The following is a 115,343-nucleotide window of genomic DNA, read 5'->3' as shown; positions in this document are numbered from 1 at the left end:
ACGCTGCGCTCGCTGGCGTGGGCGTTGCGCTGGGAGCAGGCGCGGTTGCTACAGCAACTGGAGCAGATTCTGGAATTGAGCGACGCCATACAGGAAGAACGCCAGGCCAGTTGCGTCTTCCGGGGCCAGAAAAATCCGCTGCATCTGGATTTCACCCTGGCGGGGATGAACGCCATTCGGGCCTTCACTGCGTTGTTGGTGGCCGGATTGATCTGGATCGAGACGGGTTGGGATGGCGCGCGGGGCGGGATGGTTCTGGTCGGGATTCTGTGTTCGCTAATGGCCACGTTCCCCAGACCGCTACTGGCGGCGCAAAGCTATGCAAGGGGGTTATTCCTGGCATTGATTGTGTCAGCGCTTTATCAATTCATGCTGGTGCCCATGATCAGCGATTTCGAGCTGATGGCCTTGCTGTTGGCGCCGTTGCTGTATGCGGTCGCGGTAGGGCTCGCTACGCCGGCGACCACCGGGACAGGCATCGGCCTTGGTCTGTCGACCTTTCTGTTGCTGGGTCCACAAAACGTGGGGATCGGCCAGAACACTGCGATTCAGTGGTTTGAGTTTGCCGGTGCCTATATCAGCGCAACGGTCCTGGCATTGAGCGTCTTCGCTTTGATCTTCCCGTTCCGGCCCGCTCTGCGGATTCGCCGGCTATTCAAGGAAAATGCTGAGCAGGTCTACGCCTTGATGAAGACGCCGGCCACCGATGAACAGCAATTTGCTTTTGAAAGCCGCATGGTCGATCGGCTGACCATGATGCTGGGATTATTGCCGGCGACCAGCGATAAGCAGTCTGGCGAGTTATTTCAGGTCAGCCTCGGGTGCATGGCCCTGGGTGTTGCGTTGAACCAGCTCCGGCAACAGGGGCAGGGCAACACCTTGTTGAGTTCGGAGCAACAGCAACGGTTGTCAGCCGCGGTCCGCGAATGTGGAAGATGGGTGGCCGGGCGCCCCGGGACAGACTTCGACCGGTTGCTGGGGGATTTGCGCGTTCTGGGCGACGAACTGGACGATCTGCATCTGGTGGTTCACGAGCACCTTTGGTCAGTGTTCCGAATGCGCGTGGCGCTGCTGATCGTGGAGTCGTTCGTGCAACGATATCGCGAGTACTTTCAACCCGTAGACGCAGTAGGAGTGCCGGTCCTTGCCCATTGATTTTGAACTGGGTGGCGTGTATCTACCGCCAATTGCTCAGGCGCTGTTATTGGCGCTGCCGATTTTTCTGGCGCTGGACTGGGGTTTGCGCCGCCTCGGCGTACTGCGTTTCGTCTGGCATGAAGCTTTATTCGAGGGCGCGTTGTATGCCTGCGTGTGCGCGGCGCTGATTCTGGTAATGGGAGCCTGATGCCATGAAGAAGATCCTTCCCCGACTCGCCACTCTCATCATTGTCCTGCTGGCGTTCATTCTGGGCTGGTTTGCCTGGGAGCATTACACCCGTGCTCCCTGGACCCGGGACGCACGGGTTCGCGCAGACGTGGTGACGTTGTCTGCCGATGTCTCGGGGCGCATCGTCAAGCTGGGTGTCCAAGACAACCAGCATGTCGAGAAAGGCCAGTTGCTGCTGGAAATCGACCCGGCTCGGTACACCCTGGCAGTGGAGCATTCCAAACGGTCAGTGGAAGTGGCGAAAGCTTCGTTAGGACAATCACAGGCAGCGATCGTCGCGAGCGAAGCGCTGCTCAAACAGCGGCAAAGTGAGGAACATCGGCGGCGTACGCTGAAGGAGCGCTCGGCCGTCTCTGGCGAAGAATGGGAAAAAGCCAGCACGGAAGTGTCCGTGGCAGAGGCCGATCTGCTCCGTAACCAGGCCATCCTCGTTTTGGCCCAAGCCAACGTGCAACTGGCCATCGCGGCACTGACCCAGTCCGAACTGGACTTGCAGCGCACTCGCGTCGAATCGCCCGTCACCGGTTTTGTCACCAACTTGCTGACCCGTCAGGGCGACTATGCCTCCGCTGGCAGCCCGTTGTTGGCACTGGTGGACAGCGATTCGTTTTATGTCAGCGGTTACTTCGAAGAGACCAAGTTGCCGCGAATCGCAGAGGGTGACCGGGTCGACATCGAATTGATGAGCGGCGAATCCTTTGGTGGCACCGTGCAAAGCATCGCTTTCGCCATCGCCGACCGGGAAAACCTCCCCGGTGGCCGCTTATTGGCCAACATCAACCCCAGCTACACCTGGGTCAAACTGGCGCAACGGGTGCCGGTACGAATAAAGATTGATGATGACTATGCCGGCAAAAACCTCCTGCGCGCCGGTACAACCGCCACCGTAACCGTCCTCGAAAACCGCAATACCCGAGATAACCGCTAACCCCTCTGTAGGAGCCGGAGCAAGCTCGGCTCCTACAGGGGATTGTGGTGGGTTGGAGGATCAGCAGGCGAAAAAAAACCCCGCGACCGAATGAGGCGCGGGGCTAAAAAATGGGTTGGTTGCGACCAACCAAAGGAGCTCTTTAACAATTTACTTGCTGGCGACTGTCTCCGGTTGCCAGCCACCGCCAAGGGCTTTGTAAATCGCGACAATGCCGCTATACAGATCAGTTTCGGCCTGTGCCTGAGTGTCTTCGGCCGCCAGTCGCTCGCGCTGAGCGTCCAGCAGGACGAGGAAGTCCGCCGTGCCTTCGCGGTAGCGAATTTCGGCCAGGTCGGCGGCGGCACGGCTCGACTCGCTCTGACGAATCAGTGAGATCAAGCGTTGCTGACGTTTACCGTAATCGCTAAACGCGTTTTCCGACTCTTCCAGTGCCAACAGCACTTGCTGCTCGTAGCTGGCCAGTGCGCCTTCGGCGTCCGCATCCGCACCGCGTATACGGGCCTTCACACTGCCCAGGTCAAACGCGGCCCAAGTAATGCTTGGGGCCAATGCCCAGGCGTTTGCTGCGGAGGAACCGATTTGCGAACCCCGTCCTGCCGTAAAGCCAAGGAAACCGCTGAGGTTGACCTGTGGGAACAAATCAGCCGTGGCCACGCCGATACGGGCGGTGGCAGACGCCAGTTTGCGCTCGGCGCTGCGGATGTCCGGACGCCGTTGCAGCAGTTGACCGGGATCGCCAATCGGCAGCGCTTTAGCGATGGCCGGCAGGTTTTTTGGACCCAGGTCCACAGTCAGCTTGTCCGGGCGCTCACCCAGCAGGGTGGCGATACGGTTTTTCTGCCGAACCTGTTCGGCCTGCAATTGCGGCACGCTGGCTTCGACGGACGCCAGACGCGCATCGGCGCGCTCTACGTCCAACTGATCGCCGACGCCGGCATCACGCAAGCTGATGGTGATCTTGCGCGACTCCTGTTGGTTCTCCAGGTTAGCCAAGGCGATTTTTTCGCGCAGTTGCGCACCACGCAGCTGGCCGTAGGAATCCACCAGTTCGGCAATCATGGTGACTTGCAGTTGGTACAGATCAGCCTCGATGGCTTGCTGCTCGGCGTTGGCCGATTCCAGGTTGCGCTGGATACGGCCAAACAGGTCGATCTCCCACGCCATGTCGAGGCCCAGGTCGTAGCGTTCGATGTTGACCCGTTTCGTGGTCTCACCCGGGATTTGCGCCTTGCCCAGAGCGCTACTGGCCCGGCTGGTGATGGTCGGCATGGCGTCATTGCTGATGTCATCGCGAATCGCCCGGGCCGCTTTCCAGCGGGCGAAGGCCACACGCAAATCACGGTTTCCTTGCAGCGATTGAGTCACCAACTGATTAAGGGTCGGGTCCTCGAACTGCTGCCACCAGATGCCTTCGAAGTGCGAGCGATCGAAATTTTTCTGGCCGGCAGCGCCATCGGTAGCAGTGGTGATATGGGCCGGTTCAGTGACTGGAGTCTTGTAGTCCGGGCCTACGGCACAGGCACTCAGGGCCAGGACCAGCAGGCTCGGCAGGAAGGCTTTCAGGCTCATTATTGCGACTCCAGTTGCTTTTGAAGATTCAGCGCCTTGGCCGCTTTGCGCTTTTCACCGCGCTCCACAAAGTTACGAATCAATACGTAGAACACTGGCGTCAGCAACAGACCGAAGAAGGTCACCCCGAGCATCCCGGAGAACACCGCCACACCCATGGCGTGACGCATTTCGGCACCGGCACCGCTGGAGAACACCAGAGGCACAACACCCATGATGAACGCGAACGAGGTCATCAGGATCGGACGCAGACGCAAGCGGCAAGCTTCCAGCACCGCGGCGAGCGGGCTCATGCCTTCGTCCTGCTGTTTGTCCTTGGCAAATTCGACGATCAGGATCGCGTTCTTACACGCAAGCCCCACCAGTACGATCAAGCCGATCTGGGTGAAGATGTTGTTGTCGCCGCCCGAAGCAATCACCCCGGTAATGGCCGACAGCAACGTCATCGGTACGATCAGGATCACCGCCAATGGCAGGCTCCAGCTTTCGTACTGTGCCGCAAGTACCAGGAACGCCAGCAGTACGCAGAGCGGGAACACGAACAGCGCGGTGTTGCCGGACAGAATCTGCTGGTAGGTCAGGTCGGTCCATTCGTAGGTCATGCCGTTAGGAAGTTCATCCTTGAGCAGTTTCTCGATGGCTTTTTCGGCCTGGCCAGAGCTGTAGCCCGGGGCTGCTGCACCGTTGATTTCAGCAGTGATGAAGCCGTTGTAGTGCATCACGCGGTCCGGCCCCGAGGTGTCGCTGACCTTGATGAAGGTCGCCAGCGGGATCATTTCGCCTTTGTTGTTGCGCACTTTCAGCTGACCGATCTGGTCCGGTTCAAGGCGGAATTGTTGTTCAGCCTGAACGTTGACCTGATAGGTACGACCGAAGCGGTTGAAGTCGTTGGCATACAGCGAACCCAGGTAGATCTGCAGGGTGTCGAAGATGTCACTGACGGCCACGCCGTGAGTCTTGGCTTTTTCCCGGTCGATGGCGGCATCAACCTGCGGCACGTTCACGGTGTAACTGGTGAACAGGCCGGCCAGTTCCGGCACGTTGTGGCTTTTGTTGATGATGTTCATGGTTTCTTTGTACAGCTCGTCGTAGCCCAGGTTGCCCCGGTCTTCGATTTGCAGGCGGAAACCACCAATGGTGCCCAAGCCTTGTACCGGCGGGGGCGGGAAGATCGCCATGTAGGCCTCTTGAATCCCGGCGAACTGGCCGTTCAAGGCACCGGCAATGGCACCAGCGGACATGCTCGGGTCCTTGCGCTCGTCGAACGGTTTCAGGGTCACGAACACGATGCCGGCGTTAGGACTGTTGGTAAAACCATTGATCGACAGGCCGGGGAAGGCCACCGCACTTTCCACACCAGGCTGTTTCAGGGCCAGGTCGGACATGCGTTTGATCACGTTTTCGGTACGGTCCAGGCTCGCCGCATCCGGCAATTGAGCGAAGGCCACCAGGTATTGCTTGTCCTGGCCGGGTACGAAACCGGTCGGGGTGTGGGCGAAACCGAAGAAGGTCAACACCATCAAGCCTGCGTACAGGAGCAAGGCAATGCCGCTGCTGCGGATAACCCGGCCCACGGTGCCGACGTAACCATGGCTGGCCTTGTCAAAGAAACGGTTGAACGGACGGAACAACCAGCCACCGAAGATCTTGTCGAGGACCTTGGAGAAACGATCCTTCGGCGCGTCATGACTTTTCAGCAAGACGGCAGCCAGTGCCGGCGACAGGGTCAGCGAGTTGAACGCCGAGATCACGGTTGAGATCGCAATGGTCAAGGCGAACTGTTTGTAAAACTGGCCAGTAAGGCCTGAAATGAACGCCGCCGGGATAAACACCGCACACAGTACCAGCGCTGTCGCGATGATCGGGCCGGTCACTTCACGCATGGCACGCTTGGTGGCTTCGACCGGTGTCAGTCCCAGTCCAATGTTTCGTTCGACGTTCTCCACCACCACGATCGCGTCATCGACCACGATACCGATGGCGAGTACCAGACCAAACAGCGACAGGGCGTTCAGCGAGAAGCCGAACAGGTGCATCACGGCAAACGTACCGATCAGCGAAACCGGCACCGCCACCAATGGAATGATCGAGGCACGCCAGGTTTGCAGGAACAGGATCACTACCAGGACAACGAGGATCAGTGCTTCAAAGAGGGTGTGAACCACCGCCTCGATGGAACCGCGCACGAAGATCGTCGGGTCATAGACGATGCTGAAGTCCATGCCTTCCGGGAAGTTCTTCTTCAGTTCGGCCATCTTCGCCCGAACTTCGTTGGAGATCTCGATGGCGTTGGAGCCCGGGCGCTGGAAGATCGGGATCGCCACCGCCGGTTGGTTGTTCAGCAACGAACGCAGTGCATATTGGCTGGAGCCCAGCTCAACGCGGGCAATGTCTTTCAGGCGGGTGATTTCACCGTTATCGCCGGAGCGAATGATGATGTTCTCGAACTCTTCTTCAGAAACCAGACGACCCTGAGTGTTGACCGACAGCTGGAACGCGGTGGCATTAGGCGCAGGTGGAGCGCCCAGTGCACCGGCGGCCACTTGACGGTTCTGCTCACGAATCGCGCTCACCACATCGGTTGCGGTCAGGTTACGTGACGCGGTCTTGTTCGGATCGAGCCAGACGCGCAACGAGTAATCACCCATACCGAACAATTGCACGTCACCGACACCGCCCAGACGCGCCAGCTCATCCTTGATGTTCAGCAGGGCGTAGTTGGACAGGTAAAGCATGTCGTAGCGTTTGTCCGGCGAGGTCAAGTGCACAACCATGGTCAGGTCGGGCGAAGCCTTGTCGACAGTGATACCGATGCGCGTCACTTCTTCTGGAAGTTTCGGCTCGGTACGGGTCACCCGGTTCTGCACCTGCACCTGGGCGTTGTCCAGGTCAGTGCCCAGCGCGAAGGTGATGGTCAGGGTGATCTTGCCGTCAGCGGTGGACTGCGAGGACATGTACAGCATGTTCTCGACGCCGGTGATGGCTTGCTCCAGCGGAGCGGCCACGGTTTCACCGATGACTTTAGGGTTGGCACCCGGGAAGTTGGCGCGGACCACAACGGTGGGTGGTACGACTTCCGGGTATTCGCTGATCGGCAATTGGAACAGCGAGATGGCGCCGGCGATCAGGATCAGCAGCGACAGCACCGCTGCGAAGATCGGCCGTGAAATGAAGAATTGGGAAAAATTCATCGCAGTTGTTGCTCCCTTAACCGCGTGGAGTCGCAGCAGCCAGTTTCACAACCTCACCCGGCGCGACCTTGGCAGGTGCGACTTGGGGCAGGTTGCTGGCTTCCAGCGCTTGTCGTTGTTGAGCCAGGGCCGCGAGGGTTTGTTCGCTGGCCATCGGGATCACTTCAGGGGTGACCGGCGAGCCAGGGCGAACCCGTTGCAGACCCTTGACGATGACGGTGTCATCCTTGTTCAGGCCGTTGCGCACGATGCGCAAACCTTCGATCTTCGGTCCCAGTTCGACGGCGCGGTAGGCCGTTTTGTTGTCGGCATCCATCACCAGCACGAATTTTTTCCCCAGATCGGTACCAACGGCTTCGTCGTTTATCAGCACGGCGGAGTAAGTGCCGCTACCGACCAGTTTCAGACGCGCATAAAGGCCCGGGGTGTAGCTACCATCGGCGTTGTCGAAGACTGCGCGACCACGGATGGTACCGGTTTTCGGATTGACCTGGTTGTCGACGAAGTTCATCACGCCTTGGTGCGGGTTGCCGTCTTCGTTGGACAGGCCCATGTAAACCGGGGTGGTGGCGCCGCGTTTGCCCTGGCGAGCGAGTTGGGTGTACTTGAGGAATACACGCTCGTCAGCGTCGAAGTAAGCGTAGACCTTATCGGTGGAAACGACGCTGGTCAGCGGCGTGGTGTCGGCGGTCACCAGGTTGCCCGCGGTGATTTCCGCGCGGCTGACGCGCCCACTGATTGGCGCCGTGACGCGGGTGAAGCTCAAGTTCAGTTTGGCCAGATCCAGTTGCGCTTGCAGGGCACCGACAGCGGCGCGGGCTTCTTGAGCGGCGCTGGTACGCGAATCGGCCAGTTCGGCGGAGATCGCGTTGCTGGTACGGAGACGCTCGCCGCGCTGGGCTTCGTTTTCACTGCGGGTGGCGTTGGCGCGGGACTGGGCAACCAGGGCTTCGAGGCGGCGGACCTCAGCCTGGAACGGACGGGGGTCGATCTGGAACAGCAAGTCACCTTTCTTGACCAGTGCGCCTTCAGTGAACGCCACGTCATCAATCTGACCGGAGACCCGTGGTCGAATTTCTACGGTTTCCGGAGCTTCAAGGCGCCCGGTGAATTCGTCCCACTCGTTGATCGGTTGTTCCAGCACCTTGGCGACGCTGACCTTCGCCGCGGGCATGGTCGCGGCAGACTCCGGCGCCTTGCCGCAGGCGCTCATCACCAGTACGGCCAACATGGCCAATGGGAAGCGCAAATGTTTGAGTGACTGTTCCATGGATGCATCCGCCAATGTATTGAGAATGGACGGATGATGAGCGGCGAGGGTGTATCTCACGAATCGAATGAAGCGAAGGTAACTATCATTCGGAATGATATGAGGCTCGGGCGAGCTCTCTAGCATGCACCTTTGGCTAAACAGTGATCAATTGAATTGATGACAATTCAGTGTTGCAGGGAATGCAAAGGACAGACTTGGGACCGAGTCGTGGCCATCGCGGGCAAGCCACGCTCCCACAGGGAAATGCATTCCAATGTGGGAGCGGGCTTGCTCGCGAAGAGGCCGCGAGCCTCAACACAAACTCAGGATCAGGCCAGGCTATCCGGATCCCCAAAGAACATCTGAATCCGCGACCTTAACCAACGCTCGCCCGGATCATTATCCTGCGACCCACGCCAGGCCATGTGCAACTCAAAGCTGCGCACCGGCAGCGGCGGGTCTTCAGCCCGGACACCGCCAGCCGCTGTCAACGCTTCAGCGGTGTAATCCGGCACGGTCGCCACAATGTCGGTGCCACTGATGAGTGTGCTCAGCCCGTTGAACTGCGGCACCGCCAGCACGACATGCCGCTTGCGCCCGAGCTTTTCCAATTCGTCATCTATAAAGCCGCTCAGGTCACCGGCGAACGACACCAATGCATGCGGTCGGGCGCAGAAGTCATCCAGGCTCAACGGCCCCGGCACGGTGTCGGCGCGCAATAGCTTGGGCATGCTGCGGCGCAGCACTTTGCGCTTGGCGTTGGCCGGCAGGTCGGCGGTGTAGCTGACGCCGATGGAAATCTCACCCGAAGCCAACAGACTTGGCATCAGGATGTAGTTGGCGCGACGCACCACCAGCACGATCCCGGGGGATTCCGCACGCAGGCGCTTAAGCAGCATCGGCAGCAGGGCGAACTCGACATCGTCCGACAGACCAATGCGGAACACCGCCGTGCTGGTGGCCGGATCGAACTCCGCTGCACGGCTGACGGCTGTAGAAATCGAGTCCAGCGCGGGGGAGAGCAGGGCGAAGATTTCTATCGCCCGTGCAGACGGCTCCATGCTGCGACCGGTGCGCACGAACAGCGGATCATCGAACAGCCCGCGCAGGCGTGAAAGCGCCGCACTGATGGCCGGCTGGCCGAGAAACAGTTTTTCTGCAGCGCGGGTTACGCTGCGTTCGTGCATCAATGTTTCGAAAACGATTAACAGGTTCAGGTCGACACGACGCAGGTCATTACGATTCATCTGGAGTCCTGGCAGAGTCATCAAGCTTGACGAGAGCGGCCATATGAGAACAATGGCCGGCATGAATCTTACGGGGAAAGGCTGCTACTCTGCACCGTGTAATTCAGTTTTTCCTGAAGGGCCGCTTCGATTTTCACGACATTTGATGGTGTCGCCGGTGCTGCGGAATCAATGACAGGCATGTCGACTATTAATAGCCACTGATAGTCTTGGGTAGAAAGCCCAGATAGAGTTCAGGGCATTAGAGGTTACTTTGACGAGGTTTGCGATGTCCCGCACGATCCGTTTTCACAAGTTTGGTCCAGCCGAGGTGCTCAAATGCGAAGAGCATGCGGCCGCACTTCCTGCTCCGGGCGAAGTGCAGGTGCGTGTCGAGGCGATTGGCATCAGCTGGTATGACACGCTTTGGCGCCAGAACCTGGCGTCGTCTCACGCTCGCCTGCCTTCCGGCCTCGGCCAGGAAATGTCCGGCGTCGTGACGGCGCTCGGCGAGGGAGTCGATGACCTGGCAGTCGGTGACAAGGTCGCCAGCTTCCCGTCCCAAAGCCCAAATGACTATCCCGTGTACGGCGAGCAGATTGTTCTGCCGCGCTCGGCACTGACCCGGTATCCGGATGTGCTGAATCCGATCGAAGCGGCCGTGCATTACACGCCGTTGCTGATCGCTTACTTCGCTTACGTCGATCTGGCACGCATCAAACCCGGGCAGTTCGTGCTGGTGACTGACGCCAGCCATTGTGCCGGACCTTCATTCGTACAACTGGGCAAAGCCTTGGGTGTACGTGTGATTGCCGCCACCAAATCGGCGGAAGAGCGTGAGAACCTGTTGGCTCTGGGTGCCGAGAAAGTCATCGTCACCGAAGAAGAAGATCTGCTCATGCGGATCAACAAAATCACCGATAATCGCGGCGTGGATGTGGTGTTCGATGGGTTGGGCGGGCCGCAGATGTCGTTGCTGGGCGATGTGCTCGCGCCGCGTGGCAGCCTGGTGTTGTACGGCTTGCAAGGCGGCAACCAGACACCGTTTCCGGCCTGTGCAGCGTTCCAGAAGAACATTCAGTTCTTTGTGCACTGTATCGGCAATTTCACCGGTAAGCCGGAACTGGGCATCATTCAGGACGAGGTCGCACTGCAACGCGCCTTGCGTGACATCAACCAGATGACCGCTGACCGTGTGCTGCTGCCGCTCAAGACTCGGGTCTTCCCGTTTTCCGAGTTTGTCGAGGCGCACCGCTATATGGACGAATGCCCATGCCGCGAGCGGGTGGCCCTACAGGTTGAACCTGCGTAACACGCCCCAATAAAAGTCCGTGCTTGCACGGACTTGTTCATTCCCCCTCTGAAAACATGAGGCGCCCGTCAATCCTGATGGGGCCGTTCAGCAACTGAACTGGTTTTTGCCCTCAATCTGTATCTTCTAATCATCATATAAGCCCCGATAATTGAATGATTACTTTCATCTCAAGGAATGAGCTATGGCCAGGTATCGGGCAGATAATTCTCAATGCGCTCCGGCAATACAAACTCAACTATTAATGCGTTATCGATCACTTGCCAAAAAATCAAAGGTGGTTTCTTTCTTTATTTATCGTGCTACTTGTCTGTGGGACGTTGTCGGATATTTCCTAGGACGTCTCAGGTCGTTGCCTGATGCCCGGCCTGTGGGGCTTAGGGCCGCGCGACTACCAAGAGGATTAACGGTCGGCTCCAATCATTTCAAATAATGACTAAAAACTAAGTGTTAGCATTTGATATCAGGCACAACACTCTAATCATGACAGGCAACCGATTGCGCAATGCATAGCGTTGTTTGCGTGACATCGAACCTATGAGTAACAGGTAAACAATAATGACCAATACCCATGATCAGGCAATGAACTATGTTTATCAGCAAGTACTGCAGCGATTACTGAGTTTCTTCTCACGGGCCGAGCGCACTGCATTGCAGCTGATGATTCAGCGCGTGGTGGTCGCCGCCGGTGGCATGGAGCGTATTGGCGAGTTCAAGGTGCTGACGATCCAGTCCGGGAGCCGTGACAGTTGTTACACCCTGGCGTTGCTGCGTGCCGCGCAATTGAGCATCGCCGGGCGCGCACCAGCGACCTTCCAGCTACGTGTGGCGACCTTGCGCTCGAATGGCACCGCCTCGACGGCGCTTGAAAACATCCACCGCAGCTGCAGCGCCTTGTTTCTCTACGACGATCCACGGGTTGAAGTGCTGATGGTCGATAACCGCGAGGTCCTGCCGTTCAATCACGCCGTGCCGATCTCCCAAGGCGGTCGCGAATCAAATCGCCTCAATCTGTTGATGGTCGGTCACCGTCGAACCTGGCACGGTTCCCTTGACCTGTGGGATGACGGGTACTTGGCAACCGGTGAGTTCTATGGGCAAATTGCCCGTTGGGACCGCGGTGTTGATGCCTTGGTCAGCAGCGATTCACCTCGCCAGCAAAAGCAGTTCATGGATGGATTGAACCGTGCTGCGGCGAAGGCGGGCTTCGCGATGTCGGATCAGCCAGAGATCAGCTACGAGCAGCTCTTCGCACGGCTCGATGCGCTGGGCAGCGACTGCTATCGCGAGTTTTACCCTGGCCACGATCAGCCGGCGTGGCGTCCCGCAGAGCGTTTTGAGGCGTGTCGCCGCGCAACATTCATCGACATCCACGACATGCTGGTCAGCAATCTGGAGGAGCGCTGGCCGCTGCTCACAGAGTTCCTCAAGTTCCAACCTGACGAGCTGACGACTCAGCCGGGTGATAACGAATACGTGAGCTTTTCGATTTCTGCGCATCTGCGTGGGCTACAAGCCTGTTTCGTTCACGGTCGGACCTATGAAGCCGGCGTTGTTGACTATGTCCAGCGGCTATTGGTCATGATGCGTCGCAAGCAACTCCCGGAGTACGCGTACGAGCAGGCATTGCAGGCTTATGGCAATCCTGATCAGCGTGAACTGGCGGCGGCCGAGGCCCAAAGATGCCTCAGCATGAACGAAGCTCAACTGGTGTGTTTACTGTTCGCGCCGTTTGTCGAGAGCGGCGCATCGCTTGAGCACTTTCTGCGTCAATGCCATCCCGGCATGCTCGTGGCGCTGCCTGAACTGCACCGCGCGATGCAGGGCAAGCCTGCACCCGAACAGGTGTTGCAATGGATGGTCGACGTCAGCGGGCTGCCCGTCAGTCTGATCGGTACGCTGTATCGCATGGGGCCGGTGGCCAGTGGCGGGACTGCGGGCACGGGTCTGCAAGCCGATACGAGGGTGATTGACGTCGTGACGGGCGAACGGTCAACGGGACGTTGAAAGTGCCTCGCTTGATGACGCCCACCCGGATGCATCGGGCTGCGCCCATCGTGTGCGGTCATCGCTCATGAAAGGCCCCCGAGAAACCGACTTCGCTTATCAGGCGGTGTATCGCTACCTGACCCATCTGATCAGCGAACCGGTCAGCGACACACGCGTGCGGCTTCCTTCATTACGACAGCTGGCGGAGCGTCTGAACGTGTCGATATCGACCATTCAGTACGCTTATTCGCTGCTGGAAAAGGAAGGACGCGTCTATTCGGTGGCCAAATCCGGTTATTACGCACTTCCGGTGTCATTCATCCGGCCACCGTGCAGCGGCAATGACCTGCTGGAGACGGTTTATGTGAATGCCAGGCGCCCGGGAATGCTGGTGTTGAGCGCTGATGAACCCGCATTGCTGCAGCCATTGGACAGCCCGCTGTTGCTGCTGGAGAGAGAACTGTTGCGCCAATATCCGCGCCAGCCGCAACCGACGTCTCAACCCTGTGGCGAACGGGAGCTGCGCGCAGCCCTGGCGGCACGATATACCTCATCTCCGACACGCTGCTGGCACGCCGACGATGTCTACATCGGTGCTGATCTGCGGGGTGTGCTGGAAATATTGATCGCGGTGCTTTGCCTCAAGGACGCCACGGTCGTGGTGGAGTCACCGTGCGACTGGACGATTTTGCGCTTGTTTCAGGACTTCGACGTCAAGGTCATTGAGGTGTCATTGCAAGCCGATGGCTGCCTGGACCTTGATCATCTGCAAACGCTGCTGGAGACCGAACCCGTTCGACTGGTGATGTTGTCATCCGGCCTGAACATGCCGCGCGGCAGTGTGGTCGATGAAAGCAACAGGCTATCAATTGCGCAGTTGCTGGCGCGGCACGGCAGTTGGGTGTTGGAGAACGACTGTTACGGCGATCTCGAATTTGAACCCGCTGGCCCACGGTTCCGAGATTTGCTGGACCCGGACCGACTGATCGTGTTCTCCACATTCGAGAAGGTTATCGGGCCTGAAGCGCCTTACGGCTATGTACTTTCGCGGCAACTGCGAGGTGAACTGCAGCGGCATTTTCTGCTTCGCTCGTTCCGGTTGTCGCCGATTCGTCAGAAGGCCATCGCACGCCTGTACAACAATGGACGCATCGATCAGCACTTGTTGGTGCTGCGCCGGCTACTCAAGGAACGCAAAGTACAGATGACTCAATTGCTGGAGGAACGACTGGCAGACGCGTTGCACTTCGTCGACCCCCAAGGCGGCGCGACGATCTGGGTGCGCTCGTTGCGTCAGGTCGATGTTCGCGGCGTGTTCCACCGCCTGCTCAAACAGCAGGTAGTGGTGGCACCGGGGGAATTATTCAGCTTGCGCGGGCTGCATAAGCAGCATTTGCGGCTGAGCCATACCTTCGGTGGCGAGCATGACCTTGGCGTAGCGTTGGGTTTGCTGGGGGATGCCTTGCGTCTGGAGGCGATCGATTGAGCGAGGCGGGCAAACATCCTCAACCGTCATGGATCTATAACATCGCGTTGCGGTCGAACTGTCAGTAAACTGCCTTCCAATTCCTGAACCACTCAACTTCAGAGGTTTTGCATGACACTCAGTCCTTTTGCGGGCAAACCGGCACCGGCAGAATTGTTGGTCGATATCCCGCGACTGGTAACGGCCTATTACACTGGCCAGCCTGACGCAGCCATCTCAACCCAGCGTGTGGCCTTCGGCACCTCCGGACACCGGGGCAGCTCGTTCGACCTGAGTTTCAACGAATGGCACGTTTTGGCGATCAGCCAGGCGATCTGCCTGTACCGCGAAGCCCAAGGCATTAACGGACCGCTTTTCGTCGGGATCGACACCCACGCACTGTCCACCCCAGCCGGTGCCAGCGCCCTGGAAGTGTTGGCCGCCAACGGTGTCACCGTGATGATTGCCGAAGGGGATGAATACACACCGACCCCGGCCATCTCCCACGCGATTCTTTGCTACAACCGTGGCCGGACTTCCGGTCTGGCGGACGGTATCGTCATCACGCCGTCGCACAACCCGCCGCAAAGCGGTGGCTACAAATACAACCCTACCAACGGTGGTCCGGCCGATACCCACATCACCAAGTGGATCGAAGCCAAGGCCAACGAACTGCTGGCCGCCAAACTCGCTGGCGTCAAACGCATCAGCTACGAGCAGGCGCTGAAAGCCAGCACGACCCATCGTCACGATTACCTGAACACCTACGTGGCCGATTTGATCAACGTGATCGACTTCGACGCCATCCGTGATGCCAAGCTGCGTCTGGGCGTTGATCCATTGGGCGGAGCAGGGGTGCGCTACTGGTCGGCGATTGCCGAGCACTACCGTCTGGACCTCGACGTGGTCAACACGCAGGTCGATCCGACCTTCCGCTTCATGACCGTCGACTGGGATGGTCAGATCCGCATGGACCCATCGTCCACTCACGCGATGCAAGGCTTGATCGGTCTGAAAGATCGCTATGACGTTGCGTTTGGCTGCGACCCGGATCACGACCGTCACGGCATCGTTACGCCGTCCGGTGGTTTGTTGGCTCCGAACAACTACCTCGCGGTATCGATTGACTACCTGTTCCAGAACCGTCCGCAATGGCGCGCCGATGCGGCGGTGGGCAAAACCGTGGTCAGCAGCGGCTTGATAGATCGCGTGGCCAAGCGTCTGGGCCGTCGTTTGTATGAAGTGCCGGTGGGCTTCAAATGGTTTGCCGACGGTTTGTTCGACGGTTCTCTGGGTTTTGGCGGTGAAGAAAGCGCCGGTGCCTCGTTCCTGCGCAAGGACGGCGGCGTCTGGTGCACCGACAAGGACGGTTTGATCCCGGCATTGCTGGCAGCAGAAATGACCGCCCGCACCGGTCGCGATCCAAGCCAGGCTTATCGCGCGTTGACCGATGAACTCGGCGAACCGTTCTCGGTGCGTGTGGATGCCAAGGCCAACCCTGAACAGAAAGCCCTACTGAGCAAGCTGTCGCCGGATCAGGTCACTTCGACTCAACTGGCGGGCGAAGCGATCCAGAGCATCCTCAGCCATGCGCCGGGGAATGACCAGGCGATTGGCGGCCTGAAGGTCATGACTGAAAATGGCTGGTTCGCGGCACGTCCGTCGGGCACTGAAGACATCTACAAGATCTACGCTGAAAGCTTTGTGAGCGATGACCACCTCAAGCAACTGGTGGCAGAGGCTCAAACGCTGGTGGATGGCGCAATCGCAGCCAAGTAATCCAGACAGCAAAAAGGGGCGACCATCACGGTCGCCCCTTTTTTTTCGGCGTTTACTGCATCACGCCAAGTCAACCAAGACAATTTCGCTGTCCTCGATCGCGGTCACTCGCAGCACCTGTTCATCGGCCACTGCAATCCCGTCTCGAGCTTGCGCACGTAAACCATTGACTTCTATGACGCCAGTGGCCGGAACCAGATAAGCGCGACGTCCACTGTCCAGACGATACTCGGCAGATTCGCCGGCCTTCAGGTTCGCCGCTACCAACCGAGCATCAGCACGGATGCGCAGGCTCTGATCATCGCCGGACTTGCCACTGGCCAACGTCACGAAACCTTCACGATCACCTTTAGGAAACGGCTTGGCCCCCCAGGACGGAGCAAGCCCGGATTCGTTGGGGATGATCCAGATCTGGAAGATCTTGGTGGGCGTCGCTTCCAGGTTGTACTCGCTGTGAGCGATACCGGTGCCAGCGCTCATGACCTGAACGTCGCCGGCTTCGGTGCGGCCCTTGTTGCCCAGATTGTCTTCGTGAGTAATCGCACCTTCACGGACGTAAGTAATGATTTCCATGTCCCGGTGCGGGTGTTTTGGAAACCCGGTGCCGGAGGCAATCACATCATCGTTCCACACCCGCAGGTTGCCCCAGTTCATGCGCTTTGGGTCATGGTACTCGGCGAACGAAAAGTGGTGATGAGCATCCAACCAGCCATGATGGGCGCCGCCCAGGGAGTTGAAGGGTCTGAGTTCGAGCATGATCGTCTCCTGAAAGGGGTTAATGGCGAGCATGATCTATCAGGCACTGATCGATAAAAAGCGTAAAAAATGCCGCATTGCCATCGAAATTATCGATGTTATATAGGCTCGTAACGTTCTCATCCAGCCTTCACTTCATTGCATAAGCCAATGACCTGTAAGCATTTCACTAGAACTCAAGGGCAAATGCAGACACCATACCCCGCATCAGCCTCACACCCTGGAGTCAGCCCGCGTGCCGCAACACACCCCCGATCTTCCTCCCGAACTTCGTCCCTTGGCCGAGATGCCGTTGCTCAAGCGCTTGGCCGCCCGGTTCTTTGGTCATGGCTTGACCCGACTGCGTGCGCAACACCGCGCTTCCTGGTTACACGGGCAAGCAGACGGTTTTCGCAGCGGTCACAGCGCGGGGTTTGATTACGGCTTCAAGGAAGGCAAGGACGAAGGGCTGGAGCAAGGCCGGCAAGTGTTGTTGATCCGCGATTCGCGCTCAACCGAGCATCGGCCGCCCAACGTCGATGACAACCTGTTTGATGACTGGCGCCTGCCATTAAGTGCGGAGCTGAAGAAGCGCATGAAGGCCGATGTTGTCCGGCTGCTGCCATCTCATGCTCAGCCCAGCGTTGCGCAGTGGAAGATGATCTTCAGCGACACGCCATCGACGTCGGTGATTGCCGGGGCGGGCGCCGGCAAGTCGACCACGCTGGTGCTGCGTATCCTGTTGCTGACCCACTATCTGGGCTTCGAACTGGATTCGATGACCGTCGTGACCTTTACCCGCGAGTCGCGCAAAGACTTCATTAACAAGCTGATCGAACTGTTTGCGGTGTGGGGCCGGCCACTGAGCCTTAAAGAGGCGCGTGATCTGGTGCGCACCTTCCATTCACGAATCCTGCCGATGGTTCGCAGCCTCCCGGGGTTCGAGCGCCTGCAAGCCTTCGAAAACCTCAGCAGCCGCGTGCATAACGCCGATGAAGACGTCGACAGCAATCCGTTCGACCTGCGAATTAATGACGCTCAACGCCAGCAGCTCAATGCCTGTTATCACCAGTTGCATACCCGTGATGAACGCTTTCGCGAGCTGATCAAGCCTTTGTCCCGCCATGCCTTGCAGCTCAAGGAGCTGGAGCGCGACCACCCCGACGTGCAAAAACGCGTGGCCGTGACCGAGCTGGCGGCCAAGCGCGATGAAGAACTGTGCGACGCCATTGAAGACCTGTGGTTTCGCGCGGGTGCCTGGCCAATCAAGGGCATCGAGCCCAATCGGCAATCCTTCGATATCAATGGCGCGACGTTCCATTGCCACGGCTACATCCCAAGCCTCGATGCGTGGGTCGTGCTGGGGTTTGATCCTCGGGAAAATCCGCAGGTCTGCCGCCCGAATGCCAAGTTGAGCGTCCGGGCGGAATGGGCAGTAAAGCGCACCCTGTTTCAAGCTTTCTGCCGTAAACCATTGATATGGCTAGATAGTTACGAATCGTCGAAGCGCGTATTGGCCTCGCTGGCAGGCGATGCCAGCGCCGGGCCTGGCTTTGATTACAAGGTTAAAGGTGAGCTCGCTTCCGCTCCGTTACTCGACTGTTTTGTCGCAGCAGCCGGATTTATCGAAAACCTCGGCCTGGATGTCCCGAGCGCTGTTGGCCAGATGAGTTTCGCCAAGGACGACCCCGACCGGTTCTTCTTCGAGGCCTTGAGCCTGTTCTGGCGAGCGCTGGAAGATCATCTGCTCGATCAGAAACCACCGGTGATGACCTACAACCGGATGTTCGCCTTGTTCAGCGAGCACTCACCGGAAAACCTGAAGCTGCTCAGCGATGAACTGCTGCGGCCACTCTCACACCTGATGATCGACGAGTTTCAGGACGTTTCGCCCCAAATCGTCTCGTGGATTCGCGCCAGCCTGACTGAGATCCGCAGTCGAGGCCCGGCGATGCACGTTGGGCGGGGTGCGCAGCGCTCATCTCTGCTGTGTGTGGGGGATGACTGGCAGTCCATTTACGGCTGGCGAGGCAGTTCGCCGACCTACTTCATGGAATTCAACAAAGAATTCCGGTCGCCCAGCACCACCAAAGTCATGCTCAGCGATAACTATCGCAGCCATCAACACATCATCGACGCTGCCGAGCATATCGTTCGCGCGGCGCCGGCCATCGCGGGTAAGAAAGCCAAAGCCAGCGGCGAGCCTAAAGCGCTGTTGCCGGTAAACGTTTTGGATCGGGATGATCAGGGCATGGCCCAACGCTTGATGGAGCATTATCGACAGGGTGATTCAATCTTAATGCTGTATCGAAAAAGTAGCGATAAGTTATTGATAGAACAACATATTCAGCCTGTAGTTAATGTTGATTCGAGCTTACCTTATGAAACAAGACGACTGAAACAGCTGACCTATCACAGCGCCAAAGGCTTGCAGGCTGACGCGGTGTTCTTGCTCGGCGATTGCCAACATCTGACCAGTTCACCATACAAAAACCAGGTGTACCGGATGGCCGGACTCGGCAAAACCGGTGACAGCGAGCCCTATGACAGCGCGCAAAAGGACGAGATCCTGCGCTTGGCTTACGTCGGCATCACCCGGGCTGTCAGTCATTGCTACTGGTATGTCGAGGGGCAGGACACGGCTGTGAATATGCCCAAGGCATCAGACCGGATCGGCAGCGGCAAAGCGTTTTTCGCCGATCATCGGGTCGGTCAGAAAACGGTGTAACCCTGTTCGGCACCCACTAAAAAGCCCACATCAAGTGGGCTTTTTAGTGGGTAACCAGCCTTCAGGCATAGCTTTTGAGGGCCTCAGATGGAACGAATGCCTCAAGTTCATCCTCGACGGCTTCAATGATTCGCTCGACATCCGCCGCATTCATGACGGTTGCACAAGGGATACCGGCAATGGCAATCATGGTCTCGCCACTGGCGCGATCAAACAGCCGGGCGATCATGCTGCCCGGTGCGTCCATACTCGCCTCAAATCCCATGGGATGAAAATGCCAGCGCATCAGCTGGCAGGCGTTTGGAAACGTGACTTTGCTGAAAGACCCTTTATTCATATGTTGCCCGCCTTCTTCATCGAGCGCTTCCTTTAGCTCATGTTAGGAGGGAAGAGCCTTCAATGGCTCAACCGGTGACTGCCTTTAAAAGTAGCATCGGTATGTGAAAACCATGTGTTTTTTTTCAGCCGTTGGGCGGTTAGTCGAGTTTTCATGACCGAGGTCATGTCCTTGCTCGCATGGAGGCTTGCCGCGCCAGCATTTCAGCCATTGAACCCAGTGCAGAACTTCGGCAAGCTCGGCGTTTTCCCGTCGAGACCTTTATGCACCCCGATGATGATGGGCCGCAGCAAACCCGCGCCACGGGCGAGACGGTCATGCGCTACCACTTGTGCTGGAAGCACCGCGACCTGGACGGCGTCATAGCGCTTTATCACCCAGACATCCAGTACCACGATTTCTTCCAGAATCGCGTGATGGGGCTCGACGAACTGCGTGAGTACGTGCGCGTCAGCATGCCGCGCAACCCGGACGAAGCGCTGGAACACTCGGACCGAATTCGCCTGGACGGCAATACCGCGTTTATCCAGTACCGAATGACGTTGCGGGGCGGTGAGGGGCTGGTGTCCTTCCACACCAGCGAGGCGATCACAGTCCGCGACGGGTTGATCTGGCGAGTCAACGAATACGCGACGCTGGTCCACGAGCAGGCGTCCAGCACGGCGACTAAAACCCTGCGTCCGGCGGTCAGTCGACTTGGGCTGTCCCCGCGCCAGTTGAGTTTCATGGCCGATGATTTGCAGCAGTATTTTCAGCGTCAGCAGCCGTATCTGGCCCCAGAACTCGACCTGCAACGCGTGGCAAAGGAGTGCGGTTACAGTCGCAACCAGATTTCCTACCTGTTGAATCAAGTGCTGGGCCAGAGTTTCTATCGCTATGTGAACCAGGCGCGCCTGCAGCATCTGCTTGGCACGCTGGACACGGCGACGCCACCGCTGCGTATCGACGAACTGGCGTTTGCCGCGGGGTTCAATTCGCTGTCGGCGTTTTACACCTGTTTTCGCCAGCACACGGGGCTCTCGCCCAAGGCCTACGCCAAACAAATTTCCTTGCGTGCCCGCGCGCAAGACAGCCCCTGAGCCCAAGCACTAGGATCGACGCCATCGAAGTTTGAGTGGCGGAGTCTGGCATGTCGGCGTGGCGCACTATCAGTTTATGGATGGATCAACTCGACGAGCCGCTAGCGGCGCGTGCGACGCTGGAACGCGACCTGGACGTCGACGTGGCCATCATCGGCGCCGGGTATACCGGGCTCTGGACCGCGTATTACCTCAAGCGTCAGGCGCCGGGCCTGAACATTGCGATTGTCGAAGCGCAAACCGCCGGTTTTGGCGCCTCAGGCCGTAACGGCGGCTGGCTGATGGGCAATATCCTTGGTGAAGACCGGTTACTCGCCGATCTGTCCCCCGAACAACGCCGCGCCTCATTCGACCTGCTGCACAGCATCCCTGATGAAGTAGAACTTGTCATCGAACGTGACGGCATCGCCTGCGATTATCGCAAGGGCGGGGTGCTTTACTGCGCCGCCCGCTACCCCGAGCAGGAAACCAGTCTGCGACGCTATCTGGACGATCTGTACCGCCAGGGCCTCACCGAAAGTGACTACCGCTGGCTCAGCCCCGAACAACTGGCGCAACAGATCAGAGTGGCGAAGCCTTATGGCGGTATCTATGCACCGCACGTCGCGACCATTCACCCGGCAAAGTTGGTTAGAGGTTTGGCACGCACGGTGGAAAAAATGGGGGTCAAGATCTATGAAAACAGCCCGGTCACGCAGTGGCAGTCGGGGAGTTTGCGCACGGCCAAGGCGTCGGTTCGCAGTCGCTGGATTGTCCCGGCGGTAGAAGGTTACGCCACGACGCTGCCGCCGTTGGGTCGCTATCAAATGCCGGTGCAAAGCCTGATCGTTGCCACCGAGCCTCTGTCCGCCGCGACCTGGGACGAAATCGGCCTGAATCGCGGCCAGGCCTTCAGCGAAAGCAGCCGCCAGGTGACCTACGGCCAACGCACCGCCGACAACCGTTTGGTTTTCGGCGCGCGGGGCGGCTACCAGTTTGCCGGCAAGCTGCGGCATGACTTCGACCTGACCACCCATGAAGTGGAACTGCGGCGCTATCTGTTCAGCGAGCTCTTCCCGCAGCTCAAGAATGTGCGGATTACCCATGCCTGGGGCGGCAACCTGGGCATGTCGCGGCGCTTCAAGCCGCACATGCTCTGTGATCACGCCAGCGGTATCGCCTTGTCTGGCGGTTATGGCGGGGAGGGTGTCGGGGCCAGCAACCTGGGCGGTCGGACCCTTGCCGACCTGATTCTCGAACGCGACACCGAATTGGTCCACCAGCCCTGGGTCATGCCACAGGGCGGGCTCGACACGCTCAAGGCCTGGGAGCCGGAGCCCTGCCGCTGGCTCGGTTACAACGCGATCATCCGCAGCTTCGTCCACGAAGACCAGACCCTGGCCAACCCGGCTACCGCCCCCTGGCGCCGAAAACTGGCCAGCGGGGTCGCGGGGTTCATGGAAGGTTTCATGCACTAAAACAGCGCTTTCTCCATCGACAGGTACGCCCATGAGCATCACGCAACTCAAGAACACCGCCACCCTGAAGCTTGAAGAGTCCAATCCGGTTGCCGTGCCACTGGGAACACCGGTGGCCGTGGCCTCGACCACCAGCGTCGAGCGCGATGATGGCGTCGAAACCGGTGTCTGGGAATGCACGCCCGGACGCTGGCGTCGGCAGATCGTCGCCCAGGAATTTTGTCACTTCATCCAGGGTCGCTGCACCTTCACCCCGGACGACGGTGAAACCCTCACCATCGAAGCCGGCGACGCACTGATGTTGCCGGCCAATAGCCTCGGCATCTGGGATATCCAGGAAACCGTGCGCAAGACCTACGTATTGATTTTTTGATCTTCTGATTGCCTGCCAATAACAAAAGCCCCTACAGGAATCGACTCATGATCCGAAAGACACTGACCCTGACACTGGCGCCACTTGCACTTGTCGCAACCCTCAGCCACGCGGCCGAGACGGTCAAAATCTACAACTGGTCGGACTACATCGCCCCGGACACCACGAAAAATTTCCAGAAAGAAACCGGCATCGCCTTTACCTACGATGTCTACGACAGCAACGAAACCCTCGACGGCAAGTTGATGACCGGTAAATCCGGGTACGACGTGGTCTTCCCGTCCAACCACTTCATGGCGCGGCAGATTGAAGGGGGCGCGCTGAAGAAACTCGACAAGTCTCAATTGCCAAACTGGAAGAACCTCAACCCGGTGTTGCTCACGGCGTTGCAGACCAACGATCCGGGCAACGAGCATGGCTTTCCGTACCTGTGGGGCAGCACCGGCATTGGCTACAACATCGCCAAGGTCAAGGCCGTGCTCGGCGATAACGCGCCCGTGGATTCCTGGGACCTGATCTTCAAACCCGAGAACATGCAAAAGCTGCAAAAGTGCGGCGTTGCCATACTCGACAATGGCCCGGAACTGTTGCCCGCCGCACTGAATTACCTGGGCCTGCCGCACCACAGTAAAAACCCGGAAGACTATAAAAAGGCCGAAGCGCTGCTGCTGAAAGTCCGGCCGTATGTCAGCTACTTCCATTCGTCCAAGTACACCAGCGACCTGGCTAACGGTGACATCTGCGTGGCGGTCGGCTTCTCCGGGGATATCCTGCAAGCTGAGAACCGCGCCAAGGAAGCCAACAACGGCATCGACATCGGCTATTCGATTCCCAAGGAAGGCGCCGCCATCTGGTTCGACATGGTTACCATGCCCGTCGACGCACCGGACGAGAAGGCCGGCTACGCCTTCATGAACTACCTGCTGCGCCCGGACGTCATGGCCGGTGTCAGCAACTACGTGCACTACGCCAACGGCAACCAACAGGCCGACAGCCTGATCGACCCGACGATCAAGAACGACACCAAGGTTTATCCGAGCCCGGAAATGATGGGCAAGCTGTTCGCGCTGGAGGCAATGCCCCTGAACATTGACCGGGTGCGTACGCGGGTTTGGAACAAGATTCGCACCGGTAGCTGATTCATATTCTTTCGTCATAACGCCCAGTGGCTCGGCTGACAAAACGGTAAATACCACCTCCTTTCGATAGATCAGCAGGCAATGGAATGCCAGTCGATATAAAAACGGGTCACCTGCGCATTGGACGTTTTTCGGAATCTGCGCGCATTTACTTATTAACGGTTGTCGTTCACCAGCGGCAGCCGTTTTTGGCGGTCAATCGGGCTTTTGGGGCGGCGAGGGCGGCTTTGGCAGAAGGCGTATCACGATCGGGAGGTTCGGCGGGAGGAGGACGTAAAGTCGCTTGCTCGATATGTTGTGGCTAACCCGAAGCCTAACTGATATCAATGCAGTGGCACTCATATTTATAAGCCCAACAAACTTATCCCTATTTAATATTTAAATATCAAATCGTCAGACAATTTGCGCAAACGCACATAGACCCGAACAAACTTTCGACACCGCAGGCATTATTTCCGGGCACTTGCTGGAACAGCACAATTTGACGTCAAAAAAAATGTAGACCTTTGATTTCGAATTGTGTCAGTTTTCTTTCGCCTTCATTGGGCGAGTGATAGGACGATCTCGCCAGAGATTGTCGCTATCTGACAAAAAACTGTTCCATAGCCAAACAAGGAAGTGTGTTTATGTCGAAAGTAAAAAACAACGCTATTGATCTTGCTGAACAGGCATTTGCCCCCTCGCATGCATTGGCTGCACCGAGTTCTGCTTACAGCCAGATCGACAGCTTCAGCCATCAGTCTGACCGCGGCGGCAATCTCACGGTCAATGGCAAACCCTCCTATTCCGTCGACCAGGCAGCGACCCAATTGCTGCGCGACGGTGCTGCCTACCAGGACAAGGACGGCAACGGCAAAATCGAACTGACCTACACGTTCCTGACTTCGGCGTCGTCGAGCACCATGAACAAGCACGGGATTACCGGCTTCAGTCAGTTCAGCGCCCAGCAAAAAGCCCAGGCAGTGCTCGCCATGCAATCCTGGGCCGATGTCGCGAACGTCACCTTCGCCGAGAAGGCCACGGGAGGCGACGGTCACATGACCTTCGGCAACTACAGCGGTGGCCAGGACGGCGCTGCGGCATTCGCTTATCTGCCGGGCACGGGCGCGGGTTACGACGGGGCTTCCTGGTACCTGACCAACAGCAGCTATACGCCGAACAAGACGCCGGACCTGAACAACTACGGTCGTCAAACCCTCACTCACGAAATCGGTCACACCTTGGGCCTGGCCCATCCTGGTGACTACAACGCCGGTGAAGGCGCGCCGACTTACAACGACGCCACCTACGGGCAAGACACCCGCGGTTACAGCGTCATGAGTTACTGGAGTGAAAGCAATACCAGCCAGAATTTCAGCAAGGGCGGTGTCGAAGCGTATTCGTCCGGCCCGCTGATGGACGACATTGCCGCCATCCAGAAACTCTACGGCGCCAACACCACCACCCGAACCGGTGACACCACTTACGGCTTCAACTCCAACGCAGGTCGCGACTTCCTGAGCGCGTCTACGTCGTCGGACAAGGTGGTGTTTTCGGTGTGGGACGCGGGCGGCAAGGACACCCTGGACTTCTCCGGCTTCACCCAAAACCAGAAGATCAACCTCAATGAGGCCTCGTTCTCCGACGTTGGTGGCCTGGTAGGCAATGTGTCCATTGCCAAGGGCGCGATCATCGAGAACGCGATCGGCGGTTCGGGCAACGACCTGCTGATCGGCAACGGCGTCTCCAATGAGCTGAAGGGCGGTGCCGGCAACGACATTCTCTACGGCGCAGGCGGCGCGGACAAACTGTGGGGTGGCGCCGGTTCAGACACCTTTGTGTTCGCCGCCAGCAGTGACTCCAAGCCAGGTGTTGCCGATCAGATCCTCGACTTTGTCAGCGGCCTGGACAAGATCGACCTGACGGGTATCACCAAGGGCGCAGGTCTGCACTTCGTGAGTTCGTTCACGGGAGCGGTCGGCGATGCCGTCTTGACCACGTCGGGCGGTAACAGCCTGTTGTCGGTGGACTTCTCCGGGCACGGTGTGGCGGATTTCCTCGTCAGCACCGTAGGCCAGGCGGCGTTCTCGGACATCGCAGCCTGATGTAAGGCGTCAAGGAGGGCGGCGCCGATGTGCCGCCCTCTGAGGCTGGAGTAAACAACCATGGCCCATAAAGCCTTTAGCAACAGAACGACTGCGTGGCTCCTGGCGACGTGGATGATTTTTTTTGGAGAAGCAGCCATGGCGAGCAGCCTGAAATTAGCAGACCCCGCGGAACTGGCCGGCAAATGGCTGGCCACTCTGAGCAGCCGGGACGACTCGCCAGCGTCCCAGGTATTGCAGGACAAGCCGTCCAACGTCTGTGTCATCGAATTACAGCTCAAGCTGACACTGGGCAAAGGCGCCGACTGTTTAAGCGCATGGCTGGCGGGAGAAAAAGCCATCGGCTGGTTTAACGAGCCGGACGGTATTGCGATCACCGGTAACGATGGTTCGAAGATTTTGTTTCTCAGTCGCCAACGTGATGGCTCCTATAAAGCCGCCTTGAACCCCACCCTGGTCATAACACTCGTGCGTCAGGCACATTAATTAAAATGCCGCGATGCTTTATCAGGACCTGACACACTTAAAGTTGTTGTTAGTTTGTAAGCGTTCGTGCGTAAAGCGCACATCCGTGCATGCGCGGACAGTTAATGGAAACTTCGTCAGGTATGACGGGGAATAACACCTCAGGATGACCCCATGAAGATGGCAAAGAGCCCGGCCACCGCCCCCTTATTCAAGGCATTGGGTGACTATAAAAGTATCTTGATCAGCGTCGGTTGTTTTACCGCATTGATCAACGTACTGATGCTGGTGCCGTCGATTTATATGCTGCAAGTCTATGACCGTGTGTTGTCTTCGCAGAACGAAACGACCTTGGCCATGTTGTCGCTGATGGTGGTCGGCTTTTTTGCCTTCATCGGTTTGCTTGAGATCGTGCGCAGTTTCATCGTGATCCGCATCGGCAGCCAACTGGAACGACGCTTCAACCTGCGGGTGTATCAAGCCGCGTTCGAGCGCAACCTGCTCAAAGGCGAGGGCAATGCCGGGCAGTCCCTGGGCGACCTGACGCACATTCGCCAGTTCGTCACCGGCCCCGCGCTGTTTGCCTTCTTCGACGCGCCGTGGTTTCCGGTCTATCTGTTCGTGATCTACCTGTTCAACGTCTGGCTGGGTGTTTTTGCGACGGGGGGCGCTGTGGTCCTGATCGGCCTCGCTTTCCTCAACGAAACAATGACCAAAAAACCCTTGGGCGAAGCCGCCGGTTTTTCCCAGAAGTCCAGCCAATTAGCCACCAGCCACTTGCACAACGCCGAGACCATCCAGGCGATGGGCATGCTCGGTGTGTTGCGCAAACGCTGGTTTCAAGTGCACTCGCGCTTTCTCAGTTTGCAGAATCAGGCCAGTGACACCGGCGCGATCATCAGTTCCCTAAGTAAGACCTTGCGTCTGTGCCTGCAATCGTTGGTGCTGGGATTGGGTGCGTTGCTGGTGATCAAGGGCGAGATGACTGCCGGGATGATGATTGCCGGTTCGATCCTGATGGGTCGCGTCCTGAGCCCCATCGATCAGTTGATTGCCGTGTGGAAACAGTGGAGTGGCGCGAAGCTGGCCTACCGTCGCCTGGATGCGTTGCTGCAAGCCTTTCCACCGACTGACGAAGCCATGGCACTGCCGGCACCGAAAGGACAGATCACTTTCGAACAAGTCAGCGCCGGCCCGCCTGGCCAACGCACTGCGACACTGCACATGGTCAACTTCAACCTCGGTGCAGGCGAGGTGATGGGCGTGCTCGGCGCCTCTGGCTCGGGCAAATCGACACTGGCCCGGGTACTGGTCGGCGTCTGGCCCACCCTCGGCGGCACGGTTCGGCTCGACGGCGCGGACATTCATCGCTGGAACCGCGACGACCTCGGACCCTACATCGGCTACTTGCCACAAGACATCGAGTTGTTCAGTGGCAGCATTGCCGAAAACATTGCCCGGTTTCGCGAAACGGATCCGCAGAAAGTCGTCGAGGCCGCGCAACAGGCTGGCGTGCATGAACTGATCCTGCGCATGCCGCAGGGCTACGACACGGTGCTCGGCGAAGATGGCAGCGGCTTGTCCGGTGGCCAGAAACAACGTGTGGCACTGGCCCGTGCGTTGTACGCCAACCCGAGCCTAGTGGTGCTGGACGAGCCCAACTCCAACCTCGACACCGTGGGCGAAGCCGCCTTGGCCAGCGCCATCGCGCACATGAAAGCCCAGGGCACCAGCGTGATCCTGGTCACCCATCGTTCCTCAGCCTTGGCCCAGGCCGACAAATTGCTGGTGCTCAACGAAGGGCGCTTGCAGGCCTTTGGCCCCAGCCAGGACGTGCTCAAGGCACTGTCCGGTGCTCAGGAACAACAACGTGAAAAAGCCGCGCAGGCACCGGGCGGGCTCAGCATGAGCCGGCAGTATCAGCCCACGACAAGGAATTCGGGTGTATGAGCAGCGCACGCATGAATACTGAAAGCGAAGCCATGATGGAACACGACTACATCGCCGAACGCCCCGAGCGCGATGCACGCTTCTTCGTCCGCATGGGCTGGATTCTGGCCATCGTCGGCGCCGGCAGTTTCTTCACCTGGGCCAGTCTCGCGCCGCTCGATCAAGGCATTCCGGTGCAAGGCACGGTCGTGGTGTCGGGCAAACGCAAAGCCGTGCAATCGATGAGCCCCGGTGTGGTCAGCCGCATTTTGGTGCGTGAGGGTCAAGTGGTGAAGCTCGGCCAGCCGCTGTTCCAGCTCGACCAGACTCAGGTCGCGGCCGACGTCGATTCGCTGCAAGCGCAATACCGCATGGCGTGGGCCAGCGTCGCGCGCTGGGAAAGTGAACGGGACAACCTCAAACAAGTGAATTTCCCGGCCGAACTGAGCAAGAATGCCGACCCGCGACTGGCGCTGGTGCTTGAAGGCCAGCGGCAACTGTTCAGCAGTCGCCGCGAAGCCTATTTCCGTGAGCAAGGCGGGTTGCGCGCTAACATGGAAGGCGCCAGCGCGCAATTGGCCGGCATGCGTCGCGCGCGTACCGACCTGACGGCCCAGGCCCACTCGCTGCAACAACAACTGAGCAACCTTCAGCCCTTGGCGGACAACGGCTACATTGCGCGCAACCGCTTGATGGAATACCAGCGTCAGCTGTCGCAAGTGCAGCAGCAATTGGCCGAGAACACCGGCGAAAGCGGGCGGGTGGAGCAGGGCGTCCTCGAAGCGAAGCTCAAGCTGCAACAGCACATCGAGGAATATCAGAAAGACGTCCGCACCCAACTGGCCGACGCGCAACTCAAGAGCGTGACCCTCAAGGAGCAACTGACCTCCGCCGGGTTCAACCTGCAACACAGCGAGATCGTCGCCACGGCTGATGGCATCGCGGTCAACCTAGGGGTGCACACCGAAGGCGCGGTGGTGCGTCAGGGCGATACCTTGCTGGAAATCGTCCCGCAGGGCACTCGGCTGGAAGTCGAAGGGCACTTGCCGATCAACCTGATCGACAAGGTCGGCACCCATTTGCCCGTGGATATCCTGTTCACCGCGTTCAACCAGAGCCGCACGCCGCGAGTGCCCGGCGAAGTCAGCCTGATTTCCGCCGACCAGATGGTCGACGAGAAAACCGGTGCGCCGTACTACGTTCTACGCAGCAGCGTCAGCGATCAGGCGATGGAAAAGCTCAATGGTCTGGTGATCAAGCCGGGCATGCCCGCGGAAATGTTCGTGCGTACCGGTGAGCGTTCACTCCTCAATTATCTGTTCAAACCGCTGCTCGACCGGGCAGGTTCCGCGTTGACCGAGGAATAAGGATGTTCGGCTGTATGAATAAGCTTTCCCTGCTCGCAGCGACCCTGGCGTTGCTGACGTGCAACAGTGTGATGGCCATGGGGCCGTTCGACATTTACGAGCAAGCGTTGCGTAATGATCCGGTGTTCCTCGGCGCGCTCAAGGAACGCGATGCCGGCATGGAAAACCGCACCATTGGCCGTGCCGGCTTGCTGCCGAAGGTGGGTTACAACTACAACAAGGGGCGTAACTCGTCCAAGGCCACTTACCTTAATGATCGCGGGCAAAACCAGACCGATGACCGCAACTACAGCAGTTACGGCTCGACCCTGACCCTGCAACAGCCTCTGATCGATTACGAAGCCTACGCCGCGTATCGCAAAGGTGTGGCGCAGTCATTGTTTGCCGTTGAAGCCTTTCGCGGCAAGAGCCAGGAATTGCTGGTGCGGGTGCTGGAGAACTACACCAAGGCGCTGTTCGCTCAGGATCAGATCGACATTGCGCTGGCCAAGAAGAAAGCCTTCGAACAGCAGTTCCAGCAGAACGAGCAGATGTTTCGCCAAGGCGAGGGCACGCGCACCGATACGCTGGAGTCCGAGTCCCGTTCCGAACTGGCGACCGCCGAGGAAATCGAGGCCCGCAACGAGCAGGACGCGTCCTTGCGTGAACTGGGCGCGTTGATTGGCGTGCCGACGATCGACATCGCCGACCTGGCGCCGCTGGACCAGAACTTCCAGACCTTCAGCCTGCAACCGGCCAATTATGACACCTGGCACGAAATGGCCGTGGCCAATAACCCGAACCTGGCCTCCCAGCGCCATGCGGTGGACGTCGCGCGTTACGAAGTTGAACGCAACCGCGCCGGGCATCTGCCGAAAGTCAGTGCCTACGCCTCGGTGCGCCAGAACGAATCGGAAAGCGGCAACACCTATAACCAGCGTTACGACACCAACACCATCGGCATTGAAGTCAACGTGCCGCTGTATGCCGGTGGCGGGGTGTCGGCCTCCACCCGTCAGGCCAGTCGCACCATGGAACAGGCCGAGTACGAACTGGACGGCAAGACCCGGGAAACCATGATCGAGCTGCGCCGACAGTTCAGTGCCTGCCTGTCGGGCGTGAATAAATTGCGTGCCTATCAAAAAGCCCTTGTGTCAGCCGAAGCGCTGGTGGTGTCGACCAAGCAAAGCATTTTGGGCGGTGAGCGCGTCAACCTGGACGCACTGAATGCAGAACAACAACTATTTACCACCCGCCGCGATCTGGCACAGGCACGCTACGACTACTTGATGGCCTGGACCAAGTTGCACTACTACGCCGGAACCTTGAGCGAGCAGGACCTTGCCAAGGTCGACGAAGCGTTCGGCCAGGGCCCAAAGACCCAATGATGGACCTGTAGCAGCCTTCGGCAACTGCTACAGCAAGCGTGTGAGTTTGCAGGTGCCTTTCAAGGCAAAAAAGGATTTTGGCAACACAACTAAGGACGGTAGCTGGATGAATAACAAGCACAACACACTGGCCGTGCTCTGCGCGCTGGCCGCAATCGGTCAGGCTCACGCCGCCCCCTACGTGGAAAGCGGCCGCACAGGCGACCCCAACAGCTGGCGCAGCGCCGAATTCAATGCCGATTGGGGCGTGGGCGCGATCAACGCACAGGACGCCTACGCCGCCGGTTATAGCGGTAAAGGCGTGAAGCTGGGGATCTTCGACCAACCGGTCTACGCCCAACACCCGGAGTTTTCCGGCGCCAATAAAGTCGTCACCCTGGTCACCAGCGGAATCCGCGAATACACCGACCCGTACATCCCGGTCAAAGCCGGGGATGCGTTTCGCTATGACGGCGCCCCCACGGTCGGCTACGACGGTAAGCTCGGTTCCCACGGCACCCACGTCGGCGGAATCGCTGCTGGCAGCCGCGATGGCGGGCCGATGCACGGCGTGGCATATAACGCGCAGATCATCAGCGCCGATAACGGCGACCCTGGTCCGGAGGACGGCATTATTCGTGGCAACGACGGCGCGGTGTACAAGGCCGGATGGGATGCCCTGATCGCCAGCGGCGCGCGAATCATCAACAACAGCTGGGGTATCGGCATTACCGATCGCTTCGACCTCGGCGGACGCAACCCGGCGTACCCGCACTTCACCGTGCAGGATGCGCAGTTGCAGTTCAACGAGATCCAGCCTCTGCTCGGGACCAAACCGGGCGGTGCCTATGACGGCGCCATTGCTGCTGCCCGCAGCGGCATCGTCACGATCTTCGCCGCCGGCAACGACTACAACCTCAACAATCCGGACGCCATCGCCGGCCTCGGCTATTTCATTCCGCAGATTGCGCCGAACTGGGTGACCGTTGCGGCGTTGCAGAAGAACCCGGACCTCACCAGCCCGGACCTCTACAACATCAGTACGTTTTCGTCGCGCTGCGGCTACACCGCCAGTTTTTGCGTGTCGGCGCCCGGCAGCAAAATCTACAGCTCGATCATCGGCGGCACCAATGCCGATAACCTCACCACCGGTTACGCCAATTACAACGGCACCTCGATGGCCGCGCCGCATGTCGCAGGCTCCATGGCGGTGCTGATGGAACGCTTCCCGTACATGACCGGCGCACAGGTCGCCAGCGTGCTGCGCACCACGGCCACCGACCTTGGGGCACCGGGTGTCGACGCGTTGTACGGCTGGGGCATGATCAATCTGCGCAAAGGCATCGATGGTCCGGGGATGTTCGTCACCGAGCAAGACATTCCTGAAGAGTTCCGCATTCAGGGCGCTTACGGCTCCAGCCAGTTTGTAGCTGACTTGCCAGGTATCGGCGCGATCATCGACGCCGGCAAACCGACCGAACGGGTGTGCACGGATGTGCATTGCGGACTCGACGTGTGGCGCAACGACATTTCCGGCCATGGTGGCCTGACCAAGCAGGGCATCGGCACGCTGGTCCTGACCGGCGCCAATACTTACGCCGGCCCGACGCTGGTCAACCAGGGTCGACTGGCCATTAATGGTTCGCTCGCCTCGACGGTCACCGTCAACGACAGTGGCATTCTCGGGGGTAACGGTCGCATCGGCGGGTTGACCGCCAAAAGCGGCGGCACCGTGGCGCCGGGCAATTCCATCGGGACCTTGCACGTGGCGGGTGACGTGACCTTCGAGCGCGGCTCGACCTATGCCGTGGAGTTGTCACCGACGAGCAGTGACGAGATCGTCGCCAGCGGCAAAGCCGTCATCGACAACGCCACAGTCAGCCTGTCCCTGGAAAACAGCCCGACACTGCTGACCACCAGCGAAGTGAAATCCCTGCTCGGCCATCAATACACCATTCTGCAAGCGGCCGGCGGGATAGAAGGGCGCTTCGGCGCAGTGGTGCCGAACTACCTGTTCCTGGGGGGCACGCTTGATTACTCGGCCAATGGCATTCTACTGGCGGTAGAACGCAACGCCACCTCGTTCAGCAGCGTTGGCCAGACACCGAACCAACGGGCGGTCGCCGCGGCTGCCGAGCAACTCGGCGCCGGCAATGCGCTGTACGAAACCTTGCTGCTGTCGCCCACCGCTGCCGTGGCTCAGCAAGCCTTCCAGCAACTGTCCGGCGAGATTCATCCGGCCATCGGCACGCTGCTGATCAACGACAGCCGTTACCTGCGCGATGCCGTCGGCGAACGCCTGCGAGAGCGTGACCTGTTCAACGCCGCCGCACCCACCGATGACCGCAGCAACGCCTGGCTCAAAGTCCTCGGCGCCTGGGGCAAGAGCGATGGGGGGCATGACAATGCCAGTTCCAACAGCTCCATCGGCGGTTTGCTGGCCGGGGTTGACGGTCTGATCACTGAAAATACGCGACTGGGTTTCGTCACCGGTTACAGCGACAGCTCGTTGAGCATGGGCGATGGCACGCATTCGTCGGCCTCGGTCGACAGCTATCACTTGGGCGCGTACCTGGGGCATGAAATCGACGCCCTGCGCTTGAGCATCGGCGGCGCCTACAGCTGGCATCGAATCGATGTGAAACGTGACCTGCAATTCGGCGACGTCAGCGGCAAACAGAAATCCAAACGCGATGCGACCACCGCGCAATTGTTCACCGAAGCGGCGTATCGCTTGGGCGTGCAACCACTGGCGCTGGAACCGTTCGCCAACCTGGCCTACGTGCACTTGAACAGCGACAGCTTCACCGAAAAAGGCGATGCCGCCGCGCTCAAGGGCGGTGAAGACAACCGTGATGCCGTGCTTTCAACCCTGGGCCTGCGGGCGAGTAAAGCGATCGCCCTGTCGGACAAACAGCAGGTGGAACTGTCCGGCACCGTGGGCTGGCAGCACAACCTGAGCAGCACCCAGTCCGAAGATCACCTGGCATTTGCCAACGGCAATACCGCGTTCAGCGTGCAAAGCGTTTCGCTGGATCGCAACGCCGCCGTAATCGGTGCCCGCGCCGGTTTGGCGGTGACGCAGGATGTTCGTGTGAGCCTGGATTACAACGGGCTGATCGGTTCCAACGAGAAAGACCAAGGCGTGGGCCTGACGCTGGACTGGCAGTTCTGATCAAGCACTAAAGGCTCCGGGTGCTTCGTGATCGAGGCGTCCCGGTTGTGAGCCATCTCTGACAATTCCAACAAAAGAGAGGCAATACCAATGGGTGTGTACGACTACAAAAACTTCAGCACAGCGGATTCCAAAGTGTTGTTTACCGACGCCATGGCAATCACGCTGTATGCCTATCACAACCTCGACAACGGCTTTGCCACCGGCTATCAGCACAACGGTTTTGGCCTGGGCTTGCCCGCGACATTGGTCACCGCGTTGCTCGGTGGCACCGATTCCCAGGGTGTCATTCCCGGCATTCCCTGGAACCCCGATTCGGAAAAAGCCGCACTGGATGCCGTGCACAAAGCTGGCTGGACACCCATCACCGCCTCGCAACTGGGCTATGACGGCAAGGTCGATGTGCACGGAACCTTCTTCGGTGAAAAGGCCGGCTACACCACGGCGCAAGTCGAGATCCTCGGCAAATACGATGCCCAGGGACACCTGACTGAAATCGGCATCGCCTTTCGCGGCACCAGCGGCCCGCGGGAAACTCTGATCGGCGACTCGATTGGCGACGTGATCAACGATCTGCTGGCGGCGTTGGGTCCCAAGGATTACGCAAAAAACTACGTCGGCGAAGCCTTCGGCAACCTGCTTGGCAACGTTGTGGCATTTGCCCAGGCCAATGGCCTGTCGGGTCAAAACGTCCTGGTCAGTGGCCACAGCCTCGGTGGGTTGGCGGTCAACAGCCTGGCGGACTTGAGCACGGACAAGTGGGGCGGGTTCTTCAAGGATTCCAACTACATCGCCTACGCGTCGCCCACCCAAAGCGCCACCGACAAAGTGCTCAATGTCGGCTATGAAAACGATCCGGTGTTTCGTGCGCTCGACGGTTCATCGTTCAACCTGTCATCGGTGGGCGTGCACGATGCGCCCAAAGAATCGGCCACCGATAACATCGTCAGCTTCAACGATCACTTCGCGTCGACGGCGTGGAACGTGCTGCCGTATTCCATCCTCAACATTCCGACCTGGATCTCGCATTTGCCTACGGCGTATGGCGACGGCATGAACCGGGTGATCGACTCGAAATTCTACGACCTCACCAGCAAGGACTCGACGATCATCGTCGCCAATCTGTCCGACCCGGCACGGACCAACACCTGGGTGCAGGACCTTAATCGCTACGCCGAAACCCACAAGGGCAGCACGTTCATCATCGGCAGCGACGCCAACGACCTGATTCAGGGCGGCAAAGGCAACGACTACCTGGAGGGGCGCGACGGTAACGACACGTTCCGTGATGGCGGCGGATACAACATCCTGTTGGGCGGCACGGGCAACAACGTGCTGGAGTTGCAGCAGTCGGTGAAAGCCGTCGAGTTTGCCAATGACAGCGCTGGCACGCTGTACCTTCGCGACGCCAATGGCGGCATCAGCATTACCCGTGACATCGGCAGCATTGTCAGCAAGGAACCGGGATTTCTCTGGGGGCTGTTCAGGGATGACGTGACGCACAGCGTGACGGCGAATGGCCTTGCGGTCGGTAGCAACTTGACCGCGTACGCCTCATCGGTGAAGGGCGGTGGCGGGGCGGATACGCTCAAGGCGCAGGCGACCGGCGACTGGCTGTTTGGCCTGGACGGCAATGACCATTTGATCGGCGGCAAGGGCAACGATGTGTTTGTTGGCGGGGCAGGGAATGACGTGATGGAATCGGGCGGCGGGGTCGATACGTTCCTGTTCAGCGGTTCGTTTGGCCAGGACCGGGTCGTGGGTTATCAGGCGCACGACAAACTGGTGTTTCTCGGGGTCGAGGGGAATGATGACTTTCGCGCGCATGCCACTTCGGTGGGGCATGACACGATGCTGACGTTTGGTGCGGATTCTGTGACGTTGGTGGGGGTTGGGCTGGACAGTCTGGCTGGCTCAGAGATTGTGATTGCCTGATGGTTTTGGGGCGCCGGTAAGGGCCCCTTCGCGAGCAAGCCCGCTCCCACATTCGATCGCCTGTGGCCATAAGATTTGGACACGACAAATATCAAATGTGGGAGCGGGCTTGCTCGCGAAGAACGATAACGCGGAATCCGATCAAACCGCGTCCTCAGTCTTCCGCGCGAACCGTGGCCACGTCCTTGGCGTTGACCTTGATCTTCGCGCCGGAAATATCCTCGAACTCGTAGAACCCATCCTTGGTCTTGGTTTTCGGCATGTCCTTGGTCAAATACTGGGTGCCGTTCTGCAGGGTTACCACCGTTGGCGTCGAGCAACCGGCCAAGGCTAACAAGGCCGCTGCGACCAGCGGCAAACCCAGGGTTTTGATGTTCATGTCCACCTCTCACAATGCTGAAAAAAACCTCTATGCCGGTTGGTGCCATCGATTGGCAGAAAGTTCGATGCCCGCCCGAAAATGACCGAATAACGCCGCCGCTTATCTTTTTCCGTTTGCGCCGCACGGTGGGTAGCTGTTATCTGTACGCATAACCAGTACTCGCTTGCCATGGCGCTTTTCCTTGTGACTGCAAATCCTCTCGACGATCCGTTCTATTACCTCAATAACTTCATGCAAGTGCTTGACTGGCTTGAACATCGTTATGCCGATGTATTAAGCGTAGAAGAACAAGCGTTCATCCGTGATTTCACCCGGCTGCCCAAGCAGTCGCGTGCGCTGCTGGTCCGGATGGTGATGCGCAAGGGCGTGCATTTCAGGGCCGGCAAACTGAGTTACGCCGAAATCGGTGACATCGTCAGGGCGGCCGAACCGTTGCTGGCGGCAGGCTGGATCTCGCAAGTATCGCCCTTGCACATCGAGGAACTGTTCGATGTGCTGCTCAAGGCCGAGATCGTTCACTGCTTTGGCGCTGCGATTGATCAGCCCAAGGGCAGGAAAAGCGATTGGCTGCCGCTGCTGAGCGAACATTTTCTCGAGCCCCAAAGCTTTGCTCAATGGTGCCCGGCATTGAATGACCGGTTGTACAGCTTGACCATCATGGACCTGTGTGACCGGTTTCAACTGATGTTTTTCGGCAACCTTTATCAGGACTGGTCCGAGTTCGTGCTGGCCGATCTCGGCATCTTCACCTATGAAAAAGTCGAATTCAGTGCCGAATCCCGAGGCTTGCGCAGCCGTGAGGACGTGGACGCCTGCCTGTTCCTCCATCAGTGCCAGCAGCATTTCGAAGCAGGCGAGCCGCTGGCGTCCATCGTCGAGCAGGTCAACGGGCTGACACTTGGCAATCCGTGGTTGCAGCGTCGTCGTGGCAAGTTGCTGTTCCAGATCGGTCAGCACTGCGAGCGTATCGCCGATTTCGCCGGCGCGCTGACGATTTACCGCGACTGCGCCTATCCCGGCGCACGGGTGCGGCTGATTCGTGTGCTGGAACGTTGCGGTGAGTATCAGCTCGCCCTGGACCTGGCTAACCATGCGCAGCAGTTGCCGGAAAGTGCCACCGAGCATCAGCATTTACTGCGTGTGCTGCCCAGGCTGCGGCGCAAACTCGGCGGTCCGGCGCTCAAGCGAGCCGCCCCGCGGCCCATGCAACGCCTGGATCTGCATTTGCCCAGAACCGATCTGGCGCTGTCGGTGGAATATTACGTACAGGCACATCTGGAGGAAGAACAGGCGCCGGTGCATTACGTCGAGAACAGCCTGATCAATTCGCTGTTCGGGTTGTTGTGCTGGCCGGCCATTTTTGCGCCGCTGCCGGGGGCGTTCTTCCACCCGTTCCAGCGTGGGCCGGTGGACCTGTTGAATGAAGACTTTTGCGCGCGCCGTGCCGAGTTGTTCGAGGCGTGCCTGGCCGAACTCGATGACGGTCGTTACCGGCAGACGATTCGTCAGCGTTATGCCGCCAAGTGGGGCGTGCAGTCACCGTTCGTGTTTTGGGGCGTCCTGAGCGAAACGTTGCTGGAGCAGGCGCTCGATTGCCTGCCAGCGGAACACCTCAAACACTCGTTCAAACGCCTGCTGCTGGACATCAAGGCCAACCGCGCCGGCATGCCCGACCTGATCCAGTTCTGGCCGCAGCAAAAAGCCTACCGCATGATCGAAGTCAAAGGCCCGGGCGACCGCCTGCAAGACAACCAATTGCGCTGGCTGGAATTCTGTCATGAGCATCAGATGCCCATCGCCGTCTGTTACGTGCAATGGGCGGAGCAGAGCGCTTGAGCTATAGCATTGCAGTACGGGCGCTGTGTGAGTTCACCGCCAAGGTCGGCGACCTGGACCTGCGTTTCACCCCGTCACCGACGGCGCTGGAAGGCATCGTCGGGCACCGCACGGTCGCGTCCAGGCGCAGCGACGGTTATCAAAGTGAAGTGGCCCTGGAAGGCGAGTACAAAACCTTGCGGGTGAAGGGCAGGGCGGATGGTTATGACCCAGAGCAAAACTGCCTGGAAGAGGTCAAGACCTATCGCGGCGACTTGAGCAAACAACCGCCCAACCACCGGCAGCTGCACTGGGCGCAGGCGAAGATCTATGGCTGGTTGATGTGTCGCAAGCTGGAGCTGGCGCAGATCAACCTGGCGCTGGTGTATTTCGACATCGTCAGCGAAAAGGAAACCTGTCTGGTCGAAGCGTTCAGCACTGCGCAACTGCAGCCGTTCTTCGAACACCATTGCGCGCTGTTTCTGCACTGGGCCGAACAGGAAATGGCCCATCGCGACGCGCGCAATCAGGCGGCGCAGCACTTGGCGTTTCCCCATGCGGACTTTCGTCCGGGTCAGCGTCACCTGGCCGAATCAGTGTTCAAAGCCGTCAGCACCGGGCGCTGCCTGATGGCGCAGGCACCGACCGGCATTGGTAAAACCGTGGGCACGCTGTTCCCGATGCTCAAGGCTCTGGCGCCGCAGAAACTCGACAAGGTGTTCTTTCTCACCGCCAAGACGCCGGGGCGAAAACTTGCGCTGGATGCGGCGCAGGTGATCCTGCAAAGCGCCGATGCGCCGCCACTTCGAGTGTTGGAGATGATCGCCCGGGACAAGGCCTGCGAGCACCCGGACAAAGCCTGTCACGGCGAATCCTGCCCGTTGGCGCGAGGGTTTTATGATCGTTTGCCCGCCGCGCGCCAGGCGGCCAGCACACTGAGCCTGTTGAATCAGGCGGCCTTGCGCGAGGTGGCGCTGGCGCATGAGATTTGCCCCTATTACCTGAGCCAGGAAATGGCCCGTTGGGCCGATGTGGTGGTCGCGGACTACAACTATTACTTCGATTTCAGTGCGCTGCTGTTCGGGCTCGCCCAAGCCAACAATTGGACCGTCGCGGTGCTGGTCGACGAAGCCCACAACCTGGTGGAACGCGGCCGGCAGATGTACAGCGCCAGTCTCGATCAGTCGACGCTCAATGGCGTGCGCAAAACCGCGCCGCAAGCGCTGAAAAAGTCCCTGCAGCGGGTCAATCGGGAATGGAAAGCCCTGCATAACCAGCAACCCGGTGCGTATCAGGCGTACGACAAGGCGCCGGAAAAACTGCTCCAGGCTGTGTTCTCGTGCAGCGCGAGCATCGGTGACTACCTGAACGATCACCCACAGGGGCTGGACAGCACTCTGCAAAATTTTTACTTCGAGATGCTGCAATTCTGTCGGGTCGCTGAACTCTTCGATGAACAGTTCCTGTTCGACATCAGCAAACGCGACCTCGACCGCCAGCGCCCGCTGTCGCAGCTGTGCTTGCGCAACGTGGTGCCGGCCGGTTTCATCCGCCCACGCCTGACCGCTGCGCGCAGCACCGTGCTGTTTTCGGCGACGCTGAGCCCGCGGCAATATTACGCGGACCTGCTGGGCACGCCTGCGAACACGGTATGGATCGACGTGGAATCACCGTTTCATGCCGACCAGTTGCAGGTGCACATTGTCAGCCAGATTTCGACACGATTCGTCCACCGGCAGGCGTCGCTCGAACCCATCGTCGAGCTGATCGCGCGGCAGTTTGCAGAGCGACCCGGTAACTACCTGGCGTTTTTCAGCAGCTTCGATTATTTGCAGCAAGTGGCGCAGTTGCTGGCCGAGCGTCACCCGCACATTACGTTGTGGTCACAGTCCCGTGGAATGGGCGAAGCGCAGCGCCAGGACTTTCTCGACCAGTTCACCGCGCACAGCCAAGGCGTCGGCTTCGCGGTGTTGGGCGGCGCATTTGGTGAGGGCATCGATTTGCCGGGCGCACGGTTGATCGGCGCGTTCATCGCCACACTGGGCCTGGCGCAACTCAACCCGATCAACGAACAGATTAAACGCCGCATGGCCGCCATTTTCGGTGCCGGTTATGACTACACCTACCTGTTTCCAGGCGTTCAGAAAGTGGTGCAGGCGGCTGGACGGGTGATCCGCACCCAGCAGGATCAGGGGGTGGTAATGCTCATCGATGACCGATTTGGCGAGAGCAAGGTTAAACAACTATTCCCACGTTGGTGGTCGCTTGAACCGACGCATTTTCGCGCTATCGAGTAGGAATATTCCTTTTAAAAAACAGCGACATATCTTGAAAGACACGCCGATTTGAACAAACGCCGAATCAGCGCTTTATTCAAAGGGCAGGCAATCACTTCCAAGCAACTCTTTGATAAGGAAATCAAGGTATGTCAGTAACGCCGCAATATGTTTACACCCCGGAGCAGGTCACTGCCGCGTTCAATGAAATAAAAGCGACGTTGTTTCGTGGGATCACCGCCCAGGCAACGCCCAAAGTCCTGATCGTTGCCGGTTTGCAAGGCTCGGGCAAAACCTATCTGCTGGAAGAAACCCTTCTGCCTTCAAAGTGCTATGAGCAATTTGTTCGCCTTTATTTGCCCGAGTATCGAGAAAAACACCCTCAATACGCCGAGATGATCAAGCGTGGCGTCCTGCATGCGTATAAGCATACGGAAGCCTTTGTCCGGGAGGTCAGTACCAAGATTTTCACCGAAGCCTTCACCCTCAAATACAACATCATCATGGAATGTGCGTTCGACAGCCTCGACTTCGCCGCCTTTCCACCCTTGGCCACCAACGCCGGTTATCAGTTCGAGACGCATATCGTGGGCTGCAATCAAGCGTTCGCTCACCTGTCGAGCATCAAAAGAGCCCTGAGCAGCCTGGAAAAAAAGGAACTGGAAAGGTTCGTCGCGCGCGCGTCGCTCGACGCCAGCATGAGTCATTCACAGGCGATCATCCTGGCCTTTGAAACCGCCTCCAAAGCGGTCAGCGGCTCACAGATCACGGTGTATGAACGGGGGCTCGGCGGGTTGAAAGAGCGGGTATCGCGCTTCCAGAAAACGTATGCAAAAGATGCGACCGAAGTAACCCCTCCAACGGCACCGACCGCCTGCAGCACCTATGCCGATATCATCAATAACCTCATTTTTACCAAGAGGGAACGCGACGAGATGCTTAAGGAGTGTCATCTGGCATTACTCAAAACCCAGGCACACGCCAAACTGGTGCCTGACTTCGTCTACAACGACCTACACGCCTACATCGTCAAATACGTGAACCGATAAGGCGTACCCATTCGGCGGCAAAGCGATGACAGTCTCCCGGCCAGCGAGCGGTCAATAACTGGCCATCGCTTACGACAAAACCTCGTTGTGGCTGGTCCGCCGAATCACGTACGGCGAGAAAGGGGCCCCGCAGGAAATCTGCGGGGCTGGAAAGGGCGGCAGTGACTTCTGCCTCGACCGTCTGCGGGTAGGTTCGGTAATAACGTCCAAGCCAGGGCGCGGTCATTGCCCAGGCCGGCAGTTCCATGGTGCTGGCCACCAGCGCGGTGACCTTGCGACCCCGTAGTACAGAAAATCCGGTTTCGGGGGAGAGGGTGCGGGCCAGCAGCAGAACACCGTGACACACTGCGGCCACCGGTTTGTCTGCGTTAAAGAAGTGCAAGGCAATCCGCTGTGCCTCAGTAGATTCCAGCAAGCTGCGCATGCCCTTGGCGTGGCCACCTGGAATCAACAATCCATCGAACTCGCTCGGGTCGACAGCGTCATAGGACAGTGGTTGGCGAAATGAGGCGTCTTCGGTCATCTGCCTGTAACGGGCAAGGTTCGGCTTGCGTGTCATCAGCAACGGGTTGAGCGGACCAAAGCCAACCTCCACCAAGCGCGAATCGGCGTAGGCCGGCAACCCCTGCGGTGTGGCAAAACGCACTTCGATCCCGGCACTGCGCATCGCTTGCCAGGGCACGCTGCTCTCGGTCGGGTCGTAGTCGCAGGTCGGCAATAGCATCAGGATCATGGAAGCGCCTTTTATCTGCCAGGAATGGGAGTTGGCGTCGAGCATAGGTGGTCTGCTGTCTGGACTCCACAGAACAAGCGAGTTGCGGCTTTCCAAACCCACGGTTTGCCTCATACTCCATAAAAATGAAAGTCGCAGGTGTGATTGATGAGTGATGTGCCGTCCAAAACCAATTCCATCGAGGAGATGCGCTTTCGCCTGCTGATTGATGCTGTGGTGGACTACGCGATCTACATGATCGATCCCGACGGCATCATCACCAGCTGGAACTCTGGCGCGCGGCGTTTCAAAGGCTACGAGGAAGCGGAGATTCTCGGCCAGCACTTCTCGCGGTTCTATACCGAAGAAGATCGACATGCCGGTTTGCCCCGGCGGGCGCTGGACACGGCCATTAATGAAGGCCGTTTCGAAGGCGAGGGCTGGCGGGTGCGCAAGGACGGCACGCGGTTCTGGTGTCACGTAGTGATCGACCCGATTCTCGACCCTACCGGCAAGCTGTTGGGGTTTGCCAAGATCACCCGGGATCTCACCGACCGTAAAATGGCCGAGGAAACCCTCAAGCAAAGCGAACAGCAATTCCGGTTGCTGGTGCAAAGCGTCACGGACTACGCCATCTACATGCTGGCCCCGGATGGTTGCCTGACCAACTGGAATCAGGGCGCCCAGCGGATCAAGGGCTACCGGCCAGACGAAGTCATCGGCAAACACTTTTCGATGTTCTACACCCCTGAAGACCAGGAAGCCGGTGAACCGCAACGGGCATTGGAAACCGCGACACGAGAAGGGCGATTCGAAAACAAGGCCTGGCGCGTGCGCAAGGACGGTACGCGGTTTTTTGCCCACGTCGTGGTAGACCCGATCTGGGGCGAGACCGGCACACTGCTGGGTTTTGCCAAGATTACCCGTGACATCACCGAAGCGACGCTTGCCCAGCAAGACCTTGAACGAACCCGCGAGGCGTTATTCCAGTCGCAGAAAATGCAAGCGATCGGCCAACTCAGCGGCGGGATCGCCCATGACTTCAATAACCTGTTGACGGTGATCCTTGGTAATCTCGAAATTGTGCGCAAACGCGTCGCGGATGATCCGAAGGTCATGCGGCTGATCGACAACGCCACCCAGGGCGCCTTGCGCGGTGTTTCGCTGACCCAGCGGATGCTGGCGTTTGCCAGACGCCAGGAGCTCAAATCCGAATCCGTGGAAATCCCCGGATTGATTGAAGGCATCAGCGGTTTATTGCGCAGTTCCCTCGGTCCGTCGGTACAACTCGAAACCCGTTATTCGCCTGGACTGGTGCCGGTCCTGGCCGACATCAACCAGCTCGAACTGGCGGTGCTCAACCTCGCAACAAACGCCCGCGATGCCATGCCCCATGGCGGCAAAATTACGATCAGCGCCCAGACAGAAGATATTCACGAACACTCAGCGTTGTCGCTGACGCCCGGCCAGTATGTTTGCATGAACATTACCGATACCGGCGAGGGCATGGATGCAAGCACCCTGGCGTCCGCGATGGATCCTTTCTTTACTACCAAAGGTGTCGGTAAAGGTACTGGCCTGGGGTTGTCGATGGTTCATGGCTTTATCGAACAACTGGGCGGGCGATTCATTCTCAAGAGCCAAGCGGGCAGTGGCACTCGGGCCGAACTTTGGATTCCCGCCGCCACGTCGACTTCAGCCATTCCCAAGGTTGCCGACGACGAGGCAGTGACCCCCGAATACAGGCTGTGCGTATTGGTCGTGGACGATGACAGCCTGGTGCTGACCAGCACCGGCCTGTTGCTCGAAGACCTCGGCCATCGGGTGATCAGTTCGACTTCCGGCGCACAGGCGCTGGAACTGTTCGGGCGTACCCCAGGCATTGATCTGGTCATCACCGACATGGCGATGCCGCAGATGAATGGTGCACAACTGGCACACGCCATCCGGACCATGAGACCAGAGGTGCCGATCGTACTTGCCACCGGTTATGCCGAGCGCCTGGAAGGCTTCGCGCTCGAACTGCCGCGGTTGTCCAAACCCTTCACTCAGCTAAACCTGGTGGAAATCATTGCCCAAGCCATGAAGTGACAAAGGGTAACTTGTGGCGAGGGGGCCGCTTCGCGACCCAGCGGGAGCGAGCTCCCTCGCCACAGTTACAGCGTTGAGTTAAGTGAATATTCAAGCAGCGAGATTGCGGTCGCTCAGTTCTTTTTTGTATTGCGCCTTCAGCGTTTCCATCTGCGCACCTAATTCTTCCAGTATCTCCTTGCCCAGCAGTTTTTTCGCTTGCGGGAACATCTCGGTTTCTTCCTCTTCGATGTGGTGTTCCAGCAGTTCCTTGACCACTTTGACTCGGCCCGCAAACTCCGGGGTGGACGGGTCGGTAACCTTCAAGTCGGGCAGCACCAGTGAGTCCACGGTGCGGTGCTCTTCCTTGGCTTCGTAATACATCACGTCCTGCTCCTTGCCGCCGGCCTTTTTGAAAGCCGGGTACAGGACTTCTTCCTCAAGTCGCGTATGAATGCTGATTTCCATTTCCAGCTTGGCCAGCAGCTCGGTGCGTTTCTTAACGCCGCGTTCAGTGGATTCGCTCAGTTGGCTCAGGATGCCTTTTACACGTTCATGGTCAGCTTTCAACAGATCGATGGCGTTCATGGTCAAGTCTCTCAAGTTGTCACGGGGATGAGCGCGAACGGTCTCAGTGGCCGAAAGTCGCTTGAACGGATAGAGCAGGAGTCGTGCCGACTTTTTACTGGGCTACATCGCTATAAATATCAAATAGTTAAATAGCTTGATGGCTATCTGCACTCATGCAGGCTGCATGAGTGCGCCATTGGTCTCATGCAGTTCGCGGTGCTACATGAGCGACCCTGCTAACGGAACATCACAGCGTTTTACCGTCGATCAGATTCGCCACTCATGCAACTGAACTCGCCTCTAAAGCCGGCTCCCTTAATACAGACAGCCGAGACTTTTCAATCACCCGCGAGGATGTAGCCATGCGAGCAATGACTTACCACGGTGCCCACGACGTCAGGGTAGACACCGTCGCAGATCCCATCATCGAAGCCGCTGACGACATGATCTTACGGGTGACCGCTACGGCCATTTGCGGATCGGATCTGCACCTGTATCGCGGCAAGATTCCCACCGTGGAGCATGGCGATATTTTCGGCCATGAGTTCATGGGCATTGTCGAAGAAACCGGATCAGCCGTCACGGCCGTGCAGCGCGGCGACAGGGTAGTGATTCCCTTCGTGATCGCCTGCGGTGACTGTTTCTTCTGCCAGATGGAGTTGTATGCCAGCTGCGAAACCACCAACACGGGCAGAGGCGCGATCATCAATAAAAAGGCGATTCCTCCAGCGGCTGCTTTGTTCGGCTTCAGTCGTTTATATGGCGGAATTCCTGGTGGTCAGGCTGAATTGGTGAGGGTGCCGAAAGCTAACGTCGGGCCATTCAAAGTGCCGGGAACGTTGGCGGACGAGAAGGTGCTGTTCCTCTCGGACATTCTGCCCACGGCATGGCAAGCCGTGCTCAATGCCGGTATCGGGCCAGGTTCGAGCATCGCGATTTATGGCGCAGGCCCCGTGGGGTTGTTGAGCGCGGCGTGCGCCAGAATGCTCGGCGCCGAGCAGATTTTCATGGTCGATCACCATGACTACCGGTTGGCGTATGCGCAGCGTACCTATGGCGTGATTCCGATCAATTTTGATGACGATGATGACCCGGCGGATACGATCATTCGCCAAACGGCAGGCAGTCGTGGGGTGGATGCGGTGATTGATGCGGTGGGTTTCGAAGCCAAGGGCAGCACCACAGAAACGGTGCTCGCCACCCTGAAGCTCGAGGGCAGCAGCGGCAAGGCGCTACGCCAGTGCATTGCGGCGGTTCGGCGCGGTGGCGTGGTCAGCGTTCCGGGGGTGTATTCGGGTTTTATCCATGGCTTTCTGTTCGGGGACGCCTTCGACAAGGGGCTGACGTTCAAGATGGGCCAGACCCACGTGCAGCGCTACTTGCCGGAATTGCTCGGACACATTGAAACTGGACGTTTGCAACCAGACGCAATCATCACCCATCGGATGTCACTGGAACAGGCGGCCGAGGGCTACAAGCTCTTCGACAAGAAACAGGAGCAATGTCGCAAGGTGATTCTGACCCCGGGCTCCAGTGATGTACCGCTGACCGAAAACCTTGAAACAGAGGCAGTGCCTGTGATGTAGGCCGCAGTCAAAAGAAGCCCGGCAATTGCCGGGCTTCTTTTCACGCTCAGGCTCGATGTTCAAGCTGCTGGCGTAATTGATGAGAGTTGCTGACGGATAGAGGAATCGGCGGGAAATCTTCGTTGAGCAAGCGCAGATGCTCAATCGCTTCCTGAAATTTCGAATCAGCTTTGCGGCGCAATGCGCGATAACGATCAAACAGCTCCACGTCCAGATCGCCGCCATCAAGCATTTCAAACGCACATCGACTCAGGTCCTGAGCCTCTTCGAACATCTGACGGTTACGTTCCAGGGCGAAAGCCCGGCAGGCTTTGATTTCATCAGGGGAGGAACATTCGATCATGACCGGCACCTTTTTCTTTTCCAGGGTTCCTTTGAATAGGCGTCGTTGCCACAGTGGAACCGAACCTGTCGGGTCTCGCGCGACACAAACACCGCGGGACTAAAGATGTGACTGTCGGGAGAAAAAGGGATTTCAATTTTTTGCAGGCGAAAATTCGATAAGTGCGCGGATCAAATGCAGAGAACAAATCAGATAACCTGATTTTTCAGACGTTCGTAACGAGCGAGGGTGGGCTGGGTCGTGATCCCGTGAATCAGGATACTCAACGCCACCACCGACAAGGTCAGGTCGGTACACAGCGATGCGACCGACTGTCCGAGCCCGTGATTCAACGCATAAAACAAGTAATAAAGACTGCCGATGCCGCGAATGCCGAACCAGCCGATCAATGCTCGCTGATGCCAATCAAGCAAACGGCCCCAAGGCATGGCCGCGACGCTCAGCGGCCGGATCAGGCAAAACAGCACACCGCCGATGGGCAGGGCACGCCAATCCCAATGGGCAATCAGCACCACGCCCAACAGCGTCACCAGAAACACTTCCATGGCCCGCTCTACGAGACCGCCAAAGGCGAGCATGTCACTCATCATGATGCCTGCCGCCACCTGACCATCCTCCAGATGGTCGGTGTTGCCACGCATGGCGTGTTGCGGCTCGACATTCTGATGACCCACAACGGGCTGGACCAGATGCTCGGCGGGCTCCTGCGACTCGCCCGTGGTACTGACCTCGGCCTGACGCAAGCCGAGGCCCGCGGCGAACACCGAGAGAAAACCATAGGCATGAATAGCTTCGGCCCCGACATAGGCCAGGGCGATCAAGGCAAGGGCGAGGTAATCATTCGGGGACAGCGTGCTGTCATCATTCTGGATGCGCAGCGCCAACGTCACGCGCCCGATGCCGCGCCCCATCCAGTAACCCGTGAGCAAAGCGGCGGGGACGGCCCATAGCAGACTTTTAAGCGCCCAGTGGCCCAGCCAACCGGGATCGCCGTCGTGTTGCAACAACAATAATCCAAGGATCACGAACGGAAACGCGATGCCATCGTTGAGCCCGGCCTCGCCCGACAGGCCAAAGCGAACACGGTCATCATCCCGCGCGTCGTTGACCTGTACGAGGGCAGCCAACACCGGGTCGGTCGGCGCCAGAATCGAGCCGATCAGGACGGAGGCGCCCCACGAGACGCCGAAGCCGTAGTGCAAAAGCAAACACACGCCGCCAATGGTCAAGACCATGACCGGCCCGGCCAGCCCGACAGCGATTCGCCAGGTCTTGTCCTTGAGCGGCAGGCGCAATTTCAGACCGCAGACAAATAACGAGAAAAGCACCGCGACTTCCGTCAGGTGCTCCATCCAGTCAGCGGCGTCATTGGTGTTGAGCTTCAACAAACCCAGTGCGCCCGGCCCGATGGCCACACCCAACACCAGGCACACCGCCGATGTGGTCACCGGCATCCAGCGCAGGTACGACGAAGTCAGCGCCAATGTCAGCAGCACGGCACCCAGCACCGCCACCCATAGAATGAAGCTCATGTCTTAACTCGCAGGGCAGGAGGTGAGATGCCGGGGCTGATGCAATCAACCAACCGTTGCGCGCAGGTATTCAGGCGACAGCAGGTTGAACCACACCAGAATCATTTCCACCAGAATAGTCACCAAAACCAGTAAGCCCACGGCCCACAGTTCTTTTGACCCTGTAGCAGCTGCTACAGGTCAGGGTTCACAGGATCGGCTTGCCGCCCGTGATGCCATAGCGTTGTCCAGTGATGTAACTGGCCTCGTCCGATGCCAGCAACACATAAATCGGCGCCACTTCCACCGGTTGCCCTGGCCGCCCCAGTGGTGTCTCTGAACCAAAGTTCTGCACTTCGTCATCGGGCATGGTCGAGACGATCAACGGTGTCCAGATCGGCCCCGGTGCCACGCTGTTCACCCGGATGTTCCTGGGCCCGAGCATCTGCGCCAGTCCGCCAGTGAAGTTGGCAATCGCGCCCTTGGTGGTGGCGTAAGCGAGGAGGGTCGGCTTGGGCAGGTCCGAGTTCACCGAACTGGTGTTGATGATCGAACTGCCGGCCTTCATGTGCTTCAGCGCTGCCTTGCAGATCCTGAACATGGCGGTGATGTTTACGTCGAAGGTCATCACCCATTCTTCGTCGGTGATGTCCTCGATGGTGTCGTGGCTCATCTGAAACGCGGCGTTGTTGACCAGAATATCGATGCGCCCGAAGCGCTCGACGGTCTTGTCGACCAAGGTCTGACACTGGGCTTTGTGCGCGATATCGCCGGGTAGCAGCAGGGTTTGACGTCCGGCGTCTTCGACCCAACGGGCGGTTTCCAGCGCGTCTTCGTGTTCATTCAGATAGGCAATGGCGACATCCGCGCCTTCACGGGCGAAGGCAATGGCCACCGCACGGCCGATGCCGCTGTCGGCGCCAGTGATCAGGGCGATCTTGCCCTGCAGCCGGCCCGAGCCTTTATAGGACTGCTCTCCACAGTCGGGGACCGGGTGCATGTTGCGCTGTGAACCGGGGACGGCTTGGGGTTGTTTGGGGAAGGGTGGCTTTGGATAGTCAGTCATCTTCAATCTCCGGGTTCAAGGCAATCGGGTCAAAGGGTTGACCCTGGGGTTTTGGCTTGAGTTCGGTTGGATTTCAGGTGCCGATAATCCAAATTTCCCACAAATCCCAATGTGGGAGCGGGCTTGCTAGCGAATGCGGTATATCAGTCAACATCAATGGTGACAGGAAAACCGCATTCGCGAGCAAGCCCGCTCCCACAGGGGATTTGTGTTGTTACTGAGAGAGAATCAGGCCTTGCGATTACGCAAGCTGCGCTCCATTCGCGCAATACCTTCTTCCAGCAACGCCCGTGGGCAGCCGAAGTTCAGGCGCACGAATTGCCCGGCGTCATCGCCGAAATCCAGGCCTGGGCTCAAACCGACCTTGGCTTCCTCGAGGAAGAACTGCTGCGGGTTGTCCAATCCCAGCGCCGAGCAATCGAGCCAAGCCAGGTAAGTGCTTTGCGGCACGTTCATGGTGACGCCCGGCAGGCGGGTGCGAACGGCGTCGACCAGGTAATCGCGGTTGCTTTGCAGGTACGCGCTCAGCTCCGCCAGCCATGGACCGGCTTCGCTGTAGGCGACGCGAGTCGCTTCCAGGCCCAGCGGGTTGACGCTGTCGACCATGCCGCAACGGGCGTGGTTGACCTTCTCGCGCAGGGCGCGGTCCTGAATGATCATGAACGAGGTTTTCAGGCCGGCGATGTTGTAGGCCTTGCTCGCCGACATCAGGGTGATCGTGCGCCGGGCTATGTCCGGGCTCAGGGTCGCCATCGGCACATGCTTGCGCCCGTCGAAACACAGCTCGGCGTGAATTTCGTCCGAGATGATCCAGGCACCCTGTTCCAGGCAGATGTCGGCAATCGCTTGCAGTTCTTCGCGCGGGAAGGCTTTGCCCAGCGGGTTGTGCGGATTGCTCAGCAGCAACGCGCCGCCACCTTGCAGCGACTGGCTGAGGGTGGCGAGCGGCGTGGTGTAGGTGCCGTCGGCCTGCTCATCGAAATTCAGTTCGACCTTGTTCAGGCCCCAATGCCCCGGTGCATGACGCAGCGGCGGATAGTTGGGCACTTGCACCACGACGTTCTGTGGCCGCTGCACCAGCGCTTTCAGGGCCATGTTGAAACCCGATTCAACCCCCGGCAGGAAGATCAGCTCTTGTGGCTGGACGCGCCAGGCGTATTTGTTCCAGAGGTCGGCGACGATGGCATCGCGCAGGTCATCCGGGGCCACGCTGTAGCCGACCATCGGGTGTTCGAGGCGTTTTCGCAGGGCCCGGATGATCATCGGCGGCGCGGCAAAATCCATGTCGGCCACCCACATCGGCAGCACGTCGGCCGGGTAGCGGCTCCATTTGGTGCTACCGGTGTTATGGCGGTCGAACACCTGATCAAAATCGAAAGTCATGCGCGGTCTCGTGAAAGCAGGATTGGAATGGCGACCATGATATCGCCCAGACCCTGTGGGAGCGAGCTATGTGGTGAGGGGGCTTGCCCCCGTTCGGCTGCGAAGCAGTCGTAGAGATTCTGGGGCCGCTTCGCGACCCAACGGGGGCAAGCCCCCTCGCCACATGGCTCGCTCCCACAGGTTGAGTGTATGGGCGTGCCCGACGGTCGGTTTTCACACCGGGCATGCCTGCATTGACTAGAGTTTGAAGTGTCGGCAGCCCGGCTGCCGTCACCGTGATTGATTGAAAAGTCCGGCAAAGCCCCGGATTTCCACCTGATCAGGAGTGCACGATGGACCTCAGCCGTCGTCAGTTCTTCAAGGTTGCTGGTATCGGCCTTGCAGGCTCGAGCCTGGGCGCGTTGGGCATGGCCCCCACGCTGGCCCTCGCCGAGCAGGTGCGCCACTTCAAGCTTGCCGCCACTCATGAGACTCGCAACACCTGTCCGTATTGCTCGGTCGGTTGCGGCTTGATCATGTACAGCCAGGGCGATACAGCCAAGAATGTCGCGCAAAACATCATCCACATCGAAGGTGACGCTGACCACCCGGTCAACCGTGGCACCCTGTGCCCCAAAGGCGCGGGCCTGCTGGATTTCATTCACAGCCCCGGTCGCCTGCACTACCCGCAGGTGCGCAAGCCCGGCAGCAGCGAATGGACGCGCATCTCCTGGGATGAAGCGCTGGACCGCGTCGCCGACCTGATGAAGGCCGACCGCGACGCCAACTTCATTGAGAAGAACGCGCAAGGCCAAACGGTGAACCGCTGGCTGACCACCGGTTTTCTCGCTGCGTCGGCCTCGTCCAACGAAGCGGGTTACATCACCCACAAGGTCATTCGCAGTCTCGGCATGCTGGGGTTTGATAACCAGGCGCGTGTCTGACACGGCCCGACGGTGGCAAGTCTTGCCCCGACGTACGGCCGTGGCGCCATGACCAATCACTGGACCGATATTGCCAATGCGAATCTGGTTCTGGTGATGGGCGGCAACGCAGCAGAAGCGCACCCGTGCGGTTTCAAATGGGTGACGGAAGCCAAGTCGCACAACAAGGCGCGGCTGATCGTGGTCGACCCGCGATTTACCCGCACGGCCTCGGTGGCCGACTATTACGCGCCGATTCGCACCGGCACCGACATCGCCTTCATGGGCGGGCTGATCAATTACCTGCTGACCGAGGACAAGATCCAGCACGAATACGTGCGCAACTACACCGACGTGTCGTTCATCGTCAAAGCCGGCTATGGCTTCGAAGACGGTATTTTCAGCGGCTATGACGCTGCCAAGCGCAGCTACACCGATAAATCCGGCTGGGGCTATGAACTCGGTGAGGACGGTTTTGCCAAGGTCGACCCGACCCTGCAAGACCCGCGCTGCGTCTATCAATTGATGAAGCAGCATTACAGCCGCTACAACATCGACCTGGCGAGCCAGATTTGCGGAATGCCGGTCGACGCCATGCAAAAAATATGGGATGAGATCGCCACGTGCTCGGTGCCGGGCAAGACCATGACCATCCTGTATGCGTTGGGCTGGACCCAGCACTCGATCGGCTCGCAGATCATCCGCAGCGCGGCGATGGTGCAATTGCTGCTGGGCAATGTCGGCATGCCGGGCGGGGGCGTGAACGCCTTGCGCGGGCACTCCAACATTCAGGGCCTGACCGACCTCGGTTTACTGTCCAACTCGCTGCCGGGTTACCTCACCTTGCCGAGCGATGCCGAGCAGGAGTACGCCGGCTACATCACCAAACGCACGCAAAAACCTTTGCGTCCGGGGCAATTGTCCTACTGGCAGAACTACAGCAAATTCCACGTCAGCCTGATGAAAGCCTGGTACGGCGGCAACGCCACGGCCGAGAACAATTGGGCGTACGACTATCTGCCGAAACTGGACATTCCCAACTACGACATTCTTAAGATGTTCGACCTGATGGGTCAGGGCAAGGTCAATGGCTATATGTGCCAGGGCTTCAACCCTATCGCGGCGTTGCCCGACAAAAACCGGGTGATGGCGGCGCTGGCCAAGTTGAAATGGCTGGTGGTGATGGATCCGCTGTCCACTGAGACCTCGGAGTTCTGGCGCAATGTCGGGCCGTACAACGATGTGAAAAGTACCGACATCCAGACCGAAGTGATTCGCTTGCCCACCACCTGTTTTGCCGAGGAAGACGGCTCGCTGGTCAACAGCAGCCGCTGGCTGCAATGGCACTGGAAAGGCGCGGACGGGCCGGGTGAAGCGCAAACCGACATCCGGATCATGGCCGAACTGTTCCTGCGCCTGCGTCAGCGCTATGAAGCGAAGGGCGGCGCCTATCCCGATCCGATCCTGAAACTGTCGTGGCAGTACAAAATCTCCGACGAACCTTCGCCGGAAGAACTGGCCAAGGAAATCAACGGCTACGCCACCACCGATTTCATCGACGCCACGGGCGCAGCGATCAAAGGCAATGCGCAACTGGCCGCGTTCAGTCAGCTCAAGGACGACGGCAGCACCGCGTCCGGTTGCTGGATTTTCTGTGGCAGCTGGACCGAAACCGGTAACCAGATGGCCCGTCGCGATAACAGCGATCCGTATGGCATGCATCAACACCTGGGTTGGGCCTGGGCCTGGCCGGCGAACCGGCGGATTCTCTACAACCGCGCCTCGGCCGATCCGCAAGGCAAGCCATGGGACCCGAAAAAACGCCTGGTGTGGTGGAACGGCAAAGTCTGGGGCGGCACCGATGTGCCCGACTACAAGGCCGACGTGCCGCCGGAAGCGGGGATGAATCCGTTCATCATGAACCCCGAAGGCGTGGCGCGGTTCTTCGCCGTCGACAAGATGAACGAAGGCCCGTTCCCCGAGCACTACGAGCCGTTCGAGACACCGATTGGCATCAATCCGCTGCACCCGACCAACAAAAAAGCCACGAGCAACCCGGCGGCGCGGATCTTCGATTCGGTGTGGGATTCCCTCGGTGTGGCCAAGGATTACCCATACGCGGCGACCAGCTATCGCTTGACCGAGCATTTCCACTTCTGGAGCAAGCACTGCAAGCTCAACGCGATTACCCAGCCGGAGCAGTTCGTCGAGATCGGCGAGGTGCTGGCCAAGGAAAAAGGCATCGTCGCCGGCGACCGTGTGCGCGTCAGCTGCAAGCGTGGGCACATTGAAGCGGTGGCGGTGGTGACCAAGCGGATTCGTCCGTTGCAGGTCAACGGCCAAGTGGTGCACCAGATCGGTATCCCGCTGCACTGGGGTTTTACCGGGCTCACCCGTCACGGCTACCTGACCAACACCTTGGTGCCGTTCCTCGGCGATGGCAATACACAGACCCCGGAATCCAAGTCATTCCTGGTCAACGTGGAGAAAGTCTAAATGGCCAGCCAAGACATCATTGCCCGTTCGGCCACCACGACAGTTCCACCTTCGGTGCGCAATCAGGAGGAGGTGGCCAAGCTGATCGACACCACCAAATGCATCGGCTGCAAGGCGTGCCAAGTCGCCTGCTCGGAATGGAACGAGCTGCGCGCCGATGTAGGCCATTGCCTAGGCACCTACGAGAACCCGCAGGACCTGAGCGCAGAAACCTGGACCCTGATGCGCTTCACCGAGCATGAAACCGACGCCGGCAACCTCGAGTGGCTGATCCGCAAGGATGGCTGCATGCACTGCGCCGAACCGGGTTGCCTGGCCGCGTGCCCCAGCCCCGGTGCGATCATCAAGCACGTCAACGGCATTGTCGATTTCAACCAGGACCATTGCATCGGCTGCGGTTACTGCATCACCGGTTGTCCGTTCAACATTCCACGGATCTCGCAAAAGGATCACAAGGCGTACAAATGCACGTTGTGTTCGGACCGGGTCGAAGTCGGGCTGGAACCGGCCTGCGTGAAAACCTGTCCGACCGGCGCCATCGTCTTCGGTACCAAGGAAGACATGAAGGAACACGCCGCTGAACGGATCGTTGATCTGAAGAGCCGTGGCTTCGAGAACGCCGGTCTGTACGACCCGGCCGGTGTCGGCGGCACTCACGTGATGTACGTGCTGCACCACGCCGACACGCCGCAGTTATACGCCGGGCTGGCGAAGGATCCGGCGATCAGTCCGTTGGTGGGGTTATGGAAAGGCGTGAGCAAACCTTTAGGGTTGCTGGCAATGGGACTGGCAGTGCTGGCCGGGTTCTTCCACTACGTACGCATCGGGCCGCAGGTCGTTGAGGAAGATGAAATGCCGCCGCCGCTTAAAGATCCTGCCGTGCACGAAGTCGATCCGTCGGTGCACACCTTTGATCCGCGCGGGGAGAACAGACCATGATCCGCAAAGAAATCCTGCGCTACACCGCCGGCCAGCGCACCAATCACTGGCTGGTGGCGATCCTGTTTTTCATGGCCGCACTGTCCGGGCTGGCGCTGTTTCATCCGGCGCTGTTCTGGCTCAGTAACCTGTTTGGCGGTGGCCCGTGGACGCGGATCCTGCACCCGTTCATGGGCGTGGTGATGTTTGTGCTGTTCCTCGGCCTGGTGATCCGCTTTTGGCGGGCCAACTTCTTCATCCGCAATGACGGCTTGTGGCTCAAGCGGATCGACAGGGTGATTCAAAACGAGGAGGAGGGCGTGCCGCCCATCGGCAAATACAACCCCGGACAGAAACTGCTGTTCTGGACGTTGTTGGCCTGCATGCTCGCGCTGCTGTTGACCGGGCTGGTGATCTGGCGCGCGTATTTCAGCGTTTATTTCGGCATCACCGCGATTCGCTGGGCGATGTTGCTGCATGCATTGGCCGGATTTGTACTGGTGCTGAGCATCATCATCCACATCTACGCCGGGATCTGGATCAAAGGCTCGATCAGCGCCATGGTGCATGGCTGGGTCAGCCGCGCCTGGGCGAAGAAACACCATGAACTCTGGTACCGCGAAGTGACTCGCGACGAACATCCCGACCCGCCGATCAGCAAAAAAGGATAAGCACTTTGGCGACGATTCTTGAGCCTGGAGAAATTGAAGCGGCGGCGAGTTCACCGCCGTTTTTGTACATGCCGCCGCACAACCTGTTTACCTTGCGTGCATTGCGCCTGGAGCGCCTGGCCGAGGGGCATCCGCTGGCCGACTATCTGCGTCTGGTGGCCGGTTTGTGTCATGTGCAGCAGCATCTGATGGACGATCCACCCGTCACAACCCCGCCCGATCCCGAACGAATAAAGGTCTGCCAAGCGCACGGCCTGCCGCCGCTGGCCGCCGACACGCTGGTGCGCGAGGGTCATTGGTTGCCGTACCTCGATTCCTTGTTGCAGCACTACCCGCCAGCGCCGCAACCGACGGTAGCAAAAGCCCTGATGACGTTACGCAATACCGACGCCGGGCAACGCAAAGCCTGGGCGGTGGCGTTGGTCAGTGGCCAGTTCACGCTGCTGCCCGCCGCACTGGTGCCGTTTCTCGGTGCCGCGTTGCAAGCGGTCTGGAGTCACTGGCTGCTGAGCACGCCTGATCTGACGCTGAAACCCGGCGACAGCCTCAATCAATGTCCGGCCTGTGGTTCGCCGGCGATGGCCGGGGTGATTCGCCATCGCGGCAAACACAACGGTTTGCGTTATCTGGTGTGCTCGCTGTGTGCCTGCGAATGGCATGTGGTGCGGGTCAAGTGCGTGTACTGCGAACAGAGCAAAGGACTTGAATACGTCAGCCTTGATGACGACCGCCATGCGGCCAATCAAGCGCCATTGCGCGCCGAAACCTGCCCCGGTTGTCGCAGTTACCTCAAACAGCTGTACCTGGAAAACGACGCCGAAGCCGAAGCGCTGTCGGCGGACCTGGCGAGTCTGATGCTCGACATGCGCCTGGAGCAGGAAGGCTACCTGCGTCCTGCGCCGAATCTGCTGCTGGCACCCGGGGGCGACTAAACACTCAACGACTACACTCAGGCGCGACGGTCAATCGTTTCCAGGAGCGCCTGATGCCTTCAACTTCCGCCATTCAAACCTTGCGGCTGCCTTCCATCGACAGTCTGCTGCGCCATCCCGCCTGCCAACCGTTGGCCGAGCGCTATGGACGGGACGCGCTGCTGGCGAGCCTGCGGCAATTACTCGATGACTTGCGCGAGCCGGTCCAGACCGGGCAACTCGATGCGGTGGAAATCAGCCCGCAGGTTTTGGCGGGGCGGGCGGGTGAGCGTCTGGCCCGGCATCACCAAAGCCAAGTGCGCCGGGTGTTCAACCTGACCGGCACCGTGCTGCACACCAACCTCGGACGGGCGTTGCTCCCCGAAGTCGCTATCGAAGCCGTACAAATGGCCGCGCGTTATCCACTCAATCTTGAATTTGACCTGCAAAGCGGCAAGCGTGGCGACCGTGATGACCTGATTGAAGGCCTGATCCGCGAACTGACCGGCGCCGAAGCGGTGACCGTGGTCAACAACAACGCGGCGGCGGTGCTGCTGACGCTCAACAGTTTGGGCGCACGCAAGGAAGGGATCATTTCCCGGGGCGAGCTGATTGAAATCGGCGGCGCGTTTCGCATTCCCGACATCATGGCGCGGGCCGGGGTTCGGCTGCATGAAGTTGGCACCACCAACCGCACCCATGCCCGTGATTACGAGGCGGCCATCGGCCCGCGCAGCGGTCTGGTGATGCGGGTGCATGCGAGCAATTACAGCATCGAAGGTTTCACCGCGCGGGTGCCAACCGCCGAACTCGCGCAGTTGGCACACAGTCATGGCTTGCCGCTGCTCGAAGACCTCGGCAGCGGCAGTCTGCTGGACCTGACTCGCTGGGGCCTGCCCGCCGAACCGACGGTGCGTCAGGCGCTGCTCGATGGCGCGGACATCGTCACCTTCAGTGGCGACAAATTGTTGGGTGGCCCGCAGGCGGGGTTGATTGTCGGGCGCAAGGACCTGATCGCGAAGATCAAGAAGAACCCGCTGAAACGCGCACTGCGGGTCGACAAACTGACCTTGGCCGCCCTCGAGGCGGTGCTGGGTTTGTACCGCGACCCGGATCGGCTGGCGGAACGTTTGCCGAGCCTGCGCCTGCTGACTCGTCCGCAAGCCGACATCCAAGCCCAGTCCGAACGGCTGCAACCGTCGCTGGCACACGTATTGGGTGACGGCTGGAGCGTCAGTGCGCTGCCGGCGCTGGGCATGATCGGCAGCGGCAGCCAACCGGTGGCGCGCTTGCCGAGCGCCGCGTTATGCCTGCGGCCTAATGTGTCCAAACGTCTACGCGGCCGGCAACTGCTGGGGCTGGAAGCCGCGTTCCGTCAATTGGCCATTCCAGTGCTGGGCCGTATCGATGACGACGCGCTGTGGCTGGACTTGCGGCAACTCGACGACGAAACCGCATGGCTGCAACAACTCGATCAGTTGTCCGTCGAGGGGCGGGCAGAGTGATCGTCGGCACTGCAGGGCACATCGATCACGGCAAGACTGCGCTGCTGCAGGCGTTGACCGGGCAGGCCGGCGACAAACGCCGGGAAGAGCGCGAACGCGGCATGACCATCGACCTCGGCTACCTGTATGCCGCGCTGGAACCGGGCGCCGAATTGACCGGGTTCATCGACGTTCCCGGTCACGAGCGGTTCACCCACAACATGCTGGCCGGGGCGCAGGGCATTGATCTGGTGTTGCTGGTGGTCGCCGCGGATGACGGCGTCATGCCGCAAACCCGCGAACACCTGGCGATTGTTGAATTGCTGGGGATTCCCCGGGCACTGGTGGCGATCACCAAATGCGACCGGGTCGAACCGGCCAGGGTGCAAGCCGTCCATGAACAAATGACCACGCTATTGGCGCCCGGACCCTATGCCGATGCGCCACAGATCGCGCTGTCGAGTGTGACCGGGGAGGGCGTCGAGGCACTGCGCAAGGCCTTGCTCGACGCACAGCGTGACGTGCATCAACGCAGTACCGACGGTGGCTTTCGTCTGGCGATTGATCGGGCTTTCAGTGTGGCTGGCGCCGGTATTGTGGTGACGGGTACGGCATTGTCCGGGCAAGTCACGGTGGGCGACACACTGGTGTTGAGCCCGTTGGGCAAACCTGTGCGGGTGCGAGGTTTGCACGCGCAAAATCGGGCGGCGGACACAGCGTTTGCCGGTCAACGCGTGGCATTGAACCTGAGTGCCGAACGCCTGGCGCTGGAGCACATCCACCGTGGTCAATGGCTGCTGGCCGAGTGGCTGTATGCCCCGACTCAGCGACTGGACATCGACCTGCGATTGCTGCGCAGCGAAGCCAAATCCTTCGAACATTTTCAGCCGGTGCATGTTCACCTCGGCACTCAGGACGTGACGGGGCGGGTGGCGTTGCTGGAAGATGCGAGCCTGGCACCGGGCGGGCGGATGTTCGCGCAGATCCTGCTGAATGCCCCGGTGCAGGCGGTGAAGGACGATCCGTTGATCCTGCGGGATCAAAGCGCCCAGCGCACCCTCGGCGGTGGTCGGGTGCTTGATCCGTTTGCCCCGACCCGACACCGCCGCAGCCCCGAACGACTGGCGCAGCTTCAGGCGCTCGCCACCCGCCATTCGCTGGAAGAACTATTGCCGGCCTTGCTGGCCAACAGCGACACCGGCCTCGATCCACGGCAACTGGAGCGTCAGTTCAACCGTCCGCGCGCGACCTGGGTGTTACCCGATGACGTGCGTTTGATCGAGACCCGTCAAGGTGTGCTGTTGTTCAGTTCGGCTCGTTGGGAAGCCCTGAAAACGCCTTTGCTGGAACACCTCGCACGTTTCCACGCACTTGAACCGGACCAAATGGGCCCGGACCGCGATCGCCTGCGCCGCTTCACTGCTACCACGCTGGAGCGCTCGACGTTCCTTCGTCTGATCGACGACTTATTGGCCAGCGGCGCCATCGCCACCAACGGACCATGGCTGCATTTACCCAGTCATCAAGTGCGCTTGAACGAAGAGGACGAAGCCCTGTGGCAGCGCTTGCAACCGCTGTTCGAACAGGCCGGTCTCGATCCGCCGTGGGTACGCCAACTGGGGCATGACGAGACGACCGTGCGCCTGCTGCTGCGCAAAATGGCGCGGCTGGGGCTGCTGCATCAGGTGGTGCGGGACCTGTTCTACACCGAGGCGATGATCCGCCGATTGGCGGCTATGCTGTTGCAATTGGCCGAGCACGACCCGGTGATTCAGGTCGCGGCGTTTCGCGATGCGGTCGGCCTGGGGCGCAAACGCAGCATTCAGATTCTCGAGTACTTTGACCGCATCGGCCTGACTCGCCGGATGGGCGACAAACGCCAGATCCGTCTCGACAGTGCCTTGGCGCAAAAAGACGATCACTGAGTTCAAGGAAGGCAATCGCGCCCGGTGGCGCGGCCGGGCTTCAAACCCGGTTGGGGACGGCATCCGTTCCCGGGCAGGTTCGACTCCGGCTGCCTTCCGCCATTTTCCCGATCAGAAAGGCCCGAAGTTCAACGGGTACTGGATCACCACATACACCCGGTCGATATCATCGCCTGCCTGCGCCGGGTTGGCGCGGTGCGACACATGGGACAGTTGCAGCGACAAGTCCTTGGCCGCCCCCGATTGCACGATGTAGCGCAAATCGATGTCGCGCTCCCAATGCCGACCGCCGTCGCCTTGTTGCGGCACGAAGGTGCCGGTCGCGGCGTCGAACGGGTTATAGGCGCCGCCCTGGGGGGCATGGGTCCCGTCGATCTGCGTGCCTTTGACGTAACGCGTCATGAAGGCCAGGCCGGGGACGCCGAAGGTGCTCAGGTCGAGATCGTAGCGGGCTTGCCAGGATTGTTCGTGGGCGCCGTTGAAGTCGGCGTACTTGATCGAGTTGGCGAGGTAGATGGAGTCGCCACCGACGAAGTCGAACGGGGTGTCACCGTTGACTTTCTGGTAAGCCAGAGTGAAGCCGTGGGCGTCGACGGTGTATTTGCCGGACAGGCTGAAAGCGGTGTTGTCGATGGCGCCGGACAATGCCTCGCCCGTGTCCCGTGTGTGGTAGACATTGGCGTCGACGAATACTCTGGATTGCTTGAAGTGCACGTTGCCGTAGTACTGATGCCAGGTGTCGGTCAGCGTCGAGGCATACAGCGCACCGCCGACGGGGCTTTGGGTGAACAGGTCGGCGCCGGCAAACGAAATGCCACCGGCGTCGGTGTTGGCCCCGTAACCGGAAAAATTGCCCTTGCTCGTTGAATTGTCCTGATTCTTGAACGCCGTAAAGTGGCCGGCCTGCAGATTCATGCCATCAAATTCACGGCTGTTCAGCAGAAAACCGGTGGCGTATTCCGGTTGCAGACGTTTGTCGGCGGTGTCGAACACCGGGGCTTCGACCATCATCTCGCCGTACGCCAAGGTGGTTTTCGAGGCCTTGATTTTCAGCGCGCCGCCGGCGCTGGAATAGTTGTCGTCGCTTCGCCCGTCACTGCCCACCGGCAGCAATCCGGTGCCTGAACTGCCCTTGCCACTGTCGAGTTTCAAGCCCAAAAAGGCGTGGCTATCGAGGCCGAATCCCAAGAGGCCGGGGGTAAATCCAGACTCGAATGCGCCAATGAAACCTTGCGCCCATTCCGCCTTGTAGCTTTTGCCGGACGGCGAAGGAGAGCGGTAATCACTGTTGAGGTAGAAGTTGCGGCTGAGGACATTCAGCGTCGCACCGTCCAGGAACCCTTGCCCGGCTTGCGCCATTTCGTCCGCCTGCGCCGTTGCGGCCGTGCCGGCGACTATCACCGACAACCAGAACGGCAGACCGGGTTTGCGCTTGAAAAACGTCATCGATCAATCACCACCGGGCAGCGACTCCGCGTGTACGGAGCCGCTGGTTGTTGCTTAGTGGGCTTCCGAGGCACCGAACATGCTCTTGGCATAGATCAGGCCCAGACCGTAGGCACCGCCATTGGCGATCGAGGTTTTCACGGTTTCGTCGTAGGTTTCACCGCGCGCCCAGTCACGCTGCAGCTCAAGCAGGTATTGCAGCGAAGTCATCGGACGCGCACCGATCTGAATCATGCGTTGCATGGCCATTTCATGGGCTTCGGTGGTGACGTCGCCGCAGGCATCGGCGATCACGTACACCTCGAAACCCTGGTCGATGGCCGACAGTGCCGGGCCGACGATGCACACGGAGGTCCAGAGGCCGGCCAGGACGATTTTCTGCTTGCCGAACTTGTTCACTTCAACGGCAATGCGCTCGTCTTCCCAGGTGTTCATGCTGGTACGGTCGATCACGTTGTGTTCCGGGAACACGGACTTGATTTCGTCGAAGATCGGACCGGAAAAGCTCTTCTCGGCCACGGTGGTGAGAATGGTCGAGACCTTGAAGCCGCGGGCCGCCTTGGCCACCAGCGCTGCGTTGTTGCGCAGGGTCACCGCGTCGATGGACTTGGTCGCAAAGGACATTTGCGATTGATGGTCGATCATGATCAGGGTGTGGTCGGTCGGGGTCAGCAGGGTTTTGCCGGGTACAGCTTTGGCGATGGCCATGGCGAGGTCCTTACGGGTGGGTGAGGAGGCCATGGTTGCGCAGATTCAGGCGGGAATATTGAAGCGATGTGCTGTGTTTGGTTTTTATGCGAAGACGCGCGAAGAACGGCCCCGCGCAAACCCGGTGAGTGCGCGGGGCCGTCGGTCATTGCATCACATAACGCCCGGGTGCCGATTCCAGCACCGGGTATTGCGTGTTGCCGGTGTGCAGCACGGAAGGCTGGCGCTCGCCGGACTGGTCTGCCAGCCAGACGAACCAGTCACTCCACCAGCTACCGGCCTGTTCCTGGGCATTCATGAACCAGGTGTCAGGATCCTTCGAAACACGATTGTTGGTCCAGTAATGGCGTTTTTCCCTGGCCGGCGGGTTGATCACTCCGGCGATGTGCCCTGAGGCACCCAGCACGAAGCGCTTGGTCCCGGAAAGCAGTTGGGTGCTGGCATAAGCGCTGCGCCACGGCACGATGTGATCGTCGTGGGTAGCGAGGATGTACGCCGGTGCATCGATGGCGCGCAGGTCGAGTTTGACCCCGCAACAGTCCAGATCGCCGGATTTCAGGTCGTTTTGCAGATAGGTGTGGCGCAGATACCAGCAGTACATCGGTCCCGGAAGGTTGGTACTGTCGTTGTTCCAGAACAACAGGTCGAGGGGGATCGGCTTCTGGCCCTTGAGGTATTTGTCAACGTTGTAGTTCCACCACAAATCGTTGGGGCGCAACAGCGAGAAGGTGTTGCCCATGTCCTCGCCCTTGAACAGGCCGATGGGACCCTCCTGGCCGCCGATGGTGCGCTCGCGGTAGGCCACCAGTTGTTCGTCGACGAAGATGTCGATAGGGCCGGTGTCGAGGTAATCGAGGAAGGTGGTCAACAGGCTCACGCTGGCGATGTCCTTGTCGCCGCGCGCCGCCAGTACGGCCAGCGCCGAACTCAACAACGTCCCGCCGATGCAGAAACCCACGCAATTGGGGCGTTGCTCGCCGCTGATCTCGCGGGTCACTTGCAGGCCTTTGATGATGCCGGTGTCGATCAGGTCATCCCAGGTGGTGCCGGCGTGCGCCTGATCGAAGTTGCGCCACGACATCAGGAAGACCGGGTGACCTTGTTGCAGCAGATGGCAAACCATCGAGTTGTCCGGGCGCAGGTCGAGGATGTAGTACTTGTTGATCGACGGCGGGACGATGAACACCGGGCGCCGGTACTGGGTTTCGCTTTGCGGGTAGTACTGAATCAACTGGAACAGTTCGTTCTCGAACACCACTTCGCCGGGGGTGTTGGCCAGATCGACGCCGACCTTGAAAGCGCCGCTGTCGCACTGGCGCATCTTGCCTTCCTGCAGGTCGCTGGCCAGGTGCAACAGGCCGGTGAACAGGCTGCCGCCCTGAGTGTCGACGACGCGTTGCAAGGCATCGGGGTTGCTCGCCAGAAAGTTGCTGGGGGCACCGGCGGCAATCGCTTGCTCCACCAGGTACAGCAGACGCTGGCGGGGCTTCTTGTCTTTGATCGGCAGTTTATCGAGCAGCTTCAGCAGAAAACCGGCATTGAGCAAGTAGAACGCCGCGAGGGAACCGAACAGCGGCGTGCTCCAGTTGCCACTGGAAAAACGTCGATCTTCAAAGGAAAACGGCTGGCCGGTCAGAAGACGCTGGCCCAGATCACCCCATTGGGTTTGATATTCGGCTTGCAGGCTTTCCAGTGTGGTGCGTGGTAAATCGAACCACTTCTCGTATTCCTGGCCGGTGAACCATGGATTGGTGCTGACCCACAGGCGTAATTGTTGCACTGCAAAGGAGGCAATGAACGGGACCTGGCCTGACCAGAAGGTGTTGAAGGTGTGCGCGTTATTGTCCATGGAGCTCCTTGCCCACATCGGTAAACCGGGCAGAAAAAAACCGCGGTGCCGCAATTCGGCACCGCGTCAGCAGTCAAGCAAGCAGTCCTGTGATTCTTGTTATCGTTCGATGACCAGGCTGACACCTTGGCCGCCACCGATGCACAACGTGGCCAGGCCTTTTTTGCCGTCACGGCGAATCAGCTCGTGCACCAGCGACACTAGAATCCGCGCGCCCGACGCGCCGATCGGATGCCCCAGCGCAATCGCACCCCCGTTGACGTTGACCTTGGCGGTGTCCCAGCCCAGTTCTTTGCCGACCGCCAGCGATTGCGCGGCGAACGCTTCGTTGGCTTCGATCAGGTCGAGGTCGTTCAGGCTCCAGCCGGCTTTTTCCAGCACCAGACGTGTGGCCGGGACCGGGCCGATGCCCATGATCGACGGGTCCACGCCTGCGCTGGCATAGGCCTTGATGCGCGCCAGCACCGGCAAGCCGAGAGCCTGGGCAGTGGCGGCGCTGGCCAGCAGCAACACGGCGGCGCCATCGTTGAGGGTCGACGAGTTACCGGCGGTCACGCTGCCGTCTTTCTGGAACGCCGGTTTAAGGTTGCTCAACGCTTGCAGCGTGCTGCCCGGGCGCGGTTGCTCGTCTGTATCGAACACCAGTGGATTGCCCTTGCGCTGAGGAATCAGGATCGGGGTGATTTCTCGTTTGAAGTAGCCCGCTTCGATGGCGGCGGCGGCTTTCTGTTGCGAGGTGGCGGCGAAGACGTCCTGATCTTCGCGGCTGAGGTTGTACTGCTTGGCCAGATTCTCAGCCGTGATGCCCATGTGGTAATCGTTGAAGGCGTCCCACAAACCGTCCTGAATGACGCTGTCTTGCAACTGCGCATGACCCAGACGCAAACCGGTGCGCGCTTTGGGCAGCACATAAGGCGCCAGGCTCATGTTTTCCTGACCGCCGGCAATCACCAGCTCGGCGTCGCCGCAGCGGATCGCCTGAACGGCAAGTTGCACAGCCTTGAGGCCCGAGCCGCAGACCTTGTTCAGGGTCAGGGCCGGGGTGGTAAACGGCAGGCCGGCCTTGATGGCCGTCTGGCGTGCCGGGTTTTGCCCCGAGCCTGCGGTGAGCACCTGGCCGAGAATCACTTCATCGATCTGCGCACCGTCCAGGCCGGTTTCTTCCAGCAGGCGGCGAATCACCGCTGCACCCAGCTCAGTCGCTGGAATCGCGGACAAGGCACCTTGAAAACTGCCAATGGCGGTACGAGTAGCGGCAACGATTACGACTTCGTTCATGCGTGACCTCATTAAGATTCTGGCAAGCGGGAGCAGGGTGCCCCTACCCTGATCGGTCTACTGCATATTCATGCCGCCGTTCACCGAGAAGTCGGCGCCGGTGCTGTAGCCCGATTCATCGGAGGCCAGCCAGGCGACGATCGAGGCGATTTCTTCGGGTTGGCCGAGGCGCCCGACGGGGGTGGCCGCGATCATGGTGTCGAGGATGTCCGGGCGGATGGCCGCGGTCATGCTGGTCTGGATGTAACCCGGGGAGACGGTGTTGACGGTCACGCCCTTGCCGGACACTTCCCGTGCCAGGGCCATGGTGAAGCCATGGATGCCGGCCTTGGCTGCGCTGTAGTTGGTCTGGCCGAACTGGCCGCGCTGACCGTTGATCGAGGAAATATTGATGACGCGTCCCCAACCCTTCGCCAACATCCCTTCAATCACCTGTTTGGTGGTGTTGAACAGGCCTGTCAGGTTGGTGCCGATCACCGCGTTCCAGTCTTCGTGCGTCAGCTTGCGAAAGGACGCATCGCGAGTGATGCCGGCATTGTTGACCAGCACATCGACCGGGCCGAATTGTTCCCGCGCCATCTCGAATGCCTTGCGCGTCGACTCCCAATCGGTGATATCGCCGTAGATACATTCGAACTGATAGCCCGCCGCCAGTTGACCGGCAATCCAGTCGTTCTTGCGGGCGGAATCAGCGCTGCAACCGACAATAACTTTGAATCCCTCCTTGTACAGGCGCTGGCTGATCGCCGTGCCAATCCCACCCATACCACCCGTGACCAACGCAATACGACCAAGCGACTTCATAAGCTTCGTTCCTTTTTATATTTTGCGCTGCAAGATGGGTGGATTGTTCGGTATTGGCGCGGGATGCGGAAGTGTTGGGAGGTGACGGGCTGGTGTCCAAAGGTGCCATGTCCGGTTTAGCTGCATCCGGGCGACGAATGGCCGGGAACAGTGGCTGAAAATGAGGATTACCTATACTGGGATCAATATTGGCAACTGAACCACCCGTTAATCTTTGATTCATCGCAGATCAGTTATGGCTCCGGACAGGACGTCCGGTTCCACAGGTCATTGAGGACGCCATGTATAGAATGAGTTCAGGCTATGCCAGCGTGCTGGTAAATACGCTCTCGGCTCAAGGACTGGATGTTGCCAGTCTGTGCCGGGAGGCTGGACTAGACATTGATCTCGCGGACCAACCAGGTGCGTTTTGCGAGCGAAAGAACATCTATCGACTATGGGAACTGGCCGCCGAGGACTCGGGCGATCCTGACATTGGCTTGAGGGCCTATGGCAGTTTCCACCCCGGCAGCTTTCAGATCATCGGCTACACCATGATGTCCAGCCTGAATCTGAAAAAGGCCCTTGAACGCCTGGTCCGTTTCAGTCCGTTGATCGGCACCGGATTCAGCCTTTTCTTTACCTCGGAAGAGCAACATTACCGCCTGTCCGGGCTCGATCATCAGCAGCACGGTTCGGTCAAACCGCGCCAATACACCGATGCGGGCTTGGCGTCTTTACTGGGGTTTTGCCGCAAGCTGGCGGGCGGTAACGCACCGCAACCCTTGAGCGTTGAATTCACCTATCCCGAGCCTGAAGACACCACCGAGCTTCGACGGCTGTTTGGCTGCGATCTGCGTTTCGATGCGCCTTACGACAGTATTTTGTTTGACGGGCAGGAACTGATACGGCCGTTGAGCATGGCCAACGAAGCGTTGGCAGTGCTGCATGACAGTTTTGCCGAGGCTCAACTGGACCTTCTGTTTGGTTTTTGCATTGTCGGCAGAATTCGTGCGCTGATCACCGAGCGCTTGAGTCAGGACCATGGGCAATGCGACATGGAGTCGATCGCAGCGGCGTTGAACATCAGCAAGCGCACGCTGCAACGGGCGCTGGAAAAAGAAGGGACGCAATTCAAGGACGTGCTGAACGCGGTACGCCGACAACTGGCCGATTTCTACCTGCGTCATTCTCACTTCAACATGAAGCATGTCGCCTATCTCCTTGGTTTTCATGACCACAGCAGTTTCAACAAAGCCTGTAGCCGCTGGTTTGGCATGACACCGGGGCAGTACCGATCCGATGAATCGTTTGAGATCGAGGAAGCCGCGCCGGTGTGACGCGGTGTTCTTCAGCGGTCCGGGGTTATTTCATCGGTGGTTTTTTAACGCTTTTCTTGCCTCTGGCAGGTTTGCGCACGGGAGTTGCTGCCTTGGCAATTGGCGCGGTGGGCGCTATTGCGGTTTTTTGCTCGACTGGCTTGGTTTGTTTTGGCGCGGGTGCGACTACCGGGGCTGTTTCCTTGATCGGCTCAGCGACGACCACTGCGGCCTTTTGTTTGACAGGCTCTGGTACAACGACCGGAGTTTTCGGCTTGATCGGCTCAGGGGGCGCCGCCGGGGCTTTTTCCTCGACAACATCGGCTTCACCCGGAGGCTGAGTCAGGCTGAAACCCGGCAGCGGCACATCGAGCAGCGTGTGAAGCTCACACCAGAACGGGTTGTCTGCGCCGCTGGTCAGCAGTTCCGGCAGCAGATTGGCAACGGCCGCCAGCACCTGCTGGCGTTCTTCGACCTCGGCCAGCATCAGGGGCAAGCTGTGCAGGCTTTCCTGCGGGTGGGTGGCGACCAACAGTTTTTGCAGGCGCAGGGTTTCGCGCAGGTCCAGCGGACCGGCACTGTAGTCCTGCAGCAGCACCTGTAATTGCAGGATCAGTTTCTCGACGCTTTGCTTGTTCGGTTCATCACTGTCGCGGCCCAGCAGGAACAGGATCCGGATCAAGGCCGCCATCATGCCGCCCAGGGGAAGCGCGTCCTGAAGGCTTTCGATCAGGACTTTATCGTGCTGCTCGGCATGCGCCCGGAGATTGCGTGCCGATGCATTGCCGGTGAGGGTGTTTAGCACGCCATACACGCCGTAAAAGCTCATTTCCTGAGCGGCATCACGCAGGTCCCGATAGCCGTTCAAAGCATCCTGTATCTGGTTGGAAAACAAGGCCTGCCAAGCCAGCAATGGATTGGACGGGCTTGCCGGGTGTCGATCCTTGCTCACATGGGCGGCACTGCCTGGCAGCCACCAGAGTGCCGGGTTCAAACTGTTCCACATCACTTGTTGCTGGTGGAACGGGTGGGCCTTGCGCATCAGTTCGGCGGTCGGCTCGTTGATCAACTGACGCAACCACGGCCGTACAAATCCGTCGTAAAGCGTGTTGTTGAAATCAGAGGCACGCTCGACCAGCGCGAATTCGCGATCGTCGTCACGGGGCGGCTGCACGTCACCGTGGATATCGGCGATACGTCGTCGCTCGAAACGCACGGCATAGGGCGTTTTCGAATGGTCCGGCAGGTCCTCGATGAGCATTTCATAGAGCCCGCCCGGCAGTTCGTTGATCGCGTCGACAGCGCCCAGCAACTCACGGTGTTCACGCCGCGCCACCTGACCCGACACAAAAATGCCCAGATGACCGATGCTCGCGTGCCGCAGGTAAACGATGGTGCGACCGGCGTTTTGCAGGGCGAGATCGCTGGGATAGACGTCGGTGATCCAGTCCAGTGCCTGCTGCGGCGAAGTGATGTTGTCGCCATAGGAACAGAACACCACCACCGGCACTTCGATGCGTTTGAGGTCAAGCCCGTTGCTCTTGCGCCCGAGGCCGCCGGACAACTGATTGCCGATGAACAGGTCATCTACAATCATCTCGATCTCTTCGCCATTGAGCAGGGTCGGGCTGCCCCACCAGCGTTCGAAATCCAGGAAGCGTGAGGCCTCGCTGTCGACTTCGCTGAACAGGTGATAGTACTTGCCCCACCAAGCGTGGGCCGGGTCGAGGCTTTCGAAATTGCTCACCAGCCAGGTGCCGTCGAAACGGTCATTGCCCAGGTCGCTGCCCAGGCGCGCCATCCAGCCGCCGCCCAGCAAACCGCCGGTATAGCGCATCGGATTGCGCCCATTGACGCCCGCCCAGTACGACAAAGGCGCGCCATTAACGATGATCAGCCCTGGCAGTTCCGGGCGGGTCGCCGCCAGGCCCATCAAGGCCCAGCCGGCCTGGCAGTTGCCGATCACCACGGGTTTGGTGCTGACGGGATGTTGCGCGCTGACCTTTTCGATAAACCGGGCCTGGGCTTCAACGATGTCCGCCAGGGTTTGACCCGGGCGCGGCGAATGGCTGAACGAGATGAAGTAGGTCGGGTGGCCGGCGCGCAGGCTTTCGCCGATGATCGAATCCTGTTTGAAACCGCCAATTCCCGAACCGTGGCCGCCGCGCGGGTCAATGATGATCACCGGCTGCTTTTGGCTGTCGAGTTGTTGCCCGGGGCCCGGGAGGATCTGCAGCAGCGAGTAGTTGACCGGGCGAGGCAGGTCTTCGCCGGCGATCAGCGTTTCATGATTGAACTTGAGCAGCAGCGGATATCCGGCGCGCTCGTGAGCCAGGGAGTTATCACCGCGCTGACGCAAGGTGTCCCAGAACAGCACGCTGCGTTGGCCAAGGTCGGTGAAGTATTCCTGCCAGTCAGCGGCGGTCGGCTGCCTGAGTTGTTCAAGGCTTGAAGGTGCGTAGGTTTTGGCCTGGCGCTGTTGCACGGCGTCAAGAACGTTGCGGGTGTTGACGCGCTGCAGTTGGTTCAGGTGCTCGAACAAACCGGACGGAGTCGAAAGCTCTTCATCTTGCAGCGCAATATTTTCTTCCTGACCCATCGTAAACTCCTTACGCCATGCGTGGGAACGTTGCCCTGACTAATAGCAGCCAAGCCGGCCGTTCGATTTTCACGAGTGTATAGGGAATAACGGTCAAGGAAGCGAACTTTATTGTGCGCTGCACAAGATAGCCGTTGCCAAATAGTTTTGTGCACTGCAATATCAAGGTCAGCGCGATGTCTGGCAGGATCGCTATCGCGTCCTCTGGTCCATCCGGGCCTTCCAGTACCAGGAGATTCAAGCATGTCTTTTTTCAATTCGGAAAAACTGCAAACCGCTCAGAAAGCCAACCTCGATCTTTTGCAGCAGATCAGCGGCAAAGTCTTTGCCAGCGTGGAACAGCTGAGCCAGTTGCAGTTCAAGGCACTGCGCGACTCCACCGAAGAACACTTCGAAGGCGTGCGCAAGCTGCTGGCCGTCCGTGATCCACAAGGTTTTGCCGATTTGCAGGCGTCGTTCACCCAGCCGAGTGCGCAGACCGAACGTCTGGCCGAGTTCAATCGTCAGGTTCAAGCGCTGATCGTGGGTACTCAGTCGGACATCGCCAAATTGACCTCGAGCCAGGTCGAAGCGGGCACCCAACAGGTGCAAGAGTTCGTTGAAACCATCAGCAAGAATGCACCGGCCGGCTCCGAGCCTGTCGTGGCTGCGTTCAAGTCGGGCCTGGCGAATGCCGGTACGGTGTTTGAAAGCGCTCAGAAAGCCGTGAAACAGGCTTCCGATGTGGCTCAGAGCAATTTTGACGCCGCCACTGCCGCCGCCACCAAAGCAGCGCCAGAAGCAAGTGCCAAGGCCACCAGCGGCAGCAAGTAAGTCATTTCAGGCCAGCGGGACAAAAAATGGCGATGGGTTTATTCCCCATCGCCATTTTTTTTCGGCCCGTTATCGGTGCCCGGCTTGGCGCCAAACATGCCGAACAGGTTCTGGGTATTGAGGTACAAAGCCTTGGACTGGTCGACATACTGACGCATCAGGTCCTGCATGACCGGGGCTTGTTGATGCATAAAGTCGCTCCAGGCTTCGGACGACTGCGCGCCGGTCTGGGACTGGATGTCGATGACGGTCTGGATGCTTTTGTCGAGGTAGCTGCCGAGCACACCCTGGTACGGACCGTAGAACTGGATAATCCCCATCAGCATCTCGCTGGTGAAGATCGGCTCTCCGCCGCTTTCGGCTTCCAGGATCACTTGCAGCAGGATGCTGCGCGTCAGGTCTTCGCCGCTCTTGGCATCGACCACCTGAAAGGCAACTTTATCGACGACTAACTGACGAATGTCTGCCAACGTCAAATGACTGCTGGTGTGGGTGTCATACAGTCGGCGATTGGGGTACTTCTTGATCAGGCGGGGGGTGTTATCGGTCATGCGGGCGTCTCGCGGCGGGCCTGGTTTGCAGGCATCTTAACCTACTATGGCCACTGCCGCGGTGTGCTGTCGGGGAAGGGAGACCACGCTCGACCTCTTTAGTGCTTCTGAGGCCGCCTTCGCGAGCAAGCCCGCTCCCACACTGGATCTTCAGCGTTCACAAGTCCCCTGTGGGAGCGGGCTTGCTCGCGAAGAGGCCCGCCAACACACCGCAAAACCTGAAGAAAAAAAGGGAACCCGCCGCCAAGCGAGTCCCCCTTTGTGAAACCTGAACGGATTTACCAGATCGGCAGTGTATAGCTGACAATCAAGCGATTCTCATCCAGATCACTGCCGAAGTTAGTCGACCGCACCGTCGCATTCCGCCATTTCACGCCGACATTCTTCAGCGGCCCACTCTGCACGACATAACCGATGTCGGTATCACGTTCCCATTCCTTGCCTTCCGGACGATTGCCGCCCAGATCGATATTATTGCCGGTGAGGTAGCGGGTCATGAAGGTCAGGCCCGGAACGCCGATGGCTGCAAAGTTGTAGTCGTAGCGCGCCTGCCAGGATTTTTCGTCCTTGCTGGCGAAGTCGCTGATTTGCACAAAGTTCACCAGGAAGGCGTCGGTGCCGTTGACGTAGGCGTAGCCGGTGTCGCCGCTCATGCCTTGATAGCCCAGGCCCAACGCATGCCCGCCGAGGTTGTAGGTGAACATCGCGCCAATGGCATTATTATCGACATTACTGCCACCATCGTCCGTGGAGCGGGCGAAACGCAGATCCGTCTTCAGCGACTGGCCGGTTGTGACCGGCAACACGTAGGTCAGGTTGACCAGGTGTTGGCTGTAGAAGTTGTCGAGGTGACCGTAGCTGTAGCCGGTGGCGAGGTTGCTGGTCCATTTGTAGTTCAGGCTGGCGAAATCGAAGCTGTCGCTATCGAGATGACGTGTGGTGATGCCCTTGGCGCCAGTGCGGGTGATGCTCATGTCCTCGTAGTCCGAGGAGTCGCGCTGATTGACCTGCGTCAGTCGCCCCGCATCCACGGTCAAGCCTTCGAGTTCCAGCGACGTCAACTGACCGCCCTTGAAGGTTTGCGGCAACAGCCGTGAATCGTTGGCCAATAACGTCGGCAGTTTCGGCAGCAGCGTGCCGAGTTTCAGCGTGCTTTTTGAGGCGCGCACTTTGGCGGTCAGGCCCAGCTCGCCAAACTCGTCCTGCGCACCTTTGCTCGTGTCGCGGTGGCGTTTGAGCAAGCCGGAGCCTGCGCGATCAGGGCTGGAATCGAGCTTTACACCCAGCAGCCCGATGGCATCGAAGCCGACACCGATCAAACCGTCGGTGAATCCCGATTCATAGCGCAGCAGGAAACCCTGTGCCCATTCCTCTTGTTTGGATTGCGCAGCGTTGTCCTGGCGATAGTCACGGTTGAAATAGAAGTTGCGCAGCTCGAGGCTGGCCTTGCTGTCTTTGACAAATTCAGCAGCGGCGGGGGCTGAGAGGCTGATGACGCCGCCGGCCAGCAACAGTCGGGTAGCGAGGATGCGGGTGTTGCGGTCCATGGTGAAGTCCCTTTGTTTTTATTATGGAAAGACAGGTCCCGCGGCCCTCGCCAGGTGGGCGAGGGCTTATCAATAAAAAACGCGAACGCCAAAAGAGAGGAGCGTGACGCTGCGTGCGGTTCAATCGTTAAAACTGTTCGGCGCTCAGGCCAAACAAGGAGGCACTGCCCGCGCGGATGGATTGCTCCAGACTCAAAATGCGTGGCAGCAGGCGATGGATATAGAAGTCGGCGGTGCCGATTTTCGCGCCATAAAACCCTTCGTCTTCATGCAGCTTTTGCTTGGCAACCTGTGCCATGCGCGCCCAAAGCCAGGCGTAGGCGACGTAACCGAACAGGTGCAAATATTCCACCGAAGCGGCGCCGACTTCGTTGCGGTTGGTCGCGGCCTGATCCTGTAGCCAGTCGCTCAGGTCTTCCAGACGCTGCACGGCATCGAGCAGTTGAGCGGAGTAGGGCGCGTCAGGCTGATGGGCGAAATGACGAATCTCACCAGTGAACTGGCGCAGCGCGAAGCCTTTGTCGGCGAGCACTTTGCGTCCGAGCAGGTCCAGGGCCTGAATGCCGTTGGTGCCTTCGTAGATCTGCGCGATGCGCACGTCACGGACCAATTGTTCCTGGCCCCATTCGCGGATGTAGCCGTGGCCGCCGAACACTTGTTGGCCGTTGATGCAGCTTTCGAGGCCGGTGTCGGTGAAGAATGCCTTGGCCACCGGAGTGAGCAGCGCAACCAGGGTTTGTGCGCTGTCGCGTTCCTTGGGGTCATCGGAAAACTTCGCCAGGTCCAGTTGCTGCCCGACATAGCTGGCAAATGCACGGCCACCTTCAGTCATGGCTTTCATGCTCAGCAGCATGCGGCGCACGTCGGGGTGAACGATGATCGGGTCGGCCACTTTGTCCGCAGCAACGGCACCCGTCGGCGCGCGGCTTTGCACACGTTCGCGTGCATAGGCGACAGCGCTCTGATAGGACGCTTGCGCGCAGCCAATGCCCTGGATGCCGATGGACAGGCGCTCGTAGTTCATCATGGTGAACATCGCCGCCAGGCCTTTGTTGGCCTCGCCGACCAGCCAACCGCTGGCTCCGTCGAAGTTCATCACGCAGGTGGCCGACGCCTTGATGCCCATCTTGTGTTCGATCGAACCGCAACTCACGGCGTTGGCATCACCGAGGGAACCGTCGGCATTGACCAGCACTTTGGGCACGACGAACAGCGAGATGCCTTTCGGCCCCGCCGGTGCGTCCGGCAATTTGGCCAGCACCAGATGGACAATGTTTTCGGTCAGGTCCTGATCGCCACCGGTGATGAAGATCTTGCTGCCGGTGATGCTGAAGCGGCCGTCGGCCTGAGGTTCGGCGCGGGTGCGGATGATCCCCAGATCTGTGCCAGCGTGGGCTTCGGTCAGGCACATGGAGCCGGCCCAGCGGCCTTCGTACATCGGCGGCAGGTAGAGGTTTTTCAGGGTGTCGCTGGCGTGGGCATCCAGGGCCAGGCAGGCACCGGAACTCAACGCTGAATAGAGCGCAAAGCTTGAGTTGGCGCCGTAAAGCATTTCTTCGAACTGCACGGCGAGCATCTTCGGCATACCCATGCCGCCGAAATCGGCGTTACCCGAAAGACCTACCCAGCCGCCTTCAATGTAAGTGGCGTAAGCCTGTTTGAAACCGATCGGCGTAGTCACCTGGCCATTCAGCCACTGGGCGCCTTCCTCGTCGCCGCTGCGATTCAATGGCGCAATCAGGTGCGAGGTGACTTTGGCCGCCTCCTCAAGAATTGCGTCAGCGGTGGCGGCGTCGACACTGTCAACCAGGGCTGGCAGGCGTGCCCACAGGGCCGGGGCGTCGAACACTTCATGCAAGACAAAGCGCATGTCGCGCAGCGGGGCGTTGAATTCGGGCATAGCGTGAACCTCAAAAGGTTGTGCGATGGGCACGGCGCCGCTTTAGCAGGCCGTGCCTTTTCTATCAATGGCTGGAAGCGCTGGCGGCACCGAGGCCGGTCTGGGCGCGAACGAACTGGTCGGCGTAAGCGTCACGTTCCTTGTCGGCCCGCACGCTGCGGTCGAGTTTCGAGACCACGACGATCACGAAGAACGCCAGCGGCATGGAGAACAGCGCCGGGTGGTCGTACGGGAAGATCGCGTGAGCATGGCCGAGCACGGTGACCCAGACGGCAGGCGAGAGGATCACCAGCACCAGCGCACAGATCAGGCCGGCGAAACCACCGGTGATCGCGCCTTTGGTGGTCAGGCCTTTCCAGTACATGGCCATGATCAGCACCGGGAAGTTGGTCGACGCGGCGATGCCGAAGGTCAGGCCCACCAGGAACGCGACGTTCATCTTCTCGAACAGAATGCCCAGTAGAATCGCGATGATGCCCAGGCCCACAGTGGCCATGCGGGTCACGCGCATTTCCTGTTTCTGGCTGGCTTTGCCTTTCTTGAATACCGTGGCGTAGAGATCGTGGGATATCGCCGAAGCACCGGCCAGGGCCAGACCGGAGACCACCGCCAGAATGGTGGCGAAGGCCACGGCCGAGAGGAAACCGAAGAACAGGTTGCCGCCCACTGCTTTGGCCAGGTGCATGGCGACCATGTTGCCGCCGCCAATCAAGGCGCCGCCGACTTCACCATTGACGTAGTACTGCGGGTCGGTGCCGATGATGACCATCGCGGCAAAACCCAGGGTGCAGACAACAAGGAAGAAGAAGCCGATGAAACCGGTGGCGTAGAACACCGACTTACGCGCTTCCTTGGCGTTAGGCACGGTGAAGAAACGCATCAGGATGTGCGGCAGACCGGCAATCCCGAACACCAGGCCCAGCGACATCGAAGCGGTGTTGATCGGGTCGGCGAGCATTGAGCCTGGGCCCATGATGTTCCAGCCGCTGGCGTGGGCTTCGACGGCTTTGGTGGCCAGGGTTTCGTAGCTGAAGCCGAATTGCGACATGGCCATGAACGCCAGGGTCGTGCCGCCGGCAAGCAGCAACACAGCCTTGATGATCTGCACCCAGGTGGTGGCGATCATGCCGCCGAAAATCACGTACACCAGCATCAGCGCGCCGACGATCACCACCGCAACCGGGTAGTCGAGGCCGAACAGCAATTTGATCAACTGACCGGCACCGACCATCTGCACAATCAGGTAGCAGCACACCACCGTCAACGAACCAAACGCGGCGAATATCCGCACTTTGTTCTGGTCCAGTCGATAGGACACGATGTCGGCAAAGGTGTAGCGCCCCAGATTGCGCAACCGCTCAGCCATCAGGAAGGTGATGATCGGCCAGCCGACAAAGAAGCCGATGGTATAGATGAAGCCGTCGTAGCCCTTGGCGAACACCAGGCTGGACAGCCCCAGCAGCGTGGCGGCGGACATGTAGTCACCGGCAATTGCCAGACCGTTCTGGAACCCGGTAATGCCACCGCCTGCGGTGTAGAAGTCAGATGTGGATTTGGTTTGTCGCGCGGCCCACCAGGTGATGGCTAGCGTGCCCAGCACGAAGACGAAGAACATGCCGATCGCATGCAGGTTGAGCGGTTGTTTTTCCACCGTACCCAGCGCGGGTGCAGCCAGTACAACGGAGGCCGGCAATAGCCCGGCAGCAGCGAGTAGAAGTTTACGCAGAAAAGTCATTACTTGCTCTCCTCGAGAATGGCGGCACCCAGTGCATCGAAACGCGTGTTGGCTCTGTAGACGTACCAACCGGTCAGTAGCCAGGAAAAAATGATGATCGCCGCGCCAACCGGCATGCCCAGGGTCAACATCCGATGCTCGGCGAGTGGCGCATGCAGCCACTGCGGGGCAAACGCCACCACCAGCATGAACGCGTAGTAAGTGCCCAGCACCGCAGCACTCAGCGACCAGGCCAGGCGCGAACGGCTACTTACCAATTGAAGGAATTTCGGATTGGACCGAATGCGTTCGCAGCGTTGGGTATCGGTTGAATGGATGTCGATCATGGGTGGCTCCACCTTGTTATTGTTATCAATGCTTTTGGCATTTAAGGGCAGGGCAGAGCCGAATCCGGCCTGCACGAGCCCGAAGCGGCCGATAAACACACCGGCCGCTTGACGAGTCCAACGTTGATTCGGTTAGAGCGCCTTGGCCCTGTCGCGCAGCACGTATTTCTGGATCTTGCCGGTTGAAGTCTTCGGCAGCAGGGTGAAAACCACCGTGCGCGGCACTTTGAAGCCGGCCAGATGCTCGCGGCAGAAACTGATGATGTCGGCCTCGCGAACGTCCTGGTGATCAGCCTTCAACGTGATAAAAGCGCAGGGCGTTTCGCCCCACTTTTCATCGGGACGGGCGACAACGGCCGCTTCCATGACGGCTGGATGGCGATAGAGCACACCTTCCAGTTCGATGGTGGAAATGTTCTCGCCGCCGGAAATGATGATGTCCTTGAGTCGGTCCTTGATCTCGACATAACCGTTCGGATGACACACCGCCAGGTCGCCGGTGTGGAACCAGCCGCCTTCGAACGCTTCGGCCGTGGCGGTCGGGTTCTTCAGGTAACCCTTCATCACGGTGTTGCCGCGCATGAAGATCTCACCGATGGTCTGACCGTCTCGCGGAGTCGGCTCCAGTGTCTTCGAGTCGCCGACCATCACGCCTTCGAGCGTCGGATAGCGCACGCCCTGGCGGGATTTGATTTGCGCCCGTTCGTCCAGCGGCAACTCATCCCATTCGGCATGCCAGGCGCAAAGCGTCACCGGACCATAGGTTTCGGTCAGGCCATACACGTGGGTGACCTTGATGCCCATTTCTTCCACGGCACCGATTACTTTGGCCGGTGGCGCGGCACCGGCGACCATCGCGTTGACCGGGTGATCAATCGCCGCTTTAGCCGACTCCGGCATATTGACCAAGGCGTTGAGCACGATCGGCGCAGCGCACAGATGGGTGACCTGATGTTCACGGATCAGCGTGAGGATTTTCTGCGGATCGACACGGCGCAAGAACACATGAACACCGGCCATGGCGGTGATAATCCAGGGGTAGCACCAACCGTTGCAATGGAACATCGGCAGGGTCCAGAGGTACACAGGATGGTTGCCCATGGCCCAGGTCATCTGGTTGCCCAACGAGTTCAGATAAGCACCGCGATGGTGGTAAACCACGCCTTTGGGGTTGCCGGTCGTGCCTGAGGTGTAGTTCAGCGAGATGGCTTGCCATTCGTTCGCCGGCCACTGCCAGGCAAAAGCCGGATCGCCTTCGGCCAACAGCGCTTCGTAGTCCAGATCGCTGACCGCCTGGCCTTCGCCGTATTCCGGATCATTGACGTCGATGACCAGCGGCGGGTGATCCAGCATGCCGATCGCCGCGTGAATCACATCATGGAACTCGCGATCGGTAATCAACACCTTGGCTTCGCCATGCTGCAGCATGAAGGCGATGGCTTCGGCATCCAGACGCACGTTGAGCGGGTTGAGCACCGCGCCAATCATCGGCACGCCGAAGTGCACTTCAAGCATCTCGGGAATGTTGGGCAGCATTACCGCCACCGTGTCGTTCTTGCCGATGCCGCGACCGGCCAGCGCCGAAGCCAGGCGGCGGCAGCGGGTGTAGGTCTGCGCCCAGGTGCGGCGGATAGAGCCATGGATGACGGCGGGGTAGTCCGGATAAACGCTGGCGGTGCGCTCGATGAAGCTGAGCGGAGACAAGGCAATATGGTTGACAGCCGCAGGGCCTAGCCCTTGTTCATAGATCGACATGTGCGGGTACTCGGTGGCTGATTGTTAGCTCTATCAATGTCCTTGCAGCGTCGCCGCTGAGGGCATCTTTTATGTCCGATCTGCTTTATATAATATTCAGCTACATATGTGGAAGTACAACCTACGTCATATAGGATATGTACTATATTTGATTCTGGCTGGTCTAAATCAATACAGTCACACCGCCAAGGCCGGTATATCCTTGGCTCCCCCAACGAAGCGGACCTGTGATGACCCTGACTCCCGTTCGATTGCACAGCTGGTTGCGCCTGCAGCGTGAGGGTGTGTCTCTGGCCGCCCGGGCCGATGCGTTGTGCCGTGCGCTGCAGGATTGCCCCGAGGTGCGCCGGGCGGTTTATCTGAGTTGGCAAGCCAATGCGCGGATTTACAGCCACGAGGGCGCCGCCCAGCATTTTCCACCGGGGCTGGGCGACCCTTCGCTGGCCAGCGATCAGCTGTTGTTTAATCGACTGGTCGAGGCAGGGCGGCTGGACCTGGCTCAAGTACGTCAACTCGATTGCTGGTTGGCCGGGCGACTGCGCCGGGCCGCTATCAGTCATGGCCAGGTGTTTGATCTGGCCTTGCAACCGGGGCAGCCGGGGTTGTTGTTGGTGGAAGTGTGTGAGGGCGTGAGTCTTGATTGGCTGGGTTGGGTGCAGGACTTGCTGACGACCTTGCTGAGCAGCGTCAACGGTATGCTGCGCGGCTCGCCGCTATTGGGTCACGATCCGCAACCGAGTCTGTTGCTCGACGCGCAAGGCCGGCCGCTGGAATTCAATGCCGCGCTGTTGGCTCTGCTCGCCGAAAAGCCGCTGACCGATGTGCTGGGCTTTTTGCCGGTCAATCACCGGGTGCTGGTCCGTGCCTGCCTCGACCAGCAACGCGCCATAGATGGGGTCGAAGCCCAATTCGAAGCGCAGATATTGATCTGGACGTTTATCCCCGATCCCCAGGACAACCGCGTACTCGCCCGTTGCCGCGATGCCACGGTACAAGTGTTGGCCGAGCGTGAAGCGGCCACGGCACGCCGGTTGTATAGGCTGATCATCGAGAACACCACCGACCTGATTTCCAGGCATACACCCGACGGACGCTTTCTGGATGCCTCGCCGGCGTCCTGGACATTGCTCGGCTACTGGCCGGAGGAGTTGCGCGGGCAAATGGCCCAAGGCTTGTTCCATGGCCAGGACCTGGCCAGCCTTGTGCAGCGCGCGCGGGATGCCCTGGAGCAGGACGGTTATCACACGATGACCTATCGCATTCGCCATCGAGACGGGCATTACCTGTGGTTCGAAACCGCGAGCCGGGCGATTCGTGAAACCTACACCGGGACGGTGGTTGAAGTGGTCAGCGTGTCCCGGGACATTACCGCCCGGGTGCAAGCCGAGGAGAACAAGCGGCGCCTGGCGGAGGTGGTCGAAGCCAACACCGATCCGGTGTTGTTCATCGACCCCGAGGGGCAAGTCACTTACCTCAATCCAGCGGCGCGGCGCATTCTAGGGATTGACGAGCAACAACCGATGCCAGCCCTGGCGCAATTGTTCGCCAGCAGCGACCTGGCACGTCTGCAGCGTGATGGCTGGAGCAGCGCCGAGCGCGACGGTGTCTGGAGCACCGAAGCGCGGTTGCAGCCACCGGGTGGCGGCACTTCCGTGCCGGTGTCGCTGGTGCTGCTGGCGCATCGTTCGGCCGGCGGCGAACGCTATTACTCCTTGGTGGCGCGGGACATGACCGAGCGTGAACTGCGTGAAGTGCAGCAGCGCCGCCATCAGGACGAATTGGCGCACACCGCGCGGTTGGTCACCCTGGGTGAGTTGGCCTCGGGTATCGCTCACGAAATCAACCAGCCGTTGGCGGCGGTGGTCAATTACGCCAATGCCAGCCAGCGCTATTTACAGACGCTGGATTCCAATCCCCAGGCTGCCGCCCGAGTGGCGCAAGGGCTGGAGCGCATTACCCATCACGCCACGCATGCATCAGAAGTGATCAGACGTTTGCGCGCGTTTCTGCGCAAGGGACAACGTCGGATGCAAGCCCTGAATTTCACCGACGTCGCCCGCGAGGCCGTGCGTTTGTGTGCCTGGGAAGCGAGCAATTGCCAAGTGACAATCGAGGATCGCCTGCCGGATAATCTGCCGCCGATTTATGCCGACCGGGTGCTGCTGGAGCAGGTCCTGCTCAATCTGTTGCGCAACGCCATCGATGCCAACCGCGAACAACATCCGGGGCAACCGTCATTGATTGTGATGGCCGCGGGGCAGGGCGGTAGTTCAACTGTGGAAATCAGTGTGCAAGACCGGGGTCCGGGCGTCAGCGAGCCGGAACTGGAGCAGATATTTACCCCGTTCTATACCAGCAAGGCCGATGGCCTGGGACTTGGTTTGTCCATGAGCCGCAGCATCATCGAAGGTTTCGGTGGCGAATTGCAGGCCCTGCGCCAACCGGTCGGGCTGCTGATGTGCTGCCGTTTGCCGCTGGCCGGCCCAACAAAACAACAACAGGATTAACGTAATGGCAGGTGTGACGGAGCACGTGGTGTATGTGGTCGACGACGATCAAGGCATGCTCGACTCAACGGTCTGGTTATTGGAATCGGTAGGGCTCAAGGCCTTGCCGTTTACCAGTGGCGTGGAGTTTCTCAATGCTTGTGATGCCACGCTCGATGCCTGCGTGCTGCTCGATGTTCGGATGCCCGGCATGGGCGGTTTGAACGTGCAGGAAGAAATGCGTACACGTGAGCTGAACTTGCCGATCATCTTTGTCAGCGGGCACGCCGATGTGCCGATCGTGGTTCGCGCTTTCAAGGCCGGCGCTCATGACTTCATCGAGAAACCCTACAACGAGCAATTACTGCTGGACAGCGTGCAACAGGCGCTCAGCAACTGCGCGGCCAACCGCTCAGGCAGCCAGGGTCACGATGCATTGCAGGCGCGGTTGCTGACGCTGACCCCACGCGAGCGCGATGTCTTGCTGCCGCTGGTACAGGGTTACACCACCCGCGAAATAGCGGAGCAACTGGGCGTGAGCGCAAAAACTGTCGATTTGTATCGCTCGCGGGTGATGAAACGCATGCAGGCCAATACCTTGCCGGACCTGGTGGGCATGGCGATCGCGGCGGAGATGGTCGACCCACTGAAACTGCGTTGATGTTTCGCGTTTCGTACACGCGTCTATGCTGGGTTAACCGATTCGCTGCCTTTACCGCCACAACCACAAGGAGGCATCAATGATGCCCACACCTCTGTCCGAGAAATCATTGACCCGCAGCATGCTCGATGTGCTGATCCGTGCCGGGTTGATTGTCGTTCTGGTGCTGTTCTGCTTCGAGATTTTCCGACCGTTTCGCGACCTGATGCTGTGGTCCGTCATCCTCGCGATCACCCTTTATCCTTTGCAATTGCGACTCATGGGGTCGCTGGGCCGCAACGAAGGGCGTTCTGCGACGATACTGGTGGTGATTGCCATCGCGATTCTGGTGGTGCCGGTCTATCTGTTGGGCACCTCGATTGCTTCGTCGGTCGGACAGGTCGTCGACCTGGTGAAGGAGGGCAGCTTCCATATCCCGCCGCCCCCGGATACGGTCGCCGCCTGGCCGCTGGTGGGTAAATCCGTCTCGGCAGTATGGATGCAGGCCTCGACCGATCTTCCCGACCTGATGGTGAAATACCTGCCGCAAATAAAAGGTGTCACGCTGGGCCTGTTGGCCAAAATTGCTGGCGTCGGGGCAGGTTTGCTGATGTTCATTGTTGCCTTGATCATCGCCGGTATTTTCATGGCCCATGGTGAGGCTGGCAGCCGTTGCGCGGTGGATATCGCGTCGCGTATCAGCGGTCCGGACAAGGGACGACAAATCGCCGAACTGTGCACGGCAACCATCCGCGCCGTTGCTCTCGGCGTGGTCGGCATCGCGTTTATTCAGATGCTGCTGGTGGGATTAGGCTTCGTGCTCAAAGGTATCCCCGGCGCCGGTCTGCTGGCCATCGGCGTGTTGCTGCTGGGTATCATGCAGTTACCGGTCACGTTGATCACGCTGCCGGTAATCGCCTATGTCATGGCCACCGAAGGGCCCAACACGAGGACCATTATTTTCTCGATCTTTGTGTTCGTTGCGGGCCTTGTGGACAACGTCCTCAAACCGCTGTTGCTGGGGCGGGGTGTGGATGTGCCGATGCCGGTGGTGTTGATCGGGGCGCTGGGCGGCATGGTCACCAGCGGCATCCTTGGGCTGTTCATCGGGCCGGTGGTGCTTGCGGTGGGTTACCAATTATTCTGGCAGTGGGTTCAGGATAGACCGGTGGGTGTCTGACGTCCTCAGGCCCTGAGGAGGCGTGTTGAAACCATTCCTGCCCGGACAAGGTGCGTCAACGTGGAACATGTTGCGCCAAGCGTGCCTGCAACGCCGGGACGCCGTGCCGCCGACCTTGACGGAACGGGCGGTCGTCCCCGGCATACCCGAGGCGCGTTACTGGCTGGACCGCGACCTCGCGCCGCTGATTCGCGATGTGCACCAGTCCAACCTGCGAGAGGCACAAGCGCTGGCCAGGTCTGGGGAGCCGAATGACACGCTGCCACTGGCCAACATGCTGGCGATTTCCGGAGGCGGCGACGCCGGCACCTTCGCAGCGGGGATCATCGCGGGGTGGACGTTGCACGGGACGCGCCCCGCGTTCAAGGTTGTCACGGGCATCAGCGCCGGGGCCCTGGTGGCCCCGTTCGCCTACCTGGGGCCTGCGTACGACGACATCATCCTGCGTATTTGCAGCGCCATCGGCCCCAAGGACGTTTTCCACTCGCGCAGTGTGCTGACCCGGCTTGCCAGCGACGGCATTGCGCACAGCAAGCCATTGGCGCGGCTTGTCGCGCAGTGCATTTCTACGGACATACTGGCGGCGATTGCGGCGCAATACGCAAACGGCCGGTTGCTGATGATCGGCACCACCGATCTCGATGCGGGCCGGCCCGTGACCTGGAACATGGGCGCCATCGCCGCCAGCGGCGCACCGGGAGCGCTTGACCTGTTCCGGCGGATCCTGATCGCGTCGATGAGCATTCCCGGCGCCGTTTCACCCGTCATGATCGATGTGGAGGTGAACGGCCAACCGTTTCAGGAAATGCATGTCGATGGTGGCGTCATCACGCAGGTATTCCTTTACCCCCCAGGCACTGTCATGGCACTGAACAGCGTGACCGGCGCGCGTTTGCGCCGTGATCGGCATTTCTACGTGATTCGCAACGGAAAGATGGAGCCACAGTGGTCGGGGACCAAACGCCGCACGTTGAGCATTGGCGGTCGCGCCATCAGCGCGTTGATTCAGATGCAAGGCATCAGCGATCTGGAGCGGATCTACCGGATCGCCCAGCAGGACGGGGCGGACTTCAATCTTGCTTACATCGGGTCGGACTTTCTTCACCTGCCCAATCATCAGTTTGATGGCGAGTACATGAAGCGGTTGTTTGATTACGCCTTTGAGCTCAGTGCGAAGGGGTATCCGTGGCATAAGTCGCCCAATACCTGAAGCGTGTCGGGATTGTTTGTGGTCTTGGCAGGCCCCATCGCGAGCAAGCCAAGACACCAAAAGACTTTCATTTGTTGCCCATATGAAATTAATCATGTAGTTTTTCATGAAATTATAAAAACATAATTTCACGAGAGCTTGTATGTTCCAGCAGTCCGCGCAACATGTCGCCAGCTACTACGCCCACAGTTGCGCGGATCGCCTGACCACCCGGCCCGCACTTTCCGGTGAACACGACACCGACATCCTGATCATCGGCGCCGGGTTCAGTGGCTTGCACACTGCGTTGCGCCTGGCTCTGGCCGGCAAACGCGTGACAATGCTGGAAGCCAGTCGCGTGGCGTGGGCAGCTTCCGGGCGCAATGGCGGTCAGGCCATTCTCGGCTGGTCATGTGACATGCCACCTCTGGAAGCCGCGCTGGGTTATGAGCGCGCCCGCCGATTGTGGGACGGCATGCGCTGGGCGGCGCAGGAACTGCGTGAATTGCCGGCTCGCCATGGCTTCGACTGTGATTATCGTGCCGGGCATTTGTGGACCTCCGTGATGCAACGACGTGTCGGCCTGCTGACCGAGTGGCAGCGAGAGGCCAGTCACAAGTGGGGACACCACGGTTTGCAGCTCATCAGCCGTGAACAGTTGCCGGACTGGATCGCCAGCGAGCGCTACCAGGCGGGGTTATACGACCCTGAGGGCGCTCATGTGAACCCGCTGAAACTGGCACTCGGCCTGGCTGCCGCCATCGAGCGCGCGGGCGGCCGCATCCATGAACAAAGCAAAGCGTTGAGTTATCGAGAGGAGGGCGGCCGCTTCCTGATAAACACTGAACGCGGGTCGATTCGGGCCAACGTTCTGGTATTGGCCTGCAATGCCTATGTGGACCGGCTCGACCCGCAACTGGCCAGTTGCGTATTGCCCGTCGGGACCTATCAAGTGGCGACCGCGCCCCTGACACCCGAGCAGGCCATTGCGTTGCTACCGAGCAACGTCTGCGTCACCGACAACCAGTTTGTCCTCGATTACTTCCGTCGCACACCCGACAACCGCCTGCTGTTCGGCGGCGGCTGCACCTACCTGGGCGGCATGCCCAAGGACATCGCCGGGGCCACGCGGCCGTTTCTGGAGCGGGTTTTTCCGCAACTCAAAGGCGTGGAACTGGAATTCGCCTGGGGCGGGCACATCGACCTGACCCTCAAACGAACGCCAGACGTTGGCCGGTCCGGTGATCGTTACTGGCTGCAAGGCTATTCCGGGCATGGCGTGCTGCCGACACTGGCCGCCGCTCGTGCGGTGTCCGACGCCATCCTTGGCCAGGACGATGAATTGTCCTTGTATCAGGGACTGAACAACGGCAGTTTTCCCGGCGGCAAATACCTCGCGGCGCCGCTGGAAGCCATCGGCAAAGCCTGGTATCGACTGCGCGACAGTATCTGATGAGTCATCCAACGGAATTCCAGGCATGAACAAGCAAGAAGAAATCGCTGCACTGGCGATCCTGATTCACGATTTGCGCAAGCACAAGAAATACACCTTGAAGGAACTGGCCGACAAAATCGGCCGATCCGTCGGCTTTCTTTCGCAGGTCGAACGGGGCATGTCACGGCCCACGGTGGCAGACCTGACGGCGATCAGCGAAACCCTGGGCGTACCGACCACGTACTTCTACAGCCTGCCAAAACCCAAGGAGTTGCCGTGGGTCACGCGCCCGGACGAACGCCGCACGCTGTACTACGCCAATGGCATTACCGACATTCTGGTTTCGCCAAAAATGCGTGCGTCATTTTCCATGCTCGAAAGTCATCTGGAAGCCGGTGCCAGCAGCGGCGACCGGCACATGAGTGACAGCTCGGAACAGGGCGGCTATGTGCTCGAAGGCGAGCTGACGCTGTGGCTGGGCGACGACGAAGAACCTGTGACTTTGGTGGCTGGCGACAGTTTTCAGTTCGACAGCCATACCCGTTGCCGCTACGGCAACCTCACCGGGCAACTCACGCGAGTGCTCTGGGTTTACACCTGATAACAAGCAAAGGACCCACAATGATGGATGCTACCTGCTCTGACCTGCTGGCCGAGGTGCGCGCTTTTCGCCAACGCTACCCTGAGGTGCGTTATGTCGATCTGATTTCCCTCGATATCCCGGGGCATTTCTACGGCAAGCGCTACCCGGTGGACATGCTGGAAAAGGTCGCCGCCGGCAGTGCGCTGAAACTGCCGCAGAACTGCGTGCTGTTGGGCGTGCAAGGCGGGTTGTTCAAGATTGGTGATTACTGCTTCAACGATGGTGACCCGGACGCCGTGCGTCGCCTGGTCCCGGGCACTCTCAAGCCAGTGACCTGGGAAGCGCAACCGCTGGGGCAAATGCTGATCACGTCGGACGGCACCGCAAAGCCCATCGTGTTCGAACCGCGCCAGGTGCTCGCGCAGGTCCTGGACAGGCTCGCCGGCAAAGGCATTCATCCGGTGGTGGCGTTTGAACTGGAGTTCTATCTGTTCGATAAAAAGCTGTGCGACGGGCTACCGCAGTTTCCCCGCGACGGGCTGACGGACGATGCCGATGACCAACCCAACATGCACATCGAGCGACTGTCACGCTTTGCGCCGGTGCTGGACGACATGGTCGAGGCGTCGCGGGCCCAAGGTATCGACAGTACGGTGATCACGGCGGAACTCGGGCCGGGTCAGTTCGAAATCAATTTCGGTCACCTGGACGATGGTTTGCTCGCAGCAGACTGGGCGGCGCTGTTCTGTCGCAGCAGCCGTGGCGTGGCGCTCAAGCATGGATATCGTGCCAGCTTCATGGCCAAACCTTACTTGCAGCATCCGGGCAGCGGCATGCATGTGCATGTCAGTCTTTACGACGGGGCCGGCAACAACATTCTGGCGGCCAACCAGCAGCAATCACTGCGTCACGCCGTGGCCGGCTGCCTGGAACTGCTGCCGCATTGCATGCCGATCTTCGCACCCAACCAGAACGCCTATCGCCGGCTGGGCGGCACGACCAACATCGCCACCCAAGCGAGCTGGGGGTTTGAAGATCGCGATGCGTGCCTGCGCATTCCGGAATCGGACGCGAAGAATTTGCGCATCGAACATCGCCTGGCCGGCGCCGATGCCAATCCGTATCTGGTGTTGGCGGCGATTCTGGTCGGACTGGAGCATGGATTGGACACCGGCAAAGAGCCCATCCTGCCCCTGAACGAAGACCGCAACAGTGGCGTCGACTTTCCAAAGGAAATGCTCGAAGCCGTGCGCGCGATGCAGCATCAGCCCCAACTGCGTGAAGGGCTGGGGGCGGAGTTTGTGAACGTCTATTGCGAGAACAAACGTCAGGATCACCTGGCGTTCATGCAGGAAATCAGCGCGCGGGAATATCGCTGGTACCTGTAAACCGGGGATCTGGGGCAATCACCCTGATTGCCCGAGAATCTAGCGGGCAGAGCGTCGGCTTCCCAGACGATTGAACGCCAGCAGACAACCGCTCACCAACAGCGCGGCACCGATCACCAGCAGCGGCGAGGGCCGAATGGGCCTGACGCTTGCCTGTGGGTACAGATTACTGATGCCGTTGAGCAGAATGTCATCGGTCATTTCGGTGGGCAGGTATCTTGGGGCGTCGTACGCCATCTCGCTCAGTTTCAGGCGCGCGCCATCGCCGAGGATCAACGTCAGGTCTTCAATGGTGCCGGCGACACGCCCGGGATACACCGGTTCACCCGTTGGATCGAGTTGGTCATACAGAAACTGCTGCCCTTCGAGCCAGCCGACCGCTGTCTGCAGTTCGGGGCCGAGGTAGTACTTTCCATCTAGAAAGAAGCCGGGGAAATGCGGCGTGCGTTCGAGGCTCTCGACGTTATAGCGCTCGCCCGCCCTCATGCCGGTTGCTGGGTCGATCATGATGAATTCCTCCTTCTGCTGGTCTTGCGATAGAGAACGGGCTGAAGCCTTAGGTTCCATTGGATTGATCAAAAAGGAACGGCACGCTGCTCACCGCCATGGGCAAAAGAATTCGAACTCTGCCAGCGCGATCATTTCAACTCTAAACAGGACAATCCTTTGGGTGATTTTCCCGCGTGGAGATTGATTGAATGAGCCTGCCGATTTTCATCGGGTGTGCGGGCTGGAGTCTGGCGCGAGAATTCGTGTCGACATTCCCGGTTGAAGGCACGCACCTGCAGCGCTATGCATCGCAGTTAAACAGCGTCGAGATCAACAGTTCGTTTTATCGTCCGCATCGCCGGGAAACTTACGCTCGCTGGGCCGATTCGGTACCGGACGGTTTTCGCTTTTGTGTGAAGGTGCCCAAGCTCATTACCCACGAACGGCGCTTGCAGGACTGCGGCCGAGAGCTCGATGAATTTATCTCGCAGTGTTCAGGATTAAATGATCGATTGGGCTGCTTGCTGGTGCAGCTGCCGCCCTCATTGGCCTTTGAATATTCAGTGGTCGAAGCCTTTTTCAGCGATCTCAGGCGTCTGTATACCGGCCATGTGGTGGTAGAACCCCGGCACGCCTCCTGGCTCGATGCCGAGCCGCTGTTGATCCACCATCGAATTGCCCGGGCTGCGGTCGACCCTTCACGCATAAGCCACGACGCACAGCCGGCTGGCTGGCCGGGATTGAAGTATTGGCGGCTGCATGGATCGCCACGTACTTATTTCAGCCCCTACGAATTACCGACGCTGCAACGCCTGGCCATCGAGCTTGAGAACGCCAGCGCCGCCGGCGAAACGACATGGTGCATTTTCGATAACACCGCCAGTGGTGCGGCGCTGGGCAATGCCTTGTCGCTCAACACGTTGCTCCGGTGAACGGGCAAGACCGTTCGTCGGCCGCGCTGAACACCTTTCTGCGCGCGTGGCTCTCTACTTTTCATTGGGTGGAGACTGACCATGTCCTGTTTGATCTGTGAGAATCCGTTTGCACGAACACTTTGCCCAGGCGTCGGTCGGGAATTTCATTGCCCTGACTGCGGCCAAGGACGGGTTTCCCAGGAGCTTCTGAGCCTGATGATGTTGTTGAACCTGCAACTGGATGTCGGACGCAGCCGCCAATGGCTCAAAGAACGTCGGCAGACCGACCCGCTGCCAATCATGCGTGTGTCTGACATCCTGCTGTGCTGTGCCGCCAAGGAAGCGGCCGGTCCGGCCACTGGCGCCGAGGGATAGCCGCTCGTCTGTTCGAACGCACGCTGCAACCCGGTCCACTTCCAATCTTTACGGCCCGGAGAATCCGGACCTCGAGCGGTGAGGTGGGTATGTCCGACGATTCGACTTTCCAGCAACAAGACCAGAACCCGGTGCAAAACGCGGTTCCGTCAAGACCGGAGCCAGGCACCGACGACCCGACGGCCAACCCTGCCGATCCGGGTCGATACGATCCTCTGACAAGCCCCGACGACCAGCGTCCCGATGATTGGGAGGACCCGGATAGGGAGATGCCCGAAGCGGACGAACCGACTCCGCTATCTGACGACAGACGCTGATCAAAGACATAGGGAAGGGAGGCCAGCCATCGAACTCCCTTTCCCTCAGTCGCTAATTACCATCCGCCACCTTGCGTTCGATCTCGGCGATTTTGTCCTCGAGCTTTTCAGCGTCCTGCTCCTTGGTGCGAGTGGAAGAGGGCGTAATGACCTCATCGATGCCCTCGGTTTCACTTGATGTCTCGTGCAGATCTCTTTCGACCACGTTGACGGGCTTGCCCGTAACATCAGTGGGAGGGGCGTTGGATGCTTTATTCACATCGTCATCGTTGTGCATGTGGTGTACCTCCGTTGACTGCGTTCACTCAGTTTTTTCTTCGCCCTTCGAGCCGCTCGATGTGGCGGCGTCTTTTTCGGTGGATTGCGAATCGGCGCCGGAGTTTGAGCCCGAGGCTTCCTCGCCCTTTTTGTTGGCCTTCTGCTCATTGGATTCGGCGCCCTGGGCCTGGTTGACGCCGGGAATGGCAGTGGCTGGAACGTCTGCCTTCTCGGCGGCCATGGCGAAAAACGAACCCGTCGACAACAGGCTCGCGAGGGTGAGGGCGGTGATTGTTCTGTTCATCATTCGGGTCTTCCTGAAAGGGGTATAAAACCTTGGAAGATCCGGGCGGGTGAAGGTGCGAAGGCGCTGACGAGTGGCACAACACCGATTGCCAACACACCACAAAATCCTGTGGGAGCGGGCTTGCTCGCGAAAGCGGTGAGTCAGTTCATATCAGTGTCGACTGACACACCGTCTTCGCGAGCAAGCCCGCTCCCACATTTGCTCTTCATTCCGCCATAAAAAAACGCCGCACATCTGACGATGGGCGGCGTTTTTCATGGCGTTGCAGCGTTACGCTTGAACCACTGGAATGTTCGCGTTCGCAGCAGCTTCACGGAACTCGGCGATCTGGTCGAAGGACAGGTAGCGGTAGACATCGGCCGCCATGCTGTCGATCTGGCCCGCGTATTCCATGTACTCCTCGACGGTCGGCAGGCGACCCAGGATGGACGCCACGGACGCCAACTCAGCCGAGGCCAGGTAGACGTTCGCGCCGTCACCCAGACGGTTCGGGAAGTTACGGGTCGACGTCGACACCACAGTCGAATTCGGTTCTACACGTGCCTGGTTACCCATGCACAGCGAGCACCCCGGCATTTCCATGCGCGCGCCAGCCTTGTTGTAGATACCGTAGTAGCCTTCTTCAGTCAGTTGGTGAGCGTCCATTTTGGTCGGCGGCGACAGCCATAGACGGGTTGGAAGCTGACCGTCGACCTGCTCCAGCAACTTGCCGGCCGCACGGAAGTGACCGATGTTGGTCATGCACGAACCGATGAACACTTCGTCGATCTTCTGACCTTCAGCGGTTGACAGCAGACGGGCGTCATCCGGGTCGTTCGGTGCGCACAGGATCGGTTGAGTGATCTCTGCCAGATCGATCTCGATGATTTCGGCGTACTCGGCGTCTTTGTCAGCCACCAGCAGCTCAGGGTTGGCCAGCCAGGCTTCCATCGCTTGAGCACGACGTTCCAGGGTGCGCGCATCGCCGTAGCCTTCGCCGATCATCCAGCGCAGCAAGGTGATGTTCGAGGTCAGGTACTCGGCAATGGCCTTTTCCGGAAGCTTGATGGTGCAGCCGGCGGCGGAACGTTCAGCCGAAGCGTCAGACAGTTCGAACGCTTGCTCGACGGTCAGGTTGTCCAGGCCTTCGATTTCCAGGATGCGGCCGGAGAAAGCGTTGATCTTGCCTTTCTTTTCTACGGTCAGCAGACCGGCCTTGATCGCGTAATAAGGGATCGAATGCACCAGGTCACGCAGGGTGATGCCCGGTTGCATCTTGCCTTTGAAACGCACCAGCACCGACTCGGGCATGTCCAGCGGCATAACGCCGGTGGCCGCGGCGAACGCGATCAGACCGGAGCCCGCCGGGAACGAAATACCGATCGGGAAACGGGTGTGGGAGTCACCACCGGTGCCGACAGTGTCCGGCAACAGCATGCGGTTCAGCCAGCTGTGGATGATGCCGTCACCCGGTTTGAGCGACACGCCGCCGCGATTGCGCATGAAATCCGGCAGGGTGTGGTGAGTCGTGACATCGACAGGCTTGGGGTAAGCGGCGGTGTGGCAGAAGGACTGCATCACCAGATCGGTCGAGAAGCCCAGGCATGCCAGGTCTTTCAGTTCGTCACGGGTCATCGGACCGGTGGTGTCCTGGGAGCCGACGGTGGTCATTTTCGGCTCGCAGTAGGTGCCTGGACGCACACCGGCTACGCCGCACGCCTTGCCGACCATTTTCTGCGCCAGGGTGAAACCCTTGGTGCTTTCAGCCGGCGCTTCAGGTTTCTTGAACAGATCCGAAGGCGCCAGACCCAGCTCGGCACGAGCCTTCTCAGTCAGGCCACGGCCAATGATCAACGGGATACGACCGCCAGCACGAACTTCATCCAACAGCACCGGCGTCTTCATTTCGAAGGTGGTGATGACTTCTTCAGTGCCGTGCTTGCAGACTTTGCCAGCATGCGGGTACAGGTCGATCACGTCGCCCATGTGCATGTTGGACACGTCGAATTCGATGGGCAGTGCGCCGGCATCTTCCATGGTGTTGTAGAAAATCGGGGCGATTTTGTTGCCGAAGCAGAAACCGCCAGCGCGTTTGTTCGGCACGAAAGGCACGTCGTCACCGAAGAACCACAGCACCGAGTTGGTCGCCGATTTACGCGATGAACCGGTACCCACCACGTCACCGACGTAGGCGATCGGGAAGCCTTGGCCGCGCATCTCTTCGATCTGCTTCATCGGACCGGTGATGCCTTGTGCGTCCGGCACGATGCCGTCGCGAGCCATTTTCAGCATGGCCAGGGCGTGCAGCGGGATGTCCGGGCGGGACCAGGCGTCCGGGGCAGGGGACAGGTCGTCGGTGTTGGTTTCGCCGGTGACCTTGAACACGCGCAGGCTGATCTTGTCGGCCAGCACAGGGCGGATCTTGAACCACTCGCCGTCAGCCCAGGATTGCAGCACGCCTTGTGCGTGAACGTTACCGTTTTTGGCGCGTTCAGCGACGTCGTGGAAAGCGTCGAACATCAGCAGGGTGTGCTTGAGTTCTTTGGCCGCCACTGGCGCCAGTTCGGCGTCGTCCAACAGGTTGACCAACGTCAAGATGTTGTAGCCGCCCTGCATGGTGCCGAGCAGTTCTACCGCGCGCTTCTTGTCGATCAGAGGGGACTTGGCTTCGCCTTTGGCGAGGGCCGACAGGAAGCCGGCCTTGACGTAGGCGGCCTCGTCCACGCCAGGTGGAACGCGATGGGTGATCAGGTCAACGAGGAAAGCTTCTTCGCCAGCCGGAGGATTTTTCAGCAGTTCAACCAGGCCTGCCGTTTGTTCGGCATTCAGCGCCAAGGGTGGAAGCCCTTGCTCGGCACGTGCTTGTAATTGTTGTACGTAGGTCTCAAGCACTGGGTTTCTCCTGTCATACCGCGTATTGGGCGAAAAGCTGCAGCTGTTCAGATTTAGCTGACGACATTGATTGTCGACACTATGTCGTACTCGAGGCGGAATATAATGATTTATGCGGGATGCATCAACAGTATTGTCGACACATCAGATAGGCGCACCCTGAAGCTAACGGGCGCTGGCGGGGAGATGCCCCTGCCACAGGCGTGCCAGAGGACTTGCCGTTCGAGGTCATGCAGTCAATGCAATGAGGCAAGGTTCACTTCAGGCTTGAAACAGGAATAGCGATTGAGTTGACATTCAGAGGTAACGAGCGGCCCCGGAGCTCTCAAGAAAACACTCATGATGTCAACGAGCAGGGGCATTGCGGCCAGCAATAAAATCCGGGAGATCTTTATTATTGTTTTCATTCCAGATACCTGCTTGCGAGTAGTGGTGGTGGAGCTTTTTTTGGTCATCGCGCGGCAGCGGCCATCGCGCTCAATCTGCGCCTACCAGTGGTGAATGGGTTTCAGGCACGCCCTGATCCTTCGCCGCGCGGTACTGCGCAGCCAACGCTTTCTCGTAACCGGCTCGCTGCTGCAATCGGTGCCAGTACTGTTGAACCCGTTCCGGAAACTGCTCACCCAGACCGATGAACTCGCCCAGCATCAGGGCATAGCCCACTGAAATGTCTGCCGCCGTAAATCGCTCCTGATAGAGGTAGGTGCGCCTGGCGAGGGCTATGTCTATCGCCCTGAGCCTGCCAAGGAACCAGCGCGTGTAGTCTTGCGCTACCTGCGGAATACGGCGCGGTGGAGTTTCAAAACGGTCGTAGCGCAGGATCAGCGTCTGGGGAAACGTGAGCGTTGATTCACCAAAGTGCAGCCAGTTCAGGTACAGCCCGAAGTCGGGTTCTTCGGCAGAGACCTTCAGCCTGCCATCGCCGTGCCGCACGGCGAGGTACTCACACATGGCGGATGATTCGGTCATGAGCAGTTGATCGTCAAACATCGCCGGGACCGTCCCCAGAGGGTTGATCGCCAAAAACTCCCGAGCATGCACGCGCGGCGGGAAAGGCAGCATTCGCAGCTCATACTCGACCTGCAATTCTTCGAGCATCCACAGCGGTCGAAACGAACGCGCACTCATGCAGTGATATAAGACGATCATCTTTACGCAGCCTCTTGTACTCGGTATGCAATGTGTTGCGATCCCGTCACGGCGAGAGGATCGCAAGGGCAGGCTCAGAGCGAGAAACGGGTGATGTCCTTGGCTTCGATACCGTTGGCTTCACAGAAGGCACGGTAGCGCTCAACGCCGGTTTTCCGGTTTTCAATGGCGCAGACGTTGTTGTTCTCGTCGAAGTACACCAGGTCGCCCATGGTGATGTTCAGCGTGATGATTTCGTCGATCACCGTGCCCGAGTGATGGTGCTTGAGCAGCGTGGTGCCGGCCGGGACTTTGAGCAGGGTGATGGTCTCGCCGCGAACGGGGTCGCACTTAATGTATTTGACGACATTGTCGTCATAGGGCGTTAAGGGAACCCAAGGCAGGTCGTCGTTGATCACGGCGGTATCGATGCGCTCATACAACATGGTGATGCTCCTCTGGATTGCCAAAAGCAGCAGGGTGAAAACGCAGAGGACCATCGTGAGGACATCGGGGAGCGATTACCCCCCCGGCGGCGAGGGGGGCCGAGCCCTCAACTGACCGGCTCGGCCGTACAGCTCATCTCTCCAGAGCCAGGTTTCTGGAAAAACACGCCGTTTTCGTTTTGACGGAAGCTGTAGCTCCCCTGGTAATCCTTGCCGGTGTATTGGGTGCCTGAATAACTTTGAACCTGGCTGAGGGTGACCGAGCTGTTCGCCCATTTCAGGTACACGACACCGGGCTGCGTATTAAAGAAAGTCGCGGCAATCGGCCCGTTAAACCCGGCACAACGAAACGTTAGAGGGCCTTCGGTCAGCCGGTCTGGATCCTTGGTTCGCACAATGGCCGAGCCTTGACGCAGTTGGTAGGCACGCTGGGCATAACTTCGGATCGTGCAGGCCTTGGCCTCAGGCCCGGAGCCACACTGATTGCGGGCATCGATCCAGAACTGCTGGTCGATGATGACCTTGTCGGGAGGCGGTACGGAGCGTTCGTCCGTGAGCGCGAGGCGATAGAGACGCGTCAGTTCAATGTCCATCTGCGCCAGTTGCGGATCGCGGCAGATGAGTTTTTCTACCGGGGCTCTGACGTCGGTGCAGTCGAAGCTGGTTTTATAGGTTCGCGGAGGTGATGCGGCATTGGCGCAGGAGAATGTCGCCGCGCTGACGCCGGCGAGCAGGCAGGTGAAAAGGGCCGTGAGCGTTTTCATGTTGACGTCACTCAGATCATTTTCCGTAGGGGACTATAACCCCAAGCGAAGGAAGTTCCACCCAGACGCATCGTATGGGCGATGTTCTTTTTTCGAATCTGCACTCGGGGCTGAATAAATCCGCGTCATCACCTCAAACCAACAACCGCAGCGTCTCAAACAGCTGCCGATCTTCCTTCTTCGCCGAACGGGCATGGTGCCGAATCACCTGCAACAGGCAATCGGTGAAGCACTGCGCAGGATTGCTCAGCGCACCATTGCGACGTGTCACGATGCTCAGGAGTCTAGGTTCAAATTGCTCGGTCAGGTTCAAGGACACGACTCGACCGAGAAAGGGTGGGGCAATACTGGCAAAAGGGGGTCGCGGTCTGCAAAAACCGCGACGGCCGATCAATCAGGTGGCGGGGAGCAGGCCTTTCTGTCTCGCGACATGTGTCGCCATGGCGTCCATCAAGTCCGGCGAGAGGCAGTCATAGGGTTCCAGGCCAATCGAACGCAGGCGCTCACGGATCGCTTTCATTTGCCCTGGCGGTGTGCCGGTTTCGATGATGGAGGACACGAACGCGGCGAAGCCCGGGGCAGCCCATCCGCGTTGCGCAGAGAGCTCGGTGTGAACGAAGTCCAGGCCATAAAACGCGTGGTCCTCGTTCTCGATGCGCCCGAAGAGATGGGCATGACACTGCTTGCAGGCGTGGCGCTGAATGGTCGCGGTGTCGTCGACAATGGTCAGTTTTTCGCCGTGAGCCGTGACGCTGACCTTGTCCCGTGGTACCACGGCGATGACGGCGAATGTCGCGCCTTGCGGTTTCCAGCATTTGCTGCAGCCGCACGCATGATTATGCAGCGTTTGTGCGTCAATTCTCACCTCGACCTTGTCGGTCGCACACAGGCATTGCAGGGTGCCACCGGTGAAATTCGCGGCGGCGGGTTGAATACCATTGTCCAGTGCAGGGTGAAGTTTCAAAGTGGTCATGCTGGCGTCTCCTTTTCAGAGTGTCCACGGATAAAGAATAGTTCGCTCAGGCGCATGGATCATTTCATCTCGATACGTTTGTCTGCGGATACTCAAAACTCAGTTAGAGTGTTCATCAACGCCTGTTCATAAGGGCCCTCCACTCGATTCGTGTAGTCGCGGCAAGCGGTTTTAGCGCACGATCCGGGCAAAAAAACCGTACATCAATCGATATTTGAAGAATGAATCGTCCGCTGTTTGTTTCTCTGGATGGCCCCAAGGGAGCCGGAAAAACCACACTGTTGGAAGCCGTTACGAAAGCTCTGAGGGCAGACAACAAAAAGGTGATCCGACTTTCCGAACAAAAAAGCGATCCCTGGCGGGGTGAAACAATGACCCTCGTTAACAAACTCGTCAGAAATCCCGGCCGGGAGTTGGAGTGGGAGGTTTGTGAGCGCCTGGCTGATAGCCGTACCTGGATTTCCCGGCATGTGCTGGCCAAGCAGCCACCAGACAGCATTATCCTGATCGATCGCTGGTACCCGTCTGATGCCGCGTTTCGCCGGATAGTCCCGTTTGCAGAGATTCTGCAGTTGAACATTGACCGAAACGTGCAAGTGCCAGACCTGCATGTCGGGGTGGTCACCCACCCTGAAATTTCATGGGCAAGGGCGGCGGCACGACGGCGTGGGCTGAGCAGTACGGTGATCCATAAGCTGGAAGAACATGTCGCGTGTACCGAGGCGTTCGAGCAAGCGATTGCAGATCACGGCTGGGTTTTATGCCGTAATGAAGGAACGATCAAAGAGGCAACGATGCAGGTGGTATCCGAGATCTATGGGGTCCTTCGAGGTCCTGTAGGTGAAGTTCGCTGCGCCGGTTGAGATAGCCGTAGATGTAGTTACATTGTGCATTAATTTTATACATTCATAGGATAAGCTGATCAATCTGTCTGATCCCGAGTGCGCATCATGGCCATCAACTTCGACCTCAACGACCTGCAAGCTTTTCGCGCCGTGGTCGAGCAGGGCAGTTTTCGCAAAGCCGCCGACGCCGTGCGTATATCCCAGCCTGCGCTGAGCCGGCGCATCGAAAAGCTTGAAGACGCCCTCGGAGTACGATTGTTCGACCGCACCACACGTAAGGTCAGCTTGACTCAGGCCGGGCGCGGTTTCATGCCCAGCGTCGAGCGCTTGCTGGACGATCTGGACGTGGCGCTGCTGGGAATCAGCGAAGTCGCCTCGACCCGGCTCGGCCATGTCACGGTGGCCTGCGTGCCCTCGGCAGCGTATTACTTCATGCCGCGCGTGATCGCCCATTACCACCGGCAGTTCCCGAAGATCAAAGTGAAAGTGCTCGACTCCAGCGCCCACGACGTACTCAGCGCCGTCGTCAACGGCGAAGCCGATTTCGGTCTGAGCTTCATGGGTACGCTGGAGACTGAAGTCGAGTTCGAGCCCTTGGTGCAGGAAGGTTATGTTGTGGCCTGTCGGCGCGATCATCCATTGGCGGGTCGAAGCAGCGTGACGTGGGATGAGTTCTATCAGCAGGATTACATCTCGCTGGACAAGACCTCGGGCAATCGCTTTTTGCTGGATCAGGCGCTGACCGCAATCGTGCCGAAACGGCAGAGCATCTGTGAAACCCGGCATGTGACGACGATGATCGGCTTGGTGGAAGCGGGGTTGGGGGTTGCGGCGGTGCCGCTGATGGCGATGCCGGCAGCGGATCACCCGATTCTGACGCGGGTGCCGCTGACAGACCCGCAGGTGATGCGCAGTGTCGGCCTGATCAAGCGCCGGGGTCGCACGTTGACCCCGGCTGCGTTGGAACTGGAACGGCTGGTGGTGGAAATGAAAGTCCAGGTCAGCGACTGACTGAATCCAGCCCGGTGGCCTTCACATCCGGTTGAGCGGCCGAGGAGGCCAGGTACTCCAGCAACGCCTTGGCTTCAGCCGGGTGTTGCGCGCCCACGGGAATGCCGGCAGCGAAACGCGTTACCGATTGCACCGACTCTGGAATCTTTGCCACAAAACTGACGCCCGGCACGGGGAGCAATTCGCTGACCTGCTGGAAGCCCAGTTGGTAGTCGCCGGTGGCAACCACCGAACCCACGGGGATTTTCGGGATCATCTTCGATTTGGGTTTGAGTTGGCCTTCAATGCCCAGGCGCTTGAACAACTGATCCTCGATGTACACGCCACTGGCGCTGTCGGAATAGGCCACGGATTTAGCGTCCAGCAACGTTTTTTTCAGCCCCTCGACGGAGCTGATATCCGGTTTCGGAGCGCCTTCGCGCACCACCAGGCCGATCCGCGAATCGGCCAGTTCCACCCGTGAAGCGGGATCAACTTTGCCTTGCTTGATCAGGTCATCGAGGGCGTAGCCGACCATGATCACTACGTCAGCTTTTTCTCCGCGAGAAAGACGGTTGGGAATAGCTTCCGGCGCTTTGCCCATCGACGGGCCAAGGGCGGTGTCGAGTGTGTTGCCGGTGGACGCGGCAAATTTAGGGCCGAGAACTTTGTAGGCAGCGGTGAAACCGCCGGAGGTCATCACGCGGATCTCTTCTGCCTGGGCGCCGGTGCTGAGGCCGAGGCTGGCCACCAGGGCGAGGGCGGCGAAATTAAATAGCTTGTTCATGGTCGTGTTCTCACAAAGGGCAGGTTCAAGACATCGCCGGTTGCAGGCGGCCGGTGGAGCGGCGGTAGAGATACAAGGTCGCGCACAAGGCACAGAGTGCGGCGAAACTCATCCAGTAACCGGGTGCAGCCTTGTCGCCGGTGTACTGAATCAGGAAGGTCGACATCGCCGGGGTGAAGCCGCCAAACACCGCCGTAGCCAAGCTGTAAGCCAGGGAGAAACCGGCAACCCGAACTTCGACCGGCATGATTTCCGTGAGCGCCGCAATCATTGCGCCGTTGTACAAACCGTAAATGAACGACAACCACAGCAGGACCAACAGCATGTTGATGAAGCTTGGCGCGTTGACCAGATAAGTCAGAGCTGGATACGCAGTGGCGAGGGTTAACAGCGCCATGGCGATTAGCACTGGACGCCGACCGATGCGGTCAGATAACGCGCCGCCAATGGGTAACCAGAAGAAGTTCGAAACACCCACCAGCAAGGTCACCAATAGCGCATCGGACGTACTCAGGTGCAGCACGGTTTTGCCGAAGGTTGGTGCGTACACGGTGATCAGGTAAAAAGCCGTGGTGGTGAGGGCGACCATCATCATCCCGGCGAACACGATTACCCAGTTCTGCGCGAGGGTGCGGAACACATCGCCCATACTCGGCCGATGTTTGCGTGCTTCGAATTCCTTGGTTTCTTCGAGGTTACGGCGCAGGAAAAAAATGAACGGCACGATCATGCAACCGACGAAAAACGGAATCCGCCAGCCCCAATCGGCAATCATTGCGGGCGCCATCCACTGATTCAACCCGTAGCCCAACGCCGCCGCGACGATAATTGCCACTTGCTGGCTGGCCGACTGCCAACTGGTGAAGAAGCCTTTGTTGCCTGGAGTGGCGATCTCCGAGAGGTACACCGAGACGCCCCCCATTTCCGCACCGGCCGAGAAGCCTTGCAGCAAGCGACCGATCAGCACGAGGGCTGGTGCAAATAACCCGATGGTTTCGTAACCAGGCACCAACACAATGAGAATCGTGCCGCTGGCCATAATCGACAACGTCACGATCAACCCTTTGCGCCGACCCACATCGTCGATGTAAGCACCGAGTACCACCGCGCCCAACGGACGCATCAGGAAACCCGCGCCAAACACCGCGAAGGTCATCATCAGGGAGGCAAATTCACTGCTGGCCGGAAAGAACACAGCCGCAATTTGCGTAGCGTAAAAGCCGAAAAGGAAGAAATCGAACTGTTCGAGGAAGTTGCCCGAGGTAACCCGGAAAATCGCACCGGCGCGTGAACGCCCGGAAGGGTTTGATGTTGTCATTGACCTGAACTCCACCGCTTTTATGACGTGCGCAGCCTGGCGGCGCACGGTTCTTATTGGTGCGAATGGTGGATCAGGACGATCGATATGATAAGTGCATTGTTGGCATGTATTAATGCATGAAACAGATCAATTCAAGCGAAGGAGAGGGCCGGTGAGCGCAGAGTCCGGAGCCAAGGCCCTGTTGCGGGAGAGGTTCGATTAAAGGACGGGCTTCAGAATGATGCACTCGCGAAGTGAGCTCATTCAGACTGAAGGGTTTGGTCAGTAATCGGGTTGTCCTATCGACCGAGACCAGTCGCGAACCGCCAGCAAACCCAGTGATGAAAAGCACCTTGAGCAGCGGACATTGCTTCTTGAGTTCCGCAGCCAGACTGATCCCGTTCATCAATCCTGGTAAGCCTACATCGGTCAGGAGCAAATCCAGGTGTTCCAGCTTCTCTGCCTGTTTAATTGCAGAAACGCTATCCACCGCTTCGATACGCGATAGCCAATTTCGGACAAAAGCTCCGACGCCATTTGTCGGATAGCCGCTTCATCGTCCACCAGCAATATGGTTTCATTCTTTCCCGATGACTCTAGCTGCTGAGTGTCGCCGATAAGCCAAAATCGAAGAGCAGAAACTATTTCCAGCGTGACTTGGATACCAGTGATGCATTGGCGAACCTTTGCGCACAGCGGGCTAATGCACCCTTGGGCGCATGGCACTCAGCAACCAACGGCAGGATCATCGAGCAACAACAGATTCTGACGACGCAAATGAAAATCAAGTTCTACCACTCAAGCTTGGTGATGCTCAAAAATACGGCTTACCGGGAGAGATTTCTACCGGCAATTATAGGGTTACGTGTGGCAGCTACCGGGCTCCCGTTGACCCTGGACCGCGAGAAAAGTGAGGGGGCTCGGGTTTTTCTCGGATCGACTACGAACGGCATTGGTTGTTGCCGCCGCAACCGAATGACACCAGAAAAACGCTCTGCCATACGTCAGGTGTCAAAGACAGGAAAGACGTCCAATGAGTAGAGCCGGGACGCCTGTGGCCGTTGATAATTAAAAATAAAAAACCCAAGCTTTAATAATCAACCATTTACTTATATCAAGTGAGGGAAATCTGCTGGTCTGGACTTTCGTGGAGCTGTGCCTCGATTTCCTTGAGTTTCTGCATCTGCTTTTCCACTGTTTCGATTTTTTCTTTCAGCCGCTCGGCCTTGGCCTCGGCCACTTCGGGCGTTGCCCGATCCGCCGAATCCATCGCCGCCAGATAGCGATCAATGCTCTGCTCGATCTGCTGCATGCGTGCCTTCACCTTGCCCTGAGTGAAGTTGCGGTCGCGATTATTGACGGCTTTTGAATTTGCTGCCGTCGATGGCGATGATCGATTGGGAGAAGAGATTGAGGTTGCGACAAAGCACTACGAACTGGCGGCATACGCTGCGAATGGCTTTGCCGTTGTCTTTGCGAAAGTCGGCAATGGTTTTGAAGTCCGGAGCCAAACGCCCGTTAGCCACATCAACTCGACGTTGCGCTCGGCCTCACGTTCAAGTCGGCGGCTGGACTGAATCCGATTGAGATAGCCGTAGATATAGATCTTCAGCAACACCGCTGGGTGATAGGCCGGACGACCCGTTGCGGCAGGATCGACGCCCTCAAAACCAAGTGCGCCCAGGTCGAGTTCATCGACGAAAACATCGACCACGCGCACTGGATTTTCTTCGGCTACGTAATCGTCCAGACACTACGGCAGCAACGTGACTTGCGTCCGAGCCTCACCTTCAATAAATCGCTTCATGATCGCCCCCGATGCGATCTAGACGATCAGAAGGTTAGACAATCACTGGCGTTTTCACACAGCCTAGACCCATAGCAGCCGTTCGGAAGTGGGCGCTTGTGAACAGCACCCCTCGGATCCGAGCCTGTAAAGACCTGCGGCTCACTCACTGAACTAGTTCGATCTCGCTCGGCCGCCACGCTTTCGTGAAGAATGACTCAAGCGGGCTGTAGAGGCGCAGGATCGTGAACCAGCCCTTGTCAGGGGTGGTCTGTATCCAGTTTCCGGCTTTCGCGTCCGCAGGCTTGGTAGGGCCGAAGTAGATGGTTGTGGAGCCATCCGCATTCTCGACTGAGGCCGGTGAAGAATAGGTCTGGCTACCCGCTCGCGGGTAGCGTTGCGGCGTCTGGAGCATGGACCGCGTCTGGTTGTCGTAGACGGTGAACGACCAGAATTTGGCCGCTGGAATCTTCGGCGGCAGGATCACTTTGTAGGTCTTGCTGCCATCGAAGGGGTGCTTTTGCGCATCAGAGAACCCCATGAGGTACTGCGAGCCCACGTTGGGCAGCCGCATGATCATCCCCGGTGAGTCCATGGTGTAGCCGTAATAAAAGGCCGCGCGCGAATCGAGGGTCCGTGCTCCGGTCGGTGGCAATGCCTTAAACAAGCCTTCCTTGGTGATCATTGGCGGCGGTGTCTCAAAATCGAAGCCACCTTGCCACAGCATGCTGGCCCACATCGAGTTCGGGTAGTAGGCCCAGCCGGGATAGTCGGCAGCACGAAAGTTCAGTGATCGTCCGGCCGCATTGCCCACGGCCGCCGCGTCGGTGAGGATTTTCTTCATCCGCTCGTCCGGAGCAAATGGCTTGCCCTTCACGATGCCAATGGCCGCCAGTTGGCCCAGCAGTTCCGGATTGAACGAGGTGGCGGGTTCCAGTTGCACGAGCTTGTCGAGCGTCTCGAAATAGGTGAAGTCATTAGGGGGAATAGTGTTGAAAGACTTACCGCTGCCGTCCACGAATTTCGTCGGCGGTATGGGCGGATTGGGCTCCAGCCTGACTTGACCTGCGAGAGCCGTGGCAATGCTGGTGCCGTAGCCGCCTGGGGTATAGGGATAAATTTTCAGTTTGTCTTTTATGAGGTCGACAGAAGGTTTCGGGTCGTTGTTCTCCATGAAGGCGCGAACGGCGTAGAGCTCGTGGTTGGTTTTCGCTCCACCTACAAAAAAGCCACTGTCCGGGAGAGGCCCCTCGTAGTCCGGCGGCCACCTTCGCCCCGGTCAGGCCCGGGCGTACAGAGGTCGATGATCCAGCCGAACCACATGTCATTGAGTGTGCCGAGCGATTTGGGCGGCACCTCAACCACCAATGGCCCTTTTGTCAGATCGAGGATAGAGAGCGTATAGATGGTGTCAGCGTTGGCAGTAAGAAACAGCGATTGGGAATCCATCAACTCGGAGAAAATGAGCACTGTGTTGTCGTCTACCCCAATGCTGTGAAAACCCTCGCGAATCGCATAGGCCGATGCACCTGAAAAACTGTTCATGAACGCATCTATACCGCGAGTGAAAGCCAGGGTGTCGTAGACGTCCTGTGTGGTTTTTACGCTCGGTGCGCCGTCCTTGAACTCCAGCGTGCCGATTCGGGTTTCGATGCGATCGGGTGTAGTGATTCCCGGGGGGATTTCGCTGGCCGCCTGCGCTGCGTTTATTGCAGGGAATTAATGGCGCAATGACATTTTTCCGAGCGCGGTCAATCACTTTCCCGGCGCTCTTGTCATCACTGAGTGGTACGGTACTGACGTAACTCGCTCTAATGACCTAATACAGATGTTGCGCACCATAGTCGGAGCAGCACAGTTTGCTTGATCAGCTTTTCCAGCAAACCATGCATAGGTGCACATTTGCCATTGCTCCAGCCACCGGCTGCTTCTGGCCGATCTCTGCCTACCACACATGGTTGAAGCCAACCCAAAGCAGACATCAACGATGCGCTGTTCGAACATGAGTCAGATATTCGTAGCGGACAGTGGATGCAGTTTTTCGTCAAAATGATTGAGCGAGACGAACGTCAGAGTCTGTAGCGTGTCCAGCGATCTCAAGTGCTGACGATACTGCTCCAACAAGATTGCGCGGGCCTCTTGGGAGATGTACGGCACGTGATGGGCAACAAAGGTTGGCAACACAGCCATCCCGGTATAAGCCAGCGTGCCGCGCAGGACCGGCTTAAGCATATCGTTGAGTTCACCGTGCACGCCGTCCTTGACCAGCATGTGAGGTTGACCGCCGATGGTGATGGCAAGCATGGCCTTTTTGCCAGCCAGACCTCCTTGGTCGTAAAAGCGCTTGCCGCCGTAGCAAACGCCGGAAATGAGTACCCGGTCTATCCAGCCTTTCATAATCGCCGGCATCGAAAACCAATAAATTGGGAAGTTGAAGATCACAAGATCAGCCTTGAGTAACTTGTCCAGTTCCTCTTGGATATCCGCTGCCAGGGTCTGTTGCGAATGATTATGACGTTGCTCCAGCGCATAGGTCAGGTAGTCGGCATTGGCGCGGCTACCAAAATCGGCTGCGCTGGCAACCGGATTCCAGTTCATGGCATACAGGTCGGAAACGCCGACGCAATGTCCTTGCGCTTGCAGTTCTTCGACGGCCAGGTTTTTCATGGCTGTATTGAACGACAGCGACTCGTTGTGTGCATGAATAATGAGGATATTCATCGGGCAGGTCTCCAGTGGGCGTGAATGGGCAGACATCAGCCTGTGATGTCTTTACCAAAGATGCCGCGTGCGATGACCAGTTTTTGAATCTCATTGGTACCCTCATAGATCTCGGCGATTTTGCAATCGCGGTAAATCTCCTCGACTCGGTAGTGCGAACCATCAGCCGCCAGTTCACGCATGAAGCCGTAACCGCCAAAGATCTGTACCGCATCACGGGCAAATTCACCCGCGAGGTTAGTGCCATACCATTTGGCCATGGCGGCCTCGGGTTCCGGGAAAGCGTGCCCTTCGTCCATGCGTAACGCCGCCTTGAGATACAGGTTGCGGGCATTCTCGATTTCCGTCGCACGCTCAGCCAGCTTGAACTGCCAATGCTGGAACTGCGCGATAGCTTTGCCGAAGGCCCGGCGGGTCTTGAGTCGCTCGACACTGTGATCAAACAGTGCCTGAGCCATGCCGGTCCCACTCGCGGCAATCCCGACGCGTCCGTAAGTCAGCGTTTGCAACGCTATCTTGAGACCTTGACCCGGCAGGCCAACAACGTTCTCCATCGGCACCTCGACGTTGTCGAAGTAGATATCCGCCGTCAGTTGACCGTGGTTGCCCATTTTCTTGTCGGGTTCACCCACACGAACACCTGACCAACTCAGTTCGACCACCAGCTCCGTCATGCGCTCTCCATCGACGCAGAGCACCACAACAAAATCGGCGACGGGTGAGTTGGTAATGAAGCGCTTGCGACCGTTGACGATGTAACCATTTTCGGTACACATGGCGTAGGTGTTCATGGCCTGGATGCTCAGGTCGGTACTGGCATCCGGTTCGGTAGTGGCAAAGCTCCCAATCTTGTCGCCGTTGAGCAGGGGGGTGAGATAGCGTTGCTTGATCGAGTCTGACCCATGATTCAGAGCATTGCCCGCGAGAATGCAATGCACGTCAACGATGGCGGCCACCGAATTCGAATGGTACGCCAGCTCTTCGATCATCACGGCGGTGGCGGCCGTCGGGTACTTGAGCCCGCGCCCCCCGACGTCGGCAGCAAAGGGAATGCCGAACAAACCGGCCTTGGCCATCTTGGCAAACAGGTCGCGCGGGAAGGCTTCGACAGACTCCTCGGTATGACCAATTACATAAGCCACTGGTGCGACATGCTCATCCGCGAAGCGACGAACCTCCTGGCGAATGGCGAGGATTTCCAGCGGGGTATTCAGGTCGTGGTACAGCGTGTCTTGGTAGCGGGGAATCGTCGTCTGGGTCATGAGTAATCTCGTCATTAGCCTGGAAAGCAGCGTGGCGAGCACTGTAGTGAGACGCAGGAAAGGGCGTAATAGGCAAAAACGACTGTAAATATGCGAATATCGCCATACCCACTTAAAAGGTGCTGCCATGCCTACCGCCGCGATTCTCGGGTTTGACGATTCCTATGCTTCCGTTATTGGAGGATTTGCAGATATGTTGCAGGTCGCCAATGCGCATATGGCCAGGCAAGGAATGCCACCATCCGGGCTGTTTGAATGGCATTTCATATCGCAAAGCGGGCAGCCTGTCCGTACGAGCAACGGACTTGAACTGGCCATGCGGCCACTACCGCAGAACCAGAATTACGATCTGGTCTTTATCCCAAGCCTGCATTACCGAGGCTGGCAGCATTTCCAGCAATTTCTGGCCAATCAGGTAACCGTGCGCGACTGGCTGATCAAGCAATGGGAGCAGGGTGCATGGCTGTGCGCGAATTGCACGGGCACCTTTGTGCTCGCCGATACAGGTTTGCTCGATAACCGGACTGCAACGACTACCTGGTGGCTGGAGGGGCATTTCCGCGAGCGATTTCCGAAGGTCGATCTGCACATGCGTCCCTTGGTCACCGAGTCTGAGCGACTGGTGTGCGGCGGCGCACATGCCACCTTTCTGTTGCAATCGATCCACGTGCTCACCCAATTTGCAGGAAAGGCGATAGCCATGCAGTGCGCACGCAGCATGCTGATCGACTTGACCCAAACGACACAGACACCGTTGCAACCGCTTATCGCCGACAACACCCACAATGATCCGTTGATTCAACAGGCACAGAAGTGGCTACAAGATCATTTGGCGGAGCAGATACGCATGAAAGACCTGGCGACGAGATTGGCAGTCAGCGAACGTACACTGATACGCCGCTTCAACAATGTGCTTGAGCTGTCGCCGCTGACCTATTTGCAGAACTTGCGCATCGATACGGCACGAGCGTTACTGGAGGCCGGTGACCTGAGCACCGAGCGAATCGCTCAGTATGTTGGTTATAGCGACATCAGCTCGTTTTCCCGCTTGTTTCGTGAGCGGGTTGGATTTACGCCGGGGGCGTATCGGGCCAGATTTCAGTTATCAAAGGTGGATTAGTTGCATGTTTCCCGGAGAGTATGGCAAACCAATCTTGTGACTGGATGTAGCGGCAATCCTGTGTTTCAAAGCCCTGCGCCGAAGCGATACTGCCAGACCATGCCAATGACATCGTATTCGCTGCCCGTGCGGGTATGCCCGCCATTACTCGCATTCAGCTTTAGCGAATGGTTGCGGTTCAACGGTAGCGTGAGGGTGCATCCGTAGCGTGTGTTTTCCTGAAAATCGTGGTTACCGACCCCATCGACCGAGGTACTGCCGCCCGCGTAGTAGGTCGTGTCCAGCGAAGCCCAAACACCGTTGCTGAAGGCATAGATAAGATGCCCCTGTACCTGGTAAATCGGGTTCTGGGAAAGTGTGTGGTCGCCGAGGAGCTCGTTATTGTCGGTGTAAAAGGTTCCCGCGCCGGATAATTCCAGGGTCACTGACCCCAGGCGCTTGGAAATGCCCAGTTCGGGCTTGAATGACCAGCGGTTGTTGCCGAGATTTATCAGCCTACTCGCGTCGTACTGGCCGAGTGGCGCCGTGACCGCCAGGCTGGCGCCAATAATCACATCCTGTTGATAGCCGGGGAATTCAGCCAGGGACAGCGCCGGGGCGCCATACAAGTTGACCGAGAACCGGAATCTTGGATCGATCAACCCAGTCACATTACGTTCCTTGGGCTCACCGGCGAGTAGAGCTGAGCCCGACAATTTTGCTTCAGGCACGACAATATCGAACTTCCCGGAGTGGCCCCAGACATCCAGGGATCTGGCAAAGGCAAACACGACAGTCTTGATGTTGAGCTTGGCATCCTGAAGTGGGATTGAGGGGTTGGCTGTCACGTTGCCATGGAGATCGCTGTAGCCCAAGAGCAGGAAATTGATACCGACCGGCGTATTGGCGTAGGACCTGGGTTCGAGATCCTCTGCGACTGCACCGGGGGCTACTACGATGAGCGAAGCGGATGCGAACCGAACCAACCTGACGACGCAGAGTTTGTATTTCATTCACATTCGCTCGCTTCCTGTGAGGACCCCAGAGTTCTATGTACTGTTGTAGCGCAACTGCATTCATTTGGCACTTATAACTGCCACCAGCACTGCGTGGCCGCACTGACAGTTTTATCGGCTGCTCTTGGCCGATCAGTGCCTGGGCATACTGTATGTCGGATGAGGTTTGCCTCCTGATTTCGTGAGCAACTCGACGTCTTATAACAAGGCGCTGCTAGAGACAGATCGTCTGGGTTTCCTCAGACGAATCGACCGGCAATTTTTGGCCGATGCTGACTGTCACCGTCTGCGTTGAGTCGATATCTACCTGTTCCGAAAGACTGCTATCGATCCAGGCGCGGCTTCGGAAAGATTTATCTAGATAGTGGGTGGCTATGTACACCGCCCAAAAATACTGTCCACTCATACGTGGGCGGTACGCTGGTTTATCAACGAGGTCACCCTTTGGTTTTTTCCTCGATTTTTGCATCTACCTCAGCTCGGATCTGATCGATGCTGAAGCTGGCCGGTTTTTGGCTAGGTGGATAGTCGATGAAGGTTTGTAGGAAATTAGCCGACTTCATCACTGCAATTTCAGTCAGGTATACGTTCTTGGTACTCCAGTCATAGTACTGATCGGATACCACGACGGCACGTTCACACGAATCCATGCGCAGGTTGAAACTTTTCGGCACCCTCAAGCACACGAAGGGTTCGCTCCAAACTTTGAATCCACCGGGCTCGCGCTGTTCGCAATAGGCCGCTTTCCAGTTGCCGAAGCGCATGGACGCCATGCATGCCGTCGTCATTGAAATAGTAGAAATCATTACGGAATATCTCCAAGCGGCGAGCTGCCCCCTGGCGTTCCAGTTTGTAGACCCCAGCAGATCCATTCGCATCGTCCTTCGACTTCCTCCATCAATTTGAAGCCCCCCCCCGACGCTGGGGGGGTGGCTGTTCGGCTGCGCAATAGGCTGGACGGAACAAGAGTGTGGTGCGTATCAGCTGGCGGGGAGCAGGGCATATGAATGAAAGAGTGCTGATCGCCGGCGTGGGTATGGCGTCATTTTTGCCGCTGGGTGGCTGTGACAGCCACGCGGCGTTGGCGGGCCAGGCCGTGCGTTCGACGCTGGACGATGCACGAATCGATTATGACTTGGTCGATCAGGTTTTTACCTCGTGCGTACAGGGTGACGTAGGTACCGGAGCAGAGATGCTGTCCCGCATCGGCTATTCGGGCATCCCAATTTTCAGTCTCAGCGATGGCTGTGCATCGGCCAGCAGCGCCTTTCAGCTGGCCCGCAACAGCATTCTTTGCGGTGAAGCCGAGTGTGTGTTGGTAGTGGGTGTCGAGTGCATGCCCGCACGGATTTCCAATCGTGAATTTTTTGGCTTGAAGGATCCCGCTCGTGATCTGTTCAAGGACGACGGGCAAGCCAGGGATTCCATCGTTTTACTCGAGCGACGATCGCATCCAGCCGCACTGTTTGCGGCTCAAACCAGTTGGTTGCTGACGCGGTTGGGCGTTGCCGAAAACAGTTTCGACCAGGTGTTGGATCGGGCGCGAACTCAAGCTGGACTCAATCCGTACGCCGTATTGAATCGTGTGCCGGATCGCGACGGCTGGCTCCCGCCTTATCTGTCTCCGCCGGCCTGCGGTGCGGCGGCGGTCTTGCTCTGCTCTCCAGCCTTTGCCCTGCGCTTTGGCGTTCGGGCTGATGTGAGCGTTCTGGCAAGTACCAGGGGCAGCGATTGCATGTCGGAACAAGAGTCCGGCTGTGTGCTGGATGTGCTGGGGCGGGCGACCACCCGGCGCGTGGCGCAACACGCTTATCAGCAGGCAGGACTGGGCCCCGAAGACATTGATGTAGTCGAACTGCACGACCAGAGCGTGGGTGACTTCATGGTCTACAGCGCCGCGCTGGGCTTTTGCCGAGAGGAAGAAATAGACCGTTTCGTACAACTCGGTCATCGCCTCAAAGGACAGATGAATGCAGTGAACCCCTCGGGCGGCTTACTGGGACGTGGTCACGCACCGGGGGCCACCGGTCTGGCGCAAGTGGTCGAACTGGTCCGGCAACTGCGTGGCGTGGCCAAGGGCCGGCAGATTACAGGTGCCCGCACGGCGCTCCAACACAGTACCGCGCTGGGTCGATCTGTGTCGGTAACGCTTTTGCAGCGCACTTGATCGCGTACTTCGCGAGCGGTCAATTCAACCCAAGTTTTTCGTAAACCAAAGAGCAGGTGGCACGTTAGATGAACAAAAATAATAAGATCTGCCATGCAAACCTCCGCAAGGGGTTGCTGACTTCCGCCATTCTCACCGGCCTGGGCATCGCGCCCGTGCAGGCCGTCGAGATCAACACCGGGAACGAAGACCTGGCGGTGCGCTTCGACAACACCGTGAAGCTCAACTACGCCCAGCGTGTGGAGGCACCCAACAGCAAGCTGACCCATTCGTGGAACAACAACGACGGGGATCGCAACTTCTCCTCTGGCAGTCCGGTTTCTCAGCGCATGGATGTGCTGTCCGAACTGGACGTAGTTTACAAACAGAAGGCTGGCTTTCGCGTCAGTGCGAATTCCTGGTACGACCATGCCTACGACGATGTCGGCAGTGACAATGCATCGACCAACCAGCTCAACAGCGGCGTACCGGATTCACGCCACGTGAGCGGTTACGCCGATCGTTACTACAACGGGCCGTCTTCCGAAATTCTCGATGCCTTTGTGTTTGGCAGCACGGAAATTGGTGATGAATCGTTGCTGAGTGGCAAGGCAGGCAAGCACACCCTTTACTGGGGCGAGAGTCTGCTGGCCTTTGCCCATGGCAACAGTTACGGCCAGTCGGGCCTGGACATTTCCAAGGCGCTAGCGGTTCCGGGAACAGAAGCCAAAGAGCTATTCATTCCGCGCAATCAGTTATCGGCCAGTTTCACGCTTAACCCGGAACTGACTGTAGCCGCACAGTATTTCCTGGATTGGGACGCGGCGCGCCTGCCGGAGTCAGGCACTTACCTGGGGTTCAACGATGGCATTCAAAATGGTGGGCATAATCTGTCGTTGATTGCTGCACAAAACCCTCGCTTTGGTACGCCTGGCCCGCTGGGTACCAATCAGTTTTTGCGGCTTAACAACGGCCACACCTTCACCCCGGACAACCATGGTGACTTTGGCCTGATGGCCAAGTGGAGCCCGGAGTGGCTGCAAGGCACGCTGGGTGTCTACTACCGCAAAACCTCCGACATCCTGCCAAACCTGGCCTTGCAGCCCACGGCTGTCGGCCCTGCGCAACTGATCTCTGGCAACGTCGGCAGCTACAACCAGTTCTACGTCGATGACATCGATATCTATGGTCTGAGCCTGTCGAAAAGCATCGCCGGGGTGAGTGTCGGTTTCGACTTGAACTACCGCGAGAACATGCCCCTGGCCAGTGTGCCGGGCAGTGTCAGCCCGACTGCGGCCGCCGCCAACGTCCCCGGCTTCATTGGCAGTTTCAATGGCGAAAACGGCGTCGCCCGCGGCAACACCGTGCACGCGGTGCTCAACGGTCTGACCACCTTTGGCGACACGCGGGTCTGGGACAGTTCTTCGCTGCTGGTCGAGCTCGCTTACAGCCGTTGGCTGGACGTGACCGAGAACAAACAACTGTTCAAGGGCGAGGACTGGTACCACGGCACCGACAAGGTCACCAAGGACAACTACATCGTTGGCGTCAACTTTACCCCGACCTGGTATCAGGTATTCCCCGGCATCGATATGTTCATGCCGATGACTTACAACGTCGGCCTCAATGGCAACTCTGCCGTCCAGTTGGGCGGTAACGAAGACGCCGGCAGTTATTCGGTGGGTGTCGGCATGGACGTGCACAACCAGTACCGCTTCGACCTGAAATACGTGGACAACTTCGGTCCATTCGACACCTGCAGTTCGCCAGGCAACGCTGGCCGTCAGGGAGACGGTGCGGCACCGGGTGCCAATGGCCAGTACAACTGCGTACCCGGTCAAACCACCGCCTTCGGCGGAACCCCGTCCCAGCTCAAGGATCGCGGCATGGTCACTTTGACCTTCAAAACGACTATCTGATCGAACCGTTGCCCAGCAACAGGAGACACCCCATGAAGTTCGTCAACACGCTTTTATTTACTGCCTTGACCGTGGCCATCGCAGGCGCGGCACACGCAGCCGTTTCCCCCGATGAAGCGGCAAAACTAGGCACCAGCCTGACCGCGGTCGGCGCTGAAAAAGCCGGCAACGCCGACAACACCATCCCGGCTTACACCGGTGGTATCACCACACCGCCGGCCAGTTTCCAGGCCGGCAGCTCGTTCCGTCCGGACCCTTACGAGGCTGACAAGCCGCGTGCAGTCGTCGATGGTAAAAACGTGGGTCAATTCGCCGACAAACTGACCGCGACCACGCAAGAGTTGCTCAAGCGTTACCCAACGTTCCGGGTCGACGTGTTCCCGACCCATCGCAGCGTGGCATTACCGCAGCGCCTGCTGGATAACACCGCGAAAAACGCCGTTGGCACCAAAACCCTCGAGGGCGGGGTCGCGCTGGAAAATGCGCTGCCGGGCGTACCGTTCCCGATCCCGAAAGATGGCTATGAGGCCATGTGGAACCACCTGTTGCGCTATCAGGGTTACGCCACCAATTTCAAATACGACTCGTGGAACGTCGACGGTTCCGGTACGGCGATTCTGGCGACGTCGGGCAATGCCTACCTCGAATATCCGCTCTACGATCCGAAGCGTACCGAGCCGGCGAAAGAGACCGACCTGTTCTTCAAGACCAAGCTCTATTACCAGGCCCCGGCCCGTCGCGCAGGCGAAGCCATCCTGGTGCAGGACGCGGTCAATCCGCTGAAAATGGAGCGTCGGGGCTGGCAATACCTGCCGGGCCAACGTCGTGTGAAACTGGCCCCGGACATCGCCTACGACACGCCGAACCCGGGCTCGGCCGGCGCCTCGACCTATGACGATGCGTGGGTGTTCAACGGTGCCATGGACCGTTACGACTTCAAGCTGGTGGGCAAGAAGGAAATGATCATTCCTTACAACACCTACAAGCTGAACTACCACAAGGAAGCGGCGGACATCACCACACCGCACTTCGTCAATCCGGACCTGACGCGCTGGGAGTTGCACCGCGTGTGGGTGGTCGAGGCCACGCTGAAACCGGGCAAACGCCACATCTACAGCAAACGCACCTTCTACCTCGACGAAGACAGCTGGATCGCCGTGGCCTCCGATGAATACGACGCCAGCGGCAAGTTGTACCGCGGCTCGTTTGCCCACCTGGCTTACAGCTATGACGTGCAGGCGCCGAACTCCGACAACCATATGATTTATGACTTTGTCTCGGGCAGCTACAACATCACCGGCATCTACGGCCCGTATGGCGGCGTCAAGTACATCGACCCGCTTTCGAAGGCGCTGTGGGCACCTGAGTCACTGGCCGGCACCGGTATCCGCTAAGCCATAAACGCAGGTGTTTTTTTGGTCGCCGACAGTGTGCCTTTCACTGTTCGGCGGCTTTTTTTGCCGAGTAGTCCTAATGAATGCATTTAGATGGATAACGCTGGCTGCGCTAGGCGTGGCATTGGCCGTGCCCTTTACCCGAGCGGTGATCGCCGCGGAGTTTGTCGATCCGCTGTCCAGTCCGGCGATTCAGAGTGAAAAAGCCGTTAACGGGATGTTCACCGGGTTGGCCAGTGCGGGTAAACGTCTGGTTGCCGTCGGCCAGCGTGGCCATATTTTCTATTCCGATGACAACGGCATCCGCTGGAAGCAGGCACAAGTGCCAGTGAGCTCCGATCTGGTGGCGGTCCAGTTTCCGAGCCCGACGCAGGGTTGGGCGGTCGGGCACGACGGCGTTGTGTTGCACAGCGACGACAAGGGTGAAACCTGGAAACGCCAGCTGGATGGCCGTCAGGTCGGGCATATCATGCTCGAACACTATCGCCAGCAAGCGGTGACGGATGAGGCGTTATTGGCTGATGCTCAACGCATGATCGATGAAGGGGCGGATAAACCCTTCCTGGACGTGTGGTTCGCCAATGAGAAAACCGGTTACATCGTCGGCGCGTTCAACCTGATTTTCCGCACCGACGATGGCGGCCAGACCTGGCAACCCTTGATGGACCGCACCGACAACCCGGGCGCACTGAACTTCTACGGGATGCGTGCGATCGGCGACGACCTGTTTATTGTCGGTGAGCAAGGCCTGGTGCTGAAACTGGACCCGACGAGCCAACGATTCGTCGGCGTTCCCACCCCCTACAGCGGCAGTTACTTCGGGGTCACCGGCACGCCGGGTGCCGTGCTCGTTTATGGCCTGCGGGGGAATGTTTACCGCAGTGTCGATCACGGATCGAACTGGGAAAAAGTGGAACTCGGATTGTCCTCGAGCATCACCGCGAGCACGGTCACTGCAGACGGTCGAATCATTCTGGTCAGCCAGGCCGGCCACGTGCTGGTCAGTTCTGACGACGGCATGACCGTTACGCAAAAGCCACAAGAACGCTTGGGCCCAGCTGCGGCAGCGCAAGCCACCGGGTCAGGCTCCGTGGTCGTCGCGGGCGCACAGGGGTTGCGGCAGTTGCCGTACCAATAAGCCCACTTCACAGAATAAAAAGAGACGAGCCACGTCATGGGTAATAACTACAACCTCGATACGATGCCGGTGATCCGAGAGCTCAAGGGCTTCGATGCACGCTCCGGCAACTTCCTTGAACGCCTGATTTTCAACAACCGCCTGTTGGTGGTCCTGACCTGCCTGCTCGTCACGCTATTGCTGAGCTATTTCGCCGCCACTCGACTGACGCTCAATGCCAGCTTCGAAAAGATGATTCCGCAGAGTCAGCCGTACATCAAAAACTATC

General features: G+C 58.9%; 90 protein-coding genes, 1 tRNA gene and 4 pseudogenes (1 of these 95 running past the window's edge). 51 read left to right on the top strand and 44 right to left on the bottom strand.

Annotation, left to right across the window (positions count from 1 at the left end):
- The 3 genes in view from EAH78_RS17920 to EAH78_RS17910 are tightly spaced (at most 4 nt apart) and all read left to right on the top strand, a layout consistent with a single transcriptional unit that may run on beyond the window.
- Nucleotides 1–1,155 carry the 3' portion of an FUSC family protein gene (locus EAH78_RS17920; protein ID WP_140668683.1) on the top strand. The gene continues 981 nt to the left of window position 1, outside the view, so the window shows 1,155 of its 2,136 coding nt (coding positions 982–2,136); its start codon lies off the left edge, out of view; the stop codon is at nucleotides 1,153–1,155.
- On the top strand, nucleotides 1,145–1,345 hold the full coding sequence (locus tag EAH78_RS17915) for a DUF1656 domain-containing protein (RefSeq protein ID WP_140668682.1): 201 nt from the start codon (nucleotides 1,145–1,147) through the stop codon (nucleotides 1,343–1,345). Before EAH78_RS17920 ends, EAH78_RS17915 begins: the two co-directional genes overlap by 11 nt.
- 4 nt (nucleotides 1,346–1,349) lie before the next feature.
- Nucleotides 1,350–2,315, top strand: coding sequence for a biotin/lipoyl-binding protein (locus EAH78_RS17910; RefSeq protein WP_140668681.1), 966 nt, complete (start codon nucleotides 1,350–1,352; stop codon nucleotides 2,313–2,315).
- 150 nt (nucleotides 2,316–2,465) lie between these two features.
- On the opposite strand, the gene EAH78_RS17905 is transcribed toward EAH78_RS17910, so the two are convergent.
- The 4 genes from EAH78_RS17905 to EAH78_RS17890 all read right to left on the bottom strand — a co-directional run bounded on the left by EAH78_RS17905 (nucleotide 2,466) and on the right by EAH78_RS17890 (nucleotide 9,577).
- Nucleotides 2,466–3,887 carry an efflux transporter outer membrane subunit gene (locus tag EAH78_RS17905; RefSeq protein WP_140668680.1) on the bottom strand — a complete coding sequence of 474 codons (1,422 nt, stop codon included), beginning with the start codon at nucleotides 3,885–3,887 and terminating at the stop codon, nucleotides 2,466–2,468.
- Complete coding sequence (locus tag EAH78_RS17900; RefSeq protein WP_140668679.1) at nucleotides 3,887–7,078, bottom strand: efflux RND transporter permease subunit; 3,192 nt, start codon at nucleotides 7,076–7,078, stop codon at nucleotides 3,887–3,889. Before EAH78_RS17900 ends, EAH78_RS17905 begins: the two co-directional genes overlap by 1 nt.
- 16 nt (nucleotides 7,079–7,094) lie before the next feature.
- The gene (gene mexE, locus EAH78_RS17895) at nucleotides 7,095–8,348 is read right to left on the bottom strand and encodes a multidrug efflux RND transporter periplasmic adaptor subunit MexE (protein WP_059182991.1); all 1,254 of its coding nucleotides are present in this window, start codon (nucleotides 8,346–8,348) and stop codon (nucleotides 7,095–7,097) included.
- A gap of 311 nt (nucleotides 8,349–8,659) precedes the next feature.
- Nucleotides 8,660–9,577 (bottom strand): LysR family transcriptional regulator, encoded by a 918-nt coding sequence (locus EAH78_RS17890; protein WP_059182990.1) that lies wholly within the window; start codon nucleotides 9,575–9,577, stop codon nucleotides 8,660–8,662.
- A gap of 268 nt (nucleotides 9,578–9,845) precedes the next feature.
- Between EAH78_RS17890 and EAH78_RS17885 the strand changes: the two genes are divergently transcribed.
- The 4 genes from EAH78_RS17885 (at nucleotide 9,846) to pgm (ending at nucleotide 16,101) form a co-directional block, all read left to right on the top strand.
- Entirely contained in the window at nucleotides 9,846–10,868 is a 1,023-nt protein-coding gene (locus EAH78_RS17885; RefSeq protein ID WP_140668678.1) for a zinc-dependent alcohol dehydrogenase family protein, read from the top strand.
- A gap of 558 nt (nucleotides 10,869–11,426) precedes the next feature.
- Nucleotides 11,427–12,875 (top strand): hypothetical protein, encoded by a 1,449-nt coding sequence (locus EAH78_RS17880; protein ID WP_240051894.1) that lies wholly within the window; start codon nucleotides 11,427–11,429, stop codon nucleotides 12,873–12,875.
- 67 nt (nucleotides 12,876–12,942) lie between these two features.
- Complete coding sequence (locus tag EAH78_RS17875; RefSeq protein ID WP_140668676.1) at nucleotides 12,943–14,343, top strand: PLP-dependent aminotransferase family protein; 1,401 nt, start codon at nucleotides 12,943–12,945, stop codon at nucleotides 14,341–14,343.
- 111 nt (nucleotides 14,344–14,454) lie between these two features.
- Nucleotides 14,455–16,101, top strand: a complete 1,647-nt coding sequence (gene pgm / locus EAH78_RS17870) for a phosphoglucomutase (alpha-D-glucose-1,6-bisphosphate-dependent) (RefSeq protein WP_140668675.1) — start codon at nucleotides 14,455–14,457, stop codon at nucleotides 16,099–16,101.
- 60 nt (nucleotides 16,102–16,161) lie between these two features.
- On the opposite strand, the gene EAH78_RS17865 is transcribed toward pgm, so the two are convergent.
- Nucleotides 16,162–16,857 (bottom strand): pirin family protein, encoded by a 696-nt coding sequence (locus tag EAH78_RS17865; RefSeq protein ID WP_140668674.1) that lies wholly within the window; start codon nucleotides 16,855–16,857, stop codon nucleotides 16,162–16,164.
- A gap of 235 nt (nucleotides 16,858–17,092) precedes the next feature.
- On the opposite strand from EAH78_RS17865, the gene EAH78_RS17860 reads away from it, so the two are divergent.
- Nucleotides 17,093–19,564, top strand: coding sequence for a UvrD-helicase domain-containing protein (locus tag EAH78_RS17860; protein ID WP_140668673.1), 2,472 nt, complete (start codon nucleotides 17,093–17,095; stop codon nucleotides 19,562–19,564).
- A gap of 61 nt (nucleotides 19,565–19,625) precedes the next feature.
- Here EAH78_RS17860 and EAH78_RS17855 read toward each other — a convergent pair whose 3' ends face one another.
- The gene (locus EAH78_RS17855; RefSeq protein ID WP_140668672.1) at nucleotides 19,626–19,901 is read right to left on the bottom strand and encodes a DUF1652 domain-containing protein; all 276 of its coding nucleotides are present in this window, start codon (nucleotides 19,899–19,901) and stop codon (nucleotides 19,626–19,628) included.
- 263 nt (nucleotides 19,902–20,164) lie between these two features.
- Here EAH78_RS17855 and EAH78_RS17850 point away from each other — a divergent pair, with 263 nt between their 5' ends.
- The 12 genes and pseudogenes from EAH78_RS17850 (at nucleotide 20,165) to EAH78_RS17795 (ending at nucleotide 36,250) form a co-directional block, all read left to right on the top strand.
- The gene (locus EAH78_RS17850) at nucleotides 20,165–20,980 is read left to right on the top strand and encodes a helix-turn-helix domain-containing protein (protein WP_140668671.1); all 816 of its coding nucleotides are present in this window, start codon (nucleotides 20,165–20,167) and stop codon (nucleotides 20,978–20,980) included.
- Between the two features lie 50 nt (nucleotides 20,981–21,030).
- Nucleotides 21,031–22,437, top strand: coding sequence for an NAD(P)/FAD-dependent oxidoreductase (locus EAH78_RS17845; RefSeq protein WP_140668670.1), 1,407 nt, complete (start codon nucleotides 21,031–21,033; stop codon nucleotides 22,435–22,437).
- Nucleotides 22,438–22,468: 31 nt separating this feature from the next.
- A complete protein-coding gene (locus EAH78_RS17840) occupies nucleotides 22,469–22,810 on the top strand; it encodes a cupin domain-containing protein (RefSeq protein ID WP_140668669.1) in 342 nt (113 codons plus the stop codon).
- Between the two features lie 47 nt (nucleotides 22,811–22,857).
- Nucleotides 22,858–23,949, top strand: a complete 1,092-nt coding sequence (locus tag EAH78_RS17835; RefSeq protein ID WP_140668668.1) for a polyamine ABC transporter substrate-binding protein — start codon at nucleotides 22,858–22,860, stop codon at nucleotides 23,947–23,949.
- 207 nt (nucleotides 23,950–24,156) lie between these two features.
- Nucleotides 24,157–24,270 (top strand): annotated as a pseudogene (locus EAH78_RS33395) (REP-associated tyrosine transposase); the annotation flags it as partial.
- Nucleotides 24,271–24,575: 305 nt separating this feature from the next.
- A complete protein-coding gene (locus EAH78_RS17825) occupies nucleotides 24,576–26,033 on the top strand; it encodes a serralysin family metalloprotease (protein WP_140668667.1) in 1,458 nt (485 codons plus the stop codon).
- 60 nt (nucleotides 26,034–26,093) lie between these two features.
- Nucleotides 26,094–26,519, top strand: coding sequence for an AprI/Inh family metalloprotease inhibitor (locus EAH78_RS17820; RefSeq protein WP_140668666.1), 426 nt, complete (start codon nucleotides 26,094–26,096; stop codon nucleotides 26,517–26,519).
- A gap of 153 nt (nucleotides 26,520–26,672) precedes the next feature.
- On the top strand, nucleotides 26,673–28,448 hold the full coding sequence (locus EAH78_RS17815; protein WP_140668665.1) for a type I secretion system permease/ATPase: 1,776 nt from the start codon (nucleotides 26,673–26,675) through the stop codon (nucleotides 28,446–28,448).
- Nucleotides 28,445–29,794 carry an HlyD family type I secretion periplasmic adaptor subunit gene (locus EAH78_RS17810; protein ID WP_140668664.1) on the top strand — a complete coding sequence of 450 codons (1,350 nt, stop codon included), beginning with the start codon at nucleotides 28,445–28,447 and terminating at the stop codon, nucleotides 29,792–29,794. Before EAH78_RS17815 ends, EAH78_RS17810 begins: the two co-directional genes overlap by 4 nt.
- Nucleotides 29,795–29,796: 2 nt before the next feature.
- On the top strand, nucleotides 29,797–31,161 hold the full coding sequence (locus EAH78_RS17805; protein WP_140668663.1) for a TolC family outer membrane protein: 1,365 nt from the start codon (nucleotides 29,797–29,799) through the stop codon (nucleotides 31,159–31,161).
- 106 nt (nucleotides 31,162–31,267) lie between these two features.
- The gene (locus EAH78_RS17800) at nucleotides 31,268–34,315 is read left to right on the top strand and encodes an autotransporter serine protease (RefSeq protein ID WP_140668662.1); all 3,048 of its coding nucleotides are present in this window, start codon (nucleotides 31,268–31,270) and stop codon (nucleotides 34,313–34,315) included.
- Between the two features lie 90 nt (nucleotides 34,316–34,405).
- The gene (locus tag EAH78_RS17795) at nucleotides 34,406–36,250 is read left to right on the top strand and encodes a polyurethane esterase (RefSeq protein WP_140668661.1); all 1,845 of its coding nucleotides are present in this window, start codon (nucleotides 34,406–34,408) and stop codon (nucleotides 36,248–36,250) included.
- Nucleotides 36,251–36,404: 154 nt separating this feature from the next.
- Here EAH78_RS17795 and EAH78_RS17790 read toward each other — a convergent pair whose 3' ends face one another.
- On the bottom strand, nucleotides 36,405–36,629 hold the full coding sequence (locus tag EAH78_RS17790; RefSeq protein WP_140668660.1) for a YgdI/YgdR family lipoprotein: 225 nt from the start codon (nucleotides 36,627–36,629) through the stop codon (nucleotides 36,405–36,407).
- Nucleotides 36,630–36,800: 171 nt separating this feature from the next.
- On the opposite strand from EAH78_RS17790, the gene EAH78_RS17785 reads away from it, so the two are divergent.
- From EAH78_RS17785 to EAH78_RS17775, 3 genes are all read left to right on the top strand, one after another.
- The gene (locus EAH78_RS17785) at nucleotides 36,801–38,468 is read left to right on the top strand and encodes a VRR-NUC domain-containing protein (protein ID WP_140668659.1); all 1,668 of its coding nucleotides are present in this window, start codon (nucleotides 36,801–36,803) and stop codon (nucleotides 38,466–38,468) included.
- Entirely contained in the window at nucleotides 38,465–40,744 is a 2,280-nt protein-coding gene (locus EAH78_RS17780; protein ID WP_140668658.1) for an ATP-dependent DNA helicase, read from the top strand. The genes EAH78_RS17785 and EAH78_RS17780 overlap by 4 nt, the downstream gene beginning before the upstream one ends.
- A gap of 128 nt (nucleotides 40,745–40,872) precedes the next feature.
- Nucleotides 40,873–41,772, top strand: coding sequence for a zeta toxin family protein (locus EAH78_RS17775; protein WP_140668657.1), 900 nt, complete (start codon nucleotides 40,873–40,875; stop codon nucleotides 41,770–41,772).
- Here EAH78_RS17775 and EAH78_RS17770 read toward each other — a convergent pair.
- Complete coding sequence (locus EAH78_RS17770) at nucleotides 41,753–42,505, bottom strand: DJ-1/PfpI family protein (RefSeq protein WP_140668656.1); 753 nt, start codon at nucleotides 42,503–42,505, stop codon at nucleotides 41,753–41,755. The genes EAH78_RS17775 and EAH78_RS17770 overlap by 20 nt on opposite strands.
- Nucleotides 42,506–42,652: 147 nt before the next feature.
- Between EAH78_RS17770 and EAH78_RS17765 the strand changes: the two genes are divergently transcribed.
- Nucleotides 42,653–44,575: a hybrid sensor histidine kinase/response regulator gene (locus EAH78_RS17765; protein WP_140668655.1), complete on the top strand. Its 1,923-nt coding sequence runs from the start codon at nucleotides 42,653–42,655 to the stop codon at nucleotides 44,573–44,575.
- A 90-nt stretch (nucleotides 44,576–44,665) separates the two neighbouring features.
- Here the strand turns inward: EAH78_RS17765 and EAH78_RS17760 are convergent, their stop codons facing one another.
- Complete coding sequence (locus EAH78_RS17760) at nucleotides 44,666–45,142, bottom strand: hemerythrin domain-containing protein (RefSeq protein WP_140668654.1); 477 nt, start codon at nucleotides 45,140–45,142, stop codon at nucleotides 44,666–44,668.
- Nucleotides 45,143–45,486: 344 nt separating this feature from the next.
- On the opposite strand from EAH78_RS17760, the gene EAH78_RS17755 reads away from it, so the two are divergent.
- Nucleotides 45,487–46,710, top strand: a complete 1,224-nt coding sequence (locus EAH78_RS17755) for a zinc-dependent alcohol dehydrogenase (protein WP_140668653.1) — start codon at nucleotides 45,487–45,489, stop codon at nucleotides 46,708–46,710.
- Between the two features lie 46 nt (nucleotides 46,711–46,756).
- On the opposite strand, the gene EAH78_RS17750 is transcribed toward EAH78_RS17755, so the two are convergent.
- The 4 genes from EAH78_RS17750 to EAH78_RS17730 all read right to left on the bottom strand — a co-directional run bounded on the left by EAH78_RS17750 (nucleotide 46,757) and on the right by EAH78_RS17730 (nucleotide 51,013).
- Nucleotides 46,757–47,053, bottom strand: coding sequence for a hypothetical protein (locus EAH78_RS17750; protein WP_140668652.1), 297 nt, complete (start codon nucleotides 47,051–47,053; stop codon nucleotides 46,757–46,759).
- Nucleotides 47,054–47,241: 188 nt separating this feature from the next.
- Entirely contained in the window at nucleotides 47,242–48,585 is a 1,344-nt protein-coding gene (locus EAH78_RS17745; RefSeq protein ID WP_140668651.1) for a cation:proton antiporter, read from the bottom strand.
- Between the two features lie 187 nt (nucleotides 48,586–48,772).
- Nucleotides 48,773–49,630, bottom strand: coding sequence for a glucose 1-dehydrogenase (locus EAH78_RS17740; protein WP_140668650.1), 858 nt, complete (start codon nucleotides 49,628–49,630; stop codon nucleotides 48,773–48,775).
- Nucleotides 49,631–49,858: 228 nt separating this feature from the next.
- Complete coding sequence (locus EAH78_RS17730; RefSeq protein ID WP_140668649.1) at nucleotides 49,859–51,013, bottom strand: MalY/PatB family protein; 1,155 nt, start codon at nucleotides 51,011–51,013, stop codon at nucleotides 49,859–49,861.
- A 332-nt stretch (nucleotides 51,014–51,345) separates the two neighbouring features.
- On the opposite strand from EAH78_RS17730, the gene fdnG reads away from it, so the two are divergent.
- The 7 genes from fdnG (at nucleotide 51,346) to EAH78_RS17690 (ending at nucleotide 60,422) form a co-directional block, all read left to right on the top strand.
- Entirely contained in the window at nucleotides 51,346–54,411 is a 3,066-nt protein-coding gene (gene fdnG, locus EAH78_RS17720) for a formate dehydrogenase-N subunit alpha (RefSeq protein ID WP_140668647.1), read from the top strand.
- Nucleotides 54,412–55,350: a formate dehydrogenase subunit beta gene (fdxH, locus tag EAH78_RS17715; protein ID WP_140668646.1), complete on the top strand. Its 939-nt coding sequence runs from the start codon at nucleotides 54,412–54,414 to the stop codon at nucleotides 55,348–55,350.
- Entirely contained in the window at nucleotides 55,347–56,000 is a 654-nt protein-coding gene (locus EAH78_RS17710) for a formate dehydrogenase subunit gamma (RefSeq protein WP_140668645.1), read from the top strand. Before fdxH ends, EAH78_RS17710 begins: the two co-directional genes overlap by 4 nt.
- 5 nt (nucleotides 56,001–56,005) lie before the next feature.
- Nucleotides 56,006–56,932 carry a formate dehydrogenase accessory protein FdhE gene (gene fdhE / locus EAH78_RS17705; protein ID WP_140668644.1) on the top strand — a complete coding sequence of 309 codons (927 nt, stop codon included), beginning with the start codon at nucleotides 56,006–56,008 and terminating at the stop codon, nucleotides 56,930–56,932.
- A 71-nt stretch (nucleotides 56,933–57,003) separates the two neighbouring features.
- Nucleotides 57,004–58,416 (top strand): L-seryl-tRNA(Sec) selenium transferase, encoded by a 1,413-nt coding sequence (gene selA, locus EAH78_RS17700; RefSeq protein ID WP_170219137.1) that lies wholly within the window; start codon nucleotides 57,004–57,006, stop codon nucleotides 58,414–58,416.
- Nucleotides 58,413–60,320 carry a selenocysteine-specific translation elongation factor gene (gene selB / locus EAH78_RS17695; protein ID WP_140668642.1) on the top strand — a complete coding sequence of 636 codons (1,908 nt, stop codon included), beginning with the start codon at nucleotides 58,413–58,415 and terminating at the stop codon, nucleotides 60,318–60,320. The genes selA and selB overlap by 4 nt, the downstream gene beginning before the upstream one ends.
- A gap of 6 nt (nucleotides 60,321–60,326) precedes the next feature.
- Nucleotides 60,327–60,422, top strand: a tRNA-Sec gene (locus EAH78_RS17690).
- A 9-nt stretch (nucleotides 60,423–60,431) separates the two neighbouring features.
- On the opposite strand, the gene EAH78_RS17685 is transcribed toward EAH78_RS17690, so the two are convergent.
- From EAH78_RS17685 to phbB, 5 genes are all read right to left on the bottom strand, one after another.
- Nucleotides 60,432–61,766: an OprD family porin gene (locus EAH78_RS17685; RefSeq protein WP_140668641.1), complete on the bottom strand. Its 1,335-nt coding sequence runs from the start codon at nucleotides 61,764–61,766 to the stop codon at nucleotides 60,432–60,434.
- Between the two features lie 54 nt (nucleotides 61,767–61,820).
- Complete coding sequence (locus tag EAH78_RS17680) at nucleotides 61,821–62,474, bottom strand: hydrolase (RefSeq protein WP_008026341.1); 654 nt, start codon at nucleotides 62,472–62,474, stop codon at nucleotides 61,821–61,823.
- Nucleotides 62,475–62,619: 145 nt separating this feature from the next.
- The gene (gene phaC / locus EAH78_RS17675; protein WP_140668640.1) at nucleotides 62,620–64,323 is read right to left on the bottom strand and encodes a class I poly(R)-hydroxyalkanoic acid synthase; all 1,704 of its coding nucleotides are present in this window, start codon (nucleotides 64,321–64,323) and stop codon (nucleotides 62,620–62,622) included.
- Between the two features lie 99 nt (nucleotides 64,324–64,422).
- Nucleotides 64,423–65,601, bottom strand: coding sequence for an acetyl-CoA C-acetyltransferase (locus EAH78_RS17670; protein WP_140668639.1), 1,179 nt, complete (start codon nucleotides 65,599–65,601; stop codon nucleotides 64,423–64,425).
- Nucleotides 65,602–65,658: 57 nt separating this feature from the next.
- Nucleotides 65,659–66,405 (bottom strand): acetoacetyl-CoA reductase, encoded by a 747-nt coding sequence (phbB, locus tag EAH78_RS17665; protein ID WP_140668638.1) that lies wholly within the window; start codon nucleotides 66,403–66,405, stop codon nucleotides 65,659–65,661.
- A gap of 281 nt (nucleotides 66,406–66,686) precedes the next feature.
- Here phbB and EAH78_RS17660 point away from each other — a divergent pair, with 281 nt between their 5' ends.
- Nucleotides 66,687–67,724 (top strand): AraC family transcriptional regulator, encoded by a 1,038-nt coding sequence (locus EAH78_RS17660; RefSeq protein WP_140668637.1) that lies wholly within the window; start codon nucleotides 66,687–66,689, stop codon nucleotides 67,722–67,724.
- 25 nt (nucleotides 67,725–67,749) lie between these two features.
- On the opposite strand, the gene EAH78_RS17655 is transcribed toward EAH78_RS17660, so the two are convergent.
- Complete coding sequence (locus tag EAH78_RS17655; protein ID WP_140668636.1) at nucleotides 67,750–70,302, bottom strand: DUF3141 domain-containing protein; 2,553 nt, start codon at nucleotides 70,300–70,302, stop codon at nucleotides 67,750–67,752.
- 243 nt (nucleotides 70,303–70,545) lie between these two features.
- On the opposite strand from EAH78_RS17655, the gene phaP reads away from it, so the two are divergent.
- Nucleotides 70,546–71,115 carry a TIGR01841 family phasin gene (gene phaP / locus EAH78_RS17650; protein WP_140668635.1) on the top strand — a complete coding sequence of 190 codons (570 nt, stop codon included), beginning with the start codon at nucleotides 70,546–70,548 and terminating at the stop codon, nucleotides 71,113–71,115.
- Nucleotides 71,116–71,153: 38 nt separating this feature from the next.
- Here phaP and phaR read toward each other — a convergent pair whose 3' ends face one another.
- The 6 genes from phaR to EAH78_RS17615 form a co-directional block, all read right to left on the bottom strand.
- Complete coding sequence (phaR, locus tag EAH78_RS17645; protein ID WP_140668634.1) at nucleotides 71,154–71,666, bottom strand: polyhydroxyalkanoate synthesis repressor PhaR; 513 nt, start codon at nucleotides 71,664–71,666, stop codon at nucleotides 71,154–71,156.
- A 278-nt stretch (nucleotides 71,667–71,944) separates the two neighbouring features.
- On the bottom strand, nucleotides 71,945–73,213 hold the full coding sequence (locus tag EAH78_RS17635; RefSeq protein WP_140668632.1) for an OprD family porin: 1,269 nt from the start codon (nucleotides 73,211–73,213) through the stop codon (nucleotides 71,945–71,947).
- A gap of 127 nt (nucleotides 73,214–73,340) precedes the next feature.
- Nucleotides 73,341–75,113 carry an acyl-CoA dehydrogenase C-terminal domain-containing protein gene (locus tag EAH78_RS17630; RefSeq protein WP_140668631.1) on the bottom strand — a complete coding sequence of 591 codons (1,773 nt, stop codon included), beginning with the start codon at nucleotides 75,111–75,113 and terminating at the stop codon, nucleotides 73,341–73,343.
- Nucleotides 75,114–75,177: 64 nt separating this feature from the next.
- Nucleotides 75,178–76,848, bottom strand: a complete 1,671-nt coding sequence (locus tag EAH78_RS17625; RefSeq protein WP_140668630.1) for a cation acetate symporter — start codon at nucleotides 76,846–76,848, stop codon at nucleotides 75,178–75,180.
- The gene (locus EAH78_RS17620) at nucleotides 76,848–77,174 is read right to left on the bottom strand and encodes a DUF485 domain-containing protein (protein WP_050482769.1); all 327 of its coding nucleotides are present in this window, start codon (nucleotides 77,172–77,174) and stop codon (nucleotides 76,848–76,850) included. The genes EAH78_RS17625 and EAH78_RS17620 overlap by 1 nt, the downstream gene beginning before the upstream one ends.
- 132 nt (nucleotides 77,175–77,306) lie before the next feature.
- Nucleotides 77,307–78,929: an acyl-CoA synthetase gene (locus tag EAH78_RS17615; RefSeq protein ID WP_129444141.1), complete on the bottom strand. Its 1,623-nt coding sequence runs from the start codon at nucleotides 78,927–78,929 to the stop codon at nucleotides 77,307–77,309.
- Between the two features lie 230 nt (nucleotides 78,930–79,159).
- On the opposite strand from EAH78_RS17615, the gene EAH78_RS17610 reads away from it, so the two are divergent.
- The 7 genes from EAH78_RS17610 (at nucleotide 79,160) to EAH78_RS17580 (ending at nucleotide 87,830) form a co-directional block, all read left to right on the top strand.
- Nucleotides 79,160–81,436, top strand: a complete 2,277-nt coding sequence (locus EAH78_RS17610; RefSeq protein WP_140668629.1) for a PAS domain-containing sensor histidine kinase — start codon at nucleotides 79,160–79,162, stop codon at nucleotides 81,434–81,436.
- 4 nt (nucleotides 81,437–81,440) lie between these two features.
- The gene (locus EAH78_RS17605) at nucleotides 81,441–82,076 is read left to right on the top strand and encodes a response regulator transcription factor (protein ID WP_140668628.1); all 636 of its coding nucleotides are present in this window, start codon (nucleotides 81,441–81,443) and stop codon (nucleotides 82,074–82,076) included.
- 79 nt (nucleotides 82,077–82,155) lie between these two features.
- Nucleotides 82,156–83,235 carry an AI-2E family transporter gene (locus EAH78_RS17600; RefSeq protein ID WP_140668627.1) on the top strand — a complete coding sequence of 360 codons (1,080 nt, stop codon included), beginning with the start codon at nucleotides 82,156–82,158 and terminating at the stop codon, nucleotides 83,233–83,235.
- Between the two features lie 67 nt (nucleotides 83,236–83,302).
- A complete protein-coding gene (locus EAH78_RS17595; RefSeq protein ID WP_140668861.1) occupies nucleotides 83,303–84,445 on the top strand; it encodes a patatin-like phospholipase family protein in 1,143 nt (380 codons plus the stop codon).
- Between the two features lie 142 nt (nucleotides 84,446–84,587).
- A complete protein-coding gene (locus EAH78_RS17590; protein WP_140668626.1) occupies nucleotides 84,588–85,877 on the top strand; it encodes an NAD(P)/FAD-dependent oxidoreductase in 1,290 nt (429 codons plus the stop codon).
- Between the two features lie 25 nt (nucleotides 85,878–85,902).
- A complete protein-coding gene (locus EAH78_RS17585) occupies nucleotides 85,903–86,460 on the top strand; it encodes a helix-turn-helix domain-containing protein (RefSeq protein WP_140668625.1) in 558 nt (185 codons plus the stop codon).
- A gap of 23 nt (nucleotides 86,461–86,483) precedes the next feature.
- On the top strand, nucleotides 86,484–87,830 hold the full coding sequence (locus EAH78_RS17580; protein WP_140668860.1) for a glutamine synthetase family protein: 1,347 nt from the start codon (nucleotides 86,484–86,486) through the stop codon (nucleotides 87,828–87,830).
- Between the two features lie 39 nt (nucleotides 87,831–87,869).
- Here EAH78_RS17580 and EAH78_RS33390 read toward each other — a convergent pair whose 3' ends face one another.
- On the bottom strand, nucleotides 87,870–88,337 hold the full coding sequence (locus tag EAH78_RS33390) for a short chain dehydrogenase (protein ID WP_140668624.1): 468 nt from the start codon (nucleotides 88,335–88,337) through the stop codon (nucleotides 87,870–87,872).
- A 191-nt stretch (nucleotides 88,338–88,528) separates the two neighbouring features.
- On the opposite strand from EAH78_RS33390, the gene EAH78_RS17570 reads away from it, so the two are divergent.
- Nucleotides 88,529–89,251, top strand: a complete 723-nt coding sequence (locus EAH78_RS17570) for a DUF72 domain-containing protein (protein ID WP_140668623.1) — start codon at nucleotides 88,529–88,531, stop codon at nucleotides 89,249–89,251.
- A 198-nt stretch (nucleotides 89,252–89,449) separates the two neighbouring features.
- Nucleotides 89,450–89,608: a hypothetical protein gene (locus EAH78_RS32170; protein WP_161599689.1), complete on the top strand. Its 159-nt coding sequence runs from the start codon at nucleotides 89,450–89,452 to the stop codon at nucleotides 89,606–89,608.
- A 369-nt stretch (nucleotides 89,609–89,977) separates the two neighbouring features.
- Here the strand turns inward: EAH78_RS32170 and EAH78_RS17560 are convergent, their stop codons facing one another.
- From EAH78_RS17560 to gfa, 8 genes and pseudogenes are all read right to left on the bottom strand, one after another.
- Nucleotides 89,978–90,202: a hypothetical protein gene (locus tag EAH78_RS17560; protein WP_140668621.1), complete on the bottom strand. Its 225-nt coding sequence runs from the start codon at nucleotides 90,200–90,202 to the stop codon at nucleotides 89,978–89,980.
- 24 nt (nucleotides 90,203–90,226) lie between these two features.
- Nucleotides 90,227–90,487, bottom strand: coding sequence for a hypothetical protein (locus tag EAH78_RS17555; protein ID WP_140668859.1), 261 nt, complete (start codon nucleotides 90,485–90,487; stop codon nucleotides 90,227–90,229).
- 273 nt (nucleotides 90,488–90,760) lie between these two features.
- Nucleotides 90,761–93,361, bottom strand: coding sequence for a bifunctional aconitate hydratase 2/2-methylisocitrate dehydratase (gene acnB / locus EAH78_RS17550; RefSeq protein ID WP_140668620.1), 2,601 nt, complete (start codon nucleotides 93,359–93,361; stop codon nucleotides 90,761–90,763).
- Between the two features lie 477 nt (nucleotides 93,362–93,838).
- Nucleotides 93,839–94,510: a glutathione S-transferase family protein gene (locus tag EAH78_RS17545; RefSeq protein WP_140668619.1), complete on the bottom strand. Its 672-nt coding sequence runs from the start codon at nucleotides 94,508–94,510 to the stop codon at nucleotides 93,839–93,841.
- A gap of 74 nt (nucleotides 94,511–94,584) precedes the next feature.
- A complete protein-coding gene (locus EAH78_RS17540; protein WP_140668618.1) occupies nucleotides 94,585–94,935 on the bottom strand; it encodes a cupin in 351 nt (116 codons plus the stop codon).
- Between the two features lie 107 nt (nucleotides 94,936–95,042).
- Nucleotides 95,043–95,699, bottom strand: a complete 657-nt coding sequence (locus EAH78_RS17535) for an MliC family protein (protein WP_140668617.1) — start codon at nucleotides 95,697–95,699, stop codon at nucleotides 95,043–95,045.
- 133 nt (nucleotides 95,700–95,832) lie between these two features.
- Nucleotides 95,833–96,045, bottom strand: a pseudogene (locus tag EAH78_RS17530) (LysR family transcriptional regulator); the annotation flags it as partial.
- A 48-nt stretch (nucleotides 96,046–96,093) separates the two neighbouring features.
- Nucleotides 96,094–96,672 (bottom strand): S-(hydroxymethyl)glutathione synthase, encoded by a 579-nt coding sequence (gene gfa / locus EAH78_RS17525; RefSeq protein ID WP_140668616.1) that lies wholly within the window; start codon nucleotides 96,670–96,672, stop codon nucleotides 96,094–96,096.
- 221 nt (nucleotides 96,673–96,893) lie between these two features.
- Here gfa and EAH78_RS17520 point away from each other — a divergent pair, with 221 nt between their 5' ends.
- Both EAH78_RS17520 and EAH78_RS17515 read left to right on the top strand, forming a co-directional pair.
- Nucleotides 96,894–97,535, top strand: a complete 642-nt coding sequence (locus tag EAH78_RS17520) for a dTMP kinase (protein ID WP_140668615.1) — start codon at nucleotides 96,894–96,896, stop codon at nucleotides 97,533–97,535.
- Between the two features lie 87 nt (nucleotides 97,536–97,622).
- Nucleotides 97,623–98,528: a LysR family transcriptional regulator gene (locus EAH78_RS17515; RefSeq protein ID WP_140668614.1), complete on the top strand. Its 906-nt coding sequence runs from the start codon at nucleotides 97,623–97,625 to the stop codon at nucleotides 98,526–98,528.
- Here EAH78_RS17515 and EAH78_RS17510 read toward each other — a convergent pair.
- From EAH78_RS17510 to EAH78_RS17480, 8 genes and pseudogenes are all read right to left on the bottom strand, one after another.
- Nucleotides 98,518–99,294 (bottom strand): substrate-binding domain-containing protein, encoded by a 777-nt coding sequence (locus EAH78_RS17510; RefSeq protein ID WP_140668613.1) that lies wholly within the window; start codon nucleotides 99,292–99,294, stop codon nucleotides 98,518–98,520. The genes EAH78_RS17515 and EAH78_RS17510 overlap by 11 nt on opposite strands.
- A gap of 25 nt (nucleotides 99,295–99,319) precedes the next feature.
- A complete protein-coding gene (locus tag EAH78_RS17505; RefSeq protein WP_140668612.1) occupies nucleotides 99,320–100,612 on the bottom strand; it encodes an MFS transporter in 1,293 nt (430 codons plus the stop codon).
- A gap of 112 nt (nucleotides 100,613–100,724) precedes the next feature.
- Nucleotides 100,725–101,084: a response regulator gene (locus EAH78_RS17500; RefSeq protein WP_161599688.1), complete on the bottom strand. Its 360-nt coding sequence runs from the start codon at nucleotides 101,082–101,084 to the stop codon at nucleotides 100,725–100,727.
- A 627-nt stretch (nucleotides 101,085–101,711) separates the two neighbouring features.
- A pseudogene (locus tag EAH78_RS33385) lies at nucleotides 101,712–102,344 on the bottom strand (transposase); the annotation flags it as partial.
- Between the two features lie 202 nt (nucleotides 102,345–102,546).
- Nucleotides 102,547–103,554: a DUF1214 domain-containing protein gene (locus EAH78_RS17490; protein WP_240051892.1), complete on the bottom strand. Its 1,008-nt coding sequence runs from the start codon at nucleotides 103,552–103,554 to the stop codon at nucleotides 102,547–102,549.
- A 44-nt stretch (nucleotides 103,555–103,598) separates the two neighbouring features.
- Entirely contained in the window at nucleotides 103,599–103,925 is a 327-nt protein-coding gene (locus EAH78_RS32740; RefSeq protein ID WP_240051891.1) for a DUF1254 domain-containing protein, read from the bottom strand.
- A 462-nt stretch (nucleotides 103,926–104,387) separates the two neighbouring features.
- A complete protein-coding gene (locus EAH78_RS17485) occupies nucleotides 104,388–105,101 on the bottom strand; it encodes an NAD(P)H-dependent oxidoreductase (protein ID WP_140668611.1) in 714 nt (237 codons plus the stop codon).
- Between the two features lie 35 nt (nucleotides 105,102–105,136).
- Nucleotides 105,137–106,363, bottom strand: a complete 1,227-nt coding sequence (locus tag EAH78_RS17480) for an acyl-CoA dehydrogenase family protein (RefSeq protein WP_140668610.1) — start codon at nucleotides 106,361–106,363, stop codon at nucleotides 105,137–105,139.
- A 127-nt stretch (nucleotides 106,364–106,490) separates the two neighbouring features.
- Between EAH78_RS17480 and EAH78_RS17475 the strand changes: the two genes are divergently transcribed.
- Nucleotides 106,491–107,483: a GlxA family transcriptional regulator gene (locus tag EAH78_RS17475; RefSeq protein ID WP_140668609.1), complete on the top strand. Its 993-nt coding sequence runs from the start codon at nucleotides 106,491–106,493 to the stop codon at nucleotides 107,481–107,483.
- A gap of 65 nt (nucleotides 107,484–107,548) precedes the next feature.
- Here EAH78_RS17475 and EAH78_RS17470 read toward each other — a convergent pair whose 3' ends face one another.
- On the bottom strand, nucleotides 107,549–108,475 hold the full coding sequence (locus EAH78_RS17470) for a transporter (protein ID WP_170219134.1): 927 nt from the start codon (nucleotides 108,473–108,475) through the stop codon (nucleotides 107,549–107,551).
- A gap of 440 nt (nucleotides 108,476–108,915) precedes the next feature.
- Nucleotides 108,916–109,288: pseudogene (locus EAH78_RS17465) on the bottom strand (arylsulfatase); the annotation flags it as partial.
- A 193-nt stretch (nucleotides 109,289–109,481) separates the two neighbouring features.
- Here EAH78_RS17465 and EAH78_RS17460 point away from each other — a divergent pair.
- From EAH78_RS17460 to EAH78_RS17440, 5 genes are all read left to right on the top strand, one after another.
- Nucleotides 109,482–110,645 (top strand): thiolase C-terminal domain-containing protein, encoded by a 1,164-nt coding sequence (locus EAH78_RS17460; RefSeq protein WP_140668608.1) that lies wholly within the window; start codon nucleotides 109,482–109,484, stop codon nucleotides 110,643–110,645.
- A 68-nt stretch (nucleotides 110,646–110,713) separates the two neighbouring features.
- Complete coding sequence (locus tag EAH78_RS17455) at nucleotides 110,714–112,543, top strand: DUF1302 domain-containing protein (RefSeq protein WP_140668607.1); 1,830 nt, start codon at nucleotides 110,714–110,716, stop codon at nucleotides 112,541–112,543.
- Nucleotides 112,544–112,575: 32 nt separating this feature from the next.
- On the top strand, nucleotides 112,576–113,937 hold the full coding sequence (locus EAH78_RS17450; RefSeq protein WP_140668606.1) for a DUF1329 domain-containing protein: 1,362 nt from the start codon (nucleotides 112,576–112,578) through the stop codon (nucleotides 113,935–113,937).
- 79 nt (nucleotides 113,938–114,016) lie between these two features.
- Nucleotides 114,017–115,075 carry a WD40/YVTN/BNR-like repeat-containing protein gene (locus EAH78_RS17445; RefSeq protein WP_140668605.1) on the top strand — a complete coding sequence of 353 codons (1,059 nt, stop codon included), beginning with the start codon at nucleotides 114,017–114,019 and terminating at the stop codon, nucleotides 115,073–115,075.
- 36 nt (nucleotides 115,076–115,111) lie between these two features.
- Nucleotides 115,112–115,343: hypothetical protein (locus EAH78_RS17440; RefSeq protein WP_140668604.1), on the top strand; the 232-nt coding region annotated here is incomplete at its 3' end.

The sequence above is a fragment of the Pseudomonas arsenicoxydans genome (assembly GCF_006438915.1).
In the GTDB taxonomy this organism is placed as follows: domain Bacteria; phylum Pseudomonadota; class Gammaproteobacteria; order Pseudomonadales; family Pseudomonadaceae; genus Aquipseudomonas; species Aquipseudomonas arsenicoxydans_A.
The sequence above is the reverse complement of the archived record's forward strand: the minus strand, read 5'-3'. Positions and strand labels throughout refer to the sequence as shown.

Excerpts from the sequence above, each read along its gene's own strand:
- EAH78_RS17850 (WP_140668671.1), top strand. The coding sequence starts at position 20,165 with ATGCACCCCGATGATGATGGGCCGCAGCAAACCCGCGCCACGGGCGAG.
- EAH78_RS17875 (WP_140668676.1), top strand. The coding sequence starts at position 12,943 with ATGAAAGGCCCCCGAGAAACCGACTTCGCTTATCAGGCGGTGTATCGC.
- EAH78_RS33390 (WP_140668624.1), bottom strand. The coding sequence starts at position 88,337 with ATGATCGACCCAGCAACCGGCATGAGGGCGGGCGAGCGCTATAACGTC.
- EAH78_RS17470 (WP_170219134.1), bottom strand. The coding sequence starts at position 108,475 with ATGAAATACAAACTCTGCGTCGTCAGGTTGGTTCGGTTCGCATCCGCT.
- EAH78_RS17805 (WP_140668663.1), top strand. The coding sequence starts at position 29,797 with ATGTTCGGCTGTATGAATAAGCTTTCCCTGCTCGCAGCGACCCTGGCG.
- pgm (WP_140668675.1), top strand. The coding sequence starts at position 14,455 with ATGACACTCAGTCCTTTTGCGGGCAAACCGGCACCGGCAGAATTGTTG.
- EAH78_RS17670 (WP_140668639.1), bottom strand. The coding sequence starts at position 65,601 with ATGAACGAAGTCGTAATCGTTGCCGCTACTCGTACCGCCATTGGCAGT.
- EAH78_RS17765 (WP_140668655.1), top strand. The coding sequence starts at position 42,653 with ATGAGTGATGTGCCGTCCAAAACCAATTCCATCGAGGAGATGCGCTTT.
- EAH78_RS17790 (WP_140668660.1), bottom strand. The coding sequence starts at position 36,629 with ATGAACATCAAAACCCTGGGTTTGCCGCTGGTCGCAGCGGCCTTGTTA.
- phbB (WP_140668638.1), bottom strand. The coding sequence starts at position 66,405 with ATGAAGTCGCTTGGTCGTATTGCGTTGGTCACGGGTGGTATGGGTGGG.
- EAH78_RS17820 (WP_140668666.1), top strand. The coding sequence starts at position 26,094 with ATGGCCCATAAAGCCTTTAGCAACAGAACGACTGCGTGGCTCCTGGCG.
- EAH78_RS17845 (WP_140668670.1), top strand. The coding sequence starts at position 21,031 with ATGTCGGCGTGGCGCACTATCAGTTTATGGATGGATCAACTCGACGAG.
- EAH78_RS17815 (WP_140668665.1), top strand. The coding sequence starts at position 26,673 with ATGAAGATGGCAAAGAGCCCGGCCACCGCCCCCTTATTCAAGGCATTG.
- EAH78_RS17835 (WP_140668668.1), top strand. The coding sequence starts at position 22,858 with ATGATCCGAAAGACACTGACCCTGACACTGGCGCCACTTGCACTTGTC.
- EAH78_RS17610 (WP_140668629.1), top strand. The coding sequence starts at position 79,160 with ATGACCCTGACTCCCGTTCGATTGCACAGCTGGTTGCGCCTGCAGCGT.
- EAH78_RS17855 (WP_140668672.1), bottom strand. The coding sequence starts at position 19,901 with ATGAATAAAGGGTCTTTCAGCAAAGTCACGTTTCCAAACGCCTGCCAG.
- EAH78_RS17555 (WP_140668859.1), bottom strand. The coding sequence starts at position 90,487 with ATGAACAGAACAATCACCGCCCTCACCCTCGCGAGCCTGTTGTCGACG.
- fdxH (WP_140668646.1), top strand. The coding sequence starts at position 54,412 with ATGGCCAGCCAAGACATCATTGCCCGTTCGGCCACCACGACAGTTCCA.
- EAH78_RS17710 (WP_140668645.1), top strand. The coding sequence starts at position 55,347 with ATGATCCGCAAAGAAATCCTGCGCTACACCGCCGGCCAGCGCACCAAT.
- EAH78_RS17615 (WP_129444141.1), bottom strand. The coding sequence starts at position 78,929 with ATGTCGATCTATGAACAAGGGCTAGGCCCTGCGGCTGTCAACCATATT.
- EAH78_RS17760 (WP_140668654.1), bottom strand. The coding sequence starts at position 45,142 with ATGAACGCCATCGATCTGTTGAAAGCTGACCATGAACGTGTAAAAGGC.
- EAH78_RS17630 (WP_140668631.1), bottom strand. The coding sequence starts at position 75,113 with ATGCCCGAATTCAACGCCCCGCTGCGCGACATGCGCTTTGTCTTGCAT.
- EAH78_RS17885 (WP_140668678.1), top strand. The coding sequence starts at position 9,846 with ATGTCCCGCACGATCCGTTTTCACAAGTTTGGTCCAGCCGAGGTGCTC.
- EAH78_RS17880 (WP_240051894.1), top strand. The coding sequence starts at position 11,427 with ATGACCAATACCCATGATCAGGCAATGAACTATGTTTATCAGCAAGTA.
- EAH78_RS17750 (WP_140668652.1), bottom strand. The coding sequence starts at position 47,053 with ATGATCGAATGTTCCTCCCCTGATGAAATCAAAGCCTGCCGGGCTTTC.
- EAH78_RS17515 (WP_140668614.1), top strand. The coding sequence starts at position 97,623 with ATGGCCATCAACTTCGACCTCAACGACCTGCAAGCTTTTCGCGCCGTG.
- EAH78_RS17445 (WP_140668605.1), top strand. The coding sequence starts at position 114,017 with ATGAATGCATTTAGATGGATAACGCTGGCTGCGCTAGGCGTGGCATTG.
- EAH78_RS32170 (WP_161599689.1), top strand. The coding sequence starts at position 89,450 with ATGATGTTGTTGAACCTGCAACTGGATGTCGGACGCAGCCGCCAATGG.
- EAH78_RS17795 (WP_140668661.1), top strand. The coding sequence starts at position 34,406 with ATGGGTGTGTACGACTACAAAAACTTCAGCACAGCGGATTCCAAAGTG.
- EAH78_RS17590 (WP_140668626.1), top strand. The coding sequence starts at position 84,588 with ATGTTCCAGCAGTCCGCGCAACATGTCGCCAGCTACTACGCCCACAGT.
- phaR (WP_140668634.1), bottom strand. The coding sequence starts at position 71,666 with ATGACCGATAACACCCCCCGCCTGATCAAGAAGTACCCCAATCGCCGA.
- EAH78_RS17570 (WP_140668623.1), top strand. The coding sequence starts at position 88,529 with ATGAGCCTGCCGATTTTCATCGGGTGTGCGGGCTGGAGTCTGGCGCGA.
- EAH78_RS17740 (WP_140668650.1), bottom strand. The coding sequence starts at position 49,630 with ATGACTGACTATCCAAAGCCACCCTTCCCCAAACAACCCCAAGCCGTC.
- EAH78_RS17770 (WP_140668656.1), bottom strand. The coding sequence starts at position 42,505 with ATGATCCTGATGCTATTGCCGACCTGCGACTACGACCCGACCGAGAGC.
- EAH78_RS17800 (WP_140668662.1), top strand. The coding sequence starts at position 31,268 with ATGAATAACAAGCACAACACACTGGCCGTGCTCTGCGCGCTGGCCGCA.
- EAH78_RS17545 (WP_140668619.1), bottom strand. The coding sequence starts at position 94,510 with ATGATCGTCTTATATCACTGCATGAGTGCGCGTTCGTTTCGACCGCTG.
- phaP (WP_140668635.1), top strand. The coding sequence starts at position 70,546 with ATGTCTTTTTTCAATTCGGAAAAACTGCAAACCGCTCAGAAAGCCAAC.
- EAH78_RS17660 (WP_140668637.1), top strand. The coding sequence starts at position 66,687 with ATGTATAGAATGAGTTCAGGCTATGCCAGCGTGCTGGTAAATACGCTC.
- EAH78_RS17910 (WP_140668681.1), top strand. The coding sequence starts at position 1,350 with ATGAAGAAGATCCTTCCCCGACTCGCCACTCTCATCATTGTCCTGCTG.
- EAH78_RS17655 (WP_140668636.1), bottom strand. The coding sequence starts at position 70,302 with ATGGGTCAGGAAGAAAATATTGCGCTGCAAGATGAAGAGCTTTCGACT.
- EAH78_RS17605 (WP_140668628.1), top strand. The coding sequence starts at position 81,441 with ATGGCAGGTGTGACGGAGCACGTGGTGTATGTGGTCGACGACGATCAA.
- EAH78_RS17560 (WP_140668621.1), bottom strand. The coding sequence starts at position 90,202 with ATGCACAACGATGACGATGTGAATAAAGCATCCAACGCCCCTCCCACT.
- EAH78_RS17865 (WP_140668674.1), bottom strand. The coding sequence starts at position 16,857 with ATGCTCGAACTCAGACCCTTCAACTCCCTGGGCGGCGCCCATCATGGC.
- EAH78_RS17680 (WP_008026341.1), bottom strand. The coding sequence starts at position 62,474 with ATGGCCATCGCCAAAGCTGTACCCGGCAAAACCCTGCTGACCCCGACC.
- EAH78_RS17455 (WP_140668607.1), top strand. The coding sequence starts at position 110,714 with ATGAACAAAAATAATAAGATCTGCCATGCAAACCTCCGCAAGGGGTTG.
- EAH78_RS17635 (WP_140668632.1), bottom strand. The coding sequence starts at position 73,213 with ATGGACCGCAACACCCGCATCCTCGCTACCCGACTGTTGCTGGCCGGC.
- EAH78_RS17535 (WP_140668617.1), bottom strand. The coding sequence starts at position 95,699 with ATGAAAACGCTCACGGCCCTTTTCACCTGCCTGCTCGCCGGCGTCAGC.
- EAH78_RS17620 (WP_050482769.1), bottom strand. The coding sequence starts at position 77,174 with ATGATCGACATCCATTCAACCGATACCCAACGCTGCGAACGCATTCGG.
- EAH78_RS17825 (WP_140668667.1), top strand. The coding sequence starts at position 24,576 with ATGTCGAAAGTAAAAAACAACGCTATTGATCTTGCTGAACAGGCATTT.
- EAH78_RS17510 (WP_140668613.1), bottom strand. The coding sequence starts at position 99,294 with ATGAACAAGCTATTTAATTTCGCCGCCCTCGCCCTGGTGGCCAGCCTC.
- EAH78_RS17890 (WP_059182990.1), bottom strand. The coding sequence starts at position 9,577 with ATGAATCGTAATGACCTGCGTCGTGTCGACCTGAACCTGTTAATCGTT.
- EAH78_RS17625 (WP_140668630.1), bottom strand. The coding sequence starts at position 76,848 with ATGACTTTTCTGCGTAAACTTCTACTCGCTGCTGCCGGGCTATTGCCG.
- EAH78_RS17460 (WP_140668608.1), top strand. The coding sequence starts at position 109,482 with ATGAATGAAAGAGTGCTGATCGCCGGCGTGGGTATGGCGTCATTTTTG.
- EAH78_RS17540 (WP_140668618.1), bottom strand. The coding sequence starts at position 94,935 with ATGTTGTATGAGCGCATCGATACCGCCGTGATCAACGACGACCTGCCT.
- gfa (WP_140668616.1), bottom strand. The coding sequence starts at position 96,672 with ATGACCACTTTGAAACTTCACCCTGCACTGGACAATGGTATTCAACCC.
- EAH78_RS17595 (WP_140668861.1), top strand. The coding sequence starts at position 83,303 with ATGTTGCGCCAAGCGTGCCTGCAACGCCGGGACGCCGTGCCGCCGACC.
- EAH78_RS17905 (WP_140668680.1), bottom strand. The coding sequence starts at position 3,887 with ATGAGCCTGAAAGCCTTCCTGCCGAGCCTGCTGGTCCTGGCCCTGAGT.
- EAH78_RS17600 (WP_140668627.1), top strand. The coding sequence starts at position 82,156 with ATGATGCCCACACCTCTGTCCGAGAAATCATTGACCCGCAGCATGCTC.
- EAH78_RS17775 (WP_140668657.1), top strand. The coding sequence starts at position 40,873 with ATGTCAGTAACGCCGCAATATGTTTACACCCCGGAGCAGGTCACTGCC.
- EAH78_RS17840 (WP_140668669.1), top strand. The coding sequence starts at position 22,469 with ATGAGCATCACGCAACTCAAGAACACCGCCACCCTGAAGCTTGAAGAG.
- EAH78_RS17450 (WP_140668606.1), top strand. The coding sequence starts at position 112,576 with ATGAAGTTCGTCAACACGCTTTTATTTACTGCCTTGACCGTGGCCATC.
- EAH78_RS17900 (WP_140668679.1), bottom strand. The coding sequence starts at position 7,078 with ATGAATTTTTCCCAATTCTTCATTTCACGGCCGATCTTCGCAGCGGTG.
- EAH78_RS17475 (WP_140668609.1), top strand. The coding sequence starts at position 106,491 with ATGCCTACCGCCGCGATTCTCGGGTTTGACGATTCCTATGCTTCCGTT.
- EAH78_RS17810 (WP_140668664.1), top strand. The coding sequence starts at position 28,445 with ATGAGCAGCGCACGCATGAATACTGAAAGCGAAGCCATGATGGAACAC.
- EAH78_RS17745 (WP_140668651.1), bottom strand. The coding sequence starts at position 48,585 with ATGAGCTTCATTCTATGGGTGGCGGTGCTGGGTGCCGTGCTGCTGACA.
- EAH78_RS17755 (WP_140668653.1), top strand. The coding sequence starts at position 45,487 with ATGCGAGCAATGACTTACCACGGTGCCCACGACGTCAGGGTAGACACC.
- EAH78_RS32740 (WP_240051891.1), bottom strand. The coding sequence starts at position 103,925 with ATGAACAGTTTTTCAGGTGCATCGGCCTATGCGATTCGCGAGGGTTTT.
- mexE (WP_059182991.1), bottom strand. The coding sequence starts at position 8,348 with ATGGAACAGTCACTCAAACATTTGCGCTTCCCATTGGCCATGTTGGCC.
- EAH78_RS17520 (WP_140668615.1), top strand. The coding sequence starts at position 96,894 with ATGAATCGTCCGCTGTTTGTTTCTCTGGATGGCCCCAAGGGAGCCGGA.
- EAH78_RS17785 (WP_140668659.1), top strand. The coding sequence starts at position 36,801 with ATGGCGCTTTTCCTTGTGACTGCAAATCCTCTCGACGATCCGTTCTAT.
- EAH78_RS17505 (WP_140668612.1), bottom strand. The coding sequence starts at position 100,612 with ATGACAACATCAAACCCTTCCGGGCGTTCACGCGCCGGTGCGATTTTC.
- EAH78_RS17480 (WP_140668610.1), bottom strand. The coding sequence starts at position 106,363 with ATGACCCAGACGACGATTCCCCGCTACCAAGACACGCTGTACCACGAC.
- phaC (WP_140668640.1), bottom strand. The coding sequence starts at position 64,323 with ATGGACAATAACGCGCACACCTTCAACACCTTCTGGTCAGGCCAGGTC.
- EAH78_RS17685 (WP_140668641.1), bottom strand. The coding sequence starts at position 61,766 with ATGACGTTTTTCAAGCGCAAACCCGGTCTGCCGTTCTGGTTGTCGGTG.
- EAH78_RS17585 (WP_140668625.1), top strand. The coding sequence starts at position 85,903 with ATGAACAAGCAAGAAGAAATCGCTGCACTGGCGATCCTGATTCACGAT.
- EAH78_RS17490 (WP_240051892.1), bottom strand. The coding sequence starts at position 103,554 with ATGGAGAACAACGACCCGAAACCTTCTGTCGACCTCATAAAAGACAAA.
- EAH78_RS17730 (WP_140668649.1), bottom strand. The coding sequence starts at position 51,013 with ATGACTTTCGATTTTGATCAGGTGTTCGACCGCCATAACACCGGTAGC.
- EAH78_RS17485 (WP_140668611.1), bottom strand. The coding sequence starts at position 105,101 with ATGAATATCCTCATTATTCATGCACACAACGAGTCGCTGTCGTTCAAT.
- EAH78_RS17580 (WP_140668860.1), top strand. The coding sequence starts at position 86,484 with ATGGATGCTACCTGCTCTGACCTGCTGGCCGAGGTGCGCGCTTTTCGC.